Origin of the sequence: Enterobacter cloacae complex sp. S3, from assembly GCF_014930495.1 — a bacterium.
Lineage (GTDB): Bacteria > Pseudomonadota > Gammaproteobacteria > Enterobacterales > Enterobacteriaceae > Enterobacter > Enterobacter asburiae_B.
The window spans coordinates 169221-258447 of record NZ_JADBRD010000016.1; the positions used below are offsets into that span (position 1 = coordinate 169221).

The following is an 89227-nucleotide window of genomic DNA, read 5'->3' on the forward strand; positions in this document are numbered from 1 at the left end:
GGTTTCCTGGACGATTATCAGCCTGGCTATATCTGCAACCACTCCGACTATCAGGGACGTTACAGCTTTGATAATCAGCCCGCGGTTGGCCTGTGGAACCTGCAGCGGCTTGCGCAAACCCTGTCGCCGTTCATCGACGTAGATGCCCTCAACGATGCGCTCGACAGCTATCAGGACATATTGCTGCGAGAATACGGCTCGCTGATGCGCAACAAGCTGGGGCTGATGACGCAGGAGAGGGGCGATAACGACATTCTCAACGGTCTGTTTGCCCTGATGGCGCGCGAGGGCAGCGATTATACCCGTACCTTCCGGATGCTGGGCCAGACGGAGCAGCACAGTGCGGCCTCACCGCTGCGCGACGAGTTTATTGACAGACAGGCGTTTGACGACTGGTTTGCCACTTACCGCGCGCGGCTGCAGCAGGAGCGGGTGGATGACGCTACCCGCCAGACGCAGATGAACGCGACAAATCCCGCGATGGTGTTGCGCAACTGGCTGGCGCAGCGGGCGATTGAGCAGGCAGAGCAGGGGGAGTATGACGAGCTACACCGCCTGCATCTGGCGTTGCGCACGCCGTTTGCCGACCGGGATGATGACTACGTCAGCCGCCCGCCTGACTGGGGCAAGCGGCTGGAGGTCAGCTGTTCAAGCTAGCGATTTTGCCGGGTGGCGGCGTCGCCTTACCCGGCAAAAATTACTGCGCAACCCAGCCGCCATCCATATTCCACGCGGCGCCGCGAACGTTCACGGCGCCCTCGCTGCACAAAAACAGCGCCAGTTCACCCAGCTGCTCCGGGGTAACAAACTCGCCCGAAGGCTGTTTCTCTGCCAGAAGCCGATCGCGAGCCTGCTCCGGCGGCACGCCCTCAGCGATACGTTTGTCGATTTGCTGTTGCACCAGCGGCGTCAGTACCCAGCCGGGGCAGATGGTATTGGCGGTAATACCGGTGCGGGCGGTTTCCAGCGCCAGCGATTTCGTAAAGCCCACTACGCCATGCTTGGCGGCAACGTAGGCTGACTTCTCTTTTGACGCGACCAGCCCGTGAACGGAGGCGATATTAATGATGCGCCCCCAGTTTTTCTCGCGCATGGCGGGCAGCGCCAGCCTGCTGGTGTGAAATACCGAGGAGAGGTTGATGGCGATAATGTCGTTCCATTTCTCCACCGGAAACGCGTCAACCGGGGCGACATGCTGTATCCCGGCGTTGTTGACAAGAATGTCCACGCCGCCAAACTGCGATTCGGCGTAGCGCATCATGGCTTCAATTTGCAGCACGTCACGCAGGTCCGCATCGTGATAGCCCGGCTTTTTGCCCAGTTGCGCAATCTCTTCTCTTGCTGATTCGCTGTCGCCGAAACCGTTGAGGATCAGCTGCGCCCCGGCCTTCGCCAGTACGCGGGCGATCCCAAGTCCAATGCCGCTGGTCGAGCCCGTCACCAGCGCGGTCTTACCGTTCAGATTCATCTTTCTCTCCTTACACAATGCCGGTCAGATAGAACACGGCAATGACAAAAAGCACTGCCAGACTTTTAATGAGGGTGATAGCAAAAATGCCGCCGTAGGCCTGACGATGGCTCAGGCCGGTAATCGCCAGCAGGGTAATCACCGCGCCGTTATGGGGCAGCGTATCCATTCCCCCGCTCGCCATCGAGGCCACGCGGTGCAGCACCTCAAGAGGGATATTGGCGGCGTGGGCGGCGGCGACAAACGAGTCTGACATGGCGGCGAGCGCAATGCTCATCCCGCCGGACGCCGAGCCGGTGATCCCCGCGAGGACGGTCACGCTGATGGCCTCATTCAGCAGCGGATTCGGGATGGCCGCCAGCGCTTTGGATAACACCAGGAACCCGGGCAGGGCGGCGATCACCGCGCCGAAACCGTATTCCGAGGCGGTATTCATCGCCGCCAGAATGGCACCGCTCACCGCGGTCCGGCTGCCTTCTGCCAGACGACCCCGGATATTGCGAAAGCCAAAAATCAGCACCAGCACGATACCGGAGATCAGCGCCGCCTCGACGGCCCAGATGGCGGTGATCTTGCCCACCTCGGTGACAATCGGTTTCGCCAGGCCTGGCAGAGTAAGCTGGTGGGTTGTGCCGTACCAGCCGGGGATCCAGCGGGTAAACAGCAGGTTCAGTATGCCCACCACCAGCAGCGGGGAGATAGCAATCAGCGGGTGCGGAAGGTTAATGTTATCCGGCGTCTCGGGTTCATTTTTCAGATCCGTGCCGTAGCCTTCGTTGTTATTGAACGCCTTACGACGCTGGCGCTCCAGCCAGAGCAGGCCAAAGACGATAATAAACAGAGAGCCAATAAGCCCAAGCCACGGCGCGGCCCAGGCGTTCGTGCCAAAGAAGCTGGTGGGGATGATATTCTGGATCTGCGGCGTGCCGGGCAGGGCGTCCATGGTAAACGAAAATGCCCCCAGCGCCACGGTGGCCGGGATCAGCCGCTTGGGGATGCCGCTCTGGCGGAACAGTTCCGCGGCAAACGGATACACCGCAAATGCCACCACGAACAGCGACACGCCGCCGTAGGTTAACAGCGCGCACACCAGGACGATCACCGGAATGGCGTGGCGACGACCGAGGATCTGAATCGCGGCCGCGACGATGGATCGTGAGAAACCGGAAAGCTCAATCAGCTTGCCGAAAACGGCCCCCAGCAGGAACACCGGGAAGTAGAGCTTGACGAAGCCCACCATCTTTTCCATAAACAGGCCGGTAAACGTCGGGCCGACGGCACCCGGATCGGTCAGCAGCACGGCGCCGAGCGCCGCAATCGGCGCAAACAAAATAACGCTGTATCCGCGATAGGCCGCCAGCATCAGCAGCGCCAGCGCCGCCAGGGCAATTAACACACTCATTACGACTCCTCACTTTAGTTATTATTCGGATACCAACGAGATGCTTAACGCTCGACGGTCAGAGCAATGCCTTGCCCGCCGCCCACGCACAGGGTGACGAGCCCTTTTTTGACGTCACGGCGCTCCATTTCGTACAGCAGCGTCACGAGGATGCGGCAGCCGGAGGCGCCAATCGGATGACCCAGGGCGATAGCGCCGCCGTTAACGTTCACCCTGCGCTCATCCCAGCCGAGCTGCTTGCCCACCGCCAGCGCCTGGGCGGCAAAGGCTTCATTGGCTTCAATGAGGTCCACGTCATCGAGCGTCCAGCCCGCCCGCACCAGCGCCGTCCGGCAGGCGCTGACCGGTCCGATGCCCATTACCGACGGGTCAACGCCCGTCACGGCGTAGCTCACGATGCGACCGAGGATCGGCAAACCGCTCTCCCGCGCCTTTTCGTCGCTCATCAGCAGCACCGCGGCGGCACCGTCGTTGAGCGACGACGCATTTCCGGCCGTGACCGTGCCTTCCGCCTGCAGAAAGGCGGGGCGCAGCTGCGCCAGCTGCTCAGCGGTGGTGCCAGGCCGGGGCTGTTCGTCACGGCTGACGATAAGCGGCGGTTTTTTGCCCTGTTTTACCGTCACCGGCGCTATCTCGGCGTCAAACCGACCCGCTTCAATGGCAAAGGCCGCTTTTTGCTGCGACCGGGCGGCGAAGGCGTCCTGCTGCTCGCGGGAAATGGCATTCTCCCGGGCGACGTTTTCAGCGGTGATCCCCATGTGGTAATCGTTGAACGCGTCCCACAGCCCGTCGGTAATCATGCTGTCCTGCAGTCCCGTATGGCCAAAACGCAGCCCTGAACGCGCGCCGTCCAGCAGATAGGGGGCGTTGCTCATGCTCTCCTGACCGCCAGCGATAGCCACGTCCGCGTCGCCGCAGCGGATCGCCTGCGCGGCGAGCTGCACCGCTTTTAGGCCCGCGCCGCAGACCAGGTTGACCGTTGTCGCCGGCGTGCTGACGGGTAATCCGGCGGCGATGGCCGTCTGACGCGCGGGGTTTTGCCCGCATCCCGCCGTCAGCACCTGTCCGAAAATCAGTTCATCTACCTGTTCTTCGAGAAGATTGCTGTTCTCCAGCAGGTGCCGCACCGCGACGGCCCCCAGCTCAACCGCTGAAAGGGACGATAGCGAGCCGCGAAAACTGCCTATGGGGGTCCGCGTTGCCCCGACAATCATGACTTCTTTCATCGTGAGTCCTCAGTTGAAGCGCATCTCGCGAACGTCGTCCGCCACAATCATTTTCCCGGCTGTCTTAGCCGCAATTTCGTCGATGCTGACGCCGGGAGCGTATTCCCGCAGGATGAACGCGCCGTCCTCGATCTCCAGCAACGCGAGGTCGGTCAAGACCCGACGGATGCAGCCCGCGCCCGTGAGCGGCAGCGTGCAGCGCGGCAGCAGCTTAGACTCACCGCTTTTCGAGGCGTGGGTCATCACCACAATGATGTTCTGCGCCCCTGCGACGAGATCCATTGCGCCGCCCATGCCCTTCACCATCTTTCCGGGGATCATCCACGAGGCGATATTGCCCTCGACGTCCACTTCAAACGCGCCCAGCACGGTCAGGTCGACATGACCGCCGCGGATCATGGCAAACGACTGGGCCGAGTCGAAAATGGCCGCGCCGGTGCGCGCGGTTACGGTCTGTTTACCGGCGTTGATCATGTCAGCGTCAAGGCTCTGCTCGTCAGGAAAAGCCCCCATCCCCAGCAGCCCGTTTTCTGACTGGAGCATCACGTCCATCCCGTCCGGAATGTAGTTCGCCACCAGGGTAGGAATACCGATCCCCAGGTTGACGTAATACCCGTCGCGCAGCTCGCGGGCGACGCGCATGGCCATCTGTTCACGGGTTAACATCGTCAGACTCCTTCCGCGCGCAGGGTGCGCTGTTCAATGCGTTTTTCAAACTGGCCGACAATCAGCCTGTCGACGTAAATTCCCGGGGTATGAATGGCCGACGGGGGCAGCTCGCCCGGTGCAACAATCTCTTCCACCTCAACGACCGTTATCCGGCCCGCCGTTGCCATCAGCGGATTAAAATTTTGCGCGGTATGCCGATAGACAACGTTGCCGTACCAGTCCGCTTTCCAGCCCTTAATGAGCGCGAAATCGCCGGTAATGGCCTCTTCAAGGATGTAGTGCTTCCCCGAAAACTGGCGCACGTCTTTGCCGGCAGCCACGGGCGTGCCGTAGCCGGTGGCCGTGTAAAATGCCGGAATGCCCGCGCCGCCCGCGCGCACCTTTTCCGCCAGCGTGCCCTGAGGCGTGAGTTCAATCTCCAGTTCGCCGCTCAGCACCTGCCGCTCGAACAGGGCGTTCTCGCCGACGTAAGAGGCCACCACTTTGCGAACCTGCCGCGTTTCGAGCAGTATCCCGAGACCGAAACCGTCCACGCCGCAGTTGTTTGATACCACCGTCAGATCTTTCACCTGACGGCGTCTGACCTCTGCAATCAGGTTCTCCGGAATCCCGCACAGGCCGAAGCCGCCCGCCAGCAAGGTCATTCCGTCCGTCAGCCCTTCCAGCGCCTGCGCATAGCTGCCGACGCGCTTGTCCAGTCCCGCCATAGTTATCCCTCCCGTTATCCGTGCCAGTATCATTAGGGGCGGCGACTCATTTGTTAATTTTGAATTTGTGACCCACTCATTTGGTTTTTTTATTAATTTACTGTTAACTAAAATTTTTCAATTAGTTAACAGGATGAAAAATGAGAATGAGTGTCAAACAGTTACGCGCGTTTTTAGCGGTAGCTCACACTCTCAATTTCGCGCACGCCAGCGAACGGCTGAATCTTTCCCAGCCGGCCCTGAGCCTGACGATTAAAGCGCTGGAGGATGCGCTCGGTGGACCGCTGCTGCAGCGGAGCACGCGCAAGGTCGCGCTGACGCAGGAGGGAGAGACGTTTTTGCCGATGGCGCGCCAGCTGCTTGCCGACTGGGATAACGTCGAAGAGGCGATGCACCAGTGCTTTACCCTGCAGCGCGGTAAAATTTCGGTTGCGGCCATGCCGTCGTTTGCCGCGAATGTCCTGCCCGAGGTGCTAAAAGCGTTTCGCGATCGCCATGCCGGGATCAACGTCACCGTGCATGATGTCATTAACGAGCAGGTGATAGAGATGGTGCGGGAAGGGCGGGTCGAGATGGGCATCGCCTTTGAGCCCGCGCCAACGCACAACCTGCTGTTTACCCCGCTGGGCCTCGACAGGTTTGTGGCCATTGTGCCAAAAGATTCCTCGCTGGCAGGCAAGAAGCGCCTGTCATGGGAAGAGCTGCTGACGCTGGATTTCATCACCCTGCAGCGCCCTTCGGCGGTACGTCTGATGATGGAGGAGGAGCTGGCGCGAAGCGGCAGAAAGCTGGACGTGGCGCTGGAGAGTCATCAGCTGGTGACGGTCGGGCGAATGGTCGCGAGCGGGCTGGGCGGCAGCGCCGTTCCGGCGCTCTGCGAGGCGCAGATGACGGCGCTGGGCGCGGTCTGTATTCCGCTGGATAACCCGCCGATAGAAAAGTGCATTGGAGCGATCCATCCAGGACACACGCAGCTCTCTAAAGCGGCGCATGCCCTGCTGGAAACGCTGAAAGATTTTTACCAGCCCAATCAGGGGGCGAGAAACACCTGCGGCGCGGCGTGAGCCGGATGCCTGCCGACGATAACCTGCGCGCCGTACCAGCGCGCCAGCGCGTCGGCCTGCAAAACGGTTTCCGGTGCTCCCTGGGACACGATTCTGCCGTCATGCAGCAGCAGGATGCGGTCCGCCCACAGCGCCGCCAGATTAAGGTCGTGCAGCACCGCGCAAACGTGCAGATGACCCCGACGGGTCAGGGATTTCAGCAGGCGCAGCAGATGCTGCTGGTGATAGAGATCCATCGCAGACGTGGGTTCATCAAGGAACAGCCAGCCGCGCGGCGCGCCGTCGCACCAAAGCTGAGCCAGCGCGCGGGCGAGCTGGATGCGCTGCTGCTCGCCGCCGGAGAGTGCGGCAAACTGCCTGCCCGCCAGCGGTAAACAGCCGGTGACGGCCATGACCTCCTCAATAACCGTCGCTTCAGGCGTGCGGGTCCAGGGCGCTCGCCCCATACCGACGACCGCCTCAACCGGCCAGTCAAATCCGAGCTGCGTGTTCTGGCGCATTACCGCCCGGTAGCGGGAAAGCCTGTTCGGCTGCCAGGCCGCAAGCGGTGTGCCCGCCAGGCTGCACCGTCCGCCCGCAGGTTTAAGGTAGCCGGTCAGCAGCCGCAACAGCGTTGATTTCCCGGCGCCGTTGGGGCCAATCAGCGCCACCAGCTCGCCCTGAGATAAGGTCAGCGACACGTCGTCAATCAGCGTGCGTTGTCCGGCGCGAAAAACAAGGTTTTCAGCACAATAGCGTTCAGCCATGCGCACCTCCGCGACGAAAGATAAGCCACAGAAACCACGGCGCGCCGAGAAGGCTGGCCAGTAAGCCGACCGGCATTTCCGCCGGTGCGACCAGGCTGCGCGCCAGCGTATCGGCAACCAGCAGAAGCAACGCGCCGGCCAGCACCGAGCCGGGGAGCACGGCCCGGTGGTCGGCTCCCAGCCACATGCGCACCAGGTGCGGCACCACCAGGCCGACAAAGCCGATCACGCCGCTGACCGCAACGGCGGCGGCCACCAGCAGGGCGCTGCACAACAGCAGGATCCGCTGCACGGCGGCAACCTCCACGCCGAGGTAATGTGCCTCTTCGTCACCCAGCTGCAGCAGGTTGAGGGCGCCTGCCAGACGCCAGATCGCGAGCACGGTGGGAACCATCAGCGACGCGACGGCCAGCAGCGTTGACCACTGCGCCTGGCCGAGGCTGCCCATTCCCCAGAGCGAAAGCTGGCGAAGCTGGGCATCATTGCTGAGCCATGACAGCACCCCGACGGCCGCGCCGCACAGGGCGTTGATAGCAATTCCCACCAGCAGCAGGCGCGACAGGGAAGCGTCACGCTGTCGGCTGAGCAGGAAAATCACGAAGGTGGCGGCCAGCGCGCCGAGAAACGCCGCCAGCATTGGGGCATACAGCATCACCAGTGCAGGCAGCGAGAGCGGAAGAACCACCCACAGCGCAACGGCGAGCGCCGCGCCGCTGCTGATGCCGAGCAGTCCCGGGTCCGCCAGCGGATTTCGAAACAGCCCCTGCATCACGCAACCCGCCAGCGCCAGTGAACCGCCGATCGCCAGCGCCAGCAGCACGCGAGGCAGGCGGATTGTCAGCCAGATTTGACGCAGCGCCTCGTCGGTCCCGTTCCACAGCAGGCTGATCGGCAGGTGTAATGCCCCAACCCCGGTCGCTGCGAGCGTCATGATGGTCAGGATCGCGGTCAGCATCCATAACGATAAGGCGATCCGCCGGGACATCAGGGCAGCAGCTCCGCTTTGGCACGCAGCTGCTGGATGGCTTCCGGCGTTCTCACGCTGAAGCCCAGCAGCGCCATATCGTCAATCGCCAGCACCTGCTTGTTCCGTCCCGCCGGGGTTTGCGCCAGGCCGGGCAGCGTCCACAGATTTGCTTCACCGCCCAGGGCGTTGAGACCGTCCTGAGAAATCACCACCAGATCGGGTTGGCTGGCTATCGTGCCTTCCTGAGAAAGCGGCTGATAGCGGGTAAACCCCTGCATCGCGTTCTGCAGCCCCGCCGCACGAATGGCAGCATCCGCGCCGGTCTGTTGTCCGGCGGCCATGGCGGTCATCCCGCCGTGGTTGAGAATAAACAGTACCCGCTTATTGAGCGGCGACGCGGGAAGCGCCGACAGTGCCTGGCGCAGCGTGCTGCGCAGGACCTCCCCCTCGACCTCGCGGTGCGTCGCTTCAGCGACGATCCGCACCTTTTCGTCAATGACGTTCAGGTCGTTACTGGCAGGAACAGCGATCACCCTGACGTGGCTTTGCTCAACCTGCTTTAGCGCCAGAGACGGCTGCGCCTGAGCGCTGGCCAGCACCAGCGTGGGGCGCATGGATAAGATCCCTTCCGCATTGAGCTGGCGCAGATAGCCCACGTCAGGCAGCGAATTCGCCGCCTGCGGCCACTGGCTGGTGCTGTCGCGGGCCACCAGCGAGGGCGCCGCGCCGAGAGCGTAGACAATCTCGGTGACGTCGCCGCCGAGGGTAACGATTTTCTCCTGCGGCGCCGCAGACGCCAGCAGGGGCAGGGCGCTAAGCAGGGCAAGCCACCGTTTCATGCGGCCAGCCCTTTCGCCGTTAAGGCGTCAATCTGGCTGCGCCACTGGCTCTGCTCCGGTTCGCCTTCCGTACGCTGGCCGTACAGCTGGGCGATTTGCGTTCCGTCGGCGGCAAACAGCTCCAGGCTGGTGACATGCCCGTCAGCCGTCGGCTTGCGCGTGACCCACGTTTCCGCAATGGATCCTTCAAGCAGATGCAGGGTAAAGGTTGGGTTAAAGACGTTCAGCCAGCCTTTCATTGGCACCAGCTTTTCCACCGCGCCGGTGAAGATCTGCACGCAGCCGCGGTTGCCGACGAAGATCATGATTTCGTTACCGTCCCGACGCGCCGTCTCCAGGAGCTGTGCCAGCGCGGTGTTTTCTACCCGGCAGGCCAGATCGTCACCCACCAGGCGAAACGCCTGCTGGCGGCTGAGGTTATGGCGCTTGAGCAGGCTGAAGAACTGATGAACGTCGGTCATGGCGCGCCACTCGTTATCCACGAGAGCGGCATTTGCGTTTTCTGCATGAGCCGGAGCATCGGCTATCCTCAACGCCAGCGGCGGGTTGTCGGCAAAGATAAAGCGGGTCAGCACGTCGCCCCAGGCGGAAACGTCGGTGTTGTCCGTGGCGTAGACCTTCAGCAGGGCATCGCCCTGGTGATCGAAGAACTGAATGCTCTGCCGCTCGCCGCGTGCGGTGGCTTCACTGATGTGAAACACGCTCGACCACTGGTTGAGGAACAGGCGCAGATCCAGCGCGCGCGGGTTCAGCACCAGCCCGGCGTGGCCGTTCAGGTGCTGGTTGGTAAATCTCCCGACCTGCTCGTGTACGGCGTATTCGTTGCGGCAGATACATTTGGTTTCGCCCACCGCCTCCAGCGCGCCCAGGATCTCGCGGATTTCACCGCGCAGTCGCCAGGCGTCGTGACCTACGCGGGCAAAGGTCAGCTCTGCTTCACTGATGTTCATTAACCCCGCGACGTCGCGCGCGTACATACCCGGATTGGCTTCTTTTAGCTCAAGCCAGCGCGTGTAGTGATTCATTGTCTCTTCCTTCTGAATAGTTGCCCCGAAGGGAATTACCACTGATAGCTTACGAAAATCTTGCCGTTACGACCGTCCTGCGGAATGCCCTGAGGTGACCAGTACGCTTTGTCAAAGGCGTTGCCCAGCACCAGCGTGGTGGTCACGCCTTTGAGCCGCTCCTGGCCTTTGTAGCTCACGTAGAAATCGTTGACCGCATAGCCCGGCTGCTTGCTGTAGCTGCCGCTGATATGCGTTGAGCGATCGACAAAAGTACCGATCCAGCCGACGGAGAACCCGCTTTGCGCCACCGGGATATCCAGCTTGCTGGTGACGGTGTCCGGGTTAATGCTGGAGATGTACTCGCCCGTATCGGTGTCTTTCCCGCGCGTGCGGTTGTAGGCCAGATCGAGGCTGAAGAGATCGGCCGAGTATTTTGCCATCATATCCCAACCCCAGATTTTGGCGTTCGGAACGTTGTACGACATGGTGGTCGCGGCGGCAAAATCGACGGTGGTGGAGATATAGTCTTTGGCTTTGGTGTCGAAATAGCTGGCTTTAAACTCCAGCGCATCGTTGGCAAGCATCAGATTGTCAAAGCGCAGGCCAAAACCAAACTCCTGCGTTTCGTTGGTTTCCGGGCGCAGGTTCGGGTTTGGCACCCAGTAGTTGGTATAGAAGCGGCCAATGGAGAAGTGTTTGGCGTCGTTATACATTTCGCCCATGGTCGGCGCGCGGAAGGCCTGCGCGTAAGAGCCAAACAGCATCAGCCAGTCGGTTGGGCTGATGGTTAACCCGGCGCGGGATGACCACTTGTCTGCATCCACATCTTTGTAGCCGTCGCTGCTGCCGCGGTAGCTGTCATAACGCGTGCCGCCCAGCAGGGTAACAGGCAGATCGCGCAGGGTGATCTCATCCTGCAGCCAGCCGGAGCTGAAGTCGATTTTCGCGTCCGGGAAGCCGGTGGTTGCCCCGCCCGGATGCTGCTCCTGACGATAGTATTCCCCGCCGTAGGTCAGAAGGTGTGCTGCAAAGGTGTCGCTGAACAGACGGGTGCGGTTTTCCACCTTGCCGCCTTTGGTGGTCTGCTTGCGGAACTCACCGCTACCGTCGACGTTTTGGGCATTAATGCGCGCTTCGGACCAGTAGACCTTCGCGTCGGCGTCCAGCCAGTCGTACCCTTCCGGTGAAATGTGGTAGCCAACCTGCGCATCGCGCTGGATGGTGGAGCGGTCGGTCATCGGGTTACTGCTGTCCGCCCCGGTGGTTTGCGGGTTTTTCGGCTCCTGAGCGGCGTTGTTGTAGTAGCGCAGGGAGCCGCTCAGGGTCTGGGCGGGGTCGATTTTCCAGCTGCCTTTCGCCAGCATGTTGTTGATGGATTCGTCGTTAGGCGCGGTTGCACCGTCGCTCTGGCGGACATCACCGCGATCCCGGCTGGACCAGGAGACCAGACCGTCAAGCGTATCGGTGCGGCCGTAGGCGCTGGCCCCCATCCCGAGGCTATGATCGCCCGTTGCGCCCGTTCCAAACACGCGGTAGCCGCTGTTTTTACCCGGTTCGAGCAGATCGTTGGCATCGGCGGTGTCATAAGAGATCACGCCGCCCAGCGCGCCGCTGCCGTACAGCAGGGCCGACGGGCCGCGGACCACCTCGATACGTTTGATTAGCGCGGGATCGAGAAAGGTGCTGTTCAGGTGACCGGTGTCGGTGCCCTGACGCACGCCGTCAACCAGCACCAGCACGCCGCGACGGTCATAGCCGCGCAGGTTGACGTCCTGCCCGTTAGTGCGCCCAGTGCCGTCCAGCGTCAGACCGGGGACGTTACGCAGCAGGTCGGCCGCCGAGCTTGCGGTTTGTTTCTCCGGCGCGCTGGCGTCAATTACGCTTACCATCATGGGCGCTTCAAAGGTGCTGCGGGCGTTGCCCGTGGCGGTGACGGTAATGTCGTCTGTGGCGGCGAACGCGACGCCCGGTAGGGTACTGGCAATCGCCAGCGCCAGAAGTGACGGACGTAAAGATGCGGAAGGCAGGTGTGGCATAGCAACTCTCCATAAGAAGTGAAAAGCGCTGGCTGCCTGGGGATAACCTGGGTGGCTGGCGTATTTTTAGGTGTTGTTTATTTTGTGAGGATCAGTTTTCCGGCATGGGTCTGGCGCAGAAGATAGCGCTGTCCGTCATGCTCGATAATGACCCGTCCCTCATCGCCGAGGAGGGTTTTGCTGTCAATGCGACGCTCGGCGGGGGCTGGCGCTGTGTGTGTTTTTTCTGGCGTTGCCGCGCTGTTATCCGTACGTGACATAATGTTTATAAATAACAATCAATGTAACAATGATAATCATTATCAATAAACTGCAAATTGACGGCAAGCATTTTTGTGAAAAAAGGGTGAGGGGATCAAATTTGGGGGTGAGGTGCGGTCTGATGCCCTCACTCCGACCCTCTCCCACAGGGAGAGGGAGAAGGGCACAATCGTAGGTCGGGTAAGCGCAGCGCCACCCGACAATAACATCAGAAGCGAGAATCTACCGCAGCTGCCAGCTTTTCCAGCAGCAGTTCGCTGTCTTCCCAGCTCAGGCACGGGTCGGTGATCGACTGGCCGTAAACCATCTGCTGTCCGGCAACGATTTTCTGCGTGCCTTCTTTGATAAAGCTCTCAGCCATAATCCCTGCAACGGCAGTCGAGCCGCTGCGGATCTGCTGACAGATCTCATCGCAGACGTCCAGCTGGCGGCGATGCTGCTTCTGGCAGTTGCCGTGGCTGAAATCCACCACCAGATGTTCCGGCAGGTCGAACTCGGCCAGCGTTTCGCAGGCCGCCGCAATATCCTGGGCATGGTAATTGGGTTTCTTCCCGCCGCGCATAATGATATGCCCGTAAGGGTTACCGCTGGTCTGGTAGATGGTCATATGACCACTCTTGTCCGGCGACAGGAACATGTGGCTGGCACGGGCAGCGCGGATGGCATCAACCGCGATACGGGTGTTGCCGTCGGTCCCGTTTTTAAAGCCGACCGGGCAGGAGAGGGCAGAGGCCATCTCACGGTGGATCTGGCTTTCGGTAGTGCGCGCGCCAATCGCGCCCCAGCTGATCAGATCGGCGATAAACTGCCCGGTCACCATATCGAGAAACTCGGTCGCCGTCGGAACGCCCAGCTCGTTGACCTGTAAAAGCAGCTTCCGCGCCAGCTCGATGCCGTGGTTAACGCGATAGCTGCCGTTGAGGTCAGGATCGGAAATCAGGCCTTTCCAGCCCACCACGGTGCGCGGTTTTTCAAAGTAGGTGCGCATCACGATCTCAAGGCGATGCTGGTACTTATCCCGCAGTCCCTGGAGTCGTTTTGCATAATCCATCGCGGCATCCAGATCGTGGATGGAGCAAGGCCCAATGACCACCAGAAGACGTTTGTCTTCACCGTTCAGGATTTTTTCAATGCGGCGGCGGGAGGCCGTCACATGTTCCGCGACGGCGGCGGAAACGGGATGCCGCTGTGCCAGTTCAGCCGGCGTGACCAGGCTGTCAATGCGCGCAGTGCGGAGTTCATCGGTTTTATTCATGGAATGTCTCAGAAAATTTTTGCTTCATCGGCAGACTACCGGGAAGTGATGGGCATCACCTTAAACCAATCCCTGCTGATTTCAAGTTCGGGGCGACACCGCCCCGTGGTTGCAGGTGATGATACCTGAATCTGAGCTAATGTACTAGCATATTAGTACATGCGGCGATTAAGCCCCATGATGTCGAGAATTTTGGTGGCAATTTCTTCAACCGAATAGTTGGTGCTGTTCAGCCACGGGATCTGGTTTTTACGGTACAGCGCTTCCACTTCGGAGACCTCCATCCGGCACTGGCGCATGGAGGCGTAGCGGCTGTTCTCGCGACGCTCCTCGCGGATGGCCGCAAGGCGTTCAGGGTTGATCGTCAGGCCGAACAGCTTGTGCTGCAGCGGCTTAAGGGCGGCGGGCAGCACCAGGTTATCCATATCGTCGGCGATAAACGGGTAGTTTGCGGCGCGAATGCCAAACTGCATCGCCAGATAAAGGCTGGTCGGGGTTTTGCCGCAGCGCGACACGCCAAGCAGGATCACCTGCGCCTGGTCGAGATTTCGCAGCGAAATACCGTCGTCGTGGGCCAGGGTGTAGTCGATAGCGGCGATACGCGCGTCGTACTTGGTCAGGTTGCCGGGGTTCAGCCCGTGGGTTCGGTGGGCAATCGGGGTCGGGTCGAGCTTAAGCTCGCTCTGCAGCGGCGCCACCAGCGCCTGCACGATATCCTGGCAGAAGCCTTCACTTTGCAGAATGATGGAGCGAATTTCAGGGATCACGATAGAGTAGAACACCAGCGGGCGGACGCCGGTCTGCTGGTAGATGGCGTCAATCTGGTCCTTCACCGCTTTAGCGCGGCTCTCGTTTTCGACAAACGGCAGCGTGATGCTGTTAATCGAGACGGGAAACTGCGACATCACCGCGTGGCCCAGCACCTCGGCGGTGATCGCCGTACCATCAGAAATATAAAAAACGTGGCGATCGACAGCACTATCCATTTTACTCACCCTGAATATCAGACCTAATTGTCTGAAAGCATAAATTAAAAAAGTAAATTACACAGCAAAGAACTTATCCTAATTATGAATGAAACACTGTTTTTGATTTTCCTGAAAAGTGGATTTCATTTTTCAAATAGCGACTTTATTTTTGGGGTTTCTGGCTGAATATAGAGGAATCATCGGGTTAATCGTTGATGGGAAAGTATCCGAAAAGTTGAAATTTTAAATTGCTTACACGATTCACCGTTTTTTTAGCGGAAATAAATATGCCAGTATAAATACGTAGTCAGGTGTTACTTACTCCGATCAAATATCACAAAAGGATTGTTTCGATGTCCAACAATGGCTCGTCACCGCTGGTGCTTTGGTATAACCAACTCGGCATGAATGATGTAGACAGAGTTGGGGGCAAAAATGCCTCCCTGGGTGAAATGATTACAAATCTGTCAGGTATGGGTGTCTCCGTACCGAACGGGTTTGCCACCACCGCCGATGCCTTTAACCTGTTTTTAGACCAGAGCGGTGTTAACCAGCGCATTTACGACCTGCTGGATAAAACGGATATTGATGACGTAACCGAGCTTGCCAAAGCCGGGGCGCAGATCCGCCAGTGGATCATCGACACACCTTTCCAGCCGGAACTGGAAAAAGCCATTCACGACGCGTACAACCAGCTCTCTGCTGACGATGCGCAGGCCTCCTTTGCCGTACGTTCCTCTGCGACCGCAGAAGATATGCCGGACGCCTCGTTTGCCGGGCAGCAGGAAACCTTCCTGAACGTCCAGGGTTACGATGCGGTGCTGGTGGCGGTGAAGCACGTGTTTGCTTCCCTGTTCAACGATCGCGCCATCTCCTATCGCGTGCACCAGGGCTACGACCATCGCGGCGTGGCGCTCTCCGCTGGCGTGCAGCGCATGGTGCGCTCGGACGTGGGCTCATCCGGCGTGATGTTCTCCATTGATACCGAATCCGGCTTCGACCAGGTGGTGTTTATCACCTCCGCGTGGGGTCTGGGTGAGATGGTTGTGCAGGGCGCGGTAAACCCTGACGAATTCTACGTCCACAAGCCTACGCTGGCCGCTGGCCGTCCGGCGGTGGTGCGCCGCACCATGGGCTCGAAAAAAATCCGCATGATCTATGCCCCGACCCAGGAGCATGGCAAGCAGGTTAAAATTGAAGATGTACCGCAGGAGCAGCGCGACCGCTTCTCCCTGACCGACGCCGAAGTGCAGGAACTGGCGAAGCAGGCGGTGCAGATCGAAAAACACTACGGCCGTCCGATGGACATCGAATGGGCAAAAGACGGGAACACCGGCAAGCTGTTTATCGTGCAGGCGCGTCCGGAAACCGTCCGCTCTCGCGGTCAGGTGATGGAGCGTTATACGCTGCACGCGCAGGGTAAAATCGTGGCGGAAGGCCGCGCCATCGGTCACCGCATCGGTGCCGGTCCGGTCAAAGTGATCCACGACATCAGCGAGATGAACCGTATTGAGCCAGGCGACGTGCTGGTGACCGACATGACCGACCCGGACTGGGAACCGATCATGAAGAAAGCGGCGGCTATCGTCACCAACCGCGGCGGTCGTACCTGCCACGCGGCGATCATTGCCCGCGAGCTGGGCATTCCCGCGGTTGTCGGCTGCGGTGACGCCACCGAACGCATGAAGGACGGGCAGAACGTGACCGTCTCCTGTGCCGAAGGCGATACCGGCTACGTCTACGCCGATATCCTCGACTTCAGCGTGAAGAGCTCAAGCGTGGATACCATGCCGGACCTGCCGCTGAAGATCATGATGAACGTCGGCAACCCGGACCGCGCGTTTGACTTCGCCTGCCTGCCGAACGAAGGCGTTGGCCTGGCGCGTCTGGAATTTATCATCAACCGTATGATCGGCGTTCACCCGCGCGCGCTGCTGGAGTTTGACGACCAGGATCCGAAGCTGCAGAACGAAATCCGCGAGATGATGAAAGGCTACGACTCACCGAAAGAGTTCTACGTCGGCCGTCTGACCGAAGGGATCGCGACGCTGGGCGCTGCCTTCTATCCAAAACGCGTGATCGTGCGTCTGTCTGACTTTAAGTCTAACGAATACGCCAACCTGGTCGGCGGCGAGCGCTACGAGCCGGAAGAAGAGAACCCGATGCTGGGCTTCCGCGGGGCCGGACGCTACGTGTCCGACAGCTTCCGCGACTGCTTCGCGCTGGAGTGTGAGGCGGTGAAACGCGTGCGCAACGACATGGGACTGACCAACGTTGAAATCATGATCCCGTTCGTGCGTACCGTGGATCAGGCGAAAGCGGTGGTGGACGAGCTGGCGCGTCAGGGTCTGAAGCGCGGCGAGAACGGGCTGAAGATCATCATGATGTGCGAAATCCCGTCCAACGCCCTGCTTGCCGAGCAGTTCCTGGAGCACTTCGACGGCTTCTCTATCGGCTCGAACGACATGACGCAGCTGACGCTGGGTCTGGACCGCGACTCCGGCGTGGTCTCCGAGCTGTTCGACGAGCGCAACGAGGCGGTAAAAGCGCTGCTCTCCATGTCCATCCGCGCGGCGAAGAAGCAGGGTAAATACGTTGGGATCTGCGGTCAGGGTCCATCCGACCATGAAGACTTTGCCGCATGGCTGATGGAAGAGGGGATCGATAGCCTGTCCCTGAACCCGGACACCGTGGTGCAAACCTGGCTGAGCCTGGCGGAACTGAACAAGTAACGCCACGCTGACCCGAAAAGGCGAGGATATTATTCCTCGCCTTTTTTATTTCATTTCTTATTTGCTCCCCATCACAAATAAAGTAAAAAACCAAATATCATAATTTGTCTGTCAATTTAGACAATTGTTAGCGCGCAAACCGTTGCTAATACTTGAGCCTTACTGCGCATTTCCCTTAAGAAGATGCGCAACTGGTTGAAATACGTTTTAACCTGATAAAAAGGCAAATAACAATGACACTCTCCTCTGTATTGCGTACCAAAGATAAAATAGGTTATGGCTTAGGCGATATGGCCAGTGCGCTGGTCTGGCAAACGGCAACCTTATTTCTCGCTTATTTTTATACAGACGTATTTGGGCTGCCCGCCGCGATTATGGGCACCATGTTTTTAGTGGTGCGCGTGGTCGATGCGTTTGTCGATCCGTGCATTGGCGCACTGGTTGACCGCACCCGGACGCGTCACGGACGTTTCCGTCCCTGGCTGCTGTGGTTTGCTATCCCGTTTGGCGTGAGCTGCCTCATTACCTTCTATGTGCCGGACGTTGGGCCGACGGCAAAAATCGTTTACGCCTGCGTGACCTACGCGATTTTAAGTCTGATTTACTCCGCGATTAACGTGCCTTACTGCGCCATGCCCGGCGCGCTGACGCTGGACCCGCGCGAGCGTCATTCTCTGCAGTCGTGGCGCTTTGGCCTGTCGTTTATCGGCGGGCTGATCGTGACGGTTATTGCCCTGCCGCTGGTCTCACTGTTAGGCCAGGGCAACGTGCAGAAAGGCTATTTCTATGCCATGAGCCTGATGGGGCTGCTGGGAATTGTGCTGTTCTTCTGCTGTTTCCTGATGACCCGCGAGCGTTATTCTCCGCGCAATGATACCTCCGGCTCCATGCTCACCGATTTAAAACTGCTGGCCGGGAACAGCCAGTGGCGGATTGTGTTTCTGTTTAATATTTTGCTGTTAACGGCGGTGGTGACGCGCGGTTCCGCCACCATGTATTACGTGAACTATGTGCTGCTGCGCCCGGATCTGGTTTTTGCCTTTATTGTTTCCGGCATGGTGGCCTCCTTAAGCGGCGCATTATTATCTGAACGGCTGCTGGGGAAATTTGACCGCGTGCGCGCCTACCAGTGGACGATTATCTCCTTCGTTATCTTCGGCGCGCTGATTTTCTTCCTGCCACCTTCACAGGTGTGGCTAATCTTTGGCCTTAACATCGTCTTTAGCTTTATTCAAAACCTCACCACGCCGCTGCAGTGGACCATGTTCTCCGATGTGGTCGACTACGAAGAGCACCGCAGCGGTCGTCGTCTGGACGGGCTGGTCTTCTCCACCGCGCTGTTTGCCATCAAGTTTGGCCTGGCGCTGGGTGGGGCGGTCGTCGGCTGGGTGCTTGGCATGGTGGATTACGCCCCGGGCCAGGCAACCCAGGCGCCAGGCGTTCTCTCGACCATCAACGCGCTGTTCACCCTTATCCCTTGCGCGCTGTTCCTCTGCATGGTCGCGCTGCTTGCTATCTACAAACTCAACAGCCGGCTGGTGGATTCCATCGCCCGGGAGCTGGCCAGCAAGCGTGAAGTCAGACCCGAAGCGGGGCAGCTTCGCCCGGCAACCCCTTCCGCACTACAGGAGTAAAACATGACGACTATCTATAAGGACGCGGGACGTCCCGTGCACGAGCGCGTCGCCGATTTACTGGCGCGCATGACCCCGGAAGAGAAGTTCGCCCAGATGCACGCGTACTGGCTGATCCTCGATGAAAACGGTAACCACCGCGAGCGCAGCGATCTGAGTGACGAATTCGCCGGCGTGAGCGAGCAGGCTGCGCTCAGCGAACGGCTGAAGCTCGGCGTCGGGCAGATCACGCGGCCGCTGGGCACCCACATCGTTGACGCGAAGACCGGCGTGCGCGCGGCGAACCGCCTGCAGCGCATGATGATGGAAGAGACGCGGCTCGGCATCCCGGCGCTGTTCCATGAAGAGTGTCTGGTGGGGCTGCTGTGCAAAGACGCCACCCTGTTCCCGTCGTCATTGAACTACGGTTCGACCTGGGATCCGGAGCTGGTGCAGCGGGCGGCAGAGCAGATTGGCAAAGAGGCGCGCTCCGTCGGCTGCCAGCAGGGGCTGGCACCGGTGCTGGACGTATCCCGCGACGTGCGCTGGGGGCGAACGGAAGAGACCTTCGGGGAGGATCCCTGGCTGGTGGGCGTAATGGCGACCGCCTACGTGAAGGGCTTACAGGGCGATAAGCGCGATCTGCTGGCGACGCTCAAGCATTACGTGGGGCATTCGTTCAGCGAAGGAGCGCGCAACCATGCGCCGGTCCACCTGGGGTTCAGCGAGCTGAACGACACCTTCCTGCTGCCGTTCGAAATGGCGGTCAAGCTGGCAAACGCCGGTTCGGTGATGCCCGCGTACCACGATATTGATAACCAGCCGGGGCACAGCGACAGCTTCCTGTTGACCACCGTCCTGCGAGAGCAGTGGGGGTTCGACGGGATTATTGTCGCGGACTACGGCGGCGTAAGCCTGCTGCACCAGCACCATGGGATTTCCCACGATGCGGCCGAATCTGCTGCGCTGGCGTTCAACGCCGGGCTGGACGTTGAGCTGCCGAAAGACGACTGCGCGCGGCATCTGGCGGAAGCGGTAGAGCGCGGGCTGATCTCTATGGCGAAGGTCGACGAGATCGTGGCGCGTACGCTGACGGAAAAATTCCGCCTTGGCCTGTTTGAAAAGCCGTACGCGGATGAAAACGGTATCGATCTGCAAAACGATATGACCCGCCAGGCCGCGCGGGAGGTGGCGACGAAATCGATCACGCTGCTGGAAAACAACGGCATTTTACCGCTCGGGGGCAAACCCCGCGTGGCGGTAGTGGGGCCGACGGCAGACGATCCGCTGGCGTTACTCAGCGGCTACAGCTTCCCGGTGCATTTGATCATCAGCGATATGGTGGAAGAGACCTCGCAGGTCACGACCCCGCGCGCGGCGCTGGAGCAGTATCTCGGTGCATCGAACGTCCGCTATGCCAAAGGGTGCCACATCATCGAAAAACGGATGGCGGGCGCGCCGGTCTTCCCTGGCGACAGCGGCGGCAAACCGATGCAGCAGTCGCCCGTATCGCAAAGTACCGCCCCGATCCCCGAGGCCGTGAACGCCGCGCAGGAGAGTGACGTGGTGGTGGCCTGCGTGGGCGATCTCGCCGGGCTGTTCCAGAGCGGTACCGTGGGGGAAGGTTCCGATACCGATTCCCTGAACCTGCCGGGCGTGCAGCAACAGCTGCTGGAAGCGCTGGTCGCCACCGGTAAACCGGTGATTGTGGTGATGACCGGGGGGCGTCCATACAACCTGCAGGGTCTGGAAGATAAGGTCGCGGCGCTGATGATGGCCTGGGCGCCGGGGCAGGAAGGGGGCTGGGCGATTGCGGACGTGTTAACCGGGCGTGCGGAGCCGCAGGGTCGTCTGGTGGTGAGCGTACCGAAAAGCGCCGGTGCGATGCCGTATTACTACAATCACAAGCTCAAAAGCGGCGGCACGCCGTTTGCGTTCCATTTCGGCTCACGTTACCCGTTTGGCTTCGGCCTCGGCTGGACGACGTTTAGCTGGGGCGCTGTCCGCGTCGCTGAAAGCAGCGTACCGGTCGACGGTGAGGTGAGGCTGAGCGTGGATATCACCAATACCGGAGAGCGCAGCGGCAGCGAGGTGGTGCAGGTTTACGTCAGGGATAAGGTCGCCACGCAGGTGCGGCCGCTTCAGGAGCTGAAGGCCTTCCAGCGCGTCACGCTCTCGCCGGGAGAAACCGCCACGCTCACCTTCACGCTGCCGGTTGAGATGTTCAACTTCACCCGTCGCGACGGAAAACGCATCGTCGAGCCGGGCGAGTTTGAGCTGCAGGTTGGCGCATCGTCGGCGGATATCCGCGAGACGGTGATGGTCAATGCGACAGGGGAAACGCGGGTGTTGCCGGCTGAGTGGCGGATGCTCAGTACCTGTGAGGTTCAACGCGCGTAGTCAGAATAAAAAAAAGCCCATCGTGGGAGATGGGCAAAGACTACACACAGCAATTCGTTGTTTCACTCAGGGGATTTCCATGCTTATAAATCAAGGTGTTGATTTATAACCGTGTGCTAATAGTAGGCATTGTGTTATTTAGCGTCGATCGGATTCGTCTCAATAGTTAAAGAGACGTAAAGAATTCTTGAGGTTATTAGCAGACTTATTGCTGAAAAGGCGGGTCTGACCAGTGAGCAACGAATAAATACTTTAGCAGTGTTTAAGTATCATGCGGGAAAGTGTAGGCCGGGTGAGCGTTAACGCCACCCGGCAGCATACCTTAATGCGTGTTCTTCTCTTCCAGCTCTTCCAGTTCGCTCAAAATCACGTCCGGGTCAGTTCCCGGCGGCGGAATTTCATGCACCCAGGCAGAGAACAGACGCCAGGTGACGGCGAGCAGCACCGGGCCGATGAACAGGCCAATCATGCCAAAGGCAATCAATCCGCCAATGACCCCGGAGAGGATCAGGATCAGCGGCAGGTCTGCACCCATGCGAATGAGGATCGGACGAATCACGTTATCCATGGTGCCGACCACGCAGCTCCAGACCAGCAGCACTGTTCCCCACGTGGTATCGCCCGTCCAGTAGAGCCAGATAATGCTGGGAACCAGCACCAGCAGAGGTCCCAGTTGCGCAAGACAGGTCATCAGCATGACCACGGTGAACACGGTGGCGTACGGTACGCCGGAAATCGCCAGACCGATCCCGCCCAGCACCGCCTGCACCAGCGCGGTGACCACCACGCCCAGCGCAACCGCGCGCACGGCCTGCGCGGCCAGCAGCACCGCTGCGTCACCGCGTTTGCCCGCCAGGCGGGTGGCAAAGTGACGAACGCCTAAAGCCACCTGCTCGCCGCGCCAGTAGAGCAGGGCGCTGAAGAGCAGCATCAGGGTACAGTGCATCATAAAGCGGCCGATATGCGCCGCTTGCCCGACAAACCAGGTGGTGGTGGTGCCAATATACGGGCGGACTTTTGCCATCAGCGCGCTGCCGCCCATCTCCAGCAGGCTATGCCAGCCGCTGTAGAGTTTGGCGCCCACCAGCGGAATGCTGTTCAGCCAGGCGAGATCCGGCAGCGTCAGGTCGCCGCTGCTAATGGCGCGAATAACCGGGCCACTCGAATCCACCAGGCTATTTACCAGCAGGGCAATCGGAATGATAAACAGCAGGAACAGCAGGAGCGTCATGACCAGCACGGCGAGCCCGCGACGGCCGAACAGCAGCTTCTGCAAGCGCAGCAGCAAAGGCCACGTGGCCACGACAACGGTCGCTGCCCACGCAAAGCCGAGAATAAAGGGTTGAACAATCCACAGACACGCAATAATCATGAGGGCCAGAAACAGCACCGACAGCAAAATTTGCGCAACATCCCTGGGCTGGCGAAGATTGACCATAAATGAAACTTTCCTTAAAAGAACGCCAGTAAGACTGGCGGGAACGGAAAACCGCGTCTCTTTAATCATTAATGATCTCAGCGGTTTTTAACAGGCGAATTCTGCCTGTAATTCAGCAGAGATTATAAGAAAAAAATGTGATAAAACTTTTAAGATACACGCAAACGATTTCATACAACTCTAATTAGGGTCGACAGTCATGATCCCACAGATTTCTCAGGCACCTGGCGTCGTTCAGCTGGTGCTTAATTTTTTGCAGGCACTGGAGCAACAGGGTTTTACAGGTGATACCGCCACGAACTATGCCGACAGGCTGACGATGGCGACCGATAACAGTATCTACCAGCTTCTTCCCGATGCCGTGGTTTTCCCCCGTTCAACGGCCGACGTCGCGCTTATCGCCCGGCTGGCCACGCAGGAGCGGTTTGCCTCGCTGGTCTTCACGCCGCGCGGCGGCGGCACCGGAACCAACGGTCAGGCGCTGAACCAGGGCATCATTGTTGATATGTCGCGCTATATGAACCGCATCATTGAGATCAACCCGGAAGAGGGGTGGGTGCGGGTCGAAGCGGGCGTCATCAAAGATCAGCTTAATCAGTATCTCAAGCCGTACGGCTACTTTTTTGCCCCTGAGCTTTCCACCAGCAACCGCGCCACCCTTGGCGGGATGATTAACACGGATGCCTCCGGGCAGGGCTCGCTGGTCTACGGTAAAACTTCCGATCACGTGCTGGGCGTGCGTGCGGTGCTGCTGGGCGGCGACATCCTCGATACCCAGCCGATGCCGGTTGAACTGGCGGAAACGCTGGGCAAAGACAACACCGCCAGCGGACGCATCTATCGCACCGTGCTGGAACGCTGCCGCGACAACCGCCAGCTTATTCTCGATAAATTCCCCAAACTGAACCGCTTCCTGACCGGGTACGATCTGCGACACGTCTTTAACGATGACCTGACCCAGTTTGATTTAACCCGCGTGCTGACCGGCTCCGAAGGGACGCTGGCGTTTATTACCGAAGCGCGGCTGGATATCACCCGGTTGCCGAAAGTGCGCCGTCTGGTGAACGTCAAATATGACTCCTTCGACTCCGCGCTGCGCAATGCGCCGTTTATGGTGCAAGCGCAGGCGCTGTCGGTGGAGACCGTCGACTCTAAGGTGCTCAATCTTGCCCGGGAAGATATTGTCTGGCACTCCGTAAGCGACCTCATTACCGACGTGCCGGACAAAGAGATGCTCGGTCTTAATATCGTGGAATTTGCCGGCGATGATGCGGAGCTGATTGAGCGTCAGGTCACCACGCTCTGCCAGCGTCTGGACGAGCTGATTGCGCAGGGTGAAGGCGGCGTGATCGGCTGGCAGCTCTGTAACGATCTGGCCGGGATTGAGCGTATCTATGCGATGCGTAAAAAAGCCGTGGGCCTGCTCGGCAATGCGAAAGGGGCGGCGAAGCCCATTCCCTTTGCCGAAGATACCTGCGTGCCGCCCGAGCATCTGGCGGATTACATCGTGGAGTTTCGCGCCCTGCTGGACAGCCACGGCCTGAGCTATGGCATGTTCGGCCACGTCGACGCCGGGGTACTGCACGTGCGTCCGGCGCTGGACATGTGCGACCCGCAGCAGGAGATCCTGATGAAGCAGATCTCCGACGACGTGGTGGCCTTAACCGCCAAATACGGCGGCCTGCTGTGGGGGGAGCACGGGAAAGGGTTCCGCGCGGAGTACAGCCCGGCATTCTTCGGCGAACAGCTCTACGCGGAGTTGCGTAAGGTGAAAGCGGCTTTCGACCCGCATAACCGCCTTAACCCGGGTAAAATCTGCCCGCCTGAGGGTGTTGATGCCCCGATGCTGCAGGTGGATGCCGTCAAGCGCGGCACGTACGACAGGCAGATCCCTATTGCGGTGCGCTCGTCCTGGCGCGGCGCGATGGAGTGCAACGGCAATGGCCTGTGCTTTAACTTTGATGTGAAAAGCCCGATGTGCCCGTCGATGAAAATCACCAGCAACCGTATTCACTCGCCGAAAGGGCGGGCGACGCTTGTGCGCGAGTGGCTGCGTCTGCTGGCCGACCGCGGGGTGGATCCGCTCAAGCTGGAGCAGGAGCTGCCGGAAAAACGGGCCAGCCTGCGCTCGCTGATTGAGCGCACCCGCAACAGCTGGCATGCCAACAAGGGCGAGTATGATTTCTCCCACGAGGTGAAAGAGGCGATGTCCGGCTGTCTGGCCTGTAAAGCCTGCTCCACCCAGTGCCCGATTAAAATCGACGTGCCGGAATTCCGCTCGCGTTTCCTGCAGCTTTACCACACCCGATACCTCCGCCCGGTGCGCGACCATCTGGTGGCGACGGTGGAAAGCTACGCGCCGCTGATGGCGCGTGCGCCAAAGACCTTCAACTTCTTTATCAACCAGCCGCTGGTGCGCAAGCTCTCCGAAAAACACATCGGCATGGTCGATCTGCCGCTGCTGTCGGTCCCGTCTCTGCAGCGCCAGCTCGTCGGTCACCGTTCGGCGAACATGACCCTGGAACAGCTGGAGGCGCTCGCTCCGGAGCAAAAAGCCAGTATGGTGCTGGTGGTGCAGGATCCGTTCACTAGCTACTACGATGCGCAGGTCGTGGCCGATTTTGTCCGTCTGGCGGAGAAAGTGGGCTACCAGCCGGTTGTGCTGCCGTTCTCTCCCAACGGCAAGGCGCAGCACATTAAGGGTTTCCTGAACCGATTTGCGAAGACCGCGCAGAAAACGTCTGACTTCTTAAACCGCGTGGCGCAACTCGGGATACCGATGGTCGGTGTTGATCCGGCGCTGGTGCTTTGCTATCGCGATGAATACAAGCAGACGCTGGGCGATAAGCGCGGTGATTTCAACGTCATGCTGGTGCACGAGTGGCTTCCGGTGGCGCTGGCAGATAAAGCCGTTCAGGATGTCAGCGGTGAACCGTGGTATCTGTTCGGCCACTGCACGGAAGTGACCGCGCTGCCGGGTGCCCCCGCGCAGTGGGCGTCCGTTTTTGCCCGCTTTGGTGCGAAGCTGGAGAGCGTCAACGTAGGCTGCTGCGGGATGGCCGGAACCTACGGACACGAAGTGAAAAACCACGCCAACTCGCTCGGCATCTATGAGCTGTCCTGGCATCAGGCGATGCAGCGTTTGCCGCGAAACCGCTGTCTGGCGACGGGCTACTCCTGTCGCAGCCAGGTAAAACGGGTAGAAGGTAACGGTGTGCGTCACCCATTGCAGGCTTTACTGGAGATAATTGGATGATCTGGAAACGTGCCGTGACGCTGCAGGCGCTGAACGCCATGGGCGAGGGGAATATGGTGGGGCTGCTGGATATCCAGTTCATCCGCATTGGCGACGATGAGATTGAGGCCACCATGCCGGTCGATAGTCGCACCCACCAGCCGTTTGGTTTATTGCATGGCGGGGCCTCCGTCGTGCTGGCCGAAACGCTGGGCTCGGTGGCGGGCTATCTCTGTACCGAAGGGGAGCAGAAGGTTGTTGGACTCGAGGTGAATGCTAACCACATACGCTCGGTGCGCAGCGGGCGCGTGCGCGGTGTTTGCCGCGCGCTGCACGCCGGAAGCCGCCATCAGGTATGGCAGATAGATATTCTCGATGAGCAGGATCGCCTGTGCTGCTCGTCGCGGCTGACCACGGCGGTTGTGTAAAGTTTTCAGATGTTTTGCCTTTGGTCAAAAACTAGCCAGTCCGTTGTGATATACTGGTCAGGTTTTGTACATAAGCGAGGACATCATGGATACTGAAATAACCCCAACACAGCTGGCAATTGAATATTTACGTCGCGATAAGAGCAACCTGTCTCCGGCGCAGTACCTGAAAAAGCTGAAACAGCTTGAGCTGGAATTTACAGATTTGCTGGCGCTCTCTTCGAATGAACTGAAAGAAGAGATCTATTTTGCCTGGCGGTTGGGCGTTCACGTCCATTGAGTACATGAGAATAAAAGGGCCGCGAGTGCGGCCTTTTTTGTGTCTGCAATTCAGTATCGGGCGGCGGTGACGCCACCCGATATTTTCCTCAGACATTGACGGCGTTGATCAGCCGCGACTTCATGGACTGATACGCCGACGCCGCAAAATCCTCCGCCCAGCGCTGGTCCTCAATCGCCTCCAGCTGCACCGCGCAGTACTTCGTTTCCGGCGTTTTGGAGATGGGATCGAGATTATCCTGGGTCAGCTCGTTGCAGGCGCCAATCCACCACTGATAGGTCATGTAGACCGCCCCGGCGTTGATACGCTCGCTAATGCTGGCGCGGGTAATCACTTTGCCGCGACGCGAGCGCACCCAGACCAGCTGGCCCTCCGCGATGCCCAGCCTTTGCGCATCGGCTGGGTTCATTTGCACCCGGCCCGGCTCATCGGCCAGGCTTTGCAGCGCGGCGCAGTTCCCGGTCATCGAGCGGCAGGAGTAGTGCCCCACTTCACGCACCGTGCACAGCACCAGCGGGAAATCCGCGTCCGGGGTTTCCGCCGGCGCGCGCCACGGGGCGGCAAAGAGCTGCCCTTTACCGGTTGGGGTGTCGAACTGATTGTCTTTGTACAGGTACGGCGTTCCCGGATGATCCAGCGTCGGGCACGGCCACTGCACGTGGCCCATCTCGCCCATTTTTTCATACGTCACGCCGTAGAAGAGAGGGCACAGCTCGCGCATCTCGTCCCAGATCTGCTGGTTGGAGTCATAATGCATCGGGTAGCCCATCTCGGTGGCGAGCAGGCTGATAATCTCCCAGTCGCGCTTCACGTTGCCGCTGGCCTCAATGGCTTTGCCAAAACGCTGGAATCCGCGATCGGCACAGGTAAAGACGCCGCCGTGTTCACCCCAGGAGGTGGCAGGAAGCAGAACGTCCGCCACTTCTGCCGTTTTGGTCATAAAGATGTCCTGAACCACCACAAAGTCGAGCGCCTCAAAACCGCTGCGAACGAGACCGAGATCGGCTTCGGTCTGAAGCGGATCTTCCCCCATGATGTAGTAGGCCTTGACCTTGCCTTCCAGCGCCAGATGGGGCACCTCGGTAATGCGCGTCCCGACCCGATCGTCCATTTTAGTGGCGTCAATTCCCCAGGCATCGGCAAACTTCTGCCTGACCGCCGGATCGGTCACATCCTGATAGCCCGGGAACATATTCGGCAGAACGCCCATATCGCAGGCGCCCTGAACGTTGTTTTGCCCGCGCACGGGACCGACGCCGACGGCAGGGCGCCCGAGGTTGCCGGTCAGCAGCGCCAGGCTGGAAAGCCCTTTGACCACATCCACGGCCTGACCAAACTGGGTCACGCCCATCCCCCACATCACGGTGGCGGAAGGGGCCGCCGCGAAGGTACGCATCGCCTGGCGAACGTCGCGGGCGGGAATGCCGGTAAGATGCTCAACCTTCTCCGGCGCATAGTCTTTCACCGTCTGGCGGTAAGCCTCAAGCCCCTCGGTAAAGCGCGCCACGTAGCTTTTGTCGTAGAGCTCCTCTTCCAGCAGCACGAAGCCAAAGGCGTTCACCAGCGCCATATTGCTGCCGTTTTTCAGCTGCAGATGCTGGTCGGCGATGCGCGCCGTTTCAATGCGCCGCGGATCGCAGACGATGATTTTTGCGCCGTTTTCCCGCGCTTTCAGCACGCGCCGGGCGACGATAGGGTGGGAGTCCGCGCAGTTATAGCCAAACACCAGCAGGCATTTTGAGTTTTCAATATCGCTGATTGAGTTGCTCATCGCGCCGTTGCCGAGCGTTTCCTGTAAACCGGCCACGGAAGGGCCGTGACAGACGCGCGCGCAACAGTCCACGTTGTTGGTGTTCAGCACCGCGCGGGCAAATTTTTGCATCACATAGTTTGTTTCATTGCCGGTTCCGCGAGAGGATCCGGTGGTCATGATCGACCGCGGCCCGTGCTGCGCTTTAATGCTGCTGAGTTTGTGCGCGGTGTAGCGGATAGCCTCTTCCCAGGTGACGGGAGTGAATGCCTCGCCTTTGCGGTAGCGGATCATCGGCTGGGTCAGGCGCGGGGTGAGCAGACGGGTATCGTTGAGGAAGTCCCAGCCGTAAAAGCCTTTCAGACACAGGGTGCCCTGGTTTGTGACGCCTTCTGCGGCTTCGGCACGGATGATACGGTTATTTTCAACGACAAGGTTTAATTTACAGCCTGCACCGCAGTAGGGGCAGACGCTGGCGATCTTTTTCATCAATAACAGACCTGTTAAGAAATGAAGCAAAGTTGACTGGAAAATCCAGTCCCGTACACGGAGGTAAGCAGGAACCGTGCCAGGTTGGCTTTGCTGGTTTTACAGGGTGTTAAGCAGGGAAGGCGCGTGTCATCGTCAGGCTGTTCGTCAGTTTTGACGATGACACGAGAGCAGGATGAGGAGCCGTGAAATTACAGGTCGTCCATGGTGTAGCCCACGACAATTTCCAGCGTCTTGCGAATCACATCCGCCTGGACAACGTCACGGGTCGCTTCCAGCGTCTGAATGAGCCAGAGGATGATCGCTTTGTTGGACAGATGGCCTTCGGAGGCCAGAACACAGCGTACTGCAGTAGAAAAAATAGCGGACTCTTCAGCAAAACGATCGCCTGCATGACGGAAATATTCCGCCAGCGCACTGTCTAAAAAAGCAGAGTGGTATTCGGGTTGAAGCTGAATATTTTGTCTCATTTGTTCTCACCGTAGCTGTTAAATTGCAGTCAATGTATTTTTTTGGGGTCGGACGGTTTTCCACTTCCAAATAACGGCACTACATTGTCTCTGTTATCGTTGAGAGGTCCCTCTCTGTTCGTTCGTCCTTGCGCGGTTCTGCGACGTGTAAAGGCGATGCTGTTTGAGCCGATCTCGGCAATCACCACCGCAAGTGTCTCCCGCCGCCGGGGATCCTTTTCATGTTCTTTCATTACCCGCAGACGCTGCAGCAATCCTTCGGTTGTCACTGGCCCCCGCTCTTTCAGAAGAGAGAGAACGGCTTCACCGATAAGCGTGTCGATCAGTCGGTCTGCGTCACTGCTATTCATCACGTTACCGTTCGAAGAGCAGACCAAGCAGCATGTGGTAGTGCTCTTCCTCTTCCGGACCATCGGCCCTTTCGAGGCGGCTGAGCAGTTTGGTACAGAGCGATTTGCGATTCAGGTTTCGCCCGTCGCTGAGGATTTCGACAACCACCTGGCCCAGCGTCTCCTGCTGAGTAGGAAGCGCCGCCTTTTCGAAGTACTGTGCGATCGCTGCTGCGGAATCTGTGGCGTAACCTTTCTGCTGCATGTTTCGCTCCTGTAAAATTTTGTAATCACTAACGTTACAATTAAGGTATACACAATTCTTAAATCTGTACACTTAAAATGTACAGATTTTTAATATTTTTATGATATATTTTATAAATTGCTTTATTTTCAGATGGTTAATTAGTTGGTATGAACCGGTAATGTTACAGGATATATTGTACAAAAAGGTCTGACACTGGTAAGTTGTACAGCGCAGAAAAATGTTTCATTAACTGCCGTAAATGATTGAGATGTAAATTATTTGTCAGGCAATGAATGTGCTATAAATGATACTTATCCACCTTTTTGTGGCCAAAACCCTAACCCCAGGAATCGCATGCTCACAACCATCATTTACCGCAGCCATATCTGCGAGGACGTTCCAGTGAAAGCGCTGGAAGCCATGGTCGCTGCAGCAAATAGTAAAAACCGGCAATCCAACGTCACGGGGATCCTGCTGTTTAACGGCACACATTTTTTTCAGCTGCTTGAAGGGCCAGTGGAACACGTCTCTGCTATCTATGAGCAGATCTGCAACGACCCGCGCCACCATAACGTGGTGGAGCTGATGCGCGATCACGGACCTGTCCGGCGTTTTGGCAACGTGGGCATGGAGCTTTTTGATTTGCGCCACTTCGACAGGGACGAAGTGCTGCAGCAGGTGCTCAACAGGGGGACGACACGCTATCAGCTGACGTATAATGACCGCCCGCTGCAGTTTTTCCGCACCTTTGTCGAGGCCACGGAAAAAGCGAACTATTTTGAACTGCCGCCTGCGGATTCCTGGGAGTTCGTTCGCGAAGAAACGCGCCTGTCCGCGCAGCCCGAAGTGGTCGCGAAAGGGGCGGATTGCAGCTTTGCGTTCCAGCCGATAGTCGATCCGTTTATGCAGCAGGTCGTCTCCTGGGAGGCGCTTCTCCGCACGCCTGACGGCGGCGCACCGGGAGATTACTTTGCTAATCTGCCGCGTGACGAGGTGTACGCCTCTGATTTACACAGCAAGCAGGTGGCGCTCTCCATGGCCAGCGCGCTGGGGCTCCAGGACCAGACGTTATCCCTCAACCTGCGGCCCATGACGCTGGTCAACATTCCCAACGCCGTGGATTTCCTGCTCACCGCGATTGAAGCCAATGGGTTTGTACCCGAGCAAATTGTGGTGGAGTTCACCGAGAGCGAAGCCATTTCCCGTTTTGATGAATTCACGGATTCGGTCAGGCAGTTAAAAAGCGCGGGTATCAGCGTGACGATCGATCACTTTGGCGCCGGTTTTGCCGGGCTGCAGCTGCTGGCGCAGTTCCAGCCGGACAGAATTAAGATTAATCGCGATCTGGTCGCGAACGTGCATAAAAGTGGCCCCCGACAGGCCATTATTCAGGCGATTATTAAATGCTGCTCCTCGCTTGAGATCCAGTTCTGCGCGGTAGGAGTAGAGAAGGCTGAAGAGTGGATGTGGCTGGAATCCGCCGGGATTTCCCAGTTCCAGGGACATCTTTTTGCCAGCCCGCGACACGGCGGTATTCCCGCGATTGCGTGGCCGGAGAAAAAGTTCGATTTCTGATAAAGCTGTACACCTTACGGCAGAGTTAACTGTACGAATGGTAATTTTTATACAACAATGTATTAACAGGTGAAGGGAGGAGTAGCCCATTCACCTGAGCAAAATGCGGTCTTAGTTATACAAATGGTGTGTACAATCTGATAAGGTTGGTGCAGTTAGGTATGGAAGTTCTGAGCGTGAGGGAGTTAATGGCCTATTACAGTATCGGCGAAGTGGCCGAACGATGCGGTATCAACCCCGTTACGCTGCGTGCCTGGCAGCGCCGTTATGGATTGTTGAAGCCGCAGCGCAGCGAAGGGGGTCATCGTCAGTTTGACGATGAAGATATCCTCCGCATAGAAGAGATCAAGCGCCTGATGAAAAGCGGCGTCTCGGTCGGAAAAGTCAAAGCCTTGCTGGAAAACAAAGAAGTATTGACTCAGGGCAACTGGGTCTCGTTCCAGGAAGAGATGATGACCGTTCTGCGTTACGCCAGCCCGGCAAAGCTGCGCGCCAAAATGGGCGAATTCCGCCGCGATCACGCGATAGATGCGCTGATTGACAATATTATTTCTCCCGTTCGTCAGCGCATGAATCAGGATCAAAACACCGTGCGTCACATGGCGAGCCTGTTTGACGGCGTCCTGATCGAATTCGCGATTGCAAGCCTGGCGGAATCCCGCAAAAAAGCCGGTAAAGACGCGCTTCTGATTGGCTGGGAATGCGATGACCGCACCCACCTGTGGCTGGAAGCCGCGCGCTTATCGCAGAAGGGCTGGCACATTGACGTCCTGGCGGAACCTATTGATTCGCCGCGTCCTGAACTGTTCCCTGGGCAAAAAATCTTCGTCTGGACGGGGAAATCCCCAACGCCTCGCCAGCAGGAACAGCTCGACCACTGGCGTGAACAGGGGTTTGCTGTCTCATTTCATCACTGATTAACAGAGGCCTTGAGGGCCTTTTTTTGTTTTTGTCATTTTCTGAGCAAAAGCTATCTCAAAAATAGGCATTTCCGATGCATATTTTACTTTTCTCTTCCCTGTCATAAATGCCGCGACGAAATGCATTATTAATCAATGCATTGAACAAATACATCCATCCTGACTGCATCCTCTCACAGGGTCTATGCTTAATAAAAGTAGGCAAAAAGGGCGGTTTAGCCGAATGCCCCTGCTGACAGAGGGTTGAAGTGATAATCGTTATCACTAACATGGTGTTATGCCCTGATGGCTTATCAGATGAGGTGGACCTATGGAACTGCATTCAGAAACCTTTAATCCTGCCGATTTTGCCTGGCGCGGCTTAACGCTCACGCCAGCGGCGGCGGCACATATTCACGATCTGGTGGCGAAAAAGCCCGAGATCCTTGGCGTGCGTTTAGGCGTCAAACAGACCGGCTGCGCGGGTTTCGGCTACGTGCTCGATACCGTCACCGAACCCGAGAAAGATGACCTGGTGTTCGAGACTGACGGCGCGAAGCTGTACGTCGCGCTGCAGGCCATGCCGTTTATTGACGGCACCGAAGTGGACTACGTCCGCGAAGGCTTAAACCAGTTATTCAAATTTCATAACCCGAAAGCCCAGAACGAATGCGGCTGCGGCGAAAGCTTTGGGGTATAGGCGGTACTATGTCTCGTAATACTGAAGCAACGAGTGAAGTAAATACCTGGGGCGGTGGGCACCTCAACTATAAAGAGGGGTTCTTCACCCAGTTGCAGACCGATGAGCTGGCGAAAGGCATCAACGAAGATGTCGTGCGGGCGATCTCAGCGAAACGCAACGAGCCCGGGTGGATGCTGGAGTTCCGCCTGAGCGCCTTCCGCGCCTGGCTGGAGATGGAAGAACCGCACTGGCTGAAAGCGCACTACGACAAGCTGAACTATCAGGATTACAGCTACTATTCTGCGCCCTCCTGTGGCAGCTGTGACGATACCTGCGCCTCGCAGCCCGGCGCGGTGCAGCAAACCGGTGCGGAGAACAGTTTCCTCAGCAAAGAGGTGGAAGAAGCCTTTAACCAGCTTGGCGTGCCCGTGCGTGAGGGGAAAGAGGTGGCGGTGGACGCCATTTTCGACTCCGTCTCGGTGGCAACCACCTACCGCGAGAAGCTGGCAGAGCAGGGGATCATTTTCTGCTCCTTCGGCGAAGCGATTCACGATCATCCGGAACTGGTGAAAAAATACATTGGGACCGTGGTGCCTTCTAACGACAACTTCTTTGCGGCGCTCAACGCGGCGGTAGCCTCTGACGGCACCTTTATCTATGTGCCGAAAGGCGTGCGCTGCCCGATGGAGCTGTCCACCTATTTCCGCATCAATGCCGAAAAAACCGGCCAGTTCGAACGCACGATTCTGGTTGCGGATGAAGGCAGCTACGTCAGCTATATCGAAGGGTGCTCCGCCCCGGTCCGCGACAGCTACCAGCTGCACGCGGCGGTGGTGGAGGTCATCATCCACAAAGACGCCGAGGTGAAATACTCCACGGTGCAAAATTGGTTCCCGGGCGACGGCAATACCGGCGGTATCCTGAACTTCGTCACCAAGCGCGCGCTGTGCGAAGGCGAAAACAGCAAGATGTCGTGGACCCAGTCTGAAACCGGCTCTGCCATCACCTGGAAATACCCGAGCTGCATTCTGCGCGGGGATAACTCCATCGGTGAGTTTTACTCGGTGGCGCTGACCAGCGGCCATCAGCAGGCCGATACCGGCACCAAGATGATCCACATTGGTAAAAACACCAAATCAACCATCATCTCGAAAGGGATCTCTGCCGGGCATAGCCAGAACAGCTATCGCGGGCTGGTGAAAATCATGCCGACGGCCACCAATGCGAGAAACTTTACCCAGTGTGACTCGATGCTGATTGGCGCTGACTGCGGGGCGCATACCTTCCCGTACGTCGAGTGCCGTAACAACACGGCCCAGCTTGAGCACGAGGCGACGACGTCGCGGATTGGGGAAGATCAGCTCTTCTACTGCCTGCAGCGCGGGATCAGCGAAGAAGACGCCATCTCGATGATCGTTAACGGCTTCTGTAAGGACGTGTTCTCTGAACTGCCGCTGGAATTTGCCGTTGAAGCCCAGAAACTCCTCGCCATTAGTCTTGAACACAGCGTCGGTTAAGGAAAGCACATGTTAAGCATTAAAGATTTACAGGTTAGCGTAGAAGACAAAGCCATCCTGCGTGGCCTCAATTTTGACGTCAGGCCGGGCGAAGTTCACGCCATCATGGGGCCGAACGGCTCCGGGAAAAGTACGCTTTCTGCGACGCTGGCGGGGCGCGAAGATTATGAGGTAACCCACGGCTCGGTGGAGTTTAACGGCAAAGATCTGCTTGAGATGTCGCCGGAAGACCGCGCGGGAGAAGGCATCTTCATGGCCTTCCAGTACCCGGTCGAAATTCCGGGCGTCAGCAACCAATTCTTCCTGCAGACGGCGCTGAATGCGGTGCGCAAGTATCGCGGCCTGGAGGCGCTGGACCGCTTTGACTTCCAGGACCTGATGGAAGAGAAGATCAAGCTGCTGAAAATGCCGGAAGATCTGCTGACCCGTTCGGTGAACGTTGGCTTTTCCGGCGGCGAGAAAAAGCGTAACGACATTCTGCAGATGGCGGTGCTGGAGCCCGAGCTGTGCATTCTGGATGAGACCGACTCCGGTCTGGATATCGACGCCCTGAAGATTGTCGCTGACGGCGTGAATTCCCTGCGCGACGGCAAGCGTTCGTTCATTATCGTCACCCACTACCAGCGCATTCTGGACTACATCAAGCCGGATTACGTTCACGTGCTTTACCAGGGGCGTATTGTGAAATCCGGTGATTTCACGCTGGTTAAACAACTGGAGGAGCAGGGCTATGGCTGGCTTACCGAACAGCAGTAATGCGCTCCAGCAGTGGCACCGGCTGTTTGAAGCCCAGGGCGGCACGCGCTCTGAGCAGGCGCAGCAGCATCTGCAGCAGATGCTGCGTCTCGGCCTGCCGACGCGTAAGCATGAGAACTGGAAATACACCCCGCTTGATGGCCTGCTGAACGCCGAGTTTGTGACCCGCCTGGCGGATCTCACCCCGGCGCAGCGTGACGCGCTGGCCGTAAACGTGGACGCCGTGCGCCTGGTGTTTGTCGACGGTGAGTTCCGTCCGGAGCTGAGCGACGCCCTTCAGGGGAGCGGATTTGAGATTGAGATAAACGACGATCGCCAGCCCCTGAGCGCCCCGGTTCAGCCTGAGGTTTTCCTGCACCTGACCGAGAGCCTGGCCCGCAGCGTGACGCATATCCGCGTGAAGCGTAACCAGCGTCCGGCAAAACCGCTGCTGCTGATGCACATCACCCAGGGTCTGGACGGCGACGAAATCAACACCGCGCACTATCGCCACCATCTTGAGCTGGCGGAGGGAGCGGAGGCCACGGTAATCGAACATTACGTCAGCCTTAACGATATCCGGCACTTTACCGGATCGCGTCTGACGATGAACGTTGCCGCCAATGCCCAGCTTCACCACGTCAAGCTGGCGTTTGAAAATGCGCAGAGCCACCACTTTGCTCATAACGACATTGTGCTGGGTCAGGATGCCGCAGCGTACAGCCACAGCTTCCTGCTCGGCGGGTCGGTATTGCGCCACAACACCAGCACGCAGCTTAACGGTGAAAACACCACGCTGCGCATCAACAGCCTGGCGATGCCGGTTAAATCTGAAGTGTGCGACACGCGCACCTGGCTTGAGCACAACAAAGGCTACTGCAACAGCCGCCAGCTGCATAAAACTATCGTGAGTGATAAAGGGCGCGCGGTGTTTAACGGACTGATCAACGTGGCACAGCACGCCATTAAAACGGACGGGCAGATGACCAACAACAATCTGCTGTTAGGTCGCCTGGCGGAGGTGGACACCAAACCGCAGCTGGAGATCTACGCCGACGACGTGAAGTGCAGCCACGGTGCGACGGTCGGGCGCATCGACGACGAGCAGATGTTCTACCTGCGTTCCCGCGGTATCGACCAGCAGGCGGCGCAGAAAATGATTATCTATGCGTTTGCCGCCGAACTGACGGAGGCGCTGAACGATGGTCAGTTGAAACAGCAGGTGCTGGCGCGTATCGGTCAGCGTCTGCCTGGAGGCGAAGCATGAGTTTTCCCGTCGAGAAAGTACGGGCAGATTTTCCGGTTCTGACCCGTGAAGTAAACGGTCTTCCTCTGGCCTATCTGGACAGCGCGGCCAGCGCGCAGAAGCCTAACCCGGTAGTGGATGCGGAAGCCGAGTTTTATCGCCACGGCTACGCCGCCGTGCATCGCGGTATTCATACCCTGAGCGCCGAGGCGACCCAGCGTATGGAAAACGTGCGCACGCAAATTGCCGCCTTCCTCAATGCGAAATCGCCCGAGGAGCTGGTCTTCGTGCGCGGAACCACCGAAGGGATCAACCTAGTCGCTAACAGCTGGGGCAACGCGCAGGTCCACGCGGGGGATAACATCATCATCACCCAGATGGAGCACCACGCCAATATCGTGCCGTGGCAGATGCTCTGTGAGCGCGTTGGCGCGCAGCTGCGGGTCATTCCGCTTAACCTTGACGGGACGCTGCAGCTTGAGCAGCTCGACGCACTGCTGGATGATAAAACGCGGCTGGTGGCGGTCACCCAGGTCTCTAACGTGCTCGGGACGGAAAACCCGGTGGCAGAGATTATCGAAAAAGCCCACCAGGCCAGCGCGAAGGTGCTGATTGACGGCGCTCAGGCGGTGATGCACCACGCGGTTGACGTTCAGGCGCTGGACTGTGATTTCTACGTCTTTTCAGGCCACAAGCTCTATGGGCCGACCGGGATTGGCGTACTGTACGTGAAAGAAGATATCCTGCAGGCGATGCCGCCGTGGGAAGGGGGCGGATCGATGATCGCCACCGTTAGCCTGACGGAAGGCACCACCTATGCGCGCGCGCCGTGGCGTTTTGAGGCGGGCACGCCCAATACCGGCGGGATTATCGGGCTGGGGGCGGCGGTCTCCTACGTCTCCGCAATCGGCCTTCAGAGCATTCAGGAGTACGAACAGCTGCTGATGCACTATGCGCTTGCCGAGCTTGCCAGCGTGCCGGATCTGACCCTCTACGGGCCTGCCGACCGGCAAGGGGTGATCGCGTTCAATCTCGGGCAACATCACGCCTATGACGTGGGCAGTTTCCTCGATAACTACGGCGTGGCGGTCCGTACCGGGCACCACTGCGCCATGCCGCTGATGGCGTTTTACCAGGTGCCGGCAATGTGCCGCGCGTCGCTGGTGATGTACAACACAACGGAAGAGGTCGACAGGCTGGTGGCGGGGCTTAAGCGCATTCACCAGCTGCTGGGCTAACGGAGAGGCGAAAGATGGCAGAACTGCCGGACAGAGACAAATTGCTGCGCAACTTTGGGCGTTGCGCAAACTGGGAAGAGAAGTACCTGTATATCATCGAGCTGGGGCAGCGTCTGCCGCCGCTCGGTGAAGAGGCGCATAACCCGGAAAATATTATTCAGGGCTGTCAGAGCCAGGTGTGGATTGTGATGGAGCAGTCTGACGACGGCACGATAGCACTGCACGGCGACAGCGATGCGGCCATTGTAAAAGGGCTTATTGCGATCGTCTTTATTCTTTACCACCGGATGTCGGCGCAGGATATTGTCGCGTTCGATGTCCGCCCGTGGTTTGAAAAAATGGCCCTGACCCAACACCTCACCCCGTCTCGTTCCCAGGGACTCGAAGCGATGATTCGCGCGATTCGCGCCAAAGCTGCAATCCTTAGCTAGACTTACAGAACAGCATTCATTCTGTTTCGCGAGGTGGTTCCCGCCTCGCTGGTTTTTCAGCTTTCTGGCGTCCTGCCAGTGAATAAGGAATCTCAGCATGAAGCGCGCGTCTCTCATAACTCTATTACTCCTCAGTTCGCTCGGCGCACTTAATTCGGCCCGCGCGATGGACTATCCGTTGCCGCCCGCAGGCAGTCGCCTGATTGGGCAAAATCAAACCTACACGATACAGGAAGGGGATAATAAGCTGCAGACCATCGCCCGCCGGTTTAATACCGCGGCGCAGGTGATTCTGGAAACGAACAATACCATTGCGCCAGTCAACCCGGCGCCGGGAACCGTCATTACCATCCCGTCGCAGATGCTGCTGCCGGACACGCCGCGCGAGGGGATTGTGGTGAACCTCGCTGAGCTGCGGCTCTACTACTTCCCGCCGGGAGAAAACATCGTTCAGGTCTTCCCGCTCGGCATCGGACAGCTGGGGCTGGAAACACCGGTCACGACCACGCGCGTAAGCCAGAAAATCCCGAATCCCACCTGGACGCCCACGCCGGGCATCAGAGCACGCTCTCTTGAGCAGGGAATTAAATTACCGCCGGTGGTACCTGCCGGGCCAAATAACCCGCTGGGACGCTTCGCACTGCGTTTAGGCGTCGGCAACGGGGAATATCTCATCCACGGCACCAGCGCGCCGGACAGCGTTGGCCTGCGCGTCAGCTCCGGCTGTATGCGGATGAACGCCCCGGACATTAAAGCCCTGTTCGAACAGGTGCGGGTTGGCACGCGGGTACAGATTATCAATGAACCCGTGAAGTTCTCCGTGGAGCCGGATGGCAAACGCTATATTGAAGTCCATCGCCCGCTGGCGCAGGCTGAGGGAGAAAACCCGCAGGTCTCGCCCATTACCCATTCCGCAGACTTTGCGACCTTTGTTTCTCAGGCGGGAAGCGATAAGGCTCTGATTGAGAAAGCTCTGTCACGCCGCGCCGGGATCCCGGTTATCGTGTCGTCAGGGAGCGGCCCGTCGGCCAGCAATAGCGTGTTGTCGGTGCAGAACAGTCGGGTGTCCGCTGCGGTAGCGGAAGATGAAGGGGAGAAGGTGACGCAGTAGCCGTTTGACGCAGGCAAAAAAAATGGCGCACAATGTGCGCCATTTTATTAACAGGTACTATTACTTACGGTATTTAGTAGCCTGGTTGTCCAGACGCTGGTTAGCGCGAGCTGCGTCGTCTTTAGCAGCCTGAACGTCGGAACGGATTGCGTTCACGTCGTTGCTCAGCTGGTCAACTTTAGCGTTCAGAGTCTGAACGTCAGAAGACAGCTGATCGATTTTAGCGTTGCTGGAGCAACCAGCCAGCAGAGTAGAACCCAGGATTACCGCGCCCAGTACCAGTTTAGTACGATTCATTATTAATACCCTCTAGATTGAGTTAATCTCCATGTAGCGTTACAAGTATTACACAAAGTTTTTTGGGTTGAGAATATTTTTTTGATGGGAATACACCTATTTTTGATCGTTCGCTCAAAGAAGCATCGAATCGGCCCTTTTTGAGCAAAAATCTATGTAAAAAAAGGCATTTATCATCGGATTCATCTTAGATAATTCGCAATTAAATAGAAAAACCCGATTTGCAATTTGAATGACTTTAGCTAATGCCAGGAATAAAAAAAGCGCCCGGAGGGCGCTTTTTATCAAAATTAATTCGTTCGGGAATTATTACAGCACGTGAACAGATGCGGTATTGGTGGTTCCGCTTGGTACCAGCGCGCCAGAAACCATGACCACAACGTCACCTTTCTGTGCCAGACCACGATCAACCAGCTCCAGAGCCACTTCTTTACCCAGACGGTAGAAATCATCCGTAGACGCGATCTCTTTCACCAGGTGAGGGATCACGCCTTTGCTCAGCACCAGCTGACGAGCCGTGGTTTCGTTGGTGGTCAGTGCCAGGATAGTCGCATCCGGGAAGTATTTACGCACCGCGCGAGCTGATTTACCGCCCTGGGTGGCAACCACGATCAGCGGCGCTTCCAGCTTCTCAGCCGTTTCTACTGCACCGCGGCATACCGCTTCGGTGATGCGCAGCTTGCGGCTGTCGTTGTTGTAGTCCAGACGGCTTTTCATTACGCGGTCGGTACGTTCGCAGATGGTGGCCATGATGGACACAGCTTCCAGCGGATATTTACCTTTTGCGGATTCGCCAGACAGCATAACGGCATCAGTACCGTCGAGGATGGCGTTAGCCACGTCGCCTGCTTCTGCGCGGGTTGGGCGTGGGTTTTTGATCATGGAGTCCAGCATCTGCGTTGCGGTGATAACCACTTTGCGCGCGCGAACGCATTTCTCGATCATCATCTTCTGCGCGAAGATCACTTCTTCAACCGGGATTTCTACGCCCAGGTCGCCACGTGCAACCATGATGCCGTCAGACGCTTCGAGGATTTCGTCGAAGTTGTTCAGGCCTTCCTGGTTTTCAATTTTGGAGATGATCTGGATCTTCTCGCCGCCGTGCGCTTTCAGGTGCTCACGAATTTCAACTACGTCAGAACGCTTACGGATGAAGGAGGCCGCAACAAAGTCAACGCCTTGTTCGCAACCGAAGATCAGGTCCTGTTTGTCTTTTTCGGCCAGTGCTGGCAGTGCGATAGAGACGCCCGGCAGGTTAACGCCTTTGTTTTCGCCCAGGTCGCCGTTGTTCAGCACTTTACAGATAACCTTGTTGCCTTCGATGGCGGTCACTTCCATACCGATCAGACCATCGTCTACCAGCACGGTGTTACCGACGGACAGGTCGTTGGTGAAGCCTTCGTAGGTCACTGCAACGATTTCGCTGTTGCCAACAACGGATTTGTCGGTGGTGAAGGTGAAGGTCTGGCCCGCTTTCAGAGAGACGTCGTTACCGCCTTCCAGTTTGATGGTGCGGATTTCTGGACCTTTGGTATCCAGCAGGATCGCAGCTTTTTTACCGGTCTTGCTCATTACGTTGCGCAAGTTCTGGATACGCTGACCGTGTTCTGCGTAATCACCGTGGGAGAAGTTCAGACGCATCACGTTCATGCCGGCGTCCAGCATTTTGGTCAGCATCTCTTCAGATTCGGTTTTCGGGCCGATAGTACAAACAATTTTCGTCTTTTTCATGACAGTCTTAGTCTTTAAGTTGGGAAGGATATGGAAATCTCGCTCCGGGGGCGCACCGCCGCGGAGTCAAACCTGTGTTGCAAAAGAGTATATGACACGCACTAAGGATAGGAGACATCAAATGAGCGTGCAGAAGAAAGTGTGCCTGAGTGACAGCCCAACGAAGGAGAGGAGAAGTTGTACGTTGTTTTTTGTATTCCAAGCGCTGAAACCATTCACCAGGGATTAGGCGCGCATTATACGCTGATTTTAAGATAAAAGGAAAATGGAAACGGTGTTTCAGAAATAATCTGTGCAGTTTCACATAATATTGTTATCAAGGCGTTAAGCCATGATGACAACTTATGGCGGCAGGTGATTGACCTGCCGCGTTTTGCTTATTTTTGCAGCGCCTGGCTGAGGTCGGCAATCAGGTCTTTCGGATCTTCAATCCCGACTGACAGACGGATCAGCTGCGGCACAATGCCGTTTGCCAGGCGTTGCTCCAGCGGAATCGAAGCGTGCGTCATGCTGTAAGGCTGGCTCACCAGACTTTCCACACCGCCGAGGCTTTCCGCGAGGGTGAACAGCTTCAGGTGGCGAATCACCTCGGTGGCGCGTTGCGCATCGCCTTTTACCACCACGGAAATCATCCCGCCGGGCAGGGCCATCTGCGTGCGGGCAAGCTGATATTGCGGATGCGATTCCAGGCCGGGATAGAACACCTTTTCGACCAGAGGATGCTGCTCCAGCCATTGCGCAATCGCCAACGCGTTGGTGCTGTGCTTTTCTACCCTCAAAGCAAGCGTGCGAATACCGCGCAGCGTCAGGAAGCTGCTGAACGGATCCAGTACGCCGCCTACCGCGTTTTGCAGATAGCCCAGCTTATCCGCCAGTTCCCTGTTGTCCCCGACAATCGCCAGCCCGGCCACCACGTCAGAGTGGCCGTTCAGGTATTTGGTGGCGGAGTGCACCACGATATCGAAACCCGACTCCAGCGGACGGTGGATCACCGGCGACGCGAAGGTGTTATCCGCCACGCTGATGACGTTATGACGGCGGGCGATCGCCGCAATGGCCGCCAGATCCGCCAGCTTCAGCAGCGGGTTGGTTGGCGTTTCGACCCACACCATGCGGGTATCCGGGCGGATGGCGGCCTCGAGACCGGATAAGTCGTCCGGTTTAACCCAGCTGACCTGCAGGCCGGTGCTGCGCTTGCGCACGTTTTCAATCAGGCGGTACGTCCCGCCGTAAACGTCATCAATGGCGACAATATGGCTGTCTTTGTCCAGCAGTTCGAGCACCGTGGAGATGGCCGCCAGACCGGAGGCGAAGGCGTAGCCGCGCGTGCCGCCTTCCAGTTCGGCGATGGCGGTTTCCAGCGCATGGCGGGTAGGGTTGCCGCTGCGGGAATATTCATAGCCGGTATGCTCGCCGGGTGACGGTTGCGCAAACGTCGAGGTGGCGTAAATCGGCGGCATGACGGCGCCGTGCTGGTCGTTGAACTCGCCGCTGTGTACGCTCAGGGTAGCCAGGTTTTTCATCATCGATTCCTTTATTGCTGAAGACGGTTGCGCCAGGCGGTCAGAACGTCGCTGCGCGTAATCAGACCGAGAAAAGGGTCGTTGTCATTAATCACGGCCACCAGACCGCGGTCGAAGATGGCGTTCAGGGCGCTTTCCGGGGCGTGTTTATCAAGAAACTCCACCTGACGCGTCATGGCTGCCGTCACCGGAAGCGCGAAGCGGTCGCCGTCGCCGCCGATATGCCGCAGGAGATCCCACTCGTCGATAATGCCCACCACCTTGCCGTTCTCCAGCACCGGCAGCTGGGAGATGTCATACAGGCGCATGCGTGCCAGTACGGTGGAAAGCGTGTCGTCCGGGGCGGCGGTAACGGTGGCGCCTTCATCGTGGCGCAGGGCGATGTAGTCAGAGAGATCGCCGGCCTGAGGGCGCGTGATGAGCCCTTGCTGACGCATCCAGTCATCGTTGAACATCTTCGAGAGATACTTATTGCCGCTGTCGCAGGCGAAGGTCACCACGCGTTTCGGTGTGGTCTGCGCCTGGCAATATTTCAGCGCGGCCGCCAGCAGCGTGCCGCTGGAAGAGCCCGCCAGAATGCCTTCCGTTTTCAGCAGGTCGCGCGCGGTGGTGAAGGCCTCTCGGTCGGTGATGCGCCAGGCGCGATTCACCCCTTCAATGTGGGCCAGCGGCGGAATAAAGTCTTCGCCAATCCCCTCAACCAGCCAGGAGCCCGCGTCGTGATAGCGTCCGGTTTCCACCTGGTCGGCCAGAACCGATCCTGCCGGGTCTGCCAGGACAAACTCCGTGTGCGGAGAGTGCTCGGCGAACCACGCCTGTAGGCCGCCCAGCGTACCGCCTGAGCCGACGCCCACCACGATGGCGTCGATCCGCCCGTCAAGCTGCTCGTACAGTTCCGGTGCCGTGGTGGTGCGGTGCGCCAGCGGGTTGGCCTCATTATTGAACTGGTCGATGTAAAACGCGCCGGGCAGCTCGTTGGCCAGGCGCTGGGCGTAATCCTGGTAATAGGCGGGGTGGCCCTTGTTAACGTCGGAGCGGGTCAGCACCACCTGGGCACCCAGCGCGCGCAGGTGGAAAATCTTCTCGCGGCTCATTTTGTCCGGCACCACCAGGATCAGCGAGTAGCCTTTCTGGGCGGCAATCAGGGCCAGGCCGAGACCGGTATTTCCGGCCGTCGCCTCAATAATCGTGCCGCCCGGCTGCAGCTGGCCGGTACGCTCCGCTTCGTTAATCATCGACAGCGCAACGCGATCCTTAATAGAGCCGCCCGGATTCTGGTTTTCCAGCTTCAGGAACAGCGAGCAGGGACCGGTATCAAGCTTGTGCAGCTGGATAAGCGGGGTACGGCCAATCAGTTCGGTGACGGAATGGTAAATCGTCATGATGTTTTCCTTTCTGGATGTCATGACGGGATGATAGAGCGGCGAAATTTTCGCAATAAAGAACCATTCACTGCTCTTTAGAACAGAAAAGAATATAAATGCCATTTTTGGATGTCAGGACAGCAAGACGTAAAGTTGTCTGGATGTGAGGATGGCTATATCGGCATGAAATGCTGAAAAAATGACCGTTTCTAGCGGGCATCTACCAGCAGATATGCATCCGGTAGATAATCATTGCTGAAATTGATCTAAATGCTTCCCACCCTGTAAATCCGCTGTTTATTTCCGAAAGTTATAACAAATTCTTTTTTGTTCATTTGAAAGCTGATAACGCCTGTTTACTATCGTTTGGACATCCATACTGCTAAACAGCCATGCGCGAAACGGATAAAGAATAAGAATGATCGTACTCAGGAATATTTCGAAGGTTTTTGACAACGGAAAGGTCGCGCTGACTGCCGTTGATGACGTCAATTTGACGATAGAGCAGGGACAGATTTACGGAATTATCGGCTACAGCGGAGCCGGGAAAAGCACGCTGATTCGTCTGCTGAACGGCCTGGAAAAACCCAGCGCCGGAAGCGTGACCATTAACGGGCAGGATATCTCTGCGGCAAAGGGTGAAGCGCTGCGCCAGGCGCGCCTGAAAATCAGCATGGTGTTCCAGCACTTCAACCTGCTGTGGTCGCGCACGGTGAGCGAGAATATCGCTTTCTCGATGCAAATCGCCGGCGTGCCAAAAGCCAACATCAAGGCGCGCGTCGCCGAGCTGGTGGAGCTGGTCGGCCTGAAGGGGCGCGAGAATGCGTACCCGTCCCAGCTGAGCGGCGGGCAAAAGCAGCGCGTCGGTATTGCGCGCGCTTTGGCTAACAGCCCTGACGTGCTGCTCTGCGATGAAGCCACGTCCGCGCTCGACCCGCAGACCACCGATCAGATCCTCGATCTGCTGCTGGATATTAACCGCCGCTTCAGGCTGACCATCGTGCTGATCACCCACGAGATGCACGTGGTACGCAAAATCTGCGACCGCGTGGCGGTGATGGAGAACGGTAAAGTGGTGGAAGAGGGCGACGTGCTAAGCGTCTTTACCCATCCGCAGCAGCCGATTACGCAGCAGTTTGTCCGCCAGGTGAGCCAGTACGCTGAGGAAGAAACCTTCAATACCGAACTGGCAAACGATCTGGAAGGCACGGTCATCAGGCTGACCTTTACCGGGCACAGCACCCATAAGCCGATCGTGGGTGAACTGACCCTGCGCTACGGCCTGCCGTTTAACATCCTGCACGGGAAAATGACGCAAACCGCCCACGGTGTGTTTGGTCAGCTCTGGGTGCATGTCGTGGCATTCGATGAACAACTGAACAATATCCTCGCCGACCTGCAGCACAGCGATATTGAAGGCGAGGTGATTAAACATGGCTGAGAATCTCTTTCCGCATCTCAAGTGGGATCAGCTCTGGGCGGCGACGCTGGAGACGCTGTATATGACCGCGCTGTCCGGCGTGGCGACGTTTGTGCTGGGCATCGTGCTGGGGCTGGCGCTGTTTTTAACCGCGCGCGGCGGGCTGTTCCACAACCGCACGGTCTACAGCGTGATTTCGATTGTGGTGAACGTGTTCCGCTCTATCCCGTTCATCATTTTGATTGTCCTGCTGATCCCGTTCACCAAGACCGTCGTCGGCACCATTCTTGGCGCCAACGCGGCGCTGCCGGCGCTGATTGTGGGCGCCGCACCGTTCTACGCACGCCTGGTAGAGATCGCCCTGCGTGAAGTGGATAAAGGCGTCATCGAAGCAACGCGCTCGATGGGCGCACGACTGAGCACGTTAGTGTTTCGGGTTTTACTGCCGGAATCATCACCCGCACTGGTATCGGGTATTACGGTGACGCTCATTGCGCTGGTGAGCTACAGCGCAATGGCGGGGGTGATTGGCGCCGGCGGTTTGGGAAATCTGGCTTATCTGGAAGGATTCCAGCGCAACCATGGTGACGTCACGCTGGTGGCAACGGTGACCATTCTGATCATCGTTTTCATTATCCAGTTCTGCGGCGATGTCATTACTTCACTGTTAGATAAACGCTAATAAATACACACAGGAACCACATCATGAAAAAAACACTGACACTGATCGCCGCCGCAACCCTGAGCGCCCTGAGCTTCGCCTCCTGGGCCGACACCCTGACCGTGGGCGCATCCAACACGCCGCACGCCGAAATTCTGGAGCAGGCTAAGCCGATTCTGGCGAAGCAGGGTATCGACCTGGAGATTAAACCGTTCCAGGACTACATTCTGCCGAACACCGCGCTGGCGGGTCATGACATCGACGCGAACTATTTCCAGCACATTCCTTACCTGAACAGCGTGCTTAAGGATCATGCGGGCGATAAAGACTACGATTTCGTCAGTGCGGGCGCGATCCACATTGAGCCAATCGGCATCTACTCCAAAAAATACAAGTCGCTGAAAGACCTGCCGGAAGGTGGCAAGATCATCATGCGTGACGCGGTTTCTGAAGAGGGGCGTATTCTCTCCATCTTCGAGAAAGAGGGCGTGATCAAGCTGAAGCCGGGCATCGATAAAGTGACCGCGCGCATCAGCGACATCGTTGAGAACCCGAAAAAGCTGAAGTTCACGCCGAACGTGGAAGCCTCTCTGCTGCCGCAGATGTACAACAACAACGAAGGCGATGCGGTGGTGATTAACGCCAACTACGCGATTGACGCCGGTCTGGATCCGGTTCACGACCCGATTGCGGTAGAGAGCGGTGAAAACAACCCGTACGCCAACATCATTACCGTGCATCGCGGTGACGAGAAGAAGAAAGATATCGTTGCGCTGGTGAACGTGCTGCACTCGAAAGAGATTCAGGACTGGATCCGCACCAAGTACAAAGGCGCGGTCATCCCAGTAAACAACTAATTTACTGATTTTACAGATGAAGCCCGGCGAGTCTCTCGCCGGGCTTCTTTTTTGTATCCGGCAGGAGAATCATTTAAGCTCAACGTTTAACAGGCAATGGAGTGATGACGATGGGTAACGTGACCAAAGATGAAGCGCTGTATCAGGAGATGTGCCGGGTGGTCGGGAAGGTGGTGCTTGAGATGCGTGATTTAGGGCAGGAGCCAAAGCATATTGTCATTGCCGGAGTCCTGCGTACCGCGCTGGCGAACCAGCGCGTTAAGCGCAGTGAATTGACAACCGAAGCGATGGAAACGGTGGTTAAAGCGCTGGCCGGGTAATGCGCCAGCGCTTCGCAAGCTGTTCGAGCGAGCAGCAGAGCAGGTAGTAGACCACGCCCGTAAAGATAAAAATGGCCGCCGGGTAGATTTGCACCCGGTTGTTGACCTGTCCCGCCACTGTGGTCAGTTCCGGTACGTTCACGATAAACGCCAGCGACGTATCCTTCAGCAGGCTGATAAAAATCCCCACCAGCGACGGCAGAATATTCCTCAGCGCCTGCGGCAGCAGCACGCGCAGGAGGGTTTGCTGCGTGCTGAATCCCTGAGACAGTGCGGCCTCGTATTGTCCTGACGGTAGCGCGTTAAGCCCGGCCAGCACCGAGTGCATCACCGTTGCCGCGGTAAACCAGGCCAGAGCCAGCGTGACGGTCAGCGCTCCCGGCAGATCGCCCCCGGTCATAAGCGGCAGCAGATACCACATCCAGAAAATCACGAAGATGAGCGGGATGCCGCGGATCAGCTCTGCCCATAAAAAGAGGGCCTTTCGCACGAGCCCGGTAAAGCGCCAGGCCAAACACGCGAGCACTATCCCACCGGGCAGGGCGATGACGGCGGCCCCGGCAGCCATCATTAACGACAGCAATACGCCCCCCGGTTCACCCGTCGCCGCGCGTCCCCACAGCAGATAGTCGAGGTTATCGGTGATGACGTTAAGTCCGGCAATCATGTTTTTCACTCCCTGTGGTGGCGACGCCTGGGCGTTTACGTTTCGCGTCAGGCCCGATGCGAACCAGCACCATCCCCATGACCAGGCCGGTCAGCAGATAGAGTGCGGTTCCGAGGGTAAACGCCTCCAGCGCGTGCGCGTTATAGCTCTCGATCTGCCTGACCTGATAGGTCAGCTCGGCAAAGCCAATCCCGCTCGCGAGCGAGGAGAGCTTCATCAGATTTAGGTACTGGCCCACGACCGGCTGCCAGGCGTTGGCCAGGCCCTGCGGCAGAAGGATGTAACGAAACAGACGCCACGCGGAGAATCCCTGCGCGAGCGCTGCCTCCCGCTGTCCGGCAGGTACGGAACGTAAGCCCGACTCCACCTCTTCGATTAAAAACGCCGAGGTAAAGACGCCCAACCCCCAGGCAGAACATAAAAATTCGGGCGTAAACCACCAGACGTCGCCGGGCAGAATTGACCAGCTGTGATCCGCGTTCACCGCGTCGCGGAACGCCTGCGGTAGCCCGTTCCAGGCGGCAAAATACCAGAACAGCAGCTGCACCAGCAGCGGCGTATTGCGAAACAGCGACACCCAGCTGCTGACGACCGCGTTCCCGGGGCGTCCGCCGGAAAGGCGCAGGAGCATAAAGAGCAGTGCGAGCAGGCTGGCCAGCAGCATCCCGGCAAGCGTGACCCACAGGGTGGTGAGGAATCCGGAGAGTATCCACTGCAGAGGCTGTCCGGTCAGTACCCCCTGCCAGTCGAGCGCGGGCATTACAGATGCTCCTGATGCAGCGGGTTGAGCACCTTTTGCAGGAACCGCTGCGCGCGCGGATGCGACGGCTGGCTGAAAAACTGTGCCGGCGGCGCGGTTTCCAGAATTTGCCCGCCGTCGATAAAGACAATCCGGTCGGCAATTTCCCGGGCAAACTGCATCTCGTGGGTCACCACGATCATCGTGATCCCGCTGTGGGCGAGGGCTTTCATCACGTACAGCACTTCACCAATCATCTCCGGATCCAGCGCGGAGGTGGGTTCATCGAACAGAATGATTTGCGGTGAAGAGGCCAGGGCGCGGGCAATCGCGACGCGCTGCTGCTGTCCACCGGAAAGCTCTGCCGGGAAATGGTGGGCTTTTTCCAGCATCCCGACCTTCTCCAGCAGGGCCAGCGCGCGCTCCTGAGCTGGCTGCGGCTTCCAGCCGTGAACGTGCTCCAGCGCCAGGGTAATGTTCTGGCTGGCGGTGAGGTGGGCGTAAAGATTGAACTGCTGGAACACAAACCCCACGCGGCTGCGCAGCTGGCGCAGCCCGGTACCGGAGAGCTTTGCGGTAGGCTTGTTGTCGACCAGAATCTCTCCGCCGCTTAGGGTTTCAAGCTGGTTGATAAGACGAATCAGGGTGGATTTACCGGAACCCGAAGGGCCGAGGATGGCGACCACTTCACCGGGCGTGATGGGGAGGTTAATATCGTTTAAAACCTGATGGTCACCGTAGCGTTTGTCCACATGACGAAACTCGACGCTGGCCTGTTCCAGATGTGAAAAATCCGCGGCACCGGCCGCGGAGTGTGAAAATAAACCTGAGAGCATAATTATCTGGCTTCTATTTTAAAGGCGCGAGGCTGTGGGGAAGGCGTGTTTGGGCCAAACCAGACATCGTAGATTTTTGCTGCCTGACCGTTCTTCTCGAGATTAATCAGCTCGTCGTTAACGGCCTTCAGCAGCGCCGTTTCACCTTTCTTCACCCCAACGCCAATCTCTTCTTTGCTGAGCAGATCGGGCAGGATTTTAAAGTTCGCTTTATCCGGCGCCTGCGCCAGCAGACCGGCCAGAATGGTGCTGTCCTGGGTGATGGCCTGTACGTTACCGTTGCGCAGCGCCGTCAGCGCCAGCGGAATATCGTCATACGAGAGCACGCGTGACTGCGGGAAACGCTGGTGCAGCGCCTGCTCGCCCGTCGTTCCTTTGACCGCGCCAATACGCGCCCGGCTGTAGTCATCAAGCTTGTCCGGTGATTTAGCCGGCACCAGGAACTGCTGGCCGGTGACAAAGTAAGGCGTCGAGAAATCAATCACCTGTGCGCGTTCCGGGGTGATGGTTATATCCGCCACGATCAGATCGGCTTTTCCGGACTGCAGCAGCGGAATACGGTTAGCCGGATTGGTGGCAACCAGTTCAAGCTTCACGCCGAGCGATTTTGCCAGCGCTTTGGCGAAGTCCACGTCATAACCCACGATCTCGTGCGTTTTGGCATCAATAGAGCCAAACGGCGGGTTGGCGTCAAACGTGGCCACTTTCACCACCCCTGCGGCCTTAATATCCGCCAGCTGATCGGCCTGTGCCTGCGCTGAAAGCAGGCTCCCCGCCGCCAGTAATCCCAGAACCAGTGTCCGTTTGGTAAACCCTTTCATATTTGCTGCCATAGTCATTCGCCATCCCGTTGTTTTTGTTTTACCCCGCTACGCTCCCATAAGCGAAAGCTATCGCCAAATAAGAAATCGTTCTTTGCTATGAGCAAAAAAGCATTAGTGAACAACGTGTTAATGAAGAGTGAAAAGAGCGGGATGCTATTTGCAGATCCTGCACATCAACAGTGGATTTTGGTATTTCCCCCGCGCGGCATTTGAGTGCTTAACTGAGATCAGACACGGCGAGAGAGGGTAAGATGATGAAAAAATGGATCAGCACGTTACGGCGGTTTTTTGCGACCCGACCAGTGAATGCGGAGAACAGCGCGCAACGTGTTCTTGAGTCAATCCTGCCTGTCGCCAGCCTGTATGGCGTCGACGTTGCCAACATTGACCCGGAGTGGTTCCATGATAAAACGTCACGCTGAACTGCGCCGCACGCGCGAAACGTACTGGAACGAGGTGTGCGTGACGTTTAACGAGTGAAATAAAAAAGCACCGGTTTCCCGGTGCTTTTTTATTAGATTTTGCAGGCGTCGCCGCAGTCGTCGTCGGCGACAATCGCCTGCGCTTTTTTGTCTGCATCGTCCAGACGTTCGGCATTACGCTCTTCGGCTTCATCCAGACCGTTAAAGACTAAGTTATCGAGATCAATTTCCATGTGGCACCTGCTCTGTTCAGTTTTTGATACTGGCACAGTATAGGGCAAAAAAAGCCAGCAATGTACCTCGCAGCACATAAGGATAATCCCTGCCATACTCAGTGCTTTATCGCTGAGGAGAGCACATGATTACACTCTGTAAAACCTGCGGAACCGCCTACGATGCCCGCCCGGACAGTTGCCCGATTTGCGAGGATGAGCGTCAGTACGTGCCCGCCACGGGCCAGGCATGGACCGATTTCGACACCGTCACCGCCACCCATACCAACAAATGGCAGCAGCTGGAGCCGCGGCTGTTCGGGATCAAAACGGTGCCCGCGTTTGCGATCAACCAGCGGGCGCTGCTCCTGCACACGCCCCACGGCAATATCCTCTGGGACTGCATCGCCAACCTCGACCCCGCAACCAAAGCGCTCGTTACCGCCCTCGGCGGCATCAGCGCGATTGCTATTTCACATCCGCACTATTACACCACGATGCAGGAGTGGGCTGCGGCGTTTGATGCGCCGGTTTACCTGCACGCCAGCGACAGAGAGTGGGTCATGCGCGACAGCCCGGCCATTCATTTCTGGGAGGGGGATGCGCTGGAGATTTTCCCGTCGGTCACCTTGCTGCGTCTGGGCGGGCATTTTGCCGGTGGAACGGTGCTGCACTGGCAGGAGGGGGATGGGGTATTGCTGGTGGGCGATATTCTGCAGGTCACGCCGGGTAAAGACGCCGTCTCGTTTATGTGGAGCTACCCGAATTATCTTCCGCTGCCGGCCTGCGCCGTGGCGTCGGTGGTGAATCATCTCGAAGGCAAAACCTTCGAACGTCTTTACGGCGCGTTTGAAGGGCAGAACATCCCGGCCTTCGCGGACGAGATTGTTCAGCGGTCGGGCCAGAAATATATTGCTTGTCTGAAGTAAACCACGATGGGTAAACTTTACGAGTGTGATCTCGATCATGCCTAAACTAAAACAGATAAAAGAGACATTGCTATGCAACATATCATTGAAGGTTTTCTCAGCTTTCAAAAAGAGATTTTCCCGCAACGTAAAGAACTCTTCCGCAGTTTAGCGTCCAGCCAGAATCCCAAAGCGCTGTTCATCTCATGCTCCGACAGCCGTCTGGTCCCGGAACTGGTCACCCAGCAAGAGCCAGGACAACTCTTTGTCATTCGTAATGCTGGCAACATCGTGCCGCCGTTCGGGCCGGAGCCTGGCGGCGTGTCTGCAACCATCGAATACGCCGTGGTGGCGCTGGGCGTCACGGATATCGTGATTTGCGGTCACTCCAACTGTGGCGCGATGAAGGCGATTGCCGATAACGCGAACCTGGAGCCGATGCCTGCTGTGTCACACTGGCTGCGCTATTCTGACGCGGCGAAAGCCGTGGTAGAGAAGAAAACCTGGGATAAGCCGATCGATAAAGTCAATGCGATGGTGCAGGAGAACGTGTTTGCGCAGCTGAGCAACATTAAGACCCACCCGTCCGTCGCGGTGGGCCTGCGTAATAACTCCATCCGACTGCACGGCTGGGTGTACGACATTGAAAGCGGCAAAATTCTTGCCCTGGATAAAGCGACGAAAACCTTCGTTTCGCTGTCTGAAAACCCGGAAGTCTTCTTCGAGTAATCCGCGACAGCAGGGCATGGAAGCCCTGTCAGTTCTCAATATACGGTAATCTGCGCCGCGATCCCGACGCGGGTTTTTCCGCCGCCTTCGCCATTGCTTGTGCAATCTCTGCACACTCCGCCAGCCCCTGAACGAAGGGACGATCGTGCATCAGCCACGGTATCGCGCCGAAGGCAATGCGCCCGCGAACGGCGTCAGGCGCATTTAAGGTGTAATCCTCACCGACGTCCGGTATCTCTTCGCCCGTGGCTTCCAGCTGTTTGCGCAGCGTCGGAAAGGGCAGATCCTTCGTTTTGAGCGGCTTCTGCCCGCGCGCATCAATAAACACGTCGAAACGGTAAACGGTCTCTTGTGTGGTGATTACCGTTCGATCGCTGCCAACGTCCAGCGCGTAATCGTCACCGAGCGTCGCCACGCTAATGATGCCGGCTTCGCGAAGCGCGAGCAGCCTGCGGATAGACTGCGGAGGAATGGCCGCATAGTTGTCGATGAATACGCGGGCGAGGCCTTGCTTAAAGCGCTCTCTGTCCCGTTCGCTGAGGTGGGGAACAATCTCCTGAACCACTTCATGCAGCCGAAGCACGGTATAGCGCCAGGCTACGGTGCGCCGCTCGCGTTTGTTCCGCTCCACCTCGTTGAGATTCTCTTCCGCCCAGGTAAACGGGCCGTGCCGTTTACGATCCTCAAACCAGGCCTCACGAATGCTGTCCGCATTCTGCTTATGCAGGGATATTTTCTCACACCACGTCGGGTCAGCGAGCTGAAGCTCTTTCACCATCAGGGTAAATATACGGTCGAGCAGGCCATTCGATCCTTTGGCGATCTCGTTTTCAACCACAAATTCGGTTAAGACCGACAGCGGTTCATAAGGAATAGGGCAGTAAAAATCGGCTTCCGGCAGAATGCCCGTCCGGGACATCAGGACAATCTTCAACGCGTCGCTGCCTTTATCCAGCACGAACTCATCGTCACGAAATTCACCGTGCTGCATCACTACCGCCATGGCCGCGTCGAGACCGCTTAACGATGTCCCCATAATACCGACGCGGCAGGGAGGGATACTGGCGTCCATCAGACCGGACCACGGGCTTGGGAAGAACGCGCGCGTGGCTTCGTCCTCGTCTGGCCAGACGTGACCGGTGGCGATAACCGCAAGGTCGAAGCGTTCAGGAAAGGCGCTGTCGTTGACGGAAAGCGTGACCCCTTCTTTCGTGGACACGATATCGGTGACCCGGGCGGATTCATGGACATCAACCTGAAACCCCAGCTTTCTGGCCTCTTTCACGATTGAACGAAAGCTGTCGCGAAAATACTCGCCCAGCAGAAGCCGGGGCAGGAACTGCCGGTCATGCAGGCGGGTTGTATCGACCTTAAAGCGCGCCAGATGAGCTTCGCTCTGATCCTTCAGCCAGTCGAGGTAGGTCATAAAAATGGGCGGGATTTCAATGCTCGCAATGTTCGCCAGCATCAGCCGGGAATTATCGTCGTCGTTATAGGGCATACCCACGCCAGCGTCTTCGGATTGTTCAAAGATGGAAACTGAGAGCGGCTTGCTGTTTTTAAGGAGATGATAAAAAGTATAAATCCCTGTGGGGCCGGAGCCAATAATCGCGATTTTCTTCATCGACGGTCTTCCTGTTTTTTTTCCATAAGAAAAGCGTAGCAGGAGAACAATGATGAAAATAAGGGATTAGAAAAATTCAGGATATCAGAAGAGGATTTGCACCATTTCAGGACTGAAATGGTGCGTCCGAGTGGACTCGAACCACCGACCCCCACCATGTCAAGGTGGTGCTCTAACCAACTGAGCTACGGACGCAGAATGGTGCGTTCAATTGGACTCGAACCAACGACCCCCACCATGTCAAGGTGGTGCTCTAACCAACTGAGCTATGAACGCAACGTGTTGTCGGCGACAACGGGGACGAATATTAGCGGCACAGCACCGAGGTGGCAAGAGGGAAAATGCATTTTTCTCTCTGATTTCACGCGATTGCTTCATTACCGCGCAAAGTGAAGAGAAAGTAGCCGCCGGGCGGCGGCTACCGCGTCGTTAACGTGCCGCGCGTTGCAAAATGACCGTTGATGGCTGGCGCTGCAGGAAGCGCATTCGCATCATCATCATAATCGCCGCCGACGTCAGGCCGATGATAAAGCCCATCCAGAACCCTGCCGGACCCATGCGATCCACCACCAGATCGGTAAGCGCCAGGATATAGCCACACGGCAGACCCAGCACCCAGTAGGCGATGAAGGTGATAAAGAAGATGGAGCGCGTGTCTTTATATCCGCGCAGCACGCCGCTGCCAATCACCTGGATGGAGTCAGAGATCTGGTAAATTGCGGCCAGCAGCATCAGGTGCGATGCCAGCGTGACCACTTCCGGGTTGTCGTTATAGAGCAGGGCAATCTGCTCGCGTAATGCAACGGTAAAGAGCGCCGTACAGACAGCCATGCAGACGCCGACGCCCAGCCCGGTCCGGGCGGCCGTTTGCGCATCCAGCGTTGAGCCCTGGCCCAGGCGGAAGCCGACGCGAATCGTGACCGCCGCCGCCAGCGACATCGGCAGGACGAACATCAGGGAGCTGAAGTTCAGCGCAATCTGGTGCCCGGCCACGTTCACAATGCCCAGCGGGGAGACCAGCAGGGCGACCACGGCAAATAGGGTCACCTCAAAGAACAGCGCGAGGGCAATCGGTAACCCCAACTGCACCAGACGCGTCATGATGTTCCAGTCCGGCGTGCTAAATCTTTTCTCGTTGCGAATATCGCGCATGGAACGGGCGCGTTTTACAAAGGCGATCATGGAGAAGAACATCACCCAGTAAACGGCTGCCGTCGCCACGCCGCAGCCGACGCCTCCGAGCTCCGGCATCCCGAAATGACCGTAAATAAAGACATAGTTCACCGGAATGTTGACCAGCAAACCGATAAAGCCCATCACCATTCCGGGCTTGGTTTTCGCCAGGCCTTCACACTGGTTACGCGCCACCTGGAAAAAGAGGTAGCCGGGCGCACCCCAGAGCAGGGCGCGCAGATAGCCCACGGCTTTATCAGCCAGTGCCGGGTCAATGTTATGCATAGCGCGAATGATGTGGCCCGCGTTCCAGAGCACGACCATGATCAGCACGGAAACAAACCCTGCCAGCCAGAAACCCTGACGAACCTGATGGGCAATGCGCTCGCGACGACCCGAGCCATTGAGCTGAGCGATAACCGGCGTGAGCGCGAGCAGCAGACCGTGGCCGAACAGGATGGCCGGAAGCCAGATTGACGTGCCGATAGCAACGGCCGCCATATCGGTGGCGCTATAGCCACCTGCCATTACCGTATCCACAAATCCCATTGCGGTCTGGGCCACTTGCGCGACGATCACTGGTATAGCCAGTGCCAATAGCTGGCGCGCTTCATTCATGTACTTCTGCACGTGAACACCTTTATTTTGTTGTTATTTGAGAGACTAAAAAAGCCGCCGAAACGGGCAGCAAGAAGAAAATGCAGGGGGGTGCCAGCTATTGTAGCGGGCTTTAGCTATTTATCTAGTGAAAAAATCGCCAGAAAATGCGCTCCGCTGGCAACCTCTTTTTCCAACTGTTATTGTGGTGGGATTAAACGGTGTCACCACCGTCCGGAAAAAACAGGAGTTGTAAGCATGTTTACTGGTATTGTGCAGGGCACCGCCAAAGTGGTGTCCATTGATGAAAAACCTAATTTCCGTACTCATGTTGTTGAGCTGCCGGAATATATGCTTGAGGGCATTGAAACAGGCGCGTCGATTGCTCATAACGGCTGCTGCCTGACCGTTACCGAAATTAACGGCAACCAGATTAGCTTTGATTTAATGAAAGAGACGCTGCGCATCACCAACCTTGGCGAGCTGGCGGTGGGAGATACCGTCAACGTTGAGCGGGCGGCGAAGTTCAGCGATGAGATTGGCGGCCACCTGATGTCCGGGCACATCATGACCACCGCTGAAGTGGCAAAAATCGTGACCTCGGAAAATAACCGTCAAATCTGGTTTAAAATGCAGGATCCTTCATTAATGAAATACATCCTCTATAAAGGATTTATTGGCATTGACGGGATTAGCCTGACGGTGGGTGAAGTAACGCCAACGCGTTTTTGCGTGCATTTAATTCCTGAAACGCTGCAGCGCACCACGCTGGGCGCCAAAAAACTGGGGCACCGCGTGAATATTGAAATCGATCCGCAAACCCAGGCGGTAGTGGATACGGTTGAGCGCGTGCTGGCAGCAAAAGAAGCGGCGATAATAAAGACCGCCACAGAAGAAGAATAAAAAATAACCCCGGGCATCCGGGGTTATTTTTTAGCGTGCGACACGTAATCCGTGTTCAATCCCACGGCTGAATACCACCTGCCAGAGCTGAATATCCCGTGCGCGAAACGCCCCCGCGCAGGCATTCAGATAATAGCTAAACATCCGCCTGAATCGTTCAGAATAGTTGTCCGCAATCTCAGGCCAGGTTTCCTGAAAACGCGCATGCCAGGCCATCAACGTGGTGTCGTAATCCGCGCCAAAGTTATGCCAGTCTTCCATCACGAAATGGGGTTCACTGGCGTTGGCAATCTGGCGGACGGACGGTAAACAGCCATTCGGAAAGATGTATTTGTTGATCCACGGGTCGACGTTATTGTCGGTCCGCTTAGAGCCGATGGTGTGCAGCAGGAAGATACCGTCCGGTTTCAGATTCCGATCCACCACCTCAAAATAGGTAGCGTAGTTTTTCGGCCCGACGTGCTCGAACATGCCGACGGAAACGATCCGGTCAAACTGTTCGTTAAGATCACGGTAATCCTGCAGCCGGATATCCACATCGAGGCCCTGGCAGCGTTCCCGCGCCATTTTTTGCTGTTCCGCTGAAATCGTGACGCCGACGACGCTGACGCCATAGTGCTTCGCCATAAAATACGCCAGCCCACCCCAGCCGCAGCCGATATCCAGCACGCGCATTCCGGGCTGGAGCTGCAGCTTCTCGCTAATCAGACGCAGCTTGGCCTGCTGGGCCTCTTCAAGCGTCGACGCCTCTTTCCAGTAGGCGCAGGAGTACTGCATGAAAGGGTCCAGCATACGGCTGAACAGGTCGTTGCCAAGATCGTAGTGTTCTTTACCAACGATCCACGCGCGTTTTTTACTTTGCAGATTGAACAGTCGGGCAGAGGCGACGCGCAGGGTGTCTTTCAGATTGCGAGGGAGTTGATTTTCAAGACCGGCACGCAGCACGCTGGCGAAAAAGGTATCCAGACGTTCGCACTCCCACCAGCCGTCCATGTAGCTTTCTCCCAGGCCTAACGATCCCTCTCGCAGCACGCGTTTAAAAAAGTCGGGATGTTTAACCTGAGGATCGGATGGCGATGATCCATTGATAGTGATGCCTGCTCGACCTAACAGTTCACTGACGATCCGGGACCAGTTATCGTCCGGAACGCTGACTTCTTCTATACACGATGAACTCATAGCTTCTCCATCACCCTACTGTGATCAGAACCTTAAAACAGCGTAGACGCTTTTTTTGGTTTGTGAGAAATCTCACGGTAAATACCGCGAGGCTAATATCCGACGTAGAACAGAGGAAGGGAGATAACCCTTGCCGAAATGCCTTCCATGGTAAAACGGGAGCACTCCGGCTCCCGTTAACACTTAATATTTATCGTATTTAATCGAACCAAATTTAGTATAGGCCTCAAAATTTGGTGATTCAATAGAAAATTCTTAGCAACCTAATCACTGAAAATTAACATGATTTCTGGCGCAATCAGGCATGTGACGTTTCAACCTGAGCACTCTTTTCCTGCGCACGCTGCGCGGAGGCCTGCATGCGATAGCCCAACACCGCCAGCGCAACGGTCACCAGCATCACGCTGGTGGTGGTCAGGAGCGGCGTGGCAATCAGCGCCGATACAACCAGGCTTGCCAGGAAGCACAGCCCCAGCTGCAGGGTATTCTGCAGCGCGGCGGCGCGGCCTGTTGCCTGCGGGAAGGGACGCAGCGCCTGGGCTACAACGATAGGGTAAATCGCCCCGTTCGCGACGGCCATCACGCAGAAGGGGATCAAAATTTCGGCCAGACCGGCACCCGGAATAAAGCCAACGGCCCAGGTCCCGATAACGCTCAGCGCATACAGCACCAGCAGCCACGGCAGCATCTGCTGACCTTCCCACTTTTGCAGCGCCGCGCGACAGCCGTACCCGCCTACCAGGAACGCGATGGTCTGCGGAACATAGCTCAGGCCGATGGCTGCCGGGCTGTAACCCATATCGTGCAGAATGAACGGCGAGCCGGTGAGCCACGCGAAGAAGCTTGCCGAGCAGGCGGCATAGATCAGGACATTCCCGCGATACGCTTTGGTGCTGAGCAGAGACGTGAAGGTAATCGGCTTCGCGTCTGCATGCGCTTCTTTTTTATGCGCGGGCTTGAGGGCGAACGCCGGCAGCATCAGTACCAGGGTAATTGCAAACAGCGTGGCGAAAATGGCCTGCCAGTCGAAATGCGCGAGGATCCAGCTGCCCAGCAGGGGAGCGAGGGCCGGTGAGAGACCCACCAGCGGCATAATGGTGGCGAAAATACGGTTTGTGCGGTTAGCCGGGTAATAGTCGGTGACCAGCGCCTGCCATGTCACTGCCGCGGCACAGACGCCCACGGCCTGAATAAAACGCAGCACCAGCAGCCAGGTGGCATCGCGTACCCATAACATTCCCAGGCAGCCCACGGCAAAAATGGCCAGGCCCAGCAACAGCACCGGTTTACGACCAAAGCGATCCGAGAGCGGTCCCCAGAGCAGCTGTGCGAAGGCAAAACCGGCGAGGAATAAGCTCAGGCTGGCGCTGATGGCGGCAGCAGGCGTTTGCAAATCTTCCTGCATGGCGGCAAACGCCGGCAGGTACATATCGGTGGCCAAAAAGCCCAGCACGCTCAAGCCGCCGAGCCAGACTAAAAAACCGTTCCTGGGTTGCATTATTTTATTCTCCTGAGGAGGCAGGTATACATTGGCGCTGAGTGTAGGGAGTGCAAAGCCGCTTGTGAAACGCTAATATTTGGCGGGTGCATTCAAAAAATTTGCAGGCAGAAAATGTGGTCAGATTATTCTCTTGAAGTGGTCGATGCTGTTGCACGTAACGGCAGCTTCAGCGGTGCGGCGCAGGAGCTGCACCGCGTCCCTTCGGCAATAAGCTACACGGTGCGCCAACTGGAGGAGTGGCTGGCGGTTCCGCTGTTTGAACGGCGGCATCGTGATGTGGAATTAACGCCCGCAGGCGCGTGGTTTTTGAAGGAAGGGCGTTCTGTTATCAAAAAAATGCAGATCACCCGCGAACAGTGTCAGCAGATCGCTAACGGCTGGCGGGGGCATCTTTCCATCGCGGTGGATAACATCGTTAAGCCGGAACGCACCCGGCAGATGATCGTCGATTTCTACCGTCATTTCTCTGACGTCGAGCTGCGGGTCTCGCAGGAGGTGTTCAACGGCGTCTGGGATGCGCTGGCGGACGGCAGGGCAGAGATGGCGATTGGGGCTACGCAGGCGATCCCGGTCGGGGGACGTTACGCTTTTCGCGATATGGGGATGCTGAGCTGGAAATGCGTGGTGGCAAGCGACCATCCGCTGGCGGCGATGGAAGGGCCGCTCAGCGATGACACGCTGCGCAACTGGCCGTCGCTGGTGCTGGAGGATACGTCCCGTTCATTGCCCAAGCGTATCACCTGGCTTCTGGACAACCAGCGGCGGGTGGTGGCCCCTGACTGGGAATCGTCGGCGACGTGCCTCAGCGCCGGGCTGTGCGTCGCGATGGTGCCCGTTCATTTCGCGCGTCCGCGCATCGATACCGGAGAGTGGGTTGAGCTGACGCTGGAGAATCCGTTCCCGGATGCGGCCTGCTGCCTCACATGGCAGCAAAATGACGTCTCGCCTGCGATGGCCTGGCTGCTGGATTATCTGGGAGACAGCGAAACGCTGAACCGGGAATGGTTACGGGAGCCAGCATAGCTGGCCCCGTAAAGCGATTAACGACGGTAGTCGCGGAACGGACCGTCCGCAACGGAACGGCGTTCGATAAGACGCGGGTGAACTTCAATAGACTGCGACTCTTCGCGTTTGTTGACGATCCTGTCCATCAGCATGTTGAAGGCCGTTTCGCCCAGCGAATCTTTCGGCTGGTGAATGGTGGTCAGCGCCGGGGTGAAGAAACGCGCGTTACGCACGTTGTCATACCCGATCACGGAAATATCCTGCGGTACGCGCAGGCCCAGCTCGTCGGCAGCGCAGAGCGCGCCCATGGCCATAATGTCGCCCCCGCAGAACACGGCGGTCGGACGGTGCGGCTGGGAGACGATCTGCTGCATCGCGCGGTAGCCCGATTCCGGCTCAAAGTCACCCTGCACAATCCAGTTTTCCGGCACGTTGATCAACGCTTCTTCCATCGCTTTCATAAAACCGGCCAGACGGCCCGCGCCGGTGTTGCGCTCCAGCGGACCGGGGATCACGCCAATCTCGCGGTGGCCGCGTTCGATCAGATAACGACCGGCCATATAGCCGCCTTCAAAGGCGTTATCGATAACGGAATCGGTAAAGTCTGCGCGCGCTTCGCCCCAGTCCATCACCACCATCGGAATATGGCGATACTCTTCCAGCATCGACAGCACGGATTCCGGGTACTCGGAACACATCACCAGCAGGCCATCAACGCGCTTTTGCGCCATCATCGACAGGTAGGCACGCTGTTTTTCAATGCTGTTCCACGCGTTGCCCAGAATCAGGGTATAGCCTTTCTGGAAGCAGTTCTTTTCGACCGCTTCAATGATCTCGGCAAAATAGGCCGCTTCACTGCTGGTCGCCAGCAATCCAATGGATTTGGTGTGATTAACCTTGAGGCTACGCGCAACCGCACTTGGCGAATAGTGCAGCTCTTTGATCGCTGCCCAGACGGCGTTGCGCGTCTCTTCCGCCACAAAGCGGGTTTTGTTAATTACATGTGATACGGTTGTAGTGGAAACGTTTGCGCGTTTTGCTACGTCTTTAATTGTTGCCATTAAATGTCACTCCAGACCATATCCTAAGCTCCTGAAAAACTTGAAGGTAAACGTTTGCCTTCTCTCACCCTTATCTCGCAATCTTGAATTGCGGCACGCCGGGAAAACGACACGGGACGTCAGGAGGGGGTCAATGGCCGGTACGCTAATAAATTTAGCGTGGAATTTTGTCCTATCTTGATGAAAAGGGGAAGAGGTAAAGTGGTTATCAGTATAAATCCAGGAAGATTTTTGACGTAATCTGTGCAAAAATGAGCAAGCTCACTTTTCGTGTGGGGATTAAAAGGAGAAAAGTTGATGAGTTCCGATCTTAAGTTTTCGCTGTTCACCACCGTTGTTGTGCTGGCTCTGATTGTTGCGGCCGGTCTGACGGCTGCGCTGCACTGATTTACGCGGAGGGAGAGCCTTCTCCCTCCCGACTCCCCGGATTGTTACTTCTCTGGCAAAAATCTTTTGCCATTTTGTTAACTTCTCATTTTTTGTGATTGATGTCATGCTTTCTGCTTCTTTGTTCTGTGTCACCACATGACACGGCATCCGGAGTTGACGCATGAAAATCAATTATCCCCTGCTGGCCCTGGCGATTGGCGCTTTTGGGATTGGCACCACTGAATTCTCCCCGATGGGGTTACTGCCTGTTATTGCCCGCGGCGTAGATGTCTCTATCCCTGCGGCAGGGATGTTAATCAGCGCCTACGCTATCGGCGTGATGGTCGGGGCGCCGCTGATGACGCTTCTTCTTTCACACCGCGCGCGCCGCAATGCGCTGATTTTCCTGATGGCGATTTTCACCCTGGGCAACGTGCTTTCGGCCATTTCGCCGGACTACACCACATTGATGCTGTCGCGCATTCTGACCAGCCTTAACCATGGCGCGTTCTTTGGGCTGGGATCGGTTGTGGCTGCCAGCGTGGTGCCAAAACACAAGCAGGCGAGCGCCGTAGCAACCATGTTTATGGGGCTGACGATTGCCAATATCGGCGGGGTGCCTGCGGCAACCTGGCTGGGAGAAGCGATCGGCTGGCGTATGTCTTTCCTGGCGACGGCCGGGCTGGGCGTGGTTGCAATGGTGGCGCTGTTCTTCTCCCTGCCGAAAGGAAGCGCCGGAGAACGTCCGGAAGTGCGTAAAGAGCTGGCGGTGCTGATGCGCCCGCAGGTGCTCTCCGCGCTGCTCACCACCGTGCTGGGGGCAGGGGCGATGTTTACCCTCTACACCTATATTTCACCGGTACTGCACGATATCACCCACGCAACGCCTCTCTTCGTTACCGCGATGCTGGTGCTGATTGGCGTGGGCTTCTCGATCGGCAACTATCTGGGCGGGAAATTTGCCGACCGTTCCGTGAGCGGGACGCTGAAGGGCTTCTTAACCCTGCTGATCGTCATCATGGTTGCCATTCCGTGGCTGGCGCGTAATGAGTTCGGGGCCGCGATTGCGATGGTCGTCTGGGGAGCCGCCACTTTCGCCGTGGTGCCGCCGCTGCAGATGCGCGTGATGCGTGTGGCGCACGAGGCGCCGGGACTTTCATCTTCCGTGAATATCGGTGCGTTTAACCTGGGTAATGCCCTGGGCGCGGCGGCCGGTGGGGCCGTGATTTCAGGTGGTCTGGGGTACAGCTTTGTGCCGGTGATGGGGGCGATTATTGCCGCGCTCGGCCTGCTGCTGGTGATGATGTCGGGTCGTAAACAGCCTGAAGCAGCCTGCGCTGCGGAATAAACCAAAAACGCAGAAGGGCGAACCCTTCTGCGTGTCTCTTACGCGGCGAAGTTCTTCGCGACAAAGTCCCAGTTAACCAGTGCCCAGAAGTGCTCCAGGTAGTTCGGGCGCGCGTTGCGGTAGTCAATGTAGTAAGCATGTTCCCACACGTCCACGGTCATCAGCGGCTTAGCGCTGGTGGTCAGCGGGGTGCCCGCGTTAGAGGTGGACACGATAGCCAGTTTGCCATCCGCCTCTTTAACCAGCCACGTCCAGCCAGAACCGAAGTTCTTGATGGCTGCATCGGTAAATTTCGCTTTGAAATCCGCGAAGCTGCCAAATGCGGCGTTGATAGCGGTAGCCAGTTCACCGGCAGGTTCACCGCCGGCATTCGGCGCCAGGCAGTGCCAGTAGAAGGTGTGGTTCCACACCTGAGCCGCGTTGTTAAAGACGCCACCCTCTGAGCTGCGGACGATCTCTTCCAGCGTTTTGCCTTCAAAATCGGTGCCCTTGATCAGATTGTTCAGGTTGGTGACGTACGTCTGGTGATGCTTGCCGTAATGATATTCCAGGGTTTCCGCAGAAATGTGCGGCGCCAGGGCGTCTTTTGCATACGGTAGTGCAGGTAATTCGAACGACATTGCTTCTCTCCTTATTGTATTTTGTGTTGCCAATAACCACACAGACAACATGGACAGGATAGCAAATTGAAAGGGTATGCAAAAGAGGAACTTACCCTGCCACGGATGCGGCAGGGCAGGGGTTAGCGAATGGTTTTTGGCGTCATCACGCGACGCGCGCCGACGTAGTGGCGTACCCAGTAGTCTTCACTGAGAGAGGTGATCTGAATATCCTGGCCGCTACGTGGAGACTGGATGAACTTCCCGTTGCCGACGTACACGCCAACGTGGTCAGCCGTGCCGCGACCCTGAGTGCGGAAGAACACCAGATCGCCGTTTTCCAGCTCACCGCGGTCAACCGGTGAAGCATCGCGCAGGTGGTACATCTCATTGGCGGTGCGAGGAATGCGGAATTTGACAAGATCTTTATAGGCGTAATAGACGAGGCCGCTGCAGTCAAACCCGGTACGCGGCGAACTGCCACCCCAGTGATAAGGTTTGCCAATCTGCCCCATCAGTTTGTTCATCGCGGTTTTTTGCGCTTTCTGTACACGCACTTTATGCACTTCCGCTATTTTCGTGACCTTCGTGCATTTCGCCTTGTGGCCTTTACGCGTGATGCATTTTTCAGTAACGAGGTTAGCGGCGGTTTGCGAAGCTTTACTTTTAGCGGAGTGGGCAGTGCGGGAAGGTTTTGTTTTCGTCTTGCTGGAAGCGGTCTGTTTCGTCTGAGCCGGTGTTTTTTTCTTGTCGTTCTTAGCGGTGGTTTTTTTCTTACGTTCTGTGGCTTTCACCAGATGGTTTTTTTGTACAGCAGAATGCCGCGCCTGCTGAGAGGCGTTTGCCACTGGCGTGAAAGTGAGTGAAGTAAACAGTAAAGCACAGAGCGTGATCGAGATTTTATTTATCCGCGCCACTGGGCAGTCCCCTGATAAATGCAGGTCATCAATAATACCCGCGTGTGATTTACAAAGCCCGTCGATTCTAATCTATAAAAACCCAGAAAGTTAATAGCATTTTTCAATCTACAATCGTGTTTCGTTAGCAAGTGCAAAAAAATTCATCGTTCTGTCGTACATTTGCCCACTCCCTAAGCAAAACCCTGACCGCCGCAGGGGTAAACACCATTTGCAATGCAACTTTTCGTGACTCGAGGTAGAATGTATAAACGTGACAAAAATGTTATTTTCCGATGCCAGTCTGAACCGCTACAATGTCAGACGAATGCCGTAACAGAAGTTAAAGGAAGCAAGACATGAGCACCACTATTGAAAAAATCCAGCGCCAGATCGCTGAAAACCCGATTCTGCTGTATATGAAAGGCTCTCCGAAGCTGCCAAGCTGCGGCTTCTCCGCACAAGCGGTTCAGGCGCTGTCAGCCTGTGGTGAGCGTTTTGCTTACGTTGATATCCTACAGAACCCGGACATCCGCGCTGAGCTGCCTAAGTACGCTAACTGGCCGACTTTCCCACAGCTGTGGGTTGACGGTGAGCTGGTTGGCGGCTGCGATATCCTGATTGAAATGTATCAGCGCGGCGAACTGCAGCAGCTGATCAAAGAGACGGCGGCGAAGTACAAAACCGAAGAGCCGGACGCAGAGTAATTTTCTGCGCAAATAAAAAAGCGACCTGATAAGGTCGCTTTTTTTTATTCTTCGCTGTCGCCCATCGGCAGCGGCCAGCCGCCCAGACGCTTCCAGCGGTTGACGATCTCACAGAACAGCTCTGCGGTGCGCTCCGTGTCGTATAAAGCGGAATGCGCCTGCGTGCCGTCAAAAGGTATACCCGCCGTGATGCAGGCTTTAGATAACACCGTTTGTCCCAGAGCCAGGCCGCTCAGCGCGGCGGTGTCGAAGGTCACAAAAGGATGGAAGGGGTTGCGTTTGAGCGCGGCGCGCTCCGCGGCGGCCATGGTAAAGCTGTGATCGAAGGTGGCGTTATGGGCCACCATGATGGCGCGGCTGCAGTTACTCTCTTTCATGCCTTTACGCACCATTTTAAAAATGGCGTGCAGCGCATCATATTCACTGACTGCGCCACGCAGCGGGTTGTGCGGGTCGATACCGTTAAACGCCAGCGCTTCCGGCTGTAAGTTTGCCCCTTCGAAAGGTTCAACATGGAAATGCAGCGTGGTGTCCGGTGTAAGCCAGCCCTGTTCATCCATCTTCAGCGTGATGGCGGCAATTTCGAGCAGCGCATCGGTTTTAGCGTTAAATCCGGCTGTTTCTACATCAATGACAACGGGATAAAAACCACGAAAACGGTCGCACAGACCGCTAAATTGAGCGTTATCGGACATCAGGGTCTCTTACAAGGGGAAAAAGCAGAGCGCATTATGGCAAATTTTGCAGGGTGATGCAGTAAAACTACGGGCGCATGTTGCGCCCTGAGGGATCAGTTGCCCAGACCGCGACCCGCGTCTTTGGCTTCAATCAGTTCGATTTTGTAACCGTCGGGATCTTCCACGAACGCAATCACGGTGGTGCCACCTTTTACCGGACCCGCTTCGCGCGTAACGTTACCGCCGTTGCTGCGAATGCGTTCACACGCTTCGGCCGCGTTGTCCACTTCCAGCGCGATGTGGCCGTAGGCGGTACCCAGCTCATAGCTGTCTACGCCCCAGTTGTAGGTCAGCTCGATCACCGCTTCATCCGTTTCCGGGCCGTAACCCACGAACGCCAGCGAGTATTTGTATTCCGGGTTTTCGCTGGTGCGCAGCAGCTTCATGCCCAGGACGTTAGTGTAGAAATCAATGGAACGTTGCAGGTCGCCAACGCGCAGCATGGTGTGAAGTAGGCGCATAATTTCCTCATTAACCAATGGAATAGACTGTCTTTTTGAACAGAAACGATGTTTTAGTATAGCGGCGAAGTATCGCCGCTATCAATGAACAATGGCGAGATTACAGAGAAGGGTAGTCGGTGTAGCCTTCCGCGCCGCCGCCGTAGAAGCTTTCCGGGCGCTGCGGGTTCAGGGCCGCTTTTTTCTGCAGGCGGGCTACCAGATCCGGGTTGGCGATGTAGTCGCGGCCAAACGCGACGGCATCGATCAGCCCTTTGCCGATCAGGTCTTCGGCTTTCTCCGGGGTATAAGCCCCCGCACCGATGATCACCCCGTGGAAACGCTCGCGCACTTTCTGACGGAAAGCGTCCGTGTAAGGCTTACCGCCAGCCCAGTCCGGTTCGGACATGTGCAGATAGGCGATGCCGCGCTTAGCCAGTTCTTCGATCAGGTACAGGGCATCGGCTTCTTCGTTCGGACCGTTGTCGACGTTCTGGAAAGAACCGATTGGGGAGACGCGGATCCCTATACGATCCGGGCTCCACTCCTGGCATACGGCGTCAACCACTTCCAGCACCAGGCGAGCGCGGTTTTCGACGCTGCCGCCGTACTGGTCGGTGCGATGGTTGGACGACGGTGACAGGAACTGGTGCAGCAGGTAGCCATGGGCGGAGTGCAGCTCAATCAGGTCAAAACCGGCTTCACGAGCGTTGGCCACGGCCTGGCGGAAGTCGTTCACGATACCCGGAATTTCATCCAGCTCAAGCGCGCGCGGCATAGAGGTATCCACGCGGATCGCATTGCCGTTTTCATCACGCAGGGACGTACGGGTATTTGCACTCAGGGCCGAAGCGGAGACCGGAGCCTGGCCGCCAGGCTGAATGCTGCTGTGAGAGATACGACCGGTATGCCACAGCTGGACCGCAATGCGACCCTCTTCAGCGTGAACGCCCGCGGTGATTTTCTGCCATGCGGCGATCTGCTCCGGGCTGTGAAGACCCGGCGCACCCGCATAGCCTTTAGCCTGAGCGGAAATCTGCGTGGCTTCCGTGATGATCAGGCCAGAGCTTGCGCGCTGACGATAGTATTCACCCATCAGTGGGGTTGGGATGTCGCCCGGCTCATGCTGCGCAGGCGGGTAAGCGGAGCCATAAACACGCGGTTTGGCGCAGTGACGGCACCCACTTTTAAGGGGGTAAATAATTTTTCAGCTGACATAAAGACTCCTGAGTAGACCAGTCGACTAGTAGTTGGGTAAATAAAAACGCCTGTTAAATGCCAGGCGCAGTAATGCTGTTTTTCACATGTGCCAGCGCGCTTTCCAGCGGCACGGCACTGCGCGAAATTTTTGCCTGCAGGTTAGCTCCTAGCCAGAGCGCATATAACACCTGCGCCTGGGTTAACGGCTCGACGGAAAAGGCCAGCGTTTTTTCATCGCGGCCTTTCTCCAGCGCCTGGGCCAGCAGGGCGATAACGCCGCGGGCACCTTTATCCATCGCCGTGCGCATATCTTCAGAAAGATCGCACACTTCTGCAGACAGCTTAACGGTCAGGCATCCGCTGATAATGCCCTGCTGACAGAACTGGTTCAGCGTTTCCTGATAGTAGTTCAGAACACGATCCCGGTAGTTACCTTCACCCGACGCAAAGTGGGTCGCCAGGCGCTGGTGGTAGCCAGCATAATGACGCTCCAGCATCGCTACACCAAAAGCCTCTTTGGACCGGAAGTAGTGATAAAACGACCCCTTCGGTACCTCAGCGGTTTTTAAAAGCTCGCTCAACCCCATACCGGTAAACCCGCGATGCATGCAAAGTCGCTCGCCGGTTGCCAGTAAATGTTCGCGGGTATCGTGTTCAGTATTTCTGCTCATGGCCGCACTCTAATAGACCGTTCGGTCTAATGCAAGCGAGTTTACTGACGACATGCGCTCAGTATATCCAGCTGCGGTTGATAAACCGTTGATTTCACGTCCATCATACCCAATACGGTTGAGAATAAATTGTCCTGGGAAACCGCATTTTTTGCTGCATTGTCGCGCAAACACTGTTCGTTGACGCCAAAGTTTTTCGCGTAATCCGGTGACAGCCAGAACATAAACGGAATATGCGTTTGCTGCTCCGGCGCCAGCATGTACGGCGTGCCGTGCAGATAAATACCGCTTTCGCCCAGCGATTCACCGTGATCTGAGAGATAAATCAGTGCGGTGTTCATGCTCGACTGGCGCGCTTTCAGCGCATCAATGGTTTTGCTGACCATGCTGTCGGTATAGAGGATAGTATTGTCATAGGTATTGATCAGCGCCTGATGATCGCAATCCTGAATTTCATTGGTGTCGCAGGTTGGGGTGAATTTACGGAAGTTGTCCGGGTAACGGCGATAGTATGCCGGACCGTGGCTCCCCATCAGGTGGATAACCAGCACCGTATCTTGCTTCACGCCATCCAGCACGTTGTCCAGACGATAGAAGTTCACATCGTCAATACAGGATTTGTCTTTGCAGAACTGATCCAGCTGCCACTGCGTCATGTCGGTATGGGGCACGCGATCGCAGGCACCTTTACAGCCGCCGTCGTTGTCGCGCCACAGCAGGTTGATACCCGCATGCTTAAGCACGTCGAGCAGTCCCTCGCGATGGTGAGCCAGGTCGGCATCGTATTTGCTGCGCGTCATGCCGGAGAACATGCACGGAACGGAAACCGCGGTTTCGGTACCACACGAGGAGGACTGCGGGAAGTTAATCACGTCCTGCTTTTTCAGCTCCGGGTTGGTTTCGCGTTCGTAACCGTTCAGGGAGTAGTTTGCCGCGCGAGAGGCTTCGCCGACGACAAGCACCAGAACGGTTTTCTTTTGTTGGCCGGTAATCAGTGACCCTTTGTGGGCATCTTCACCAATGCGCACCAGCGTTTGATCGCCGGCAAACCAGCGCATTTTGCTGTACTTCACCACGGCGCTGACATAGTTCGCCGGGGTGACCATTTTGACGATGCTTTTGTTATTGCGGAACAGCGACGCGTAGTCTTTATAAAACAGCGCGGCAATCAGGATAATCACCAGCAGGGCGCCGAGCATCGCGGCAACGCGCGTCAGCAGCGCGTACCACCATTTTCCGGTACGAATCCGGGTCAATGCCAGCACCACGGAAGGCACGAGGCCAGCAATGACAATCCACAGAATCATCTGCGGGGTCACCAGGGCGGTCGCTTCCTGAGAGTTGGTTTCGAACACGTTCACAATCATGTTCTGATCGATCACCGCGCCGTAGGTATACATGAAATAGGTCGCCGCGGCGCATCCGATCGTCAATACAATCAGCAGCGGCTTGCGGAGATACGGGATGTTAAGCAGGCTAAAGACAATCACCCAGCCGCAAAACAGCACCAGCGGGACGGAGGCGGCAAAGAGGAAGTCGTGCAGATGCACTGGGCCGATAATGGCCCAGCTGCGCTGGATAAACAGCCCGTTCAGCAGAGTAAAAAAGAGTGCACAGCCCAGAGTAAATTTAATGTCGTTACATTGTAACTTTCTGATTAACCACATCGATCGGTAAACCCGTTATTGTCATGATGGGCCGAGTATAGAGAGGGAAGATTAGTGAAACCTTAATGCCACAAATCTGTGATACGGCCTTGCACGCGGCGCGATTAACGTCTTCACTGTAGGTGAGAGTAGCTATCGGGAGGTGAGTGTGGCAGAGCAGCTGGAGTTTTTCCCCATCCAGAGCCCGTGCCGGGGTATTTGTCAGGTCGATGAACGCGGATATTGCCGCGGGTGCATGCGTACCCGCGATGAGCGTTTTAACTGGCAAAACTTTAGCGACACGCAAAAGCAGGAGGTGTTACGCCTCTGCCGACAGCGTCTTCTGCGCAAAATACGCGCAAACAAAGCGGGTGAGACCGAAGAACCCCAGCAACCTTCACTTTTTTAACACGGTAATTGCGTATACTCATGACATTACGTCCTTGAGGAAAATGTTATGGTTCAGCGAATTACCCTTGCCCCCCAGGGGCCAGAATTCTCCCGTTTTGTGATGGGCTACTGGCGTCTGATGGACTGGAATATGTCCCCGCTCCAGCTGGCGAGCTTTATTGAAGAGCACCTCGATTTAGGCATCACCACGGTTGATCATGCGGATATTTACGGTGGCTACCAGTGCGAGGCCGCTTTCGGCGAGGCGCTTAAGCTGGTTCCGGCCCTGCGCGACCGCATGGAGATCGTCACGAAGTGTGGGATTGCCACCACGGCAAAACCTGAACATGCCCTCGGTCATTACATCACCGACAGCGCGCATATCATCAAGAGCGCCGAGCAGTCGCTGGTCAATCTGGCGACCGATCGTATCGACCTGCTGTTAATCCACCGCCCCGACCCGCTGATGGATGCCGATGAGGTAGCGGAAGCCTTCCTGAACCTGCATCAGAGTGGAAAAGTGCGTCACTTCGGCGTGTCTAACTTTACCCCGGCACAGTTTGCGCTGCTTCAGTCTCGTCTGCCGTTCACCCTCGCCACCAACCAAGTTGAGATCTCCCCGGTACACCAGCCGCTGCTGCTGGATGGTACCCTCGACCAGCTGCAGCAGCTGCGCATTCGCCCGATGGCGTGGTCCTGCCTGGGGGGCGGACGTCTGTTTAATGATGAGGAATTCCAGCCGCTGCGCAACGAGCTTGAAACCATCGCCCGCGAACTGAACGCGGAGAGCATCGAACAGGTGGTCTACGCATGGATCCTGCGCCTGCCGTCAAAACCGCTGCCCATTATCGGCTCCGGCAAAATAGAACGCGTGCGTTCTGCACTGGCCGCTGAAGAGCTGCAGATGACCCGTCAGCAGTGGTTCCGCATCCGTAAGGCCGCGCTGGGTTACGACGTACCATAAACCGCCTGAAGGTGACTTTCCGGTGAAATCTTTGCCCCTGGTATACACTTAAGGGGCAAAAAATAACCCGCGGAGGTCACTATGAAGCGTTTTGCTCTGGCACTGGTCACGCTGGTTGTTTGCGCAGGGGCGCAGGCAGCCAGTGACGAAGTGGAAATTAATCTCGTCACCGCACAGGGTGTGGGTCAGTCCATCGGAACGGTGAAAATCACTGAAACCGATAAAGGACTGGAGTTTGCCCCCAACCTCAAAGCCCTCCCTCCCGGTGAACATGGTTTCCATGTTCACGCCAAAGGCAGCTGTCAGCCCGCTTTAAAAGAAGGTAAACCGTCTGCGGCGGAAGCGGCAGGAGGGCACCTCGATCCGCAGCATTCCGGCAAGCATGAAGGCCCGGATGGAATGGGGCATTTAGGCGATCTGCCTGTGCTGGTGGTGAATAACGACGGTAAAGCCACCGATCCCGTCGTCGCGCCGCGACTGAAAAAGCTGGATGAGGTGAAAGGCAAGGCGCTGATGATCCATGTCGGCGGCGACAATATGTCCGATCGGCCTAAACCGCTTGGCGGTGGCGGAGCACGCTATGCGTGCGGCGTGATCTGATCTCCAATCGTTCCCGGTGGCGGTGCCTGTTCCAGCTGCGAGAGCGAGCAGTGCAGGCGCCAGATTATCGAGGCCAAATCACGGGCTGCGGGCAGATGATGCTGTGCCAGCGTATCGCAGATCCGCTGCAGTTCATTCAGCGTGGCTTCCAGCGGCCGCTGCTGGACACCGCGCTCGCTCATTACATCGCGCAGCAGGGAGATGCAAACATCACGAACCTGCGACAGCGGATCGGAACGCGTTTCCCACTCGCGAAGCTGCCAGACCACGTGCGAGCAGTTCAACAGCACCACGCCCCAGCGCAGCAGCCAGCGCCGGGACAGCGCGTCCTGGCTGTTATTCAGCTGGCTGACGTGATGATAGACCAGCGATTCATACTCGTTTTCGCTCAGATGCGGTTTACGGCTGAGCTGGTCGACAAACCCTCTGCGTAGCTCCCGGATATGCCTGCGGCTCTTGCGTGCATCGGAGCCGGGACGTAACACCGCGAAAGCCAGCCACGCCAGCCCCACGCCCAGGATCTTCGCCAGGTTGTCATTGAGAAAATCGGCGTAATCATAAACCGGTGGATTCGTCACGGAGATAAACGAGCCCATAAAAACAATCAGCTGTCCCCAGAGGCCCGCCAGCTTAGGCATTTGCAGCTTCAGAAGCTGCATGGTGGTTAACAGGGGAAACAGGAACAGCAGGAACTGCCACAGATCGCTTATCTGCACCATCAGGCCAAACTTCACCACGAAGCTGAACAGCGACAGCAGCACCAGCGTGCGCAGCAGCAGCGTAAGCGAGTTGAACGGCGAGGCCGCGACGGAATAAAGCACGCAGCTGATGGCGGCAAGCGTAAGGGCCGCCGTACCGGACTCCCACTGCGTGGTAATGCTCCACGCCCCCACCAGCATCAGCGCACAGAAGGTGCGAAAACCGCTCCACAGCGCTTCCAGATAGTCGGTATGGCGCGCAAGTGCCGGGCTGCCGGGGACGTTGAACTCCGTCAATGGGGTCGCGTTTTCGACGGCCGTAATCCAGCGGCTGCTGCGCAGGTACAGCCGACAAAAGTAATTCAGGCGCTGCCAGAAGGCGCGATGGCGGTAGTCGTACTCATCAACCGGGGCGAGCGGGGCGATAATCCGCGCTACGGTGTAAATGTCCGCATCCGGGCGCGCAAGGGCCGCGAGCAGCGTTTCAATCACGGCCCGGGTATTTTCAGGCGGCGTCGGCCAGTTGAGCAGCATCCGGCGCAGGCTGGAGATGGCGCTGGTCATGCGCAGCTGCTGGTGCAGCAGATAGTTAAGCAGTGTGTTCTGGCGGCGAAAGCGGTAGTGGCTCCAGAACGCCTGAATGCGCAACAGATTCATCGTCAGGATCTGTCCGATAACCTTTTCATGCGCGAGGCGGATATCGTCGCTGGAATCCGGTTGCCACAGCAGGCTCGCGTGTTCCAGTAATCGGGTATGCATGGTTTTTAGCGCGGTGATGAGCGCGGTGCCGTCGGATGTGCTGGGGAGGATCATCATCATAAAGCCGCCGCTGAGGATCCCGACAATCACTTCACAGACGCGCGCCTGGGCAATATCCCACAGCTCGGTGGTGTCGAGCACGTTTACCACCGGAAAGGCGATGATGGCGGCGGTATAGCCCGCCAGCTGAAACGCGTAGGCGACGTTATTGGTAAAATGGGCGCAGGCCCAGGTACAGCACCCCAGCCATGCCGCCATGCTCAGCATGAACAGCCACGGATCGTTCAGCGTATGGCCCGCGATAATTAACGCCGCGGTGGCGCCCAGCAGGCTGCCCGCGATGCGGCCAAGGCTTTTACTGATCACTCCGCCTACCGTCGGAAAACTGACCACCGCCGCAGACGTCATCGCCCAGTAGGGCTCATCCAGGTTAAGGTAATAAGCCACAGTCAACGCAAGACACATGGCAATGCCGTTACGCAGCGCGTAGCGCCACTGGGGACGCGTTGCTTTCATCCACGGCGTGTTTTGCCAGGAGAGACCCTGCAGCTTCATCACCGGTTTCCGATGGAGACAGTGCAGGTGGTGCCGGATACCAGGGTAATGTCCTCCGGCAAGCGGTCAAACTCCACGCGAACCGGAACGCGCTGGGCCAGACGCACCCAGGGAACGTTCGGCTTTATGTCCGGCACCAGGCCTGAATCCGTTTCAACACTCTGATCGTAAATGGCGCGGCCAATGCTGGAAACGTGACCCTGTAACTTTTGAGGGCCGCTGTAAAGCGTTATTGCGGCTGGCGAACCCTCGCGAATATGCCGAAGCTTGGTCTCTTCGAAATAGCCCACGACGTAGAAGGAGTGGCTGTCGACGAGGGCGAATATCGGTTGTCCCGTGGTGGCATAATTCCCCACGCGGGCCGAGAGGTTGGTCACCCATCCATCAACAGGTGCCGTAATCACGGTTTGGGTCAGTTGCCACTGCGCTTGCTTCAGCGTCGCCTCCGCCACGTTGACGCTAGCCTGCATCGCCTTAACGTTGATATTGGCGGTGTCTAAATCTTCCGCTGAGATGTAGTTTTGCGACAGGTGGCGGCGGCGGTTGGCCTCGTTGTTGGCCTTTGCCAGATCCGACTGGGCTTTTGCCAGCTGCGCCTGGGCGTTCAGGATCGCAATGTGGTACGGGGTGTCGTCGATGCGGAATAAAATGTCTCCCTTTTTGACGAACTGGTTATCCTTAACCAACAGGGTCGTAATACTTCCCGATACCTGAGGGGTAATGCTGACCTGCTCGGCGCGGACTTTGCCGTCACGCGTCCACGGCGACTGCATATAAAAATTCCACATCCACCAGCCCGCAACCAGTGCGAGGGCAAGGACAAACAGGGTGGAAAAGTACTTTAGCGTTTTCAGGAACATATTCACCACACAGTCAAAACGGCAAGGCCCAGGCATACGGAAAGGGCAAACAGGGAAAGATCCATCAGCATGGGATGCCAGATTTCGCCGGAGTACATCCAGTCGCGAAGCAGACGATGCGCGATGAGCCAGAGGATAAAGCCCACCAGAACGGCCTTAAACAGGGGAGGAAAGTAGACTGACGCACCGAAGATCAGGTCCTGAAGGGGTAAACCCCCTGAGCGATGAAAAAACGTCACGGGCAGAAATCCTTTGCAGTGAACAGAATGCCGCGTTGGCTTGTCTTAGTATGATGAAGCATCATAATTCAGTGTAAGTCATACTTTTAAGTTCGATGAATGCAGTATTGCATTTGTTTTGGCAATACAAATGCTGCACACTATTCTAAAATCAGTATAATAACTTAGCAAGCTAATTATAAGGAGATGAAATTGGAATCGCCATTAGGTTCTGATCTGGCAAGGTTGGTACGCGTCTGGCGTGCTCTGATTGACCATCGCCTGAAACCTCTGGAACTCACACAGACGCATTGGGTCACGCTGCACAACATTCATCAGCTGCCGCCCGAACAGTCGCAAATTCAACTGGCAAAAGCGATAGGGATTGAGCAACCGTCGCTGGTGCGCACGCTTGACCAGCTGGAAGAGAAGGGGTTGATCTCGCGGCAAACCTGCGCCAGCGATCGTCGCGCCAAGCGGATTAAACTCACCGAGAAAGCGGCGCCTATCATCACGGAAATGGAAGCCGTGATCACTAAGACGCGCGGTGAAATCCTGTCAGGCGTTTCACCGGCGGAGCTGGAAATGCTCATCAGCCTCATTGGGCGCCTTGAGCAAAACATCCATGAGCTACAGTCGCGCGACTGACAAACAACAAGGCCTTGCAGCAGCAAGGCCTTTTTTTTACTTAAAGACGACAACGCGGTTACGGCCCGTCTCCTTCGCTTCATACATCGCTTTGTCGGCATTTTCCACGCACGTTTCTGCGGCTATTGCGGGTGACGTTGCCGTAAATACCCCCATGCTGATGGTGATTGGCTCCGGTAGTTGACCGCCGCTGCTGGCGTTATCGAAGCTGCTCAGATTTAACCGTATGCGTTCCGCCACCTGATACGCCGCGTCTGATGAGGTGTTGGCCAGCATCAGAACAAACTCCTCACCACCGATACGGGCCGCGATGTCCTGGGGGCGCACGGAATCCATCAGCAGATTAGCGACAAACTGCAGGACCTTGTCGCCCTGAAGATGCCCGTAGGTGTCGTTGATACGCTTGAAGCGATCGAGATCGCTGACGATGACGGAAACCGGACGGCTGGGTTTGGCGATATCCAGCGCCTGCTTTAATGTTTCATAAAAATAACTGCGGTTATACAGGCGCGTCAGCGGATCGCGAATGGAGTTCTGGTAAGACTGCTGATACTTAACGTGCGAGTCGCGATACAGCCTGAAAACATCGTAGAGCAGAACAAAAATGATCATCAGCGTGGCGACGGTTTCAAATAAGCGAGCGCGATACCAGGAGACATCTTCAACATGTCCACCCACTAACAGCATTGAGAGCGTGACGATATAGCAGACGCACAGAAAATTACCGCCCACCCAGAATAAGTTGCGTATGCGCGTAATAAACATCAGCGTGGCTAATGTGACCACCCAGAGTGCAATCAATGCAATATTAATAAAGTGGCTCCAGAGAACCATAAACTCACGGGTTTCATTATCAACAAGATCAATGGATAAAAAGGAAGAATGACTGGAATACATCCAGGCCAAACCTACTGCAAAGACGGTAAAGAGAAACTCGCCGCTCACAATAGCGATATGCGCCAGCCGCGAAAGGGGACAATTGCGCGTGGTATAGAGTATTGCCGAAACGATTATTAGCACCGCCATTAAGAGATGGCGGAACATATAGAAAATCATCGCATCGTTGTAGTTCACCGCGTTGAACTGATAAAGGTCCAGCCAGGCGGGAAAGCTGCACAGCGTTCCGACCATCAGCGATGCCGACCCGGCAAAGGCAAAAGCGAGCGATACCAGATACAACCGTTTTCGGTCACACCAGTATTTCATTGCCATAAAACAGGCAATAAACAGATCAAACACCAGTAAAAAAATGGTGAGCGTAGGGAACAAGTGAGACGAAAAGGTAGGAACCCATTCGGCAATTTTTGAAAACAGGGCGTGTAATATGCCGATAACAGCAATACAACCTAGACAGAACGAGATATAACGGCCCTTTAAAGAACGGCGATTCGCAAACATATATGGTTTTAATGACTTTATAATGAATTAGGGGAGGGTATTGCGGAGAGTGTAATCAATTAGCACGCTAAATACTTTGCGCAGAAACAATATATGGCGTGGTTAATAATGGGTGGGGTGAATGTATTTTGTAAATATATTTGTGGGAGTGATAAATAATGTAAATGGATGTGGCCTGATGGCCACATCCATTTTTAATTAACGTGGTGAAACGGTCACCTGACTTCCGTTGCTTGCCAGAACAACGCGCTGGCCTGCAGAGAAGCGAGTGCTGCCTTGTTTCTGAACAACCATGATCGTGCTGCCGTCGTCTTTACGAATTTCCAGCTCTACGCCCTGGGTTTTGTTCATCGCACCCTGAACGCCCTGGCCGGCTACGCCACCCGCAACGGCGCCTGCGGCCGTTGCCAGAGAGCGACCAGTGCCGCCGCCGACGGTATTACCCAGGAAACCACCCAGAACGGCACCGCCGATTGCGCCCATCACGTTGTTTTCATCACCGCCCTGGATCTGTACAGGGCGTGCGTTAACAACGGTACCGTAAGTCACGTTCTGAACCTGTTTCGCTTCAGAAGCGCTGTAAACGTCGCCAGAAAGTGAACTGTCATTCACACAGCCAGCCAGAGTTAAACCAATCAGCGAAACGCCCAGTACACGTAAAATCATTTGAATCTCCTGTTCACCAAAAACGCCCGATTGGGGGCATCCGTTATGGCTAAATTATATGGCATAAGGGGCCATAGTTCATATCTTTGCACTAACAATAAGAAAATTGTACTTGAATTTGACTTAACGAGACATAAACAGGATCCGCCCGTGTTACCCGTCTGACATTGTTAAAAAATATTATCGCCGGATAGCAAAGCTGCGCCGTTTATGGTTGAGTGGATATCCTTAGCCCACGCAACGTAAGGAAAGCGCATGAAATCGGGTCGCTACATTGGTGTGATGTCAGGCACCAGTCTGGATGGGGTAGATGTCGTTCTGGCCGCCATTGACGAAAACATGGTGGCGCAGCAGGCGAGCCTGACCTGGCCAATCCCCATTTCACTGAAAGAGGATATTCTGAGTATCTGTCAGGGGCAGCAGCTGACCCTCTCCCAGCTTGGAAAGCTTGATGTTCGCCTGGGGGCGCTGTTTGCGGATGCGGTGCAGGCTTTGATGCAAAAAGAACATCTTCGCCCGCAGGATGTGGTGGCCATCGGGTGTCACGGACAAACGGTCTGGCATGAGCCCGGCGGAGATGCCCCGCATACCCTGCAAATCGGCGATAACAACCAGATTGTGGCGAAAACGGGCGTGACGGTGGTTGGCGATTTCCGTCGTCGCGATATCGCCCTTGGTGGGCAGGGCGCGCCGCTGGTACCCGCGTTCCATCAGGCGTTACTGGCGCACCCTACAGAACGGCGGATGGTGCTCAACATTGGTGGGATTGCCAACCTGTCGATGCTCATCCCGGGGCAGCCCGTCCGCGGCTACGATACCGGCCCGGGCAATATGTTAATGGATGCCTGGATCTGGCGGCAGTGCGGACAACCGTATGATAAAAACGCGGAGTGGGCGAGCGGGGGGAAAGTGATTATTCCGCTGCTGCAGTCGATGCTGAGCGATCCTTATTTTGCCCTGCCGGCCCCTAAGAGTACGGGGCGTGAATACTTCAATCTGGGCTGGCTTGAGCGTCAGCTGGCGCCATTCCCGGCGCTCGCGCCGCAGGATGTCCAGGCGACGCTTGCCGAGCTGACGGCCGTGTCGATCTCCGAACAGGTTCTGCTCAGCGGCGGATGTGAACGTCTGCTGGTGTGCGGCGGAGGAAGCCGAAACCCGCTGGTGATGGCGCGTCTTGCGGGGCTACTGTCGGGTACCGAAGTGACCACGACCGACGAGGCAGGCATCAGCGGGGATGATATGGAGGCGCTGGCCTTCGCCTGGCTTGCCTGGCGCACCATTGCCGGACGGCCGGGCAATTTGCCGTCGGTGACCGGCGCGCGTGAGGCGAGCGTCCTCGGGGCGATTTTCCCGGCAAATCCTCGTCATAATCAGAGTTAACTGAAATTCAGCGCGGCGCGTCATCGTTAGAATGGAACGAAACAGGAGGGCAGCCATGCCCTCCAGGACCAGGAAAGTCTTCGGAATACGCCCATGAAAAAACTTCTTCTTATTGCCGCGCCTTTATTGCTGTCAGGATGCAGCGTCTATAACCAGCTTCTTGAGCGCATGCAGACTGATACGCTGGAGTATCGCTGCGATGAAAAACCGCTGACCGTCAAGCTGAATAACCCACGTCAGGAAGCCAGTTTTGTTTATGACAATAAATTGCTGACGCTGAAGCAGGGGATGTCAGCCTCCGGCGCACGTTATTCCGACGGTATCTACGTCTTCTGGTCGAAAGGCGACAGCGCCACGGTCTACAAACGCGACCGCATTGTGCTGAACAATTGCCAGCTCGAAAATCCGAAGCGTTGAGATTTTTACAGGGGCGGCGCACAATAGCGCCACCCACTCTCAATGTCAGCTAACGCCATGTCAGATAACGACGAACTGCAGCAAATTGCGCATCTGCGCCGTGAATACACTAAAGGCGGCCTGCGTCGCCAGGATCTTCCCGCTGAGCCCCTCGTGCTTTTTGAACGCTGGCTGAAACAGGCCTGCGAAGCGAAACTCGCCGACCCAACCGCCATGGTTGTCGCGACGGTGGATGAAAACGGCCAACCTTATCAGCGCATCGTATTGCTCAAGCATTATGACGAGAAAGGGCTGGTGTTCTATACCAACCTCGGTAGCCGTAAGGCGCACCATTTAGAAAACAATCCGCGTATCAGCCTGCTGTTTCCCTGGCACATGCTGGAACGTCAGGTAATGGTCACCGGCAAGGCGGAACGTCTCTCGACGCTGGAAGTGGTGAAGTATTTCCACAGCCGCCCGCGCGACAGCCAGATTGGCGCCTGGGTATCAAAACAGTCCAGCCGAATTTCCGCCCGCGGCGTGCTGGAAAGTAAATTCCTGGAGCTGAAACAGAAGTTCCAGCAGGGTGAAATTCCTTTGCCAAGCTTCTGGGGCGGTTTCCGCATCCCGATTGAGCAGATGGAGTTCTGGCAGGGGGGCGAACATCGCCTGCACGACCGCTTTTTATACCAGCGCGAGAATGGCGGCTGGAAAATCGACAGACTGGCACCGTAATCCCCGAAATTTGTTGATTTAAGCGCTAGCGCACACCGCGCTTGCGCTTTATTCTATTGTCCTTTCGCATCAGGCGAAAAGTCGTGTACCGGCAAAGGTGCAGTCGTTTATACATGGAGAATTTGATGGCAAGCAGTAACTTGATTAAACAATTGCAAGAGCGGGGCCTCGTGGCCCAGGTGACGGACGAGGAAGCGTTAGCAGAGCGACTGGCGCAAGGCCCGATCGCGCTCTATTGCGGCTTCGATCCCACCGCTGACAGCTTGCATTTGGGGCATCTTGTTCCATTGTTATGCCTGAAACGCTTCCAGATGGCGGGCCATAAGCCTGTTGCGCTGGTGGGCGGCGCGACCGGCCTGATTGGTGACCCAAGCTTTAAAGCCGCTGAGCGTAAACTGAACACCGAAGATACCGTGCAGGAGTGGGTGGATAAGATCCGCAAACAGGTTGCACCATTCCTCGACTTCAACTGTGGTGAAAACTCTGCCATTGCCGCGAACAACTACGACTGGTTTGGCAGCATGAACGTGCTGACCTTCCTGCGCGACATCGGCAAGCACTTCTCTGTTAACCAGATGATTAACAAAGAGGCCGTGAAGCAGCGTCTGAACCGTGACGACCAGGGTATCTCCTTTACCGAGTTCTCCTACAACCTGCTGCAGGGTTATGACTTTGCCTGCCTGAACAAGCTGCACGGCGTTTCCCTGCAGATTGGCGGTTCCGATCAGTGGGGTAACATCACCTCCGGTATCGACCTGACCCGTCGTCTGCACCAGAACCAGGTCTTCGGTCTGACCGTTCCGCTGATCACCAAGGCAGACGGCACCAAATTTGGGAAAACCGAAGGCGGCGCGGTATGGCTCGATCCGAAGAAAACCAGCCCGTACAAATTCTACCAGTTCTGGATCAACACGGCGGATGCCGATGTTTACCGCTTCCTGAAGTTCTTCACCTTTATGGACATCGAAGACATCAACGCGCTGGAAGAAGAGGACAAAAACAGCGGTAAAGCACCGCGCGCCCAGTATGTGCTGGCGGACGAAGTGACCAAACTGGTTCACGGTGAAGAAGGTCTGGCCGCGGCAAAACGCATTACCGCAAGCCTGTTCAACGGTACCCTGAGCGATCTGAGCGAGGCGGACTTCGAACAGCTGGCGCAGGACGGCGTGCCGATGGTTGAGATGGAAAAAGGGGCTGACCTGATGCAGGCGCTGGTGGACTCTGAGCTCCAGCCTTCGCGCGGTCAGGCGCGTAAAACTATCGCCTCTAACGCTATCACCATCAACGGCGAGAAACAGGCTGACCCGGAATACACCTTCGTTGACGGTGACCGTCTGTATGGTCGCTACACGCTGCTGCGTCGCGGTAAGAAAAACTACTGCCTTGTCTGCTGGAAATAATTAACAGTCTCCAGGGGCGTGGGAAACCACGCCCCTTTTGTTTTTTCAGGGTTTGGTAAGAAAAAAATGAAGAACATCCTCGCCATTCAGTCCCACGTTGTTTTTGGACACGCTGGCAATAGCGCCGCGGAATTCCCGATGCGTCGCCTCGGCGTCAACGTCTGGCCCCTTAATACCGTGCAGTTCTCTAACCACACGCAATACGGCAAATGGACCGGCTGCGTAATGCCACCTTCACACCTCACCGAGGTTGTGCAGGGGATTGCCGATATCGACCAGCTCAGACGCTGTGACGCCGTGCTGAGCGGCTACCTCGGCTCAGCGGAGCAGGGGGAGCATATCCTCGGCATCGTACGTCAGGTGAAAGCCGCAAACCCGGCGGCAAAATACTTCTGCGACCCCGTCATGGGTCATCCGGAGAAAGGCTGTATCGTGGCGCCAGGCGTCGCAGAGTTTCACGTCCGCCACGCGCTGCCCGCCAGCGATATCATTGCGCCAAACCTGGTCGAGCTCGAAATTCTCTGCGAGCGTCCGGTTAACAGCGTAGAAGAGGCGGTAAGCGCGTCTCGCGAACTGATCGCTCAGGGGCCTGAGGTGGTGCTGGTAAAACATCTCGCCCGCGCAGGTCTGAGTCAGGACCGTTTTGAGATGCTTCTGGTGACGAAAGATGACGCCTGGCATATTAGCCGTCCGCTGGTGGATTTCGGCCTGCGCCAGCCGGTTGGGGTCGGAGATGTTACGAGTGGTCTGCTGCTGGTGAAATTACTGCAGGGGGCGACGATGCGCGACGCGCTGGAACACGTTACCGCGGCGGTGTACGAAATCATGATTGCGACGAAAGAGATGCAGGAATATGAACTGCAGGTGGTTGCGGCACAGGATCGTATCGCGAAGCCGGAGCACTATTTCAGCGCAACCCGGTTATAACCGGCCAAAACGTGTAGGCCGGGTAAGCGTTAGCGCCACCCGGCAACACAGGCCGCTCGGTTAGTTCAACCCTTCCGCTTTCAGCGCCGCAGCCACTGCAGGACGCTCCGCCACGCGTTTCATATACGATGCGATATGGTCTAACCCGTCCAGGTTCAGCTTAACCGCGCGCGCCCAGCGCAGCACGGTAAACAGATACGCATCGGCAATCGTGAAGCGCGAACCACAAATCCACTGTTCGTCTCTCAGCGATTCGTTAACGTACTGCAGCTTTTTCTCAAGAAGCGCACGCAGGGTCGGTTTGAACTCCTCTGGCGTATCCGGGCGGAACAACGGCGTAAAACCTTTGTGCAGTTCGGTCGCAATGTAGTTGAGCCATTCCAGCGTCTTATAGCGAGAAATGGTACTGACCGGAGCCAGCAGCTGGCGATCGGGTACGCTATCGGCCAGGAACTGCATAATCGCGACGCCTTCGGTCAGCAGAGTACCGTCATCCAGCAAGAGCGCCGGAACTTGTCCCTTGGGGTTAATGGCAAGAAAATCATCGCCATTTTCCAGACGCTTTTTCATCAGATCAACGCCGTCCAGCGTGAAATCTTTGCCGCTCTCGCGCAGGGTGATATGGGAAGCAAGAGAGCACGCGCCCGGTTTGTAGAACAGTTTCATCGGTAACTCCTTTTTGCTGAGGTTTCAGCTATGTTAGTGCGCCAACGGACAAAAAAAAAGCCGCTAATACATTAGCGGCTTCTGTTCTGTCGTTTCTCAATAATCTTACGCGGTAGCGGTTTTGGTCGCTTCAGCCGTCTTGTCGTCGTCCTGAGTCATACGATTCAGTTTCGGCGCGGTCAGCAGCATCAGAACTGCAATAACCGCAGTCGCGATACCAATCTGCATGAACACGGTACCGTAGACGTTCAGGGAGACCAGTGGGTCAGTGACGTTTTCCGGCACAGCCATCAGGTTCGCAATTTTACCCGCAATGATTGCCGCACCGGCAGTGGTCAGGAACCAGCTACCCATAATGAAGCCCATCAGACGCTGTGGCACCAGCTGTGCAACCATCGCCAGACCCAGACCGGAGATCATCAGTTCACCGATAGACTGCAGCGCGTAGCTCAGGATCAGCCAGTTAACGGACACGATACCCGCGTCGGTGGCAAATTTGGTACCCAGCGGCAGCACCAGGAACGCGCCGGAGCACAGCACCATACCGATCGCAAACTTGTGCGGCATTGGCAGACGGTCGCCCATCTTGTTATAGATAGCGGCCAGAATCGGGCTACCAATCATGATCCAGAACGGGTTCAGCGCCTGATACTGTTCCGGCTCGAACGCGATGCCCAGAATTGAGTGCTCAACGTTACGAATGGCGAAGAAGTTCAGTGAGGTTGGCATCTGGCTGTACAGCACGAAGAAGATAATCGCTTCCAGCATCAGAATGAACGCCACAATCATCTTGCGACGGGCAGCACCCTGCATTGCGAACGCTTCTTTCGCAAAGATAACCACGATACCCAGCGCAACCACGCCCAGAACGGCACGGGCGATACCCTGGTTGTGCAGCAGCCAGGTGGCGATTGCCGCGAGGACAACAACGCCCACGATGGTGGCCAGCAGTTTGCCCATATGCACAGGCTCGAAGTCAGGTTTTGAACCGTAGTCTTTAACCCAGCTGCGGCAGAACAGGAAGTTGACCACGGTGATCAGCATGCCCACGAAGCTCAGCGCAAACGCCACGCTCCAGCCGAACTTCGCCGCAAGCCATGGGGTTGCCAGCATCGAGAAGAACGAACCGATGTTGATGGACATGTAGTACATGGTAAATGCACCGTCCAGGCGCGGATCGTCTTTGTTATAGCAGGTAGAAAGCAGGGAGGACGGGTTCGCTTTGAACAGACCGTTACCGACGGCAATCGTCGCCATACCCATATACACGACAGCGGCATCATGCCCTGACCATGCAACCAGACCATAGCCGATCGCCAGGACAATGGCGCCCAGCATGATGACACGTTTAGTCCCGAGGACTTTATCACCCAGCCAGCCGCCAATAGCGACCAGACCGTACACCAGAGCACTAAAGGAAGAGAACAGCGTGATGGAATCGGCTTCGGACATACCCAGCTGTTTTACCAGGTAAACCGCCATGATCCCTTGCAGGCCGTAATAACCAAAACGCTCCCATAACTCGATAGAGAAGATGAGATAGAACGCTTTAGGCTGTTTAAAAGCGTTAAGACTCACGCTTTCATCTGTTGGTTTATTGTTTGCAGTAGACACATATACCTCTTTTTTTACATCCCATATTAACGGGGGTGTTCATAGCGTGATGGCCGTAGTCCATACGCCTTATAGTTATATTGGGAGGAGAAACGGCGGGTAATGTTCACTATCCTGCCCCATCTGGCAATACGTTTGTAATAATCTGTTACATATATCTGAAGTGGTATAATCGTCGGTTCATATAAATGTTATTCAGCGTTAAATTTCATACGATGAGTAAAGGTAGTTTTTTCGACTGGCGATAACCCACCCTGACCGGCTTTTGGCGATATGTTCTGCTATTTGCCGCTTAATGCAGTGATATGGGCCATATTCTGAAAAATAGCTGGTCTTATGTTCGGTGGTGGAAGGAGAGTATCTTGTCAGACAAAGGGTTTAGGCGGATTTTGACAACAAAAATTCAACATGAAGTTATCAGGGTGATCGCGATCACAGATGTATAGAAATTTTTGGCTATGAAAAAAGTATTAACCTGTTTGAGCGTTAAACAACCGAACAAGTGACAGGTCAGGGGGAATGAAAGACGGACAAATAACGGCCAAAAGAAGGGTGTCTGGTAGCCCTTCTTTTGGTAAGGGTTTGTGACGATCAGGGATACACTTTTTCTTTGTATTCACAGAGATCTTCAATAATGCACGAGCCGCATCGAGGCTTACGGGCAATACAGGTATAGCGGCCGTGCAGAATCAGCCAGTGATGGCAGTCAACCTTAAATTCGTCCGGAACCACCTTTAACAGCTTCTCTTCGACCTGCTCAACATTTTTCCCCGGCGCGAAGTTAGTCCTGTTAGAGACGCGGAAAATATGCGTATCCACGGCGATGGTCGGCCAGCCAAACGCGGTGTTGAGCACCACGTTTGCGGTCTTACGCCCCACGCCCGGTAAGGCTTCCAGTGCGGCGCGATCTTCCGGTACTTCGCCTCCGTGCTGTTCCAACAGGATCCGGCAGGTCTTAATGACGTTCTCGGCTTTGCTGTTAAACAGGCCGATGGTTTTGATATAGGACTTCACGCCTTCCACGCCCAGCTCCAGCATGGCTTTTGGCGTATTGGCGACCGGATAGAGCAGGGCAGTGGCTTTATTGACGCTCACATCGGTCGCCTGTGCAGAGAGCAACACCGCGATCAGCAGTTCAAACGGGGAGGTAAAATTCAGCTCCGTCGTCGGGTGCGGGTTCTCGTCCCGCAGACGGGTCAGGATCGCAATGCGCTTTTCTTTATTCATGAAGCCTTCTCGGGTGTCCCTTCCAGAACGCTACGCTCAGCCGCGCGGCGCTTACGTTTCTCATCAATCAGGTATTTTATCGCCAGCATCATGCCAAGGCCAATAAACGCGCCAGGGGGCAGCATTGCCAGCAGGAATGGCGTATCGGTGTGGAACACTTCAACGCGCAGCGCTTTGGCCCAGCCGCCCAGCAGCGCATCTGCGCCGTCAAACAGCGTACCGTTACCGAGGATCTCGCGCAGCGAGCCCAGCACGAACATGGCGCAGGTGGCGCCCATTCCAATGGAAAAACCATCCAGCGCCGACATGGCGGGGCTGTTTTTCACCGCGAACGCTTCCGCACGGCCAACGACGATACAGTTGGTGACGATAAGGGGAATAAAGATCCCGAGCGACTGGTACAGACCGAACGCGTAGGCGTTAATCAGCATCTGGACGATACTGACCACCGACGCAATGATCATGACGTAAATCGGAATACGAATTTCCGACGGCGTCCAGCGGCGCAGGGCGGAGATGGAGAGGTTGGTCAGCGTCAGCACCAGCGTGGTTGCCAGACCCAGACCGAGCGCATTGGTGGCGGTGGACGTTACCGCCAGCAGGGGACACATCCCCAGAAGCTGGACCAGCGCGGAGTTGTTCTTCCACAACCCCTGGACAATAACCTCTTTAACCTGGCTCATGATTACTCCTCACAGGCCGGAAGATTGTTGATTTGCGCGGGCAGCGTTTCAGCATACAGCCCGGCTCGTTTTACGGCGTTCACCACGGCGCGCGGCGTGATGGTCGCGCCGGTGAATTGATCGAACTCGCCGCCATCTTTCTTCACCGCAAACGCGGTATCCCCTTCGCCATGGATAACTTTACCGGAGAAGTGCAAAATCCAGTCGCTCAGACGGGTTTCAATTTTATCGCCCAGGCCCGGCGTTTCATGATGTTCCGTCACGCGAGTACCCAGAATAGTGCCGGAGAAATCGCTGCCAACAAGCAGCTGAATGGCGCCGGAATAGCCGTCGGGCGCCGTCGCTTCCATCACCGCGCCTACCGGTTTATCCCCTTTGCGGGCAATAAAGAGGCGGTGTGGGCCTTTCCCAAGCTGAGGCGCGTCTACCACAAAGCAGCTCTTTTGCAGGTCATTATCGTAGAAATCTGACGGGATCACCTGATCGAACAGCGCCTTTTGCTGCTTTGAAGCCTGCTCTTCGATGGTCGTTTTGGTTAACGTGTTAACCAGGGCCGTCAGCCCGGTGAGAACCGCGGCGAAGACAGCCAGCGTGACGCCGTGCTTTTGCATCGTATTTAACATGGCGAAACCCTTAGCGATGGCCGTACACGCGCGGACGCGTGTAATAGTCGATGAGCGGAACGGTAATGTTGGCAAGCAGGACGGCAAACGCGACGCCGTCCGGGTAACCGCCAAAGCTGCGGATGAGCCATACCAGCAGGCCCGCCAGCGCGCCGAAGATCAGGCGGCCGCGGTTAGTCGTTGACGCCGTGACCGGATCCGTCAGGATAAAGAAGGCACCCAGCATGGTCGCACCGGAGAGCAAATGCATCTGCGGGCTGGCGAGTGATTCAGGAGAGAATACCCAACCCAGCGTGGCGCAAACCGCCAGCGTCACGAGGAAGCTGACCGGAATATGCCAGCGAATGGCTTTCTGCTGCAGCAGGAACAGGCCGCCCAGCAGATACGCCAGGTTGACCCACTGCCAGCCCGCACCCGCCAGCATGCCGCTGTAAATCGCGGATTTCATGATCTGCTCAACGCTTTGCCCGGCGTGCAGGGACGTTTTAAAGGTATCGAGAGGCGTCGCCTGGCTGATACCGTCCACGCCCATGCGCAGCGCGTTCATATCAGCGCCGAGCGCCGTATGGCCGGTAAAGATAACGTGCAGGGCATCCATAAAGCCCGGAACCGTGGCCGCAATCTCGTGCGGCGGCAGCCAGCTGGTCATCTGCACCGGGAAGGAGATTAGCAGCACCACGTAGCCAATCATCGCCGGGTTAAACGGGTTATGGCCGAGCCCGCCGTACAGCTGTTTGGCAATCATCACAGCAAACACGGTACCGAGCACGACCATCCACCACGGGGCAAACGGCGGAATACTGATGGCGAGCAGCAGGCCGGTCAGCAGCGCGGAGTTGTCAGCCAGAATGCGTGACACCGCCATCTTACGCAGCTTCAGGACGAGTGCTTCCGCCGCGACGGCGCTGGCGCAGCCCAGGGCTATCTGGAACAGGGTTCCCCAGCCGAAAAACCAGCACTGAACGGCAATGCCCGGCAGCGCGGCCAGGCAGACCAGCATCATAATGCGCGATGTCTGACGCTGGTTGTGGGTGTAAGGGGAACTTGCGAGTCTGAAAACCATTTAATCCTCGTTTACGGCTTGCTGTGCGGCTTTCTTCGCCTGAACGCGCGCAATGGCGGCGGCGACGGCGGCCTTGCGCGGGTCATCGTTGGCGGCCTGCGGCTGCTCTTCCTGCTGCGCAGCCTTACGGG

The 89227-nt window shown here is 56.9% G+C and carries 87 protein-coding genes, 2 tRNA genes, 1 other RNA gene and 1 pseudogene (1 of these 91 running past the window's edge); 38 read left to right on the forward strand and 53 right to left on the reverse strand.

The window, feature by feature from the left end; translation table 11 throughout:
• Positions 1–657: the final stretch of a protein adenylyltransferase SelO gene (gene selO, locus IM317_RS09465; RefSeq protein WP_033145281.1), read on the forward strand. The gene continues 786 nt to the left of window position 1, outside the view; 657 of the gene's 1443 nt are visible here — the last part of the coding sequence; its start codon lies off the left edge, out of view; the stop codon is at positions 655–657.
• 40 nt (positions 658–697) lie between these two features.
• Here selO and IM317_RS09470 read toward each other — a convergent pair whose 3' ends face one another.
• From IM317_RS09470 to IM317_RS09490, 5 genes are read right to left on the reverse strand one after another with little or no spacing between them, the layout of a single operon-like run.
• Positions 698–1468, reverse strand: a complete 771-nt coding sequence (locus IM317_RS09470; protein WP_033145282.1) for a 3-hydroxybutyrate dehydrogenase — start codon at positions 1466–1468, stop codon at positions 698–700.
• 10 nt (positions 1469–1478) lie between these two features.
• Positions 1479–2870 carry a GntP family permease gene (locus tag IM317_RS09475; RefSeq protein WP_033145283.1) on the reverse strand — a complete coding sequence of 464 codons (1392 nt, stop codon included), beginning with the start codon at positions 2868–2870 and terminating at the stop codon, positions 1479–1481.
• A gap of 44 nt (positions 2871–2914) precedes the next feature.
• Positions 2915–4096, reverse strand: a complete 1182-nt coding sequence (locus IM317_RS09480) for an acetyl-CoA C-acetyltransferase (RefSeq protein WP_033145284.1) — start codon at positions 4094–4096, stop codon at positions 2915–2917.
• A gap of 9 nt (positions 4097–4105) precedes the next feature.
• A complete protein-coding gene (locus tag IM317_RS09485; protein WP_029740425.1) occupies positions 4106–4762 on the reverse strand; it encodes a CoA transferase subunit B in 657 nt (218 codons plus the stop codon).
• Positions 4763–4764: 2 nt separating this feature from the next.
• A complete protein-coding gene (locus IM317_RS09490) occupies positions 4765–5472 on the reverse strand; it encodes a CoA transferase subunit A (RefSeq protein ID WP_033145285.1) in 708 nt (235 codons plus the stop codon).
• A 140-nt stretch (positions 5473–5612) separates the two neighbouring features.
• Between IM317_RS09490 and IM317_RS09495 the strand changes: the two genes are divergently transcribed.
• Entirely contained in the window at positions 5613–6536 is a 924-nt protein-coding gene (locus tag IM317_RS09495) for a LysR family transcriptional regulator (RefSeq protein ID WP_033145286.1), read from the forward strand.
• Here the strand turns inward: IM317_RS09495 and IM317_RS09500 are convergent.
• From IM317_RS09500 to IM317_RS09535, 8 genes are all read right to left on the reverse strand, one after another.
• Complete coding sequence (locus tag IM317_RS09500) at positions 6503–7282, reverse strand: heme ABC transporter ATP-binding protein (protein WP_033145287.1); 780 nt, start codon at positions 7280–7282, stop codon at positions 6503–6505. The two genes, IM317_RS09495 and IM317_RS09500, sit on opposite strands and share 34 nt — an antisense overlap.
• Entirely contained in the window at positions 7275–8267 is a 993-nt protein-coding gene (locus IM317_RS09505; RefSeq protein WP_033145288.1) for an iron ABC transporter permease, read from the reverse strand. Before IM317_RS09505 ends, IM317_RS09500 begins: the two co-directional genes overlap by 8 nt.
• Positions 8267–9088, reverse strand: coding sequence for a hemin ABC transporter substrate-binding protein (locus IM317_RS09510; RefSeq protein WP_033145289.1), 822 nt, complete (start codon positions 9086–9088; stop codon positions 8267–8269). The genes IM317_RS09505 and IM317_RS09510 overlap by 1 nt, the downstream gene beginning before the upstream one ends.
• Positions 9085–10113 (reverse strand): hemin-degrading factor, encoded by a 1029-nt coding sequence (locus IM317_RS09515; RefSeq protein WP_033145290.1) that lies wholly within the window; start codon positions 10111–10113, stop codon positions 9085–9087. Before IM317_RS09515 ends, IM317_RS09510 begins: the two co-directional genes overlap by 4 nt.
• 35 nt (positions 10114–10148) lie before the next feature.
• The gene (locus IM317_RS09520) at positions 10149–12131 is read right to left on the reverse strand and encodes a TonB-dependent hemoglobin/transferrin/lactoferrin family receptor (protein ID WP_049015958.1); all 1983 of its coding nucleotides are present in this window, start codon (positions 12129–12131) and stop codon (positions 10149–10151) included.
• Between the two features lie 77 nt (positions 12132–12208).
• The gene (gene hemP, locus IM317_RS09525; protein ID WP_033145291.1) at positions 12209–12391 is read right to left on the reverse strand and encodes a hemin uptake protein HemP; all 183 of its coding nucleotides are present in this window, start codon (positions 12389–12391) and stop codon (positions 12209–12211) included.
• A 209-nt stretch (positions 12392–12600) separates the two neighbouring features.
• On the reverse strand, positions 12601–13647 hold the full coding sequence (gene aroH, locus IM317_RS09530) for a 3-deoxy-7-phosphoheptulonate synthase AroH (protein ID WP_033145292.1): 1047 nt from the start codon (positions 13645–13647) through the stop codon (positions 12601–12603).
• A gap of 152 nt (positions 13648–13799) precedes the next feature.
• Complete coding sequence (locus IM317_RS09535) at positions 13800–14633, reverse strand: pyruvate, water dikinase regulatory protein (RefSeq protein WP_023311315.1); 834 nt, start codon at positions 14631–14633, stop codon at positions 13800–13802.
• A gap of 335 nt (positions 14634–14968) precedes the next feature.
• Here IM317_RS09535 and ppsA point away from each other — a divergent pair, with 335 nt between their 5' ends.
• The 3 genes from ppsA to IM317_RS09550 all read left to right on the forward strand — a co-directional run bounded on the left by ppsA (position 14969) and on the right by IM317_RS09550 (position 21360).
• On the forward strand, positions 14969–17347 hold the full coding sequence (gene ppsA, locus IM317_RS09540; RefSeq protein ID WP_023311316.1) for a phosphoenolpyruvate synthase: 2379 nt from the start codon (positions 14969–14971) through the stop codon (positions 17345–17347).
• Positions 17348–17580: 233 nt separating this feature from the next.
• Positions 17581–18981, forward strand: a complete 1401-nt coding sequence (locus IM317_RS09545) for an MFS transporter (protein WP_033145293.1) — start codon at positions 17581–17583, stop codon at positions 18979–18981.
• 3 nt (positions 18982–18984) lie between these two features.
• A complete protein-coding gene (locus IM317_RS09550; protein WP_033145294.1) occupies positions 18985–21360 on the forward strand; it encodes a glycoside hydrolase family 3 N-terminal domain-containing protein in 2376 nt (791 codons plus the stop codon).
• 5 nt (positions 21361–21365) lie between these two features.
• On the opposite strand, the gene rprA is transcribed toward IM317_RS09550, so the two are convergent.
• Together rprA and ydiK are read right to left on the reverse strand one after the other, a co-directional pair.
• An RNA gene (gene rprA, locus IM317_RS09555) (antisense sRNA RprA) lies at positions 21366–21473 on the reverse strand.
• 209 nt (positions 21474–21682) lie between these two features.
• Positions 21683–22798, reverse strand: coding sequence for an AI-2E family transporter YdiK (ydiK, locus tag IM317_RS09560; RefSeq protein ID WP_033145295.1), 1116 nt, complete (start codon positions 22796–22798; stop codon positions 21683–21685).
• Positions 22799–22997: 199 nt separating this feature from the next.
• On the opposite strand from ydiK, the gene IM317_RS09565 reads away from it, so the two are divergent.
• From IM317_RS09565 to IM317_RS09575, 3 genes are all read left to right on the forward strand, one after another.
• Complete coding sequence (locus IM317_RS09565; RefSeq protein ID WP_033145296.1) at positions 22998–26054, forward strand: FAD-binding and (Fe-S)-binding domain-containing protein; 3057 nt, start codon at positions 22998–23000, stop codon at positions 26052–26054.
• A complete protein-coding gene (menI, locus tag IM317_RS09570; RefSeq protein ID WP_023311321.1) occupies positions 26051–26461 on the forward strand; it encodes a 1,4-dihydroxy-2-naphthoyl-CoA hydrolase in 411 nt (136 codons plus the stop codon). Before IM317_RS09565 ends, menI begins: the two co-directional genes overlap by 4 nt.
• Positions 26462–26546: 85 nt before the next feature.
• Positions 26547–26741, forward strand: coding sequence for a YdiH family protein (locus IM317_RS09575; RefSeq protein ID WP_003857766.1), 195 nt, complete (start codon positions 26547–26549; stop codon positions 26739–26741).
• A gap of 88 nt (positions 26742–26829) precedes the next feature.
• Here the strand turns inward: IM317_RS09575 and fdhF are convergent, their stop codons facing one another.
• The 4 genes from fdhF to ycgZ all read right to left on the reverse strand — a co-directional run bounded on the left by fdhF (position 26830) and on the right by ycgZ (position 30044).
• Complete coding sequence (gene fdhF, locus IM317_RS09580) at positions 26830–28980, reverse strand: formate dehydrogenase subunit alpha (RefSeq protein WP_033145297.1); 2151 nt, start codon at positions 28978–28980, stop codon at positions 26830–26832.
• A 191-nt stretch (positions 28981–29171) separates the two neighbouring features.
• Positions 29172–29450 carry a biofilm development regulator YmgB/AriR family protein gene (locus tag IM317_RS09585; protein WP_033145298.1) on the reverse strand — a complete coding sequence of 93 codons (279 nt, stop codon included), beginning with the start codon at positions 29448–29450 and terminating at the stop codon, positions 29172–29174.
• Between the two features lie 29 nt (positions 29451–29479).
• Complete coding sequence (locus IM317_RS09590) at positions 29480–29800, reverse strand: hypothetical protein (protein ID WP_033145299.1); 321 nt, start codon at positions 29798–29800, stop codon at positions 29480–29482.
• A 4-nt stretch (positions 29801–29804) separates the two neighbouring features.
• On the reverse strand, positions 29805–30044 hold the full coding sequence (gene ycgZ / locus IM317_RS09595) for a regulatory protein YcgZ (RefSeq protein WP_029739771.1): 240 nt from the start codon (positions 30042–30044) through the stop codon (positions 29805–29807).
• Between the two features lie 336 nt (positions 30045–30380).
• On the opposite strand from ycgZ, the gene IM317_RS09600 reads away from it, so the two are divergent.
• The 9 genes from IM317_RS09600 (at position 30381) to IM317_RS09640 (ending at position 39460) form a co-directional block, all read left to right on the forward strand.
• A complete protein-coding gene (locus IM317_RS09600; RefSeq protein ID WP_032657802.1) occupies positions 30381–31601 on the forward strand; it encodes a diguanylate phosphodiesterase in 1221 nt (406 codons plus the stop codon).
• A gap of 188 nt (positions 31602–31789) precedes the next feature.
• Positions 31790–32518, forward strand: coding sequence for a MerR family transcriptional regulator (locus tag IM317_RS09605; protein ID WP_033145300.1), 729 nt, complete (start codon positions 31790–31792; stop codon positions 32516–32518).
• A gap of 313 nt (positions 32519–32831) precedes the next feature.
• A complete protein-coding gene (gene sufA, locus IM317_RS09610; protein WP_033145301.1) occupies positions 32832–33200 on the forward strand; it encodes a Fe-S cluster assembly scaffold SufA in 369 nt (122 codons plus the stop codon).
• A gap of 8 nt (positions 33201–33208) precedes the next feature.
• Positions 33209–34699, forward strand: a complete 1491-nt coding sequence (sufB, locus tag IM317_RS09615; protein WP_049015961.1) for a Fe-S cluster assembly protein SufB — start codon at positions 33209–33211, stop codon at positions 34697–34699.
• 9 nt (positions 34700–34708) lie between these two features.
• Positions 34709–35455 carry a Fe-S cluster assembly ATPase SufC gene (sufC, locus tag IM317_RS09620; protein WP_033145303.1) on the forward strand — a complete coding sequence of 249 codons (747 nt, stop codon included), beginning with the start codon at positions 34709–34711 and terminating at the stop codon, positions 35453–35455.
• On the forward strand, positions 35430–36701 hold the full coding sequence (gene sufD / locus IM317_RS09625) for a Fe-S cluster assembly protein SufD (protein ID WP_033145304.1): 1272 nt from the start codon (positions 35430–35432) through the stop codon (positions 36699–36701). Before sufC ends, sufD begins: the two co-directional genes overlap by 26 nt.
• Positions 36698–37918 (forward strand): cysteine desulfurase SufS, encoded by a 1221-nt coding sequence (gene sufS / locus IM317_RS09630; protein WP_033145305.1) that lies wholly within the window; start codon positions 36698–36700, stop codon positions 37916–37918. Before sufD ends, sufS begins: the two co-directional genes overlap by 4 nt.
• 14 nt (positions 37919–37932) lie before the next feature.
• Entirely contained in the window at positions 37933–38349 is a 417-nt protein-coding gene (gene sufE / locus IM317_RS09635) for a cysteine desulfuration protein SufE (protein WP_033145306.1), read from the forward strand.
• Positions 38350–38446: 97 nt separating this feature from the next.
• Complete coding sequence (locus tag IM317_RS09640; protein WP_033145307.1) at positions 38447–39460, forward strand: L,D-transpeptidase family protein; 1014 nt, start codon at positions 38447–38449, stop codon at positions 39458–39460.
• Between the two features lie 60 nt (positions 39461–39520).
• Here IM317_RS09640 and lpp read toward each other — a convergent pair whose 3' ends face one another.
• From lpp to IM317_RS09660, 4 genes are all read right to left on the reverse strand, one after another.
• Positions 39521–39757, reverse strand: a complete 237-nt coding sequence (gene lpp, locus IM317_RS09645) for a murein lipoprotein Lpp (RefSeq protein WP_010430241.1) — start codon at positions 39755–39757, stop codon at positions 39521–39523.
• 309 nt (positions 39758–40066) lie between these two features.
• The gene (gene pykF, locus IM317_RS09650) at positions 40067–41488 is read right to left on the reverse strand and encodes a pyruvate kinase PykF (RefSeq protein WP_029739779.1); all 1422 of its coding nucleotides are present in this window, start codon (positions 41486–41488) and stop codon (positions 40067–40069) included.
• A gap of 377 nt (positions 41489–41865) precedes the next feature.
• Entirely contained in the window at positions 41866–43011 is a 1146-nt protein-coding gene (locus IM317_RS09655) for a PLP-dependent aspartate aminotransferase family protein (RefSeq protein ID WP_033145308.1), read from the reverse strand.
• 11 nt (positions 43012–43022) lie between these two features.
• Positions 43023–44393 carry a cystathionine beta-synthase gene (locus IM317_RS09660; protein ID WP_033145309.1) on the reverse strand — a complete coding sequence of 457 codons (1371 nt, stop codon included), beginning with the start codon at positions 44391–44393 and terminating at the stop codon, positions 43023–43025.
• Between the two features lie 400 nt (positions 44394–44793).
• On the opposite strand from IM317_RS09660, the gene IM317_RS09665 reads away from it, so the two are divergent.
• The 4 genes from IM317_RS09665 to fumD all read left to right on the forward strand — a co-directional run bounded on the left by IM317_RS09665 (position 44794) and on the right by fumD (position 47633).
• Entirely contained in the window at positions 44794–45816 is a 1023-nt protein-coding gene (locus IM317_RS09665) for a methionine ABC transporter ATP-binding protein (protein WP_033145310.1), read from the forward strand.
• A complete protein-coding gene (locus IM317_RS09670; RefSeq protein WP_008500617.1) occupies positions 45809–46477 on the forward strand; it encodes a methionine ABC transporter permease in 669 nt (222 codons plus the stop codon). The genes IM317_RS09665 and IM317_RS09670 overlap by 8 nt, the downstream gene beginning before the upstream one ends.
• Positions 46478–46500: 23 nt before the next feature.
• Positions 46501–47313, forward strand: coding sequence for a MetQ/NlpA family ABC transporter substrate-binding protein (locus tag IM317_RS09675; RefSeq protein WP_008500616.1), 813 nt, complete (start codon positions 46501–46503; stop codon positions 47311–47313).
• A gap of 110 nt (positions 47314–47423) precedes the next feature.
• Positions 47424–47633 carry a fumarate hydratase FumD gene (gene fumD, locus IM317_RS09680; RefSeq protein ID WP_008500615.1) on the forward strand — a complete coding sequence of 70 codons (210 nt, stop codon included), beginning with the start codon at positions 47424–47426 and terminating at the stop codon, positions 47631–47633.
• Here the strand turns inward: fumD and IM317_RS09685 are convergent.
• From IM317_RS09685 to IM317_RS09700, 4 genes are read right to left on the reverse strand one after another with little or no spacing between them, the layout of a single operon-like run.
• A complete protein-coding gene (locus tag IM317_RS09685) occupies positions 47614–48300 on the reverse strand; it encodes an amino acid ABC transporter permease (protein WP_032657777.1) in 687 nt (228 codons plus the stop codon). The two genes, fumD and IM317_RS09685, sit on opposite strands and share 20 nt — an antisense overlap.
• A complete protein-coding gene (locus IM317_RS09690; protein WP_033145311.1) occupies positions 48284–49060 on the reverse strand; it encodes an amino acid ABC transporter permease in 777 nt (258 codons plus the stop codon). The genes IM317_RS09685 and IM317_RS09690 overlap by 17 nt, the downstream gene beginning before the upstream one ends.
• Complete coding sequence (locus tag IM317_RS09695; RefSeq protein WP_033145312.1) at positions 49060–49875, reverse strand: amino acid ABC transporter ATP-binding protein; 816 nt, start codon at positions 49873–49875, stop codon at positions 49060–49062. The genes IM317_RS09690 and IM317_RS09695 overlap by 1 nt, the downstream gene beginning before the upstream one ends.
• A 2-nt stretch (positions 49876–49877) precedes the next feature.
• Positions 49878–50708: an ABC transporter substrate-binding protein gene (locus IM317_RS09700; RefSeq protein ID WP_120785284.1), complete on the reverse strand. Its 831-nt coding sequence runs from the start codon at positions 50706–50708 to the stop codon at positions 49878–49880.
• 242 nt (positions 50709–50950) lie between these two features.
• Between IM317_RS09700 and IM317_RS09705 the strand changes: the two genes are divergently transcribed.
• Entirely contained in the window at positions 50951–51121 is a 171-nt protein-coding gene (locus IM317_RS09705) for a hypothetical protein (protein ID WP_157843316.1), read from the forward strand.
• A 92-nt stretch (positions 51122–51213) separates the two neighbouring features.
• Here IM317_RS09705 and IM317_RS09710 read toward each other — a convergent pair whose 3' ends face one another.
• On the reverse strand, positions 51214–51354 hold the full coding sequence (locus IM317_RS09710) for a hypothetical protein (protein ID WP_003857665.1): 141 nt from the start codon (positions 51352–51354) through the stop codon (positions 51214–51216).
• A gap of 125 nt (positions 51355–51479) precedes the next feature.
• Here IM317_RS09710 and IM317_RS09715 point away from each other — a divergent pair, with 125 nt between their 5' ends.
• Both IM317_RS09715 and IM317_RS09720 read left to right on the forward strand, forming a co-directional pair.
• Positions 51480–52262 carry a hypothetical protein gene (locus tag IM317_RS09715; RefSeq protein WP_060568709.1) on the forward strand — a complete coding sequence of 261 codons (783 nt, stop codon included), beginning with the start codon at positions 51480–51482 and terminating at the stop codon, positions 52260–52262.
• A 72-nt stretch (positions 52263–52334) separates the two neighbouring features.
• Positions 52335–52970, forward strand: a complete 636-nt coding sequence (locus IM317_RS09720; protein WP_023311344.1) for a carbonic anhydrase — start codon at positions 52335–52337, stop codon at positions 52968–52970.
• A 28-nt stretch (positions 52971–52998) separates the two neighbouring features.
• Here IM317_RS09720 and IM317_RS09725 read toward each other — a convergent pair whose 3' ends face one another.
• The 4 genes from IM317_RS09725 to mdtK all read right to left on the reverse strand — a co-directional run bounded on the left by IM317_RS09725 (position 52999) and on the right by mdtK (position 56397).
• The gene (locus IM317_RS09725) at positions 52999–54594 is read right to left on the reverse strand and encodes an FAD-NAD(P)-binding protein (RefSeq protein ID WP_033145314.1); all 1596 of its coding nucleotides are present in this window, start codon (positions 54592–54594) and stop codon (positions 52999–53001) included.
• Positions 54595–54712: 118 nt separating this feature from the next.
• Positions 54713–54789: transfer RNA gene (locus tag IM317_RS09730), tRNA-Val, on the reverse strand.
• 4 nt (positions 54790–54793) lie between these two features.
• Positions 54794–54870, reverse strand: a tRNA-Val gene (locus tag IM317_RS09735).
• Between the two features lie 153 nt (positions 54871–55023).
• A complete protein-coding gene (gene mdtK, locus IM317_RS09740) occupies positions 55024–56397 on the reverse strand; it encodes an MdtK family multidrug efflux MATE transporter (RefSeq protein WP_033145315.1) in 1374 nt (457 codons plus the stop codon).
• A 225-nt stretch (positions 56398–56622) separates the two neighbouring features.
• Between mdtK and IM317_RS09745 the strand changes: the two genes are divergently transcribed.
• Positions 56623–57267: a riboflavin synthase gene (locus tag IM317_RS09745; protein WP_033145316.1), complete on the forward strand. Its 645-nt coding sequence runs from the start codon at positions 56623–56625 to the stop codon at positions 57265–57267.
• 30 nt (positions 57268–57297) lie between these two features.
• Here the strand turns inward: IM317_RS09745 and cfa are convergent, their stop codons facing one another.
• Positions 57298–58446, reverse strand: a complete 1149-nt coding sequence (gene cfa, locus IM317_RS09750) for a cyclopropane fatty acyl phospholipid synthase (RefSeq protein WP_023335428.1) — start codon at positions 58444–58446, stop codon at positions 57298–57300.
• A 298-nt stretch (positions 58447–58744) separates the two neighbouring features.
• On the reverse strand, positions 58745–59944 hold the full coding sequence (gene punC, locus IM317_RS09755) for a purine nucleoside transporter PunC (protein WP_033145317.1): 1200 nt from the start codon (positions 59942–59944) through the stop codon (positions 58745–58747).
• 114 nt (positions 59945–60058) lie between these two features.
• Between punC and punR the strand changes: the two genes are divergently transcribed.
• Entirely contained in the window at positions 60059–60970 is a 912-nt protein-coding gene (gene punR, locus IM317_RS09760; protein WP_023311350.1) for a DNA-binding transcriptional activator PunR, read from the forward strand.
• Between the two features lie 17 nt (positions 60971–60987).
• Here punR and purR read toward each other — a convergent pair whose 3' ends face one another.
• The gene (gene purR, locus IM317_RS09765) at positions 60988–62013 is read right to left on the reverse strand and encodes an HTH-type transcriptional repressor PurR (protein WP_023335431.1); all 1026 of its coding nucleotides are present in this window, start codon (positions 62011–62013) and stop codon (positions 60988–60990) included.
• Positions 62014–62310: 297 nt separating this feature from the next.
• Between purR and IM317_RS09770 the strand changes: the two genes are divergently transcribed.
• Both IM317_RS09770 and IM317_RS09775 read left to right on the forward strand, forming a co-directional pair.
• Entirely contained in the window at positions 62311–62400 is a 90-nt protein-coding gene (locus IM317_RS09770; RefSeq protein ID WP_008500596.1) for a YnhF family membrane protein, read from the forward strand.
• A 163-nt stretch (positions 62401–62563) separates the two neighbouring features.
• Positions 62564–63730, forward strand: coding sequence for an MFS transporter (locus IM317_RS09775; protein WP_033145318.1), 1167 nt, complete (start codon positions 62564–62566; stop codon positions 63728–63730).
• 38 nt (positions 63731–63768) lie between these two features.
• Here the strand turns inward: IM317_RS09775 and sodB are convergent, their stop codons facing one another.
• Positions 63769–64350, reverse strand: a complete 582-nt coding sequence (gene sodB / locus IM317_RS09780) for a superoxide dismutase [Fe] (RefSeq protein ID WP_023311353.1) — start codon at positions 64348–64350, stop codon at positions 63769–63771.
• Between the two features lie 122 nt (positions 64351–64472).
• On the reverse strand, positions 64473–65246 hold the full coding sequence (locus tag IM317_RS09785) for a C40 family peptidase (RefSeq protein ID WP_023311354.1): 774 nt from the start codon (positions 65244–65246) through the stop codon (positions 64473–64475).
• A gap of 338 nt (positions 65247–65584) precedes the next feature.
• On the opposite strand from IM317_RS09785, the gene grxD reads away from it, so the two are divergent.
• Positions 65585–65932, forward strand: a complete 348-nt coding sequence (gene grxD, locus IM317_RS09790; protein WP_003832760.1) for a monothiol glutaredoxin 4 — start codon at positions 65585–65587, stop codon at positions 65930–65932.
• Between the two features lie 44 nt (positions 65933–65976).
• Here the strand turns inward: grxD and rnt are convergent, their stop codons facing one another.
• From rnt to eptA, 5 genes and pseudogenes are all read right to left on the reverse strand, one after another.
• On the reverse strand, positions 65977–66627 hold the full coding sequence (rnt, locus tag IM317_RS09795; RefSeq protein WP_023311355.1) for a ribonuclease T: 651 nt from the start codon (positions 66625–66627) through the stop codon (positions 65977–65979).
• 95 nt (positions 66628–66722) lie between these two features.
• On the reverse strand, positions 66723–67130 hold the full coding sequence (gloA, locus tag IM317_RS09800; protein WP_013096923.1) for a lactoylglutathione lyase: 408 nt from the start codon (positions 67128–67130) through the stop codon (positions 66723–66725).
• A gap of 100 nt (positions 67131–67230) precedes the next feature.
• Positions 67231–68327 (reverse strand): annotated as a pseudogene (locus IM317_RS09805) (alkene reductase).
• Between the two features lie 53 nt (positions 68328–68380).
• Positions 68381–68980 (reverse strand): TetR/AcrR family transcriptional regulator, encoded by a 600-nt coding sequence (locus IM317_RS09810; protein ID WP_033145319.1) that lies wholly within the window; start codon positions 68978–68980, stop codon positions 68381–68383.
• A gap of 41 nt (positions 68981–69021) precedes the next feature.
• On the reverse strand, positions 69022–70647 hold the full coding sequence (gene eptA, locus IM317_RS09815) for a phosphoethanolamine transferase EptA (protein WP_033145320.1): 1626 nt from the start codon (positions 70645–70647) through the stop codon (positions 69022–69024).
• Between the two features lie 148 nt (positions 70648–70795).
• Between eptA and IM317_RS09820 the strand changes: the two genes are divergently transcribed.
• The 3 genes from IM317_RS09820 to sodC all read left to right on the forward strand — a co-directional run bounded on the left by IM317_RS09820 (position 70796) and on the right by sodC (position 72580).
• Positions 70796–71035, forward strand: a complete 240-nt coding sequence (locus tag IM317_RS09820) for a DUF1289 domain-containing protein (protein ID WP_008500587.1) — start codon at positions 70796–70798, stop codon at positions 71033–71035.
• Between the two features lie 48 nt (positions 71036–71083).
• Positions 71084–71980 (forward strand): aldo/keto reductase family oxidoreductase, encoded by an 897-nt coding sequence (locus IM317_RS09825; protein WP_032657749.1) that lies wholly within the window; start codon positions 71084–71086, stop codon positions 71978–71980.
• 81 nt (positions 71981–72061) lie between these two features.
• Positions 72062–72580: a superoxide dismutase [Cu-Zn] SodC gene (gene sodC / locus IM317_RS09830; RefSeq protein ID WP_033145321.1), complete on the forward strand. Its 519-nt coding sequence runs from the start codon at positions 72062–72064 to the stop codon at positions 72578–72580.
• Here the strand turns inward: sodC and IM317_RS09835 are convergent.
• From IM317_RS09835 to IM317_RS09845, 3 genes are read right to left on the reverse strand one after another with little or no spacing between them, the layout of a single operon-like run.
• Positions 72559–74592, reverse strand: coding sequence for an FUSC family protein (locus tag IM317_RS09835; protein ID WP_033145322.1), 2034 nt, complete (start codon positions 74590–74592; stop codon positions 72559–72561). The two genes, sodC and IM317_RS09835, sit on opposite strands and share 22 nt — an antisense overlap.
• Positions 74592–75452: an HlyD family secretion protein gene (locus IM317_RS09840; protein ID WP_033145323.1), complete on the reverse strand. Its 861-nt coding sequence runs from the start codon at positions 75450–75452 to the stop codon at positions 74592–74594. Before IM317_RS09840 ends, IM317_RS09835 begins: the two co-directional genes overlap by 1 nt.
• Before the next feature lie 2 nt (positions 75453–75454).
• Positions 75455–75691: a DUF1656 domain-containing protein gene (locus tag IM317_RS09845; protein ID WP_033145324.1), complete on the reverse strand. Its 237-nt coding sequence runs from the start codon at positions 75689–75691 to the stop codon at positions 75455–75457.
• A 186-nt stretch (positions 75692–75877) separates the two neighbouring features.
• On the opposite strand from IM317_RS09845, the gene slyA reads away from it, so the two are divergent.
• Positions 75878–76318: a transcriptional regulator SlyA gene (gene slyA / locus IM317_RS09850; protein WP_033145325.1), complete on the forward strand. Its 441-nt coding sequence runs from the start codon at positions 75878–75880 to the stop codon at positions 76316–76318.
• 36 nt (positions 76319–76354) lie between these two features.
• Here the strand turns inward: slyA and IM317_RS09855 are convergent, their stop codons facing one another.
• Complete coding sequence (locus tag IM317_RS09855; protein WP_033145326.1) at positions 76355–77716, reverse strand: GGDEF domain-containing protein; 1362 nt, start codon at positions 77714–77716, stop codon at positions 76355–76357.
• Positions 77717–77914: 198 nt separating this feature from the next.
• Positions 77915–78382 (reverse strand): outer membrane lipoprotein SlyB, encoded by a 468-nt coding sequence (gene slyB, locus IM317_RS09860; RefSeq protein ID WP_008500578.1) that lies wholly within the window; start codon positions 78380–78382, stop codon positions 77915–77917.
• A gap of 255 nt (positions 78383–78637) precedes the next feature.
• Between slyB and anmK the strand changes: the two genes are divergently transcribed.
• From anmK to pdxY, 5 genes are all read left to right on the forward strand, one after another.
• Positions 78638–79762, forward strand: a complete 1125-nt coding sequence (gene anmK, locus IM317_RS09865) for an anhydro-N-acetylmuramic acid kinase (RefSeq protein ID WP_033145327.1) — start codon at positions 78638–78640, stop codon at positions 79760–79762.
• 93 nt (positions 79763–79855) lie between these two features.
• Positions 79856–80179 carry a C-type lysozyme inhibitor gene (gene mliC / locus IM317_RS09870; RefSeq protein ID WP_023311369.1) on the forward strand — a complete coding sequence of 108 codons (324 nt, stop codon included), beginning with the start codon at positions 79856–79858 and terminating at the stop codon, positions 80177–80179.
• Positions 80180–80236: 57 nt separating this feature from the next.
• Positions 80237–80893 carry a pyridoxamine 5'-phosphate oxidase gene (pdxH, locus tag IM317_RS09875; protein ID WP_024909355.1) on the forward strand — a complete coding sequence of 219 codons (657 nt, stop codon included), beginning with the start codon at positions 80237–80239 and terminating at the stop codon, positions 80891–80893.
• A 125-nt stretch (positions 80894–81018) separates the two neighbouring features.
• Complete coding sequence (gene tyrS, locus IM317_RS09880; RefSeq protein ID WP_033145328.1) at positions 81019–82293, forward strand: tyrosine--tRNA ligase; 1275 nt, start codon at positions 81019–81021, stop codon at positions 82291–82293.
• A gap of 66 nt (positions 82294–82359) precedes the next feature.
• Positions 82360–83220: a pyridoxal kinase PdxY gene (gene pdxY / locus IM317_RS09885; protein ID WP_033146525.1), complete on the forward strand. Its 861-nt coding sequence runs from the start codon at positions 82360–82362 to the stop codon at positions 83218–83220.
• Positions 83221–83280: 60 nt separating this feature from the next.
• Here the strand turns inward: pdxY and gstA are convergent, their stop codons facing one another.
• The 6 genes from gstA to rsxD form a co-directional block, all read right to left on the reverse strand.
• Complete coding sequence (gene gstA / locus IM317_RS09890) at positions 83281–83886, reverse strand: glutathione transferase GstA (RefSeq protein WP_033145329.1); 606 nt, start codon at positions 83884–83886, stop codon at positions 83281–83283.
• A gap of 105 nt (positions 83887–83991) precedes the next feature.
• Positions 83992–85500 carry a dipeptide/tripeptide permease DtpA gene (dtpA, locus tag IM317_RS09895; RefSeq protein WP_033145330.1) on the reverse strand — a complete coding sequence of 503 codons (1509 nt, stop codon included), beginning with the start codon at positions 85498–85500 and terminating at the stop codon, positions 83992–83994.
• Positions 85501–86091: 591 nt separating this feature from the next.
• Positions 86092–86727 carry an endonuclease III gene (gene nth, locus IM317_RS09900; protein ID WP_033145331.1) on the reverse strand — a complete coding sequence of 212 codons (636 nt, stop codon included), beginning with the start codon at positions 86725–86727 and terminating at the stop codon, positions 86092–86094.
• The gene (locus IM317_RS09905) at positions 86724–87410 is read right to left on the reverse strand and encodes an electron transport complex subunit E (RefSeq protein ID WP_023617347.1); all 687 of its coding nucleotides are present in this window, start codon (positions 87408–87410) and stop codon (positions 86724–86726) included. The genes nth and IM317_RS09905 overlap by 4 nt, the downstream gene beginning before the upstream one ends.
• 2 nt (positions 87411–87412) lie before the next feature.
• Positions 87413–88033, reverse strand: coding sequence for an electron transport complex subunit RsxG (gene rsxG, locus IM317_RS09910; protein WP_033145332.1), 621 nt, complete (start codon positions 88031–88033; stop codon positions 87413–87415).
• A 10-nt stretch (positions 88034–88043) separates the two neighbouring features.
• On the reverse strand, positions 88044–89096 hold the full coding sequence (gene rsxD, locus IM317_RS09915) for an electron transport complex subunit RsxD (protein ID WP_033145333.1): 1053 nt from the start codon (positions 89094–89096) through the stop codon (positions 88044–88046).
• Between the last annotated feature and the right edge of the window lie 131 nt (positions 89097–89227).

Coding starts and splice junctions, on each gene's coding strand:
- IM317_RS09470 (WP_033145282.1), bottom strand. CDS start 1,468: ATGAATCTGAACGGTAAGACCGCGCTGGTGACGGGCTCGACCAGCGGC.
- IM317_RS09475 (WP_033145283.1), bottom strand. CDS start 2,870: ATGAGTGTGTTAATTGCCCTGGCGGCGCTGGCGCTGCTGATGCTGGCG.
- IM317_RS09480 (WP_033145284.1), bottom strand. CDS start 4,096: ATGAAAGAAGTCATGATTGTCGGGGCAACGCGGACCCCCATAGGCAGT.
- IM317_RS09485 (WP_029740425.1), bottom strand. CDS start 4,762: ATGTTAACCCGTGAACAGATGGCCATGCGCGTCGCCCGCGAGCTGCGC.
- IM317_RS09490 (WP_033145285.1), bottom strand. CDS start 5,472: ATGGCGGGACTGGACAAGCGCGTCGGCAGCTATGCGCAGGCGCTGGAA.
- IM317_RS09495 (WP_033145286.1), top strand. CDS start 5,613: ATGAGAATGAGTGTCAAACAGTTACGCGCGTTTTTAGCGGTAGCTCAC.
- IM317_RS09500 (WP_033145287.1), bottom strand. CDS start 7,282: ATGGCTGAACGCTATTGTGCTGAAAACCTTGTTTTTCGCGCCGGACAA.
- IM317_RS09505 (WP_033145288.1), bottom strand. CDS start 8,267: ATGTCCCGGCGGATCGCCTTATCGTTATGGATGCTGACCGCGATCCTG.
- IM317_RS09510 (WP_033145289.1), bottom strand. CDS start 9,088: ATGAAACGGTGGCTTGCCCTGCTTAGCGCCCTGCCCCTGCTGGCGTCT.
- IM317_RS09515 (WP_033145290.1), bottom strand. CDS start 10,113: ATGAATCACTACACGCGCTGGCTTGAGCTAAAAGAAGCCAATCCGGGT.
- IM317_RS09520 (WP_049015958.1), bottom strand. CDS start 12,131: ATGCCACACCTGCCTTCCGCATCTTTACGTCCGTCACTTCTGGCGCTG.
- hemP (WP_033145291.1), bottom strand. CDS start 12,391: ATGTCACGTACGGATAACAGCGCGGCAACGCCAGAAAAAACACACACA.
- aroH (WP_033145292.1), bottom strand. CDS start 13,647: ATGAATAAAACCGATGAACTCCGCACTGCGCGCATTGACAGCCTGGTC.
- IM317_RS09535 (WP_023311315.1), bottom strand. CDS start 14,633: ATGGATAGTGCTGTCGATCGCCACGTTTTTTATATTTCTGATGGTACG.
- ppsA (WP_023311316.1), top strand. CDS start 14,969: ATGTCCAACAATGGCTCGTCACCGCTGGTGCTTTGGTATAACCAACTC.
- IM317_RS09545 (WP_033145293.1), top strand. CDS start 17,581: ATGACACTCTCCTCTGTATTGCGTACCAAAGATAAAATAGGTTATGGC.
- IM317_RS09550 (WP_033145294.1), top strand. CDS start 18,985: ATGACGACTATCTATAAGGACGCGGGACGTCCCGTGCACGAGCGCGTC.
- ydiK (WP_033145295.1), bottom strand. CDS start 22,798: ATGGTCAATCTTCGCCAGCCCAGGGATGTTGCGCAAATTTTGCTGTCG.
- IM317_RS09565 (WP_033145296.1), top strand. CDS start 22,998: ATGATCCCACAGATTTCTCAGGCACCTGGCGTCGTTCAGCTGGTGCTT.
- menI (WP_023311321.1), top strand. CDS start 26,051: ATGATCTGGAAACGTGCCGTGACGCTGCAGGCGCTGAACGCCATGGGC.
- IM317_RS09575 (WP_003857766.1), top strand. CDS start 26,547: ATGGATACTGAAATAACCCCAACACAGCTGGCAATTGAATATTTACGT.
- fdhF (WP_033145297.1), bottom strand. CDS start 28,980: ATGAAAAAGATCGCCAGCGTCTGCCCCTACTGCGGTGCAGGCTGTAAA.
- IM317_RS09585 (WP_033145298.1), bottom strand. CDS start 29,450: ATGAGACAAAATATTCAGCTTCAACCCGAATACCACTCTGCTTTTTTA.
- IM317_RS09590 (WP_033145299.1), bottom strand. CDS start 29,800: ATGAATAGCAGTGACGCAGACCGACTGATCGACACGCTTATCGGTGAA.
- ycgZ (WP_029739771.1), bottom strand. CDS start 30,044: ATGCAGCAGAAAGGTTACGCCACAGATTCCGCAGCAGCGATCGCACAG.
- IM317_RS09600 (WP_032657802.1), top strand. CDS start 30,381: ATGCTCACAACCATCATTTACCGCAGCCATATCTGCGAGGACGTTCCA.
- IM317_RS09605 (WP_033145300.1), top strand. CDS start 31,790: ATGGCCTATTACAGTATCGGCGAAGTGGCCGAACGATGCGGTATCAAC.
- sufA (WP_033145301.1), top strand. CDS start 32,832: ATGGAACTGCATTCAGAAACCTTTAATCCTGCCGATTTTGCCTGGCGC.
- sufB (WP_049015961.1), top strand. CDS start 33,209: ATGTCTCGTAATACTGAAGCAACGAGTGAAGTAAATACCTGGGGCGGT.
- sufC (WP_033145303.1), top strand. CDS start 34,709: ATGTTAAGCATTAAAGATTTACAGGTTAGCGTAGAAGACAAAGCCATC.
- sufD (WP_033145304.1), top strand. CDS start 35,430: ATGGCTGGCTTACCGAACAGCAGTAATGCGCTCCAGCAGTGGCACCGG.
- sufS (WP_033145305.1), top strand. CDS start 36,698: ATGAGTTTTCCCGTCGAGAAAGTACGGGCAGATTTTCCGGTTCTGACC.
- sufE (WP_033145306.1), top strand. CDS start 37,933: ATGGCAGAACTGCCGGACAGAGACAAATTGCTGCGCAACTTTGGGCGT.
- IM317_RS09640 (WP_033145307.1), top strand. CDS start 38,447: ATGAAGCGCGCGTCTCTCATAACTCTATTACTCCTCAGTTCGCTCGGC.
- lpp (WP_010430241.1), bottom strand. CDS start 39,757: ATGAATCGTACTAAACTGGTACTGGGCGCGGTAATCCTGGGTTCTACT.
- pykF (WP_029739779.1), bottom strand. CDS start 41,488: ATGAAAAAGACGAAAATTGTTTGTACTATCGGCCCGAAAACCGAATCT.
- IM317_RS09655 (WP_033145308.1), bottom strand. CDS start 43,011: ATGAAAAACCTGGCTACCCTGAGCGTACACAGCGGCGAGTTCAACGAC.
- IM317_RS09660 (WP_033145309.1), bottom strand. CDS start 44,393: ATGACGATTTACCATTCCGTCACCGAACTGATTGGCCGTACCCCGCTT.
- IM317_RS09665 (WP_033145310.1), top strand. CDS start 44,794: ATGATCGTACTCAGGAATATTTCGAAGGTTTTTGACAACGGAAAGGTC.
- IM317_RS09670 (WP_008500617.1), top strand. CDS start 45,809: ATGGCTGAGAATCTCTTTCCGCATCTCAAGTGGGATCAGCTCTGGGCG.
- IM317_RS09675 (WP_008500616.1), top strand. CDS start 46,501: ATGAAAAAAACACTGACACTGATCGCCGCCGCAACCCTGAGCGCCCTG.
- fumD (WP_008500615.1), top strand. CDS start 47,424: ATGGGTAACGTGACCAAAGATGAAGCGCTGTATCAGGAGATGTGCCGG.
- IM317_RS09685 (WP_032657777.1), bottom strand. CDS start 48,300: ATGATTGCCGGACTTAACGTCATCACCGATAACCTCGACTATCTGCTG.
- IM317_RS09690 (WP_033145311.1), bottom strand. CDS start 49,060: ATGCCCGCGCTCGACTGGCAGGGGGTACTGACCGGACAGCCTCTGCAG.
- IM317_RS09695 (WP_033145312.1), bottom strand. CDS start 49,875: ATGCTCTCAGGTTTATTTTCACACTCCGCGGCCGGTGCCGCGGATTTT.
- IM317_RS09700 (WP_120785284.1), bottom strand. CDS start 50,708: ATGGCAGCAAATATGAAAGGGTTTACCAAACGGACACTGGTTCTGGGA.
- IM317_RS09705 (WP_157843316.1), top strand. CDS start 50,951: ATGATGAAAAAATGGATCAGCACGTTACGGCGGTTTTTTGCGACCCGA.
- IM317_RS09710 (WP_003857665.1), bottom strand. CDS start 51,354: ATGGAAATTGATCTCGATAACTTAGTCTTTAACGGTCTGGATGAAGCC.
- IM317_RS09715 (WP_060568709.1), top strand. CDS start 51,480: ATGATTACACTCTGTAAAACCTGCGGAACCGCCTACGATGCCCGCCCG.
- IM317_RS09720 (WP_023311344.1), top strand. CDS start 52,335: ATGCAACATATCATTGAAGGTTTTCTCAGCTTTCAAAAAGAGATTTTC.
- IM317_RS09725 (WP_033145314.1), bottom strand. CDS start 54,594: ATGAAGAAAATCGCGATTATTGGCTCCGGCCCCACAGGGATTTATACT.
- IM317_RS09745 (WP_033145316.1), top strand. CDS start 56,623: ATGTTTACTGGTATTGTGCAGGGCACCGCCAAAGTGGTGTCCATTGAT.
- cfa (WP_023335428.1), bottom strand. CDS start 58,446: ATGAGTTCATCGTGTATAGAAGAAGTCAGCGTTCCGGACGATAACTGG.
- punC (WP_033145317.1), bottom strand. CDS start 59,944: ATGCAACCCAGGAACGGTTTTTTAGTCTGGCTCGGCGGCTTGAGCGTG.
- punR (WP_023311350.1), top strand. CDS start 60,059: ATGTGGTCAGATTATTCTCTTGAAGTGGTCGATGCTGTTGCACGTAAC.
- purR (WP_023335431.1), bottom strand. CDS start 62,013: ATGGCAACAATTAAAGACGTAGCAAAACGCGCAAACGTTTCCACTACA.
- IM317_RS09770 (WP_008500596.1), top strand. CDS start 62,311: ATGAGTTCCGATCTTAAGTTTTCGCTGTTCACCACCGTTGTTGTGCTG.
- IM317_RS09775 (WP_033145318.1), top strand. CDS start 62,564: ATGAAAATCAATTATCCCCTGCTGGCCCTGGCGATTGGCGCTTTTGGG.
- sodB (WP_023311353.1), bottom strand. CDS start 64,350: ATGTCGTTCGAATTACCTGCACTACCGTATGCAAAAGACGCCCTGGCG.
- grxD (WP_003832760.1), top strand. CDS start 65,585: ATGAGCACCACTATTGAAAAAATCCAGCGCCAGATCGCTGAAAACCCG.
- rnt (WP_023311355.1), bottom strand. CDS start 66,627: ATGTCCGATAACGCTCAATTTAGCGGTCTGTGCGACCGTTTTCGTGGT.
- gloA (WP_013096923.1), bottom strand. CDS start 67,130: ATGCGCCTACTTCACACCATGCTGCGCGTTGGCGACCTGCAACGTTCC.
- IM317_RS09810 (WP_033145319.1), bottom strand. CDS start 68,980: ATGAGCAGAAATACTGAACACGATACCCGCGAACATTTACTGGCAACC.
- eptA (WP_033145320.1), bottom strand. CDS start 70,647: ATGTGGTTAATCAGAAAGTTACAATGTAACGACATTAAATTTACTCTG.
- IM317_RS09825 (WP_032657749.1), top strand. CDS start 71,084: ATGGTTCAGCGAATTACCCTTGCCCCCCAGGGGCCAGAATTCTCCCGT.
- sodC (WP_033145321.1), top strand. CDS start 72,062: ATGAAGCGTTTTGCTCTGGCACTGGTCACGCTGGTTGTTTGCGCAGGG.
- IM317_RS09835 (WP_033145322.1), bottom strand. CDS start 74,592: ATGAAGCTGCAGGGTCTCTCCTGGCAAAACACGCCGTGGATGAAAGCA.
- IM317_RS09840 (WP_033145323.1), bottom strand. CDS start 75,452: ATGTTCCTGAAAACGCTAAAGTACTTTTCCACCCTGTTTGTCCTTGCC.
- slyA (WP_033145325.1), top strand. CDS start 75,878: ATGAAATTGGAATCGCCATTAGGTTCTGATCTGGCAAGGTTGGTACGC.
- IM317_RS09855 (WP_033145326.1), bottom strand. CDS start 77,716: ATGTTTGCGAATCGCCGTTCTTTAAAGGGCCGTTATATCTCGTTCTGT.
- slyB (WP_008500578.1), bottom strand. CDS start 78,382: ATGATTTTACGTGTACTGGGCGTTTCGCTGATTGGTTTAACTCTGGCT.
- anmK (WP_033145327.1), top strand. CDS start 78,638: ATGAAATCGGGTCGCTACATTGGTGTGATGTCAGGCACCAGTCTGGAT.
- mliC (WP_023311369.1), top strand. CDS start 79,856: ATGAAAAAACTTCTTCTTATTGCCGCGCCTTTATTGCTGTCAGGATGC.
- pdxH (WP_024909355.1), top strand. CDS start 80,237: ATGTCAGATAACGACGAACTGCAGCAAATTGCGCATCTGCGCCGTGAA.
- tyrS (WP_033145328.1), top strand. CDS start 81,019: ATGGCAAGCAGTAACTTGATTAAACAATTGCAAGAGCGGGGCCTCGTG.
- pdxY (WP_033146525.1), top strand. CDS start 82,360: ATGAAGAACATCCTCGCCATTCAGTCCCACGTTGTTTTTGGACACGCT.
- gstA (WP_033145329.1), bottom strand. CDS start 83,886: ATGAAACTGTTCTACAAACCGGGCGCGTGCTCTCTTGCTTCCCATATC.
- nth (WP_033145331.1), bottom strand. CDS start 86,727: ATGAATAAAGAAAAGCGCATTGCGATCCTGACCCGTCTGCGGGACGAG.
- IM317_RS09905 (WP_023617347.1), bottom strand. CDS start 87,410: ATGAGCCAGGTTAAAGAGGTTATTGTCCAGGGGTTGTGGAAGAACAAC.
- rsxG (WP_033145332.1), bottom strand. CDS start 88,033: ATGTTAAATACGATGCAAAAGCACGGCGTCACGCTGGCTGTCTTCGCC.
- rsxD (WP_033145333.1), bottom strand. CDS start 89,096: ATGGTTTTCAGACTCGCAAGTTCCCCTTACACCCACAACCAGCGTCAG.